The following is an 84,318-nucleotide window of genomic DNA, read 5'->3' as shown; positions in this document are numbered from 1 at the left end:
GCGAGCCCGATGCTCCACCCGGCGTATCGGCACCGCCGTCCGAGCCATCCACACACTCTTGACCTGCGATTATTCAGGATGAAAGAGGTTCACTGAGCCACACCGCCACCCTTGTCCTGAGCGCTCACGGTCAACGACGCGAATACCCCCGAGACGACGCCGCACACGGCTCCAGAGCGGCACAACTGGCCCCCTTCACACAGGGTGAACCATGCCCAAAAGGCCCTCCTGCCGACGCTTTCAGGCTCCAAGTTCGGAAATCGTCATTATGGAGACTTCTCCGCCGCCCGGCACACAGGGCAAGTCAGCTGACGGGCCGCAAGGTCGTGGATCACCTTGCCCGGCTGCGCGGGCCCGCGCAGCATCTGGCTCTCGGTGCGCACGTGATCAACGCACACACCCGCTCCGCACACGCAGCACACGGCGACCGCGGCTGCCGTACGACCTTGCTGGACACATTCGTAGCAGTCCATGGCGAGTGCCTTTCGTTTCGGGAGAGCGAGAGATCATGCAGTTGCAACCACGGCTCTCCTGAGCCCCAAGAGGCTGCGCTTCTGGGGGCTTGCTTCGTACACTTGAAGGGGCATGTGGTGACTGGCCTTGGAGGTACCTCATGGCCCGTAGCCACCGTTTCCACCTCGACCGAGACGGGCATTCCGTCACGGTCGAGACAGCGTCGAGCCACGCAGAGCTGCTGGTCGACGGCAAAGTGGTCGCCTCGCAGCGGCGGCGCCGCAAGGGTGCCACGGTGCTGGCCGCGGAGCTGCCCGGCGACCCGCCGCATCCCTTCGCCGTCCGCGTCGACCGGTCCAAAGAGGCGGGGAATCCGCCTGTCTGCCTGATAGAGACCGGCGGTGTGCGCGAACTCATGCCCGACACACCGCTTGCCGCTCATCGGGCACCGTCCCCAGGTGTCGGCATCCCGCGGCATCCGGTGCATCGGCTGGGGAGACTCGTGCGCCGGCACGTGCAGACCGGCAGCCACCGTTGGACGACCGGTGGTCGAGGTGTCCCCGGCTGCCCGAGCTGTCTTGCGTGGGTCGGCCATCACTGGTTCTCCGTTCCGCCGAGTGTGTGGCGCTGCACGATCCGGGAGATGTCACGCGCGGTGATGATGCCCACCAGGTGCTGGCCGTCGGTGACGAGGATGCGCGGGTCCATGCCCGGGCGGAGCTTTTCGAGGACGTCTTCCAAGAGGTCGTCCGGCGCGCAGGTCGTGATGTGCGACAGCGCGGTCGCCACGTCCCGCACGCGCAGTGTCTGCCGCTGCTCGGCGGGGATCCGCGCGAGCTGAGGCAGCCGCAGCAGGCCACTGGGGCGTCCTTGGAAATCGGTCAGGGCGAGCGTCGAGTGGTAGGCGCGCAGAGCCACGTCGTGGACGCAGCGTTCCACGGTGAACCAGTCCGGGCAGGTCTCCACGGGACTCGACATGGCATCGGCCGCTTTCACCCCGCGCAGAGCGGGGACCAGCCGTGCGCGCTGACGTTCGGCGCCTGCGACGATCACGAGGAAGAAGCCGATGAGCGCCAGCCACAGACCGCCGAAGGCTCCGCGCAGGACGGCGATCCACCCCAGAGCGATGAGCAGGATGCCGAGGATCTGTCCGCCGCGTGCGGCCGCTCTTTCGGCACGGTCACGGTCTCCGGTACGCCACCACATCAGCGCCTGCACCACCCGCCCGCCGTCGAGCGGCGCGGCCGGCAGCAGGTTGAACACGCCCAGGAGGACGTTCACCCACCCGAGCCAGACCAGGACGGCCGCGGGCACCGCCCAGCCGGACGCCGCGTCCAGCCCGATGCCTGCCCCGATCGCGGCCCCACCGACGACGAAGCTGGTGAGCGGTCCGCTCACGGCTACCAGGAAGGTCGCGCCGGCTCCGCGCGGTCTGCCCATCTCAGTCATCCCGCCCAGCGCCCAGAGCGTGATGCTCTTGACCTCGATGCCCTTCTTAAGGGCCGTGAACGCGTGGGCGGCCTCATGTGCCAGCAGGCTCCCCAGGATCAGCAGGGCGCCGACCAGGCCGGCGAAGGTGTACGTGGCGCTCGACTGATCCGGGACCGAGGCGGGGAGTGTTTGGCTGCTCAGGCTGGATCCGAAGAGCAGCACGAGCAGGGGCACCGACCAGTGGACGCGCAGCGGCACCCCGAGAACGCGTCCCATCCGAACCGAGCCGTTCATCGCCCTCTCCCGGGGACTGAAACCGGCGGTCCTGTGCACGAGCCGAGGAGCCGGGGCGTCCACGGGACCTGACCAGCGCGGTGTCCCCCCACTGACAGTCTCACTCGCCAGGGGCGGATGGCCGAAGGCGTGGCTTTCCTGGGCACGTGGGGTCGCCTTTCGCGTGTGAACGGCGTGCCGGAGTCGCCGCCGTTACGGGGCCGGTTCTGGCTCGGAGCCTTCAGGGCAGCGGTGTGGCGCTGGTGGACGTCGGGGATGCCGTCGGCGTTCACGTCGAGGTTCTCTTCCTCATACAGCCGCCGGTACTTGCTGTTCCGCGCTCTGAGCAGCACACAGGCCAGGAGGGCGGAAGTCAGGGAGCCCAAGAGGACCGCGGCCTTGATGTGCTCGAGGTCCGCGGGGTTCGGGTAGACGAGTTCGCCGATCAGCAGCGATACGGTGAAGCCGATCCCGGCCAGCATGGCCACGGCCAGCACATCCGCCCAGGCGAGGTCCCGGCTGAGGCGGGCACCGGTAAAGCGGACGGCGAGGTAGGTGCCGCCGAAGATGCCCAGCACCTTGCCGGCCGCCAGCCCCAGGGCCACGCCCAGCGGCTCCGGGCCGCTGACTACCTCCCCGAAGGTGTCGCCGGACACGCTGACGCCGGCCGCGAACAGGGCGAACAGCGGAATGGCCACCCCGGCAGAGAGGGGCCGGACCAGGTGCGCGATGTGTTCGGCCGGGCGCCGGCCGCGCTCACCGTCCTTCGCGACCCGCAGCAGCAGTCCCATGGCGACTCCCGCCACCGTGGCGTGCACCCCGCTGGCGTGCGTCAGACCCCAGATCACCAGAGCCAGGGGCAGGTACCAGTACCAGCCGTGTACGCGCCGTCGGGTGTGGAGGTGGAAGTACAGGCCCAGCCCGAGTGCGGCGCCGATGAGGGCGGGGAAGTTGATCGTCGAGGTGTAGAAGACGGCGATGACGAGGATGGCTCCCAGGTCGTCGACGATCGCGAGCGTGAGCAGGAAGGCGCGTAGCGCGGAGGGCAGATGGGTGTCGATGACCGCGAGGACGCCCAGGGCGAAGGCGATATCGGTGGCCATGGGGACGGCCCAGCCGTTCCATGTTCCTTCCCGAGAGGTGGCAACGAGTCCGTAGAGCAGGGCCGGTACAGCCATGCCGCAGACTGCGGCGATCACGGGAAGTACGGCCGTGCGTCGGTGGCGCAGTTCGCCGACCACCAACTCGCGTTTGAGTTCAGCGCCGGCGACGAAGAAGAAGATCGCCAGCAGTCCGTCGGCTGTCCAGTGGGCCACGGAGAGGTCGAGACCCAGTGCGTCGATGCCGAAGTGGAAGTCCCGAATGGACTCGTACGTGCTGCTCAGCGGGGTGTTGGCCCACACCAGCGCCGCGGCAGCCGCTGCCAGCAACACCATCCCACCGACGGTCTCCGTGCGCAGGGCGTCCGCCACGAACGTCCGCTCGGGCATTGGGAGACGGTCGAGGAAGGTGCGGTCCTTGCGGTTGCCACCCGGCATGGGGGCTGACCTTTCAGTCGTTCAGCAGGGCGTCCCGGTGCTGCGCGCCAACGGCGCTGTTCACGCCTGGAGGAGTCGTTCCAGCAGGTGGGCGGCCGTGACGACGCCGAGGAGACGGTCGGGGCCCCCGGCGTCCCGTTCGACAATGGCGATGAGCGGACTTCGGGTCCGGGCCAACAGTTCGGTGAGCTCCATGGCCATGCGATCGGGACCGGCAGCGGGCAGGAACGGCCGCCTTCCCGCCGGAAGACGATCGGCGAGCGTGCGTCCCGCCAGTGCACGGCACAGGCGATCGGCATGCGGCTCGTCGATCACGGCGGCGAGCACCGGGTCCTCCTGGATGCAGCCGGAAACCAACGTCCTGACCACATTGCTGGCAGGCAGCATCGCGATCGGCTGCCCGGCCGGGCCTACGACGAGCAGACCCGGCAGCCGCTGCTCGACGAGCAGTCTCACCGCTTCCACGGCATCGGTGTCCGTGCTGACCGAGACATATGGCTGCGCCAGATCACGTGCACGCGGGACCTCCTCTCCTCGGGAGTTCCGGTTCCGTTGCTGACGCCGTTGCGCGAGCAGTGTTGGCCCGGTGCCTGTCGGGGTCCGAGGGCCACGGCGCGGGGTATGGACAGTCACGGCCAGAGCCAGGCCCTTTGCCGGTGGTCCCTGGTTGTCGCCGGACGGGGATGGCTTGGCAAGGATCGCCGTGAGAATCAGGCCCGCCAACGCGACGATGAGCAGTGTCACGATGACCTTCCGGCGCAGGCCATGCCCTCCACCGTGGTCGTCGGCGTCGGCCGGTTCGTGGGGGAACTGGTGGTTCAGCATGTCCATCAACGACACCAGCTCGGGATCGTCCCGGGCGAGGCAACGCTCGATCTCGGCGAGGATGCGCCGGTCGTCCATCGAGGGGTTCATACCGATCACCTGAGTCCTCCGGCGGTGCGCAGTCCTTCTTCGACGTGATCGGCGACGACCGGCGTGATCGTGTCGTCGACCCTCATCACGAGCACGGTCGGCGACTGCGCCACGCTCACCGCGGGAGCCGCGAGAAGGCAGCCCAGCGACACCAGGAGGATCCGGGCAATCCTCCGGAACGACAAAAGGAGGCGCCTTCGGGGCACAGTCGTGGTACCCCCCTTGTTGCATCGGTCTCCGACGGGCGTTTTACTCACCGATTACCCTTGCGCCCCAGCCGGACCCCTGCCGATGACCGCCCAAACAAGGACGTCTCGCACCCCCTGTTTTGCCGCTCTTCGGCAAAATGGGAGCATGCCGACGCGAAAACGCCGCTCGGAGTCGCACACCGCGTCACCCGGTGCCACGGTGCCAGCACCGAATGCCGCACCCACCGCTGGAAACACGCCCACGACCTCAATTGCGGACATGAGCCGCCACGTGGGGCACCTCGCAGGGGTCTCCCTCAGTAATCGGCGTCTGTCCCAGGAGGAACTTGAGGGTCTGCGACAGCTCGCCGCCACGGCGGCCGACCGCGGCACGGCCCTGCCGCTCCTGGTCGCCGAATACGTCGATTCCGTCTCCCGCGCCTGGACCGACCTGCCCGCGATCCGGCGGGCTACGGAACCTCAAGAGCTCAAAGCGGCGGCCTCCGCCCTGATCAGGGCGATCGGTGACGCGACCGTGGCGCTGACCGAGGGTTACGAATCCGCTCTCCGCGCAGCCATCCGCGGCGAAGAGGCGACGCGGCGGGAATTCGTCGGCGACCTTCTCGAAGGCCGCACCGACCTCGGCCGGCTCGCCGAGCGGGCCGAACGCTTCGGGCTGCGGCTCGTCGGGCCGCACCAGGTGAGCGTGGCCCGCGCCGAGAGCGCATTCGAGGCAGGCGGTGACACCGCCCGATATGTCGAGGAAGCATTGACCGCCTGCTTCGGTGCGCGGGACGTACTGATCACCACCAAGGACGGCCTGCTCGTGTGCGTGTTTCCCGGCGCGCTGCCAGCGGTTCCGGACTCCTTCGCCGCCAAGGTGGGCGACGCCGTCGACGAGCCGTGCCGGATCGCCGTCAGCCGGCCGCGGCCCGGTCCCAGCGGCATCGTCCGCTCCTACCAAGAAGCCCGCAGCACCCTCGACCTCGCCGTCCTCCTCGGCCTCACCACCCGGCTCGTGCACGCCTCGGACCTGCTCGTCTTCCAGGTCCTGGGCAGAGACCGCGCTGCCATCATCGACCTGGTGGCCACCGTCCTCGGCGGCCTCGAAGGAGCACGCGGCGGGCCCAGGGCACTCCTGGACACCCTGACCGCGTACTTCACCAGCGGCTGCCTGAACACCACCACGGCACGCCGTCTCGGGGTGAGCGTGCGCACGGTCACCTACCGGCTCACCCGTATCCGGCAACTCACCGGCCACGACCCCACTGATCCCGACCAGCGCTACATCCTGCAGACCGCCGCGCTCGGCGCCCGCCTCCTCGACTGGCCGTCGCACTCGCTGCAGCCCGCCGAGTGATCCGCTCCGCCCCCGGGGCGAGTGGTCGCCACCGCATCTTCCCGTGGACCGCTGCGCAGGGCTGCCGAGTGATTCGAGTTACGGACACGGAAGACGTACGAAGACCGGGAAGAGGGCAATGTCTGTCCGCCGATCTCTGTGCAAGCCTCCTCCCGCGCTGGAGTTGCGGGCGGGAGACCACGGAGGAGTGGCATGAGACGAAGTTTCGCGGTGCACGCAGGTGCAGCACTCGTACTGAGTGTCGCTCAACTGTCCGCCGCCGCTCTCACTCTGCTGCCGGGGCCCTCGGTATCGGGGACGGAAAGCCTGCGGTCGGCCTCACCATGCTGGCGCTCTTCCCTACCTTCATCACCGCCCTCGTCCGCGGCATCCTCCTAGAAACCCATGGTGTTCGTCTGGGTCGGAGCCCGTCGCTGCAGTGGCTCGCCCTGCGTTGCCTCCCGCGTTCTGTGCAGGCGTGTCTCCTCGCCGTCTTCGCCGCAGGAATCGCGCTGGTCGTCAGCAGCACCGGAGACAACCGGCAAGCCCTCGCCCCCCGGGACGGCCGCTACTACGCCCTCTACACCGGCATCCCGCGCCAGGAGGTCGAGATCTCCCGAACCGAGTACGAGGCACTGATCAAGATCGATCAGCGCACCATGTTCGCCATTCCGGGGCTGCTGAGCGCCGGGGCAGCAACGCTCGTGCTGGTCACGGGGCAGCTCCGGGTGGCGCCCGGCGTTGGCGCGCATAGAGAGGAGCACACCGACTCCGGCCACAAGGCCGCATGATCCGCTCACTGGCCCCCGCCGCCCCCGCCAGTGCAACAAGTTCGTCGGCGAGAAGATCGTCTTCACTCCGGTCCATTTGCCCTCTCTCAACGTCACTCCTCCCCCGGCTTCGAGGTCGGACGAGCCGCGTGCCGGGCAACGGGATTGGCCATCAGGTGGCGTGGGTCGGCGGCGCGGTTGATTGCCGTCTCCACGGCCGCGACCCGGTCGGCGAGCAGCCCGAGGATGGCGACCGCGCGGGTGAAGGGGTCGTCGTCCGGGCCGCCCAGTGTCTGGGTACGGGCATACGCGGCTTTCAGATCGGCCCAGCGCAGCGCCTGTTCGTCCGTCAGTGTGCCGCGCAGTTCCGCCAACTTCAGGAGATTGGCCTCGGCGCCGGTGGTGAGGGTCTGGGCCTCGGCCGTGTAGTGATCGTCGATCAATGCCGTCAACTCGGTGTCGTTCATGACCGGCTGGATGCGCTGGGCGATCTTGTTCATGTTGCGGTACGAGCCCTGGAGTTGGAAGGGCGGTTCGGTGCGGGTGGCATCGGACTGGCCCGCGGAGGCGATGTAGGCGGCGTTGACCGCCAGGACCGTCGCGCGGGCCGCGAGCAGGTGCCGCAGGACGGCCAGGATCCGCTCCAGTTCGGCGGGTTCGTACGGGTGGGTCAGTCGGTCGGCGCGGGCTGTGGTGTCACCCTCGGCAAGGCGGATCAGCAGGTCGAGGTCGGTGCGGTCGCGGCCGGCGAGCGGGGCGAGGACCGGGTTCGCGGTGAGTGCGTTCTCGATGAAGCTGAGCGCGAAGGCTTGCTCCTTGCCGGTGAGGACGTCGCCGAGGTTCCACACGTCGGCGCGGTTGGCAAGCATGTCGGGTACGCGGAAGCGGCTGCCGGACTCAGTGTAGGGGTTGCCGGCCATGCAGACGGCGAACCGCTTGCCGCGCAGGTCGTAGGTGCGCGGTTCGCCGTCCCGTACGCCCTCGATGCGGCGGGTGGCGTCGCACAGGGGGATGAACTTCTGCAGGAGTTCGGGCGAGGTGTGCTGGATGTCGTCCAGGTAGAGGAGGGTGTTGTTGCCCGCCTCCAGCGCGAAGTTGATCTTCTCGATCTCCTGGCGTGCGGTCGCGTTCGGAGCCTCGGCCGGGTCGAGGGAGGTCACCGCGTGGCCCAGTGCCGGGCCGTTGACCTTCACCAGGATCAGGCCGAGGCGGTCGGCGACGTACTCCACGAGCGTCGTCTTGCCGTAGCCGGGCGGGGAGATGAGGAGGAGCAGGCCGCCGGTGTCGGTGCGCTTGGCCTCGCCCGTGGTGCCGAGCTGCTTGGCGAGGCTGTCGCCGACCAGGGGGAGGTAGACCTCGTCGATGAGCTTGCTGCGCACGAAGGCCGACATCACCCGCGGCCGGTACTCGTCCAGGCGGAGGCGGGTGCGCTCGGCGGCCACCAACGCTGTACGGCGGCGCTGGTACGCCCGATGGGCGGGGACCTCGCGAACGCGGAACTCCCGGGTGCGGGCGAGGATTTCGTCGATGCGGACGGTGAGCGTGCGGCCGGTGATGCGTGGGTGGGTGCCGAGCAGTCCCTCGACTGTTTCGGTCAGCGGTGCGTGGGACTCGTAGCGGGGCAGGTCCAGGCAGAGCTCGGCGGCGACCGCCTCGGCCAGGTCGCCGGGGGTGATGTCCGTGCCGGTCGCGGTGGTGTACGACGTCAGCCACGCCTCGACGAGCTGCCGGCGGGCGGCCAGGTCAGCGAGGGCTGCGAGGTCGTCGTCGTAGGCGGACGTGCCCACCGTGCGGCGGAACTTGTCGAGCAGTGTGCGGGTGCCGGCGCTGATGACGAAGCCGTCGGGGCCGCTCGTCAGCTCCTCGAAGAGGTAGGCGGCCGCCGCATCCGTCCCGAGCGCCTCCGCCAGCTCGGCCTGCAGGTCGGCGATCGCGGGCGCGAGGCCGAACGTGTCGCGGGCGCGGGCCATGGACACCGCCCGCCGGGTCCAGCTGTCGCGCTCCTCGGCCGTCGTGCCGTGCGCCCAGAACAGGTGGGCGGCGGCGCGGGCGGCGGGTTCGTGGCGGAGCAGGCCCGCCGAGTCGTGCAGCCGCAGCAGCGCGGTGAGGATCAGGGTCGCGTCGTGGTCGTGGACGCCGCGCTCGTAGCCGTCGTCGTACGCCGCCTCCGCGGCCCGCCGGACCAGTACGGGCAGGTCGGCCGCCGCGAGCACGGCCGGGCCGTGTTCGTCGAGCAGCCGGGCGGCGAGGTGCTCGGCGCGGTAGACCTCCGGCGACTCGGACGGCAGCGGGCGGTCCCAGTACGGGCGGGTCGCGGCGAAGTCGGGATCCGTGACCGGCGAGCGGTAGTCGGTGCCGGTCAGCGCGAACGCCAGGCCCTCGCCGTGCGGGACCAGTGTCAGGTCAAGAGGCTGGGTGTTGATGGCGAAGCGGTGGGTGCCGAGGCGGAGGGTGCGGCCGTCGTCGGCGTAGAGGTCGGTGCGGTCGCGCAAGGCGCGCAGTGCCTCCTGGCGGGCTGACTTCAGTCGGCCGTCCAGCTCTTCCGCCCTGACCTGGTCGTCGAGTTCGCGGAGTTCGGCGGCGATGCGGCGGACCTTGGCCGGCATCGGGTCGGAGGAGAAGTACGTGGCGACGGCGTCCGCGTCGGCGAGCGTGGCCACCCGCCGGGTCACCGTCTGCAGCACGCGGAACGCCGAGTCAGCCAGGCGCTCGGCGCGTCGGGCCCGGGCATCGGCGAGGGTCTGCTTGCGGGTGGAGAACGCCTCGTGCACCTCGTCGCGCTTGTCCGCGAGTTCACCGAGGAAGTCGTCGAACTCGGCGAACCGGGACTCAAGGTTCTCCATCTGCACGAACATGCGGGCGAGTTGCTCGTCGCACGTCTCAGGGCTGTCGGCGGCCGCGAGGGAACCGGTGACGGCCTGTCCGAGCAGCGCGAACTCGGCGGCGAACTCGGCCCGTCCCTCACGGTCGAGGAGTGCGCGGCGTCGGCCGTCGAGGGTGGCTCGGGCGCGGTTGACGCCGCCGAGGACCTCGGCGATCCGCTCCAGGATGGAGGTACGGATCGTGGCGTCGCCGATGTCGAGTCCGGCGATGACCTCGGTCACTGTGTGCAAGCCGTCGGCGAGTTCGTCGAGGCGGGTGGCGACGGGTGCGGCCTCGGCGACGGTGGCGATCGCCTCGGCATCCGTGACGAGCTGCTCGATGTCGGCCTGGTGGTCGGTGAAGGCGTCCTCACGGGCGAGGTGGGTGACGGCCCGCTGTCCGAAGGTGGCGAGGTCGGCCTCGACGTCGGCGGCGAGTTGGTCGATGCGGGCAGTGTCCGCGTAGCGCAGGTCCTTGAGGGTGAGCAGGTGTCCCTGGGCGTGGCGGAGTTCGGTCAGGCCGGCCACCCATGCGGCGGCGCCGCGGGGGGCTTCGCCGCGCAGGCGTCGTACGACCGCGGCGACCCGCGCGGCGGCTTCCGCGAGCGCGTCGGCGGCCTGGCGGGTGAGGGCCTGGACGGTCTCGAACTCGGCCAGGACCTGCTCGGCGGTCGCCCGGACCTGCGTGAGGGGCTCGTGCAGCGCGCCGAGTTCGGGCTCGTCGAGCCAGTGGTAGGAGTCGGCGGCCCGGACGCACGCGGCGGCCAGCGCCTCGTAGATCTCGCCGGTCGGGGTGGTCTCGGCGACAGCGCGCGTGATGGACAGGCAGTCGGAGATGCCGCGCACGAGGTCGGCGTTGCCGACGCGGGCGAGCGGGCCGGTGCCGACGGGCTGGGCGGCGGCGTGGGTGTCGGAGATGTACGGGGAGTTCCACAGCTGGAGCGGGTGGACGCGCTGCGGCTCGTCGCTGTCCGCACGCAGGACCATGAGTGTGCCGTCGTCGAAGAGGGCCCAGCCGTGGCAGGACAGAGGGGTGGCTACCTCCTTGCGGATCACGTTGTAGTGCAGGAGCAGGCTGCGTCCCTCCACGCGCGCGTGGAACGCGAACAGGACATCCTCGCCGTTGGGTGAGCGGACCACCCGCTCGAACTCCAGGTCAGCGGTGTCGATGCCGTCGAACGTCTTGTACGCCCCCGTGGCCAGGCAGTAGCCGCCGGGGAAGACGATCCCCTGGTCCTCGGGCAGCGTTCGGCAGGCCCGGCCGATTCCGTCGAGGCGGACGACGGTCTTCGTGAGCGCGTTGAAGACCAGGTAGCGGTGGACGTCTTCCTTGTAGGGGAGGACGTCCACCAGGATGAGGGCGCCCACGCGCGCGTACGCGATGTCCGCGTCGGCGAGGGACTGCAGCGGCTCGGCGACCGGCTCGGTGTAAATGCCCTCGCCTGTCTCGGTGTTGTCCTCGACCTTGACGGTGAGAGTGCCGCCGACGGTCTCGACGAAGACCTCGCCGCCGATGGAGACGTGCGGGTGGCGGCCGAGGACGTGGTCCTCGCGCGTCGTCCGGGTCCACTCGAAGTCGTGGGAGGGCGGGAAGACGTGGTCACGGTCGCCGCGGGCGTCCAGGAAGGCCGCCCGGCCGTCGTCGGTCAGCGCCCAGCGCAGGACACGGATGTCGCCGGCCTTCTCGCCCGTCTGGAAGACGGCCAGCAACTTGCCGTCGGTCGTGCGTAGTTGCAGGAGGTGGGCCTGACGGTAGTAGCGGTAGAGCGCGGCGAACTCCCGTACGAAGGCCGGGTCGTCGAGCAAGCCCGGCACGGTGTCCTCGGGCAGCCGGTTCAGGTCCCGGTCGTACAGCGCGAAGACGTCGCCCACCGTCGTCTCCGGCTTCAGGCCGAGGAAGACGTTGTGACCGAAGAGCAGGGTGTCGCCCACGGAGACGATGTCGCGGGGCACGCAGTTGTACTCGGTGCGCAGCCGCTCGGTGCTCGTCAGCTCCAGCCGGACGGAGCCGAACTCCTCGATGCGGCGGACGTTGAGCGCCTCGGCGCGGCGGGCGAGTTCGGCGGCCTGTGCGGTGAGGCGGTCGCGCAGCACTTCGTATGTGCCGGTGTCCAGACCGGTGGTCATGGGGTCCCTCTCAGGAAGTCGAAGAAGGCGTGGTCCGGAGCTGCCGTCCCCTGTGCGGCAGCTCCGGACCACGGGCCAGGTAGGGCCGTGGCGGCGCAGGTGAGGTCCTGGCGTGCCGGTCAGGCCCCCCCGGCGCGGGTCAGGCCCTGACGCTGCCGTTGAGCGCGGCCAGCGAGGTGTCGGCGAGGCCCAGCTCGCCTGCCTTGTCCAGGAGCTGCTGGAACTGTCCGGCGTTCGCGCCGCCGTTGTTCATGAGCTTCATCAGCAGGGCGGAGACGGTCAGGTTCTGCACGTCGGCCGTGGAGACCGAGCCGAGGACGCGGCTGATGTCGTCGGTGAAACTCGACGTGCCGTCGAGCCAGGGCTTCGCCAGCGCCTGGGCGGTGTCGGAGTGCTGGATGAATCCGTCGACGCCCTTGCCGAGCGCGATCGAGGACACGAGCCGGTCGAAGAAGACCGAGTCGCCGCCGACGATGTTGATGTCTGCGTTCTCCAGCCCGGTGGCCAGCACTGTGGCCTGCGCTTCGGCGACCTGCCGCTGCACATCCAGCCCGGCGAGCCGGATGTCCTTCTCGGCCTCCAGCCGCAGCCGGTACTCCTCGTGACCGCGGGAGGCGTCGTCCAGGGCCGCCATCGCGGCCGCCTTCTCAGTCAGACCGGCCGCCTCTGCCTTCAGCTTCCCGCTGATGCCCTCCGCCTCGGCCAGCGCCTTGGCCCGCGCACCGTCAGCTTCGGCACGCAGCCGGGCCTGAGTCGCCTCAGCCTCCGCACGGCCGGCCTTCTCGATGACCTCGGCCTCCTTGTCGCGGACCTGGACGGCGGCCAGTCCTTCGGCGGCGGACTCCGCCTGGATGCCCTCGGCGAGCCGCAGCTTGGCCTGCGCGTCGAGGTCGGCGCTCTTCAACCGGGCCTCGGCCAGGGTGAGTTCCTCGGCGGCACGGTGCACGGCGGCCTGCTCTGCGGCCTCCGCGGCCTTGATGTCCTTGACCAGCTGCTCCTGCGCCTCGGCCTCGGCGGCGATGATCACGGCCTGCCGGCCGCGTTCGGCCTCCTCCACGGCGCGCAGCTTCTTGATGGCCTCCTCCTGCTCGGCGACCGTACGGTCCACGGCCACCCGCTCGCGGACGACCTCGGCGATCTCCCGCTTCTCCCCCTCGACCTCCTTGTCGGCGGCGATCCGGGTCAGCTGGGTCTCCCGGTCGCGGGCGATGACTTCGAGGAGGCGGTCCTTCTCGATGCGCTCGTTCTCGATGGCGATGACCCGCTCGCGGTTCTTCTGCGCGACGGCGACCTCGCGGGCCTGGTTCTCGCGCTGCACACCGAGCTGCTCCTCGGTCTTGAGGAACGCGGACTGCGCCCGCAGCCGCTCCTCCTCGACCACCCGCGCCGTCTCGGCCTCTTCCCGGGCCCGTACGGTGTCGATCTCCCGCCGCTGCTTGATCTCGGCGTCGGCCTGACGGCGCTCCAGCTCCAGGATGGCCTCGCGGGCGTCGACGTTCTGCCGGGTGATCTCCTTCTCCTCGGTGCGCTGGGCCTCGTTGGTGCGCACGTGCTCCACGGCCGTCAGCTCGGTGATCTTCCGGATGCCCTGGGCGTCAAGGACGTTGGCAGGGTCGAGCTGGGTCAGCGGCGTCTGCTCCAGGTAGTCGATCGCCGCGTCCTCCAAGTGGTAACCGTTGAGGTCGACGCCGATGACCTCGATGATCCGGTACCGCAGTTCCTCGCGCTTGGTGTACAGGTCGGTGAAGTCCAGCTGCTTGCCGACCGTCTTCAGCGCCTCGGAGAACTTCGCGTGGAACAGCTCCTGCAGCGTGTTCCGGTCGCTCGCCCGTGCGGTGCCGACGGCCTGGGCGACCTTGATGACGTCCTCGACGGTCTTGTTGACCTTCACGAAGAACGAGATCCGGATATCCGCACGGATGTTGTCCCGGCAGATCAACCCCTCCTTGCCGGCCCGCGTGATCTCGATGGTCTTCACCGAGATGTCCATCACCTCGGCCTTGTGCAGCACCGGCAAGACGACCTGCCCAGTGAAAGTCACATCGACCTTGCGCATCTTGGAGACGATCAGCGCCTTGCCCTGCTCCACCTTGCGGAACAACCGGGCGACGACGAGTACGACGAGCAAGCAGACGGCGACGAGCACGCCGATGCCCACGATCATGGCAACCATGGCAAACGTCCTTCAGGCGTAAGGGAATTGAGCGTGAAGAGGAGAGGCCGGAGGTGAGATCCTGCGGCAGCGCCGCTCAGGCGGCGCGGTCCCGCGAATGGAGCACGGCGTCGCGCGGCACGCCTCCGTAGGCATCACGGCTGCGGGCATGCGGCAGCGCGGCGGCGGTGCCCGTGCGAGCCTCGCTCAGCACGGGCAGTCCCGGTTCATCAGGGTGGAGGCGGTGCAACGGCCGCACGATCAGGCTGGTCGCGGCCCAGGCGACGATCAGCGCCCCCACGGGCACGATCAGGCGCAGCACTCCGGCGACCAGCCCTGTGCGCACGAAGACGGCCAGGAGAACCGCCGCTCCGACACTCAGGGACCAGGCCAGGACCGTCAGCAGCGAGAATGCGACCGTCACTGGCACCCCGCTCATGCGCCACGCCCGTAGGTCCACGTCCGTGTCGAAGCTGTCGGCGTCTGCGACGCCCACGGCGACGAGGAGCCAGAAGCAGACGACCACAACGAGGGCAGTGGTCAGCAGGATCGCAGGCAGGCCCGTGGCCGCTGCCAGAAATGTCCGCATCTCCCGGTCCCCCTCCATCCTCGGCACGCACACCCGCGCCGACGCCAGCCGGTCCGGCGACGCACGGCTCCTGCGGCCCCCGTACGGACACCTGCCGGTGTCGGGCAATGGAACCAACGGCCGTGGCCCCTGCGAGCCATACTGCCCCACCGAATTCCGCCCGGGCATTGCCGGTTTCCGGCAGTGTTCATCAATGCCTGCATGCCGGTGACCGCTAAGAAACCGTTACCAGCGCGTCAAGAAGCCGGGGACGGCGTGACGGACCGGGACATCCCCCAGCAGTATTTCGACGGCTACGCCCGCATCCTGACGGACGCTTCGGTACCGGCCGACGCCTCACCCGCGACGAGATCGCTTCCCCAACGGGCCCTGGAAGAACGGATCGCGGAAAGCCGGCCATGGCCTGCGCGTCCCGGGCAACGCGTACCTGGCGCCGCCCACACGGCGTGGCCCGACACCCCCGGCTCGGACGACAGAACGCTCGCCGCCGTAGCCGGTCGTCGACGCCTTCGCCGAAGGTCACAAAGCGCCCAGCGCCTGGCCGTACGCCAAGAAGAGGTCGTCCACCGTGAGTTCATCGACGAGCTCCTCTCCAGCCGCAGCGACCTCGGCCGCCTCGCCGAACGCGCCGAGCGCTTCGGCCTGCGCCTGTCCCACGCGCACGCGGTCGCCGTCGCGCAGGGCCCCACCACCTCCGCCGAGGGCGATCCGACGCCCGCCAGGTGCAACGGGCGCTCATCCCCCGCTTCGGCGGCCGCAACGTCCTACCCACAGGACGGCCGAGTGCTGTGCATCGCCTCCGGCCACCAGGGCGAGGTACTCGCCTACCTCGCCAAGCAGGCACGCGCCGCCACCGATGGCGGCCGGGCCGCCATCGGCCGTACCCAGGCGGGCCGCGGCGGTGTCGTCCAGTCCTACGAAGCAGCCCTCAACGCCCTCCAGCCGGCCGAGCGCCTCGGCCTCGGCGACCCATGCTGCACGCCGCCGACCTGCTTGTCTCCCCTGTCCTCACCCGTGACCGCCAAGCCAGGGCCGACCTCATCCTCGACACCCTCCACCGCGTACTGGGGCAACCCCTCACGAGTTTGAGTCTCGTATCCACCGCCAGTGCCTAACGGGGCACGATGTCGAAGGGCCCACCGTTCGCGGTGGGGCCCTTCGACGAGTGTGGTCTCAGTTGCCCGCCGGAGCGGGTCGCGGGTGGGTTTCGTACATCCGGACCGCGACGACCAGGCCGGAGACGGCAGTGAGGGCGGCGACCGCCCAGATGGCGGTGGTGAGGCTGTAGGCGTCGGCGAGGATTCCGGCGAGGAGGGCGCCGACAGCGAAGCCGCCGTCGCGCCACAGGCGGTAGACGCCGACGGCACGGGCACGCCAGGCGGGGTGGGCGACGTCGCCGATGACGGCAAGCAGGGTCGGATATACCAGCGCGGTGCCGACGCCGAGCAGGACCTGGGCCATGGCCCAGACGGCGAAGGTGGTTCCGGCCGCGACGAGGCCGATGGCTGCCGCCTGGAGCACCATGCCCGCGGTGATGAGGTGTTTGCGGCCGATGTGGTCGGACCACCAGCCGGTGAGCATCTGGCCGGCGCCCCACACGGCGGGGTAGAGGGCGGCGAGGACGCCGATCTGGGCGATGGACAGGCCGTGGGCGGCGAAGAGCAGGGGGAAGATACCCCAGGCGAGGGCGTCGTTGAGGTTGTTGACCATGCCGGCCTGGCTGGCGGCGGACAGGGCCTTGTCGGTGAAGCTGGTTCGGCGGGCGATCTGGGCCGTGGTCACCTCCGTGGCTGTCTGTACGGGGTGAAGCGCGGCCTCGGCTCGGGCGTGGTCGCGGGTCTCGCGGACGGCGAGGGTGGACAGGCCCAGGGCCAGGACCAGGTAGGCGGCGCCGAGGAGGAACGGCTCGGGGCGCAGTCCGGCGTGTTCGGCGATGGCGCCGGTGGCCATGGCAGTGGCGGCCACCGCGACATACCCGGCGGCCTCGTTGAAGCCCATGGCCAGACCGCGGCGTTCCGGGCCGACCAGGTCGATCTTCATGATGACGGTGGTGGACCAGGTCAGGCCCTGGTTGACGCCGAGCAGAACGTTCGCGGCGATGATCCAGCCCCAGGACGGGCCCCAGGCGAGCATCGCGGGTATCGGGAGGGCGATCAGCCAGCCGGCGACGAGTACGGGCTTGCGGCCGTAGCGGTCGGACCAGGTGCCGGCGAAGAAGTTGGTGATGGCCTTGGTGGCGCCGAAGGCCAGGATGTAGGTGAGGGCGGCGGTGTAGGCGGACAGGTGGAATACGTCGTCGGCGAGGAGGGGCAGGACGGTGCGTTCCTGGCCGAGCATGCCACCGACCAGGGCATTGACGAGGACGAGCAGGCTGAACTGGGCCAGGTTGGCACGAAGTCCGAGCCGTACGCCGCCGGCAGTCGTGGTCGTCACGCACCCTCCTTCAGCGCGTGGCCGGTGGCCTTGGCCCAGTCGTCCGGTCCGCCGGTGAGGACGGCGAGGCCGTGGTGGCCTGCGCGTTGCAGGAGGCTCGCGGCGGTCATCGCGCGCTCACCGCGCCCGCAGTGCACCACAGCACCCGAAGGGGCATCGTCGGCATGGGCGGCCAGTTCGCCGAGTTCGATTCCGACCGCGTCGGGGATGTGCCCGGCGTCGCGCTCGGACTGCTGGCGGACGTCGAGGACGGGGCGGTCGCCGATGTGCTCGGCAGTGAGCAGTTCGACGGTCTCCTGCTCTCCGCCGTCGCTCGTCCAGGCGTCCATGGTCAGGTGGCCGGCCAGCCGCTCGTACCCGATCTTCAGGGCCTGCCAAGTGAGTTCAGCGAGGTCCTGGCCGGGCGCGATGATGAAGACGAGCGGCGTGTCGTCGGGCAGCAGCCAGCCGAGCCAGGTGGCGAACTGGTCGCGCAGAGGGATCGAAACGGCGCCGGGGACGTGGCCGGCGGCGAAGTCCGGCAACGGCCGCACGTCGACGATCTGCGCATCCTGGCCGAGCAGGCGGCGTACGGCGGCTCCGGACAGCGCGGGAATCGAAGGTGCGGCGGCGAGTACTGCGGGGCCGCGCCGGTTGGTCTCGGCCAGGCGGTCGAAGTAGGCGGGGTAGGAGCCGAGGCTGCGCAGCAGTTCGCGGACGAAGGTGTCCTCGTCCGGCGCGGCGAGCAGGGCGTTTGCCCGTTTCTGGGCGCCGATGGTCGTGGCGCGTTCGGCGCCGGGCGGGGCGGAGCAGAAGGATCCGGCGCCGTGCGTGGGCCACACCGCGGTCGTATCCGGGAGTTCGGCCAGCCGCCGCAGGGACCGGTACTGGGCACGGGCGAGTTCCTCCGCACGGTCGGCGCCGAGCAGGTCGGTGCGGGCGGCCGAACCGACGATCAGCGACCCACCAGTGAAAACTCCCAGCTCCCGGGTGCCGTCCAGGAGGAGGAAGGACAGGTGTTCGTCGGTGTGACCGGGGGTGGCCATTGCCCGCACGGTCAGCCCGCCCAGGTCGGTCTCGTCGCCGTCAGCGAGCGCGGAGTGAGGGAAGGCGCGGTGTCCGGCGGCAGAGGCCAGGATGGTGGCGCCGTCGTCGGCGGCGAGCTGGAGGGCGCCGGTGATGAAGTCGGCGTGCAGGTGGGTGTCGGCGGCGAAGGCGACGGTCAGCCCGCGCCGCCCGGCAACCTCCCGCAAAGCGCGCAGGTCGCGGCTCGCGTCCACCGCCAGGGCGCGGCCGTCGCCGAGGTCGACGAGGTAGGCGCTGTTGCCCAGCCCGGCGTCGACCAGCGGTATCAGGTGGTCGTCGGCGAAGCCCATCGGGTCCTCCAAGGTTGGGATGCGAGAGGGAGTGTGGTCACGACCCTCACCCGCCACTTACAATATTCCATGGATTTATGGAGGATGTCATGACGGGAAACACCACGGCCGGCACGAAGGCGCAGCTGTACGACGCGTTCGCGACCAGCGGCAAGGCGCTGGCCAGCGGAAAGCGCCTTGAACTGCTCGATCTGCTGGCCCAGGGCGAGCGCACGGTCGACGCCCTGGCCAAGGCGGCGGGGCTGAACCTGACGACGGCCTCGGCGCATCTGCAGACCCTCAAGCAGGCCGGGTTCGTCGCCACCCGCCGGCAGGGCGTGCGCATCCACTACCGGCTCGCCGGGGACGACGTCGCCCAGCTGTTCGCGCTGCTGCGCAAGGTCGCCGAGGCCCACCAGGCGGCCGTACCCACGGCGCGGGACGCCTACCTCGGTGACGACGGTGCGGCGGAGGTCACCCACGAGGAGTTGCGCGTCCGCGTGGCGGCCGGGGCCGTGGTGGTGCTGGACGTGCGGCCGGTGGAGGAGTACCGGGCCGGGCACATCCCGGGTGCGGTGTCGATCCCGGTCGAGGAACTGACCGACCGGATCGACGAGTTGCCCGAGGAGACGGAGATCGTCGTGTACTGCCGTGGCGAGTACTGCGTGCTTGCCTACGACGCGGTGCGGCTGCTGACCGATCGAGGCCGCCGGGCGATCCGCCTGAACGACGGGATGCTGGAGTGGCGACTGGCCGACCTGCCCGTCGACGCCGGGGATCTGGCATGACCGGCAGCCTCGTGCCCGAGCATCCGGGGCTTGCCGGGGGGCCGGTCTACCTGGACTACAACGCCACCACCCCCGTCGATCCGCGGGTGGCCGAGGTGATGGGCCCGCACCTGACGAGTTTCTTCGGCAACCCCTCCAGCAGCCATCCCTACAGCGCCGAGCCCCGGCGAGTGTTGGCCGAGGCCCGCGCACCGGTCGCTGCCCTGATCGGTGCCCGTGCCGAGGAGATCGTGTTCACCGCCTCCGGCTCCGAGGCCGACCTGCTGGCGCTGCGCGGCGCGGTCCTCGCCTCCGGCCGTACGCGTCCCCACGTGATCACGCAGGTCACCGAGCACCCGGCCATCCTGGAGACCTGCCACGCGCTGGAGCGCCTGCATGGAGCGTGCGTCAGCGTGCTGCCCGTCGACGGCGAAGGGCTGGTCGATCCCGCCGCGCTGTCCGCCGCGCTGGATGAGGAGACCGTGCTGGTGTCGGTGATGGCCGCCAACAACGAGACCGGCGCCCTCCAACCGATCAACGAACTCGCCGCCCTAGCCCACGAGCGTGGGGCGCTGTTCCACTGCGACGCCGCCCAGGCGGTAGGGAAGATCCCCCTCGACGTCCGCGCCCTGGGCGTGGACCTGCTCACCGTCGTGGGGCACAAGATGTACGCCCCGAAGGGCGCGGCCGCGCTGTACGTACGCGACGGCGTGCGGCTGGAGCCGGTCGTCTACGGCGGCGGGCAGGAGCACGGCCTGCGGGCCGGGACGGAGAACGTCGCCCTGGCAGTCGCCCTGAGCACCGCCGCCCGGATCGCGGCCGCCGACCTCACCGACGGCGGCCAGGAACGGATCGCGGCCCTGCGCGACGACCTTCATCAGCGGCTGACAGCGGCGCTGCCGGGCCGGGTCCACCTCAACGGCCCCGAGAAAGCTCGCCTGCCGAACACGCTGAACGTCAGTATCGACGGCACCCTCGGCCACGAACTCCTCGCCGCCGCCCACCAGATCGCGGCCTCCACCGGGTCGGCCTGCCACAGCGGCACCCACACCCCCTCCCCGGTCCTGACCGCCATGGGCCTCGATCCGGCCCGCGCGCTCGGGGCGCTGCGGCTGTCGCTGGGGCGCTGGACCACAACCGGCGACATCCAGACGGCGGCTGACGCACTCACCAAGGCGGCTGCCTCGCACTGACCGGGCCTACCAGCCCGGGAGGGAACCGACGACGAGCAGGAGAGGCATGACCGACCCCACCGCGCAGTCACCGTCCACCCGCAACGTGTACGCCGGCGGACACCGCGACCCGCAAGGTGCCATCCACATCCCGCTCTACAACCAGTCGACGTGCGCGCTCGACTCCACCGCCTACTGCCGATGACCCACATGCATCCCCAGACCCGCGCGCCGGGCATCACCGTCGACGGCACCGGCCTGCTCTGCGTCACCTTGCTGCTCCACCCCCGCAAGGAGATCGACGCCGTCGAACCGGGCACCGTCGTACACGTCATCGCGACTGAACCGGCGGCCCCGCTCGACCTGCCCGCCTGGTGCCACATGACCGGCCACCACTACCTCGGACCAGTCACCGACGACGCGAACCGGCCGGTATACGCGTTGCGACTGGCCGCAGACGCGCGGCCCACCCGGCCGGACGGCCCCTGGCACCGGGCCCAGCCGAGTTGCTGAGCGCCACCACCGGGGACCTGCGGCGCGGGAGGCCACCACGAGCACCAGGAACTTCGGGGGCGGTCGCACGGTACGGCGTGCTGGCGGAAATATCCGCCGGCCTGTCTAGAAGCCCGCGCGCTCATGGAGTACGGCGCGCTCGGCGGGGTTGGCGGTCAGTTCGAGCGCGAGCCGATCCGCGGCGCGGGCCTCGTCGGGACGGTCCAGGTCGCGCAGCAGGTCGGCGCGGACGGCGTGGAACAGGTGGTAGTGGTCGAGCTCTCCGGCGAGGCCGTCGACCTGTGCCAGGGCGGCCTGCGGCCCCTCGGTGCGGCGGAGGGCGACAGCCCGGTGCAGTCGGGTGACCGGGGACGGGGCGAGGTGCAGCAGCATGTCGTACAGCAGCACGATCTGCTCCCAGTCGGTGTCCTCCCAGCGTGCGGCCTCCGCATGGCAGGCCACGATGGCGGCCTGGAGCTGGTACGGGCCTGGGCGTTGCCGTTTGATGGCGCGTGTCAGCAGGGCTGCGGCCTCCGCGATCGCTTCGTGATCCCACAGGGAGCGGTCCTGGTCCTGCAGCCGCACCAGCGTGCCTTCGGGGGTGAAGCGGGCGGCCGTGCGGGCGCGGTGCAGCCGGATCAGCGCCAGCAGCCCGGCCGCCTCGGGCTCGGTCGGCATCAGCCGGTGCAGCAGGGCGGCCAGCCATTCGGCGTCGTCGGCCAGGTCGCGCGACTGTGCCTGCTCGGCGGTGGAGAGGTAGCCCTCGTTGAACAGCAGGTAGATCACCGCGAGGACCTGGGAGAGGCGGCCGCCCAGCTCCGCGTCGTCGGGAACGCGGTAGGGGATCCCGGCTTTGGTGATCTTCTGCTTGGCGCGGGTGATGCGCTGCGCCACGGTGGACTCCCGCACCAGGAACGCCCGGGCGATCTGCGCGGTGGTCAGCCCGCACACCACCCGCAGAGTGAGCGCGATCTGCGCCTCCCGGGTCAGCGCGGGATGGCAGCAGGTGAAGACCAGCCGCAGCCGCTCGTCCGGCTCCGACGCCTCGCCCTCCTCCGGCGGCCACCGCAGCTGCGCCAGCTTGTGCCGGTAGTTCTCCTGGCGCCGCAGCAGGTCGAGCCCGCGCCGCCGGGCCACCGTGAACAGCCAGGCGTCGGGCCGCTCCGGGATCCCGTCCACCGGCCAGTGTTTCAGCGCCACCAGCACGGCGTCCTGCACCAGGTCCTCCGCAGCGGAGAAGTCGCCGGTCACCTGTATCAGCGAGGCGGCCAGCCGGCCCGCGTGCTCCCGGACCACGCGGGCCAGCCGGTCGTGTGACTCGGCCGCTCGGTACGACGGTGCCGTCACGTGGCTCTCACCCCAGCGGGCTGGTCTCTACGGGGCGGATCTCCACCACCGGGCAGCCAGGCCAGGTGCGCACCATGCGCAGCGCCTCATCGAGGTCGGTGACCTCGATCTCGGCGTATCCGCTGACGACTTCCTTGCCTTCGACGAACGGCCCGTCGACCACGACCGGCTCCCCGCCCTCCAGCCGCACGGTCGTCGCCGTCTCGGGCGTTCGCAGCTTCTGCCCGCCCGTGATCTTGCCGGCGTGGGCAGCGAACCACTCGTAGACCCGCTCGTACGCCCGTGCATGCTCGGCCGGGCCCATCGCCTGCAGCTCCGCCGCGAACTCCTCGGTGTCGACGAACAACAGCACGTACTTCATCAGGCACCTCCCTGTTCCAGCATGGCGGCCATCCGCCGCTCCATCTCCTCCGGCGACACGTCCTCCACATGCGTGGCCACCGTCCACCAGTGCCCGTACGGGTCCACGATGGATCCGTCCCGGTCCCCGTAGAACTGATCCTCCGGCGCCCGCTTGAGCGTCGCCCCCAGCTCCACGGCGCGTGCGACGACGGCGTCCACATCCTCGACGTAGACGAACAGGAAGGCAGGGCTGCCAGGCAGGCCGCCAGCTGGCGGGGCCTCGGTCCCCAGCATGGGCGAGGGGTCCTCGACGATGACGACCGAGTCCCCGATCTCGATCTCGGCGTGCGCGATGGTCCCGCCCGGTCCCGGGAACCGCATGCGCTCAGTGGCTGCGAACACCTCGCCGTAGAACTCGAGCGCCTTGGCGGCGCCCTGGACGACCAGGCACGAGGTGACCCGGCGGTAGGCATCGGGAATCGGCTTCGGGATGGCTGACGATGACATGGGAACGTCCCTTCTCAGGCTCTTACGCAGGGCCGGCCGACCCTTCTACCAAGAAGACGATCGGCGGGCGGACGGATACGACACCCATGCCCAACGGGTTCCGGGAATCGCCCAGGGAGGGCAGGCACCTGGCCGCGCGGCGACCACCCCCCTGCGACCTGGAGTGGCTGCGACCGGGCTAGGTGCTGACCCGGTCGATGGCGTGCAGCCGGGCGATCACCGTCTCCAGGCCGTCCTGGATCGCGGCCAGCTGGGCTGCGGGCATGTCCCCGAAGAGCTCCAGGGCCAGCGCGTCACGCCCCCCGCGCAGCCCGGCGGTCAGGGTGCGGCCGTGCTCGGTGAGGGACACCAGGGTGGCGCGCCGGTCGGTCGGATGGGCCGCGCGGGCAACGAGGCCGTCGGCCTCCAGGGCGTCCAGCAGGCCCGTGACATTGCGCGGGGTGACCTGGAGCCGTGCGGCAAGCGCCCGCTGGGTCATCGCCCCGTCATGGAACAGCGCCCACAGCAGCCCGGCCCGCGCGCGGGTCAGCCCGTGCTCGGCAACCCCGCGCTCCATCATCGAGCCGAGCACCTCGGCCAGCTCGAAGAGCCGGTCCAGCGAGACACTGGCGGAAGCGATCCCCTCGGGCATATCGTGAAGTGACTTCACTATGTAGTACCTCCGCAAAACATGGTAGCCCTCAAGGCAACGCTGTCGAGGAGGACGGTGACCAGCCATGACCTCACGGACCATCCGGCCCCATCCGCTCTTCGCCCGGTTCTACGCACGGATCGCCGGGCCCGCCCTGGACAAGGCAGGCATCACCGAGCACCGCACGCGCCTGCTGTCCGGTCTGGCCGGCGAGGTCATCGAGATCGGCGCGGGCAATGGACTGAACTTCCCGCACTACCCACCAGAGGTGAAGCGTGTGCTGGCCGTCGAGCCAGAACCGCGCCTTCGCGTGCTGGCTGAGCAGGCTGCCCGTACCGCCCCGGTGCAGGTGGAGGTGACCGACGGGATCGCCGAGCAACTGCCCGTCGTGGACGCTTCGCTGGACGCGGCTGTCGTGTGTCTGACTCTGTGCTCGGTTGCCGACCCGCACGCCGCGCTCGCCGAACTCCACCGCGTCCTGCGGCCCGGCGGACAGCTCCGCTTCTTCGAGCACGTACGCGCCGACTCACCCGGCATGCGCTGTGTGCAGCGCGCGTTGGACGCCACCGTCTGGCCCCTGCTGATGGGCGGCTGCCACACCGGCCGCGACACCCAAGCGGCCATCACCACCGCCGGGTTCGCCCTCACCTCGGTGGAGAAGTTCGCCTTCCCCGAGACGCGCCTGCCCTCCCCGGCAGCCACCCACATTCTCGGCACCGCCGAGCGTCCTCACCCGGGCGGCACACCATGACCGCCCCCAAGAACGAGAGCGAGCCGGTGCCAACGGGGGACCAAGAACGCGCGGCACTGGCCGACATGACGGCCGCCCACGCCTCCGTCACTCTCTTGGAACGCCTCGCCGACAAGCTCGGCGGCCGCGCCTCGGTAACCGCCGTCTACGGTGAGCCCATCACTGCCGACGGTCTAACTGTCATCCCGGTCGCCGAGGTCGGCTTCGGATTCGGTGGCGGCGCCGGACGCGAAGTCGGCGCCACGAAAACCGGCGAAGGAGGAGGTGGCGGAGGAGGGGCCGGGGCCAAGCCCTTGGGTTACATCGAAATCCGCGACGGCACCGCCACGTACAAGCCCATCCGTGACCCGTGGTCCGATGTGGTCCTGCCTCTTGCGGCCCTCGTCATCGGCGGCGCCATGCCGAAGATCCTTCGGTCGCTGCGTCGGCGGAGGCGAGGTTGAGGCGCAATACGGCACCGCTCCGTCGTGATGACGAGCGGTGTTGGATGACGTGCAGGCTGCGGCGTTCGAGCCCATGACCTGGGCCGCGTTCGGCGTCCATCCCGACGCCGGCGGGGTGACTGCCGAGCCTGGCGGTCGCCGTAAGCTCCTTTCGCGGGAGCCGCCTTAGCCGGACCCCTTGGCGGCTACCCTGGCCTCCGACGCGTCGCCGCCGACGCCGGTCGGCGGAGTGTCTGTCCCCCTGGCCTGCACACCACTACCCGGGCTGTCCGATCTGTTCGTGCACGGGACACCGGAAGGCCAGTACTTCAGTGCCCCCGAGGCACCGGCCCGCCGCAGGGGCCCAGCCGCACAAGGCTTCAACAGGGTGACCGAGAACCATACTTGACTATGCGGGGCCCATCCATCCCCTGATGACTCTCGATACGGAAGAGGCGGCAATCCGGTGAGCAGCGACAACCAGGGAGTGAGGAAGGCCGAGGTGCGGCTCAAGTGGGACCCGAGTCCCTGGGATCAGTCACCTCATCATCTCGACATCATCGCCGCCACTTACTCGGCGGACGCCCCCTACGGGCGACCGGTGTACGTCGTCCACTTCGACAGCCGCTCACCGGACGGCACCATCAACATGAGCCGGCACAGCCAGACCGGTCAGGGCTTCGGCTATGTCGAAGTGATGACGCTGGAGCTTGATCGCCTCGCCTCTTCCTTCGCACGGGTGGTTGTGGGCGTGGCCATCCACCAGAACAGCAGCCCCAAGACCTTCGGTGACATATCGAATGCCGGTGTGCTGGTGGTCGAGGAGTACAAAGAGCTGCTGAAGGACGAGTTCGCGCAGGTCGCCGGATCCACCGCCGCGACCGTCGCCGAGTTCGCCCGGGACACCTCCGGAGCGTGGGAGTTTCACGAGATGGTCCGAGGGTTCGACAGCGACCCGGTGGTCTTCGCAGCAGAGATGGGCAGCGCCCCACAGCGCTGACCGCCAGCAGCGCAGAAACGTACGGCCGACCACGGTGGCGCCTTCATGAGCTCCTGGAACGGGAACGGCAAGCACCCCGAAAGCGTCACCGTCTCGGCCGGCGTTACTCGTCCGACTCGGGCGGCTGGTCGTAGGCAGAGACGCGGCCCGCCGTCAGCGAGGCGGTTGAGACGGGAGGGCATCGGGGGTGGCGATATCGACCTTGGCTGCGTCGGCGGTCGACAACCTGTTCGTCTTCGCCGTGACCTCATCCTCGGTGTAGTCCGTGCCCAGCCGCTTCACCGCCATCCTCTACGCCCTTCGCCGCGGTCCTCTTCTACAGCACCTTCAAGCTCCTCAGGGACGGAGGAGGACACCTTCCACCCGGGCAACAGCTCACCGTGCGGGCGCTAAGAAAGATCATCCCGGTCCGTGACAAGCACGCCGGCACCAAGTTCTTCGCCGCTCGGCGCCGCTGCATCCAGGCCATCGGCGTGACCGCCGTGCTCGTCTGGCACATCCATGCCGCCGGAACTCCCGTGCTCGGACTTCACCGAGGACCACACCGTCTACCGGGAGACGACCACCATGGTCCAGGCGGGGATCATGCTCAACCAGTTCTCCCGGCCAGGATGTCCCCTGAGCAGTACGGCGATCACCGCGGGCATGGCAGCCTGCCGGACCGGTCGGTCAACTCCGCAGCTGCGGCCAGTCGTGCTTGGCCGGCGGATCGTCCTCGCGTCGGGACTCGTGGGAGCTGTCGTGGCCGCCATGCATGCCACTGCCACCGTGCACGCCGCGCATCATGAAGATCATCATCAGCGGGCAGGCCAGCGCGATGGCCATGAAGAAGAGCGTAGCCACCGGCACGCCCAAGGCCAGAGCACCGACCACGGAGATGGCCACCGCGACGGCGTACAGCCCGTAGTTGCGTTGGTTGGTGTCCATCGCGGGCCTCCTCGAAAGAGTGCCCGCCGGTTCTGCGGTCAGCTCTTGCTGAGCCGGGGGCCGTCGTCGGCGTGTCCGGTCAGGACGGTCAGGCGGCGGTGGTACTCGTCCTCGTCGATCTCGCCGCGGGCGAAGCGTTCGGCAAGGAGCTGCTCGGCGGTGGGGCGCGGCGGCACGGGTCCGAGCGCCGTCTTCATGTCACCCGGCCGGGACAGGGCCCGGAAGAGAAGCACACCGAAGGTGATGATCACCGCCCAGAAGAGGATCATGCCGACCGACATGGTGAACCAGCCCCATCCACTGGGATCGTGGTCGTACCAGAACATCACGGTCACCCGCTTCCTCGCCGGGCTGCGGGAGACGGGGCCTGGCGCCTGCGTCTTCCCGGTTCCTCACCTTCACCGTCACCCCCGCCCGGCAGCGCGTCATGGGCCGATGAGGCCAAAACACCTGGGCCATTGGACCCTTACCCTGTGGGGGTATCCGGGAGGAGTCTGAGAAACAGCCACCGAGAGAAGGTCTGCCATGGATACCGCCGACATTGCCGTGGTAGCCCTGGCCGCCATACTCGTCGTCGCGTTGGGCTGGTTCTTCTTCGGCCCGCGCCGCGCGCGTACCGCCCTGATCGAGGGCGGGGTGCAGCGGGTGGAGGTGACCGTGCGGGGCGGCTACAACCCTGACGTGATCCGGGTGCGGCAAGGGGTGCCGCTGGAGCTGGTCTTCGACCGGCAGGAGAGCGGCGAATGCACCAATCGAGTCGTCTTCCCCGACCTGCGCGTCAGCGCCGGACTGCCCGGGTACCAGCGCACCACTGTGCGGCTGCGGCCCGAGCGGGCGGGATCGTTCGGGTTCGCCTGCGGAATGAACATGATCCACGGCATGCTCGTGGTCGACCCGGGCGAGGGCTTCGGCGGCGGCGAGGCACTCGCCGCCGCGGACGACACGGCACCGGACGACCGTACGTCCGCTGCCGACGCCGAGGCAGCGGAGGTCGCCGAGCGGCGCGCGGAGATCGGGGACCTCGGCCGCCGGGTCGCCGTCGGCGCGGTGCTCACGCTGCCCGTGCTGTTCGCGGTGATGGCCGACGAGCTCTTCGGCGCCGGCTGGGTGCCGGATTGGATGCTGAACCACTGGGTGCAGCTGGCCCTGATCACTCCAGTGATGTGCTACACGGGGTGGCCCATCCACCGCATCGGCTGGCTCACCCTGCGGCACCGCGGCGCCGACATGAACTCCCTGATCACGTTGGGTACTTCGGCAGCCTACGGTTACAGCCTGCTGGTCACGCTGGCGCCCCGGCTGCTGCCGGAGGATGTCCGCGAGGTCTACTTCGAGGCCGTCGGCGTCATCCTCACCCTCATCCTGCTCGGGCGGCTGCTGGAGGCACGCGCCAAGGCCGGCACCGGCCAGGCCATCCGGGCACTCCTCGGGCTCCAGGCCCGTACCGCCCGGGTCATCAGGGACGGCAGCGAGGCCGAGATCCCCGTCGACGAGGTCGTGGTGGGCGACGAGATCGTCATCCGGCCCGGCGAGAAGATCCCCGTCGACGCCGAGGTGCTCTCCGGGTCGTCGTCGGTCGACGAGTCGATGGTCACCGGGGAGCCGATGCCCGTGACCAAGCGCGCCGGGCACACCGTCATCGGGGCCACCGTCAACACCACGGGCAGCCTGCGCGTGCGGGCTGCCAAGATCGGCGCCGACACGATGCTCGCGCAGATCATCCGGCTCGTGCAGCAGGCCCAGGCGTCCAAGGCGCCGATCCAGCGGCTGGCCGACGCGATCTCGGCGTACTTCGTACCCGCCGTCATCGCGATCGCCATCGCGGCCTTCGCCCTCTGGTACACGGTCGGCCCCTCGCCTGCCCTGACGCTGGCGTTGGTCTCCGCGGTCGCCGTTCTCATCATCGCCTGTCCCTGCGCACTGGGCCTGGCCACCCCGCTGTCGGTGATGGTCGGCACCGGCAAGGGCGCGCAGGCGGGCATCCTGATCCGCTCCGCCGAAGCCCTGGAAACCGCCCACAAGCTCGACACCGTCGTCCTGGACAAGACCGGCACGGTCACCGCGGGCAAGCCGGTTCTCACCGACGTACGTCCCGCCGACGGCTTCACCGAGGACGAACTGCTTGCGCTGGTGGCCGCCGCGGAGGCCGACAGTGAGCATCCGCTGGCCACCGCGATCATCGCCGGCGCGCATGAGCGCGGCCTCACCGCGCCCGCCGCGTCGGCCTTCGACTCCGTCACCGGCAAGGGCGTCCAGGCCACCGTGAACGGCAAGGCCGTCACAGTGGGCACGGCGCGGCTGCTCGCCGACGTCGGTATCGAGACCGCTCACCTGCGCGGGCAGGCCGAGAAGTTCTCGGCCGAGGGCAAGACGCCCGTCCTCGCCGCCGTCGACGGGCAGTCGGCCGGCGTGCTCGCCGTGGCCGACACCGTCAAGGACGACTCGGTCCGGGCCATCGCCGCCCTGCACCGCCTCGGCATCGGCACGGTCATCCTCACCGGCGACAACGCCCGCACCGCCGCCGCGATCGCCGAACAGGTCGGCGTACGGCGGGTGCTGGCCGAGGTTCTGCCGGAGCACAAAACCGACGAGATCCGCCGCCTTCAGGGCGAGGGCCACACCGTCGGCATGGTCGGCGACGGTATCAACGACGCGCCCGCCCTGGCCCAGGCCGACGTTGGCCTCGCGATCGGCACCGGCACGGATGTCGCGATCGAAGCCGCCGACATCACGCTCATCTCCGGCTCGCTGTCCGGCGTCGTCACCGCGATCCGGCTGTCGCGGGCGACCATGCGCAACATCAAGCAGAACCTGTTCCTCGCGCTGGTCTACAACGCCGTCGGCATCCCTGTCGCAGCCGGCGCCCTCTACCCGCTGTGGGGCATCCGCCTCAGCCCGATCATCGCCGCCGCGGCCATGGCCCTGTCCTCCCTGTCAGTGGTCACCAACGCCTCCCGGCTGCGTCGCTGGCACCCCGAGTCACTGTCGGACGCCGTGGCGCCGAAGGCCGTACGTCCGTTGGCGGAGACGGCCGCCGACGACACGGATTCACACGCCCCCTCGGTGACCGACCCGGTCTGCGGCATGCAGGTCGACCCTGCCACCCCACCGGAACACCGGGACACCGCCCACGGCGCCCTGCACTTCTGCTCCGCCCGCTGCGCGTCCGCCCACGATGCCGACCCGGATCGATACGAAACCTCGGCGGTGGAACTCCCGCACACCCCTCACCGGCCTGATGAGCCCTGAACCCGAGTCGCCCCGCATTGCTACCCCCCGGGGGTACAGTGGGCACGGGACACAACAGCGGAAAGGCCTGGAAACGATGACGGCACGCCGAGCCCGGCGGGTCAGCGCACACGGCGGCGCCGGCCGCTGGACGCGTGCCGTCGTCATCGCGCTGTTCGCAGCACTCACGTTGCTCGTGCACCACGAGACGGCGACCGGGGCACCGGCACCAGCCTTGGGCTCGTCCACCACGAGCGCCATGCCGCACACGGGGCAGACACCGCACACGGGCGATACGACGGCCATGGGCATGCCCGTGGCTGCGGCGACGCCCGTCTCGGCGCCCGAGGCCCCGACCCCCGACGGCGGCGAGGGCGCCTGCTCGACCATGGCCACACAGCACTGCTCTGCCGTCGGCGTCGACACGGTGAATCTGGTGCCGCCAACCGCTCTCCGCCCCTACTACGACAAGGGTGCGGCACTCGGACCGGTCATCGGCCGTGAGGTGCCCGGAACGACGACCCGCGCGCCGCCCGACCTTTCCGTTCTCTCTCGCTTCCTGCTGTAGGTCGCACCCGCGGCTGTCGCCCGCGTGCCCCCACGCGGACGGCCGTCGCGCAGGCGACCCCGTCAGACACATCGAGAAGAGAGTCACGCCTTGAACACCATCAACCGCCGCGCCGTCCTGCTGGCCGGCCTCGGCGCCGTGGGCGCGGGCGCGCTCGCCGCCTGCACCAACGGCCCCGGCAGCGGCAACACACCCTCCTTGGTCAGCCCCTCCGGCTCGGCGGTGGCAGCCGCCGAGAAGAAGCGCGCCGGCACCGGCACGGTGCGCAATGTGACCCTGACCGCCGCGCCCGCCGTGCTCGACCTCGGCGGCCGAGTCACGGCCAGGAGCTGGGCGTTCAGCGGACGGACCCCGGGCAAGGAGATCCGGGTCTCCACCGGCGACACCCTGGCCGCCGAACTCTCCAACCAGCTGCCGGGCAGGACCTCCACCTCCCTCCACTGGCACGGCATCGCCCTGCGCAACGACATGGACGGCGCGCCCCCGGTCACTCAGAACGTCGTACGGGCGGGTTCCAACTTCACCTACCGCTTCATCGCCGACGCTCCCGGAACGTACTTCTTCCACCCCCACGTAGGCGTCCAGCTCGACCGGGGCCTGTACGCGCCGCTGATCGTCGAGGATCCCAGGGAGCCGCTGTCGTACGACGACGAGTGGGTCGTGGTCCTGGACGACTGGGTCGACGGGGTCACCGGCACGCCCGACGAAGTCTTCACGGAACTGCGCCAGGGCATGGGCGGGCATGGCATGGGCGCCATGGACGGCATGGAGATGGACAGCAGCTCGTCGTCCTCGTCCGCTTCGCCCTCGTCCGACAGCATGTCCATGAGGTTCAGGCTGATGGGCGCCACGAGCGACCTGCTCGGCGGCGACGCCGGAGACGTGAAGTACCCGTACCACCTGGTCAATGGACGGGTCGCCGCCGACCCCGACGTCTACCGGGGAACGCCCGGCAAGCGGATCCGGCTGCGCATCATCAACGCCGGCGGTGACACGGCGTACCGTGTGGCGCTCGGCGGCCACCGGCTGACCATCACCCACACCGACGGGTTCCCCGTCGAGCATCGGCAGGTGGACGCCCTGCTGATCGGCATGGGTGAGCGATACGACGTCCTGGTCACTCTCGGCGACGGCGTCTTCCCGCTCGTCGCGCTGGCCGAGGGCAAGAACACCACGGGCATGGCCCTGGTCCGCACCGGTTCCGGAGCTGCCCCGAGCACGGGCGTGCGGCCGAAGGAGCTGGACGGGGAGATCCCCACCGCCGCACAACTGCGGGCGACCGATGACGTCCGGCTGACGTCGAAGAAGGCCGACCGGGTCCACTGCATCGAACTGACCGGCGGCATGCACCGCTACAACTGGGCCATCAACGGCGAGCGGTTCGACATGAGTGATCCGGACGCCCGTCCGATCCTCGTCGAAACGGGCCAACGAGTCCGGCTGGACTTCGTCAACACCACCACGATGTGGCACCCGATGCACCTGCACGGCCACACCTACCAACTGGGCACCGAAGGCCCACGCAAGGACACTGCGATCGTGCTGCCGAAGAAGACGGTGTCCGTCCTCTTCGACGCCGACAACCCCGGGCGGTGGATGCTGCACTGCCACAACGCCTACCACGGCGAGGCCGGGATGATGGCCGTCCTGGGCTACCGCGCCTGATCCCGCTGCAGCGACGGGGCGGCCCGGCGGCCCGGTCCGCCCCCAGCCGGATCACAACGCAGCGGTTCCTCACCCCTGCCCCTCACCTCGTCCCTGATCGACCAGGTGCGGGCGGCTGGCGCAGACCGCGCCGCGACCCTCGTCGAGCTCTTCGACGAGCTGGACCCGGACGGGTCGCCGAGCTGAGGCGGCACCCCAGCGCTGCGGGCGCAGGACGCGGCGCAGGCGGCGGCATTGTGCCCCGTGTGCCGGGACCGCTCCCGCCCGCGCCCGCACCAGCTCGGCCGCAAGGCGGGTGTGTCCTGGCTGCATTCATAGCCGTCCAGCATCGTCCACCATCAACCTTCGTCGTTCCGTGGCTGCAGTTTCGGTTGCAGTTGCCGCATCGACTCGTCCTGAACCCGTGCCGACGGTTCACGGCTCGGCCTGGACGTCGACACGACGGATTCCGGGGCATGCGGCGCCCACTACTCTTGAAGAGTTCTTCAATTCACTAGTTGCCGTGGAGTGCGGCCGTCGAGGAGGAGGCCCGGATGGGCGGGTCCGTGTTCGCCGAGGCACTGCTGGAGCGGGTGCGTCAGGCAAGGGTGGCTCTCGAAGCAGCGCTGGAGGCCGAGGACACCTATGCCGTGGCAGTCGCCCAGGACGAGCTGGACGATGCGGTGCGGGTGGCGCGGCGTCACGGGGTCGACGTCGCCCGGTCGAGGCAGAAGTCGAAGGGGAGTGATCCGGATGCCTGTTCCCCTCTATGAGGCGAAGGCGGAGTTTTTCAGGATGCTGGGACATCCGGTACGGATCCGGGTTCTGGAACTGTTGCTGGACGGTCCGAAGCCGGTGCGCGATCTGCTGGCGGCGATCGAGGTCGAACCGTCGAACCTGTCACAGCAGTTGGCCGTGCTGCGCCGTTCAGGGATCGTGACCGCGACCCGCACCGGGTCGACGGTGATGTACGAGCTGGCCGACGGCGATGTGGCGGAGCTGCTGGCCGCAGCCCGGCGGATCCTCTCCGTTCTGCTGACAGGGCGGCAGGACCTGCTCGCCGAGCTGCGCGGAACGGAGCCGGCACAGTGACGGGCGACGCCCGCCGGTTCCTGATGCTGTGGAACCGGGGTAGGCCCGCCGCGGCCGTCGAGCACGTTCTGCCGTCAGTGCAGCGGCACGTCGCATCCGTGCGGGTGGGGCCCGATGCGGTGCGGGAGGCGCGGGAAGCGGTGGCGGGGCACTTCGCCGAGACGGGTATCGCCCCCCGGTCAGCCTTCGCTGACGCGGTGTTGCTCGTGGTGAGTGAGCTGGTCACCAACGTGCTGCGGCACGCCCCGCACTCGCCGCTGACGGACGTGGGGATAACGGTCGCCGGCGACCAGCTGGTCGTCAGCGTCGCGGATGCCGAGCCGCGTCTTCCGGATCTCACGCTTGAGGGCACTTGAGGGCATGGGCGCCGGACTCCGGATGGTCGCCGAACTGGCCGCTGACTACGACGGGGAGCTGAGCGCCGAGGCGGCCGTCGAGCACAACGGCAAGGTCGTCCTCGTCCGGTTCGAGATCCCCTTGTAGGCACGCACGGCAGGTTGAATGAGACGGGAGTTGACGGGGTGAGCGACGCGAAGGACGGCAAGCCCCGGGACGCGGAAAGCCAGAAGGAGCGCGGCGTCGCGCTGCGCGCCTTCTTCTACATCTTCGGCACACATCTGATCGCTGGGTTCGTGATGCTGCTGTTCTATCTGGGAGGGCACGCCAACAAGTAGCGGGGCACTTCCGAAAGGGCCGATCGGCCCTGGCTTCGGCCCGTGCGACCTATTGGAGCAGTGGCGGGGCCCGGACGAGCGATGCTGGAGGAGGAGCTGCGCCGGCGGATGGCCGACTTCGCGCGGGCGGGCAAGGCCGGGCTGGTGCGGGCCGGGCAGGGGCTGCCGGTCGTCTTCGGGAGGGCGGCGCGTGCTGCCGGGCTGGCTCTGGTGACTGTCCTGCCCTCGAAGAACGGCGTGCCCGCGATGCTGAACTTGTGTGACCACAAGGCCGCCGGGGAGTTGCTGTTGCTGTCGGAGCAGGTGCGGCTGGTGGAGTACGACCCGGCCGACCGCGGTGCCTGTATGGGTGCGGACGAGAGCCTGCTGCGTGCCTGTGGCCGCCTGCTGGCCGTCTGGGACGGCTCGCCGTCGAACAGTCGGGATGCGACGGCCAACCTGGTGGCCTACGCCCGCGGGTGTGGCGTCGACGTCGAGGTGCTCTGGCTCGCCGACGCCAGGCGCATGGCGGTAGAGGGAGAGCTGACGTGAACCCTATGCCCTCTAAACCTGCGCCCTCCGCACACATGGTCGTGCTGAGCCGCGAGGAAGCCCTCAAGCTGCTGGGCACTGTGCAGTTGGGGCGGGTTGCCTTCACCGATCAGGCACTGCCCGCGATCAGGCCCGTCAATCACATCGTGGCCGAGGTCGACATTCATCGTCCGCACCCACGGCGGGTCGGCGCTGCTGGGGCATGCGCTGCAGTCCGAGGTAGTGGCGTACGAGATCGACCCGGCGACGCGGACCGGGTGGAGTGTCGTGGCCACCGGCACGGCGACTCGCGTGGCCGATGCCGCCGAACTGGCTCGCTGGCAGGGGCTGCTCACGCCGTGGATCGACGCGGAGATGGGGCACGTGTTGCGCATCCGGCCCGCAGCCGGTACTCGGCCTCGCCAGTGGGCTGGAACTGCGCCCCTGGGAGTTCCAGGACGCCAGCGTCCTCGTGGCCGCGGGTCAGGATCCGGCCATCCGGTTGTGGAATCGTCTGGTCGTGGAGTCACCGGAGCACGCGCGCCAGAGGATCGAGCGCCTGCACCGGCGCTGGCAGGCCGAGCAGGCTGCGATCTGAGCCATCGCACGGGCGGATGGCGGCGGGGCCCTGGGCCTGATCGGATGGGGGGACATCGACCTGGACGACGGAAACGCCGAGATCGTCTACTGGATTCTGCCCGCGGCACGAGGCGGCGGTGTGGTCGTCGAGGCGACCAAGCGGCTCAGCCCGTGGGCCTTCGATGACCTGGGCCTGCACCGTCTGCGCCTGTGCCACTCGACCGCGAACCCGGCGTCCTGCCGCGTTGCGGAGAAGGCCGGCTACTCCTTCGAAGGCACCATGCGCGGTGCGCTGCTGCACGAGGACGGGTGGCACGACGAGCACCTGCACGCCTTGGTACAGGGAGACATCTGAGGCCGTCAGAGGTCGTTGCCCGCGTAGGAGAGGTTGAAGCTCTTGTTGGTCAGCGGGAAGTCCGGGACGATCGTGTCCGTCAACGCCACAGGCAGGGCAGGCCAGTTGAAGAACGACGGATCGACTGGCTTGACCCGCGCGAGCGTTCCGTCGGGGGCGAGTTCGATGCGAGTTGCGATGGTGCCCCGCCAGCCCTCCACGAGGCCCACCCCCGTAGCTGGGCCCGCGCCGGGTGCCGGTGAGGGTGCCAGCAGCGCCTTGGGGGCCGACAGCCCGTCGGCGAACTGGCCGATCAGTGCGAGGGATACGTCGACTTCTTCAGCGCGGACCAGGAAGCGGGCCAGGACGTCGCCGCTGTCGTGGACGGGCACGACGAGGCCGGCGTCGTCGTAAGGCGTGAAGGGGTGGGCGAGGCGTGCGTCAGCGGCCAGGCCGCTGGCGCGGGCGACGTAGCCAAGGCAGCCGATCGTCCGGGCGGCATCGGCGCCGAGGATGGCCGTGGCGGTGAACCGGTCGTGGACGGTGGAGTGGCCGAGGGCGAGAGCGGTGATCTCGCGGATGTCCCCGCCGATCGCCTTCAGCCGGGCCGGATCGGGCAGCGCGCGCAGGGCCACCCCGCCGGGGACCACTCCGCCGCGCAGCAGTCGACGCGGGCGACGAGAGTGGGCCAGTCCACTGCCCACGCCTCGGTGATGCCCGCCTGCCGGGCCGCGTAGTAGATCAGCACCGTGCCGAGGAAGGCGAGCGCAATCCCGGCCGAGCAGATCACCATGTACTTCCAGGCGGCCTCCACCGAGGTGCGGGTGCGTCGGTGGCCGACCAGGAACGCAGTGACGATGGTGGTCGCCTCGATGGCCACCCACAGCACTCCGAGGTTGGCGGTCACCACCGCCAGGCACATGGCAGCCAGGAACGCCTGCACGAGGACGTGGTAGCGCCACAGAGTCTCGGCAGTGGCCCGTCCTGCGGCCAGCTCGCCTGCCAGATACGCGGGTGCGGAGCCGCAGGCGATCAGCGCGACGGCGCCGACCACCAGCAGCATCCACACGGTCAGCGCGTCCGCGCGCAGGAGCCCGGAGTACGCCGCGCGTGGGCCGTTGGTGATGACGGCCGACGCGAGCAGGCTTCCGCAGGCGAGGATCACGACGGGCGAGACGAGAGCCGCCCAGGCTGCCGGATACCGCTTCAGGGCCTCGTCCGGCTCCGGTGACTCCGCCACCAGGACGGCGCCCCGTGCGGACACACGGGGTGTGAGGAATGCCGGGGCGGTCGAGCGCGTACTGAGTGCGGCCAGTGCGTACGCCCCGGCGACCAGCAGCGGTGCGGCGGCGGGCGCGGTGAGGAGCAGCGCGGAAGCAGTAGGGCTCATCAGTCGTGCAGCTCCCGCAGGTCGTCGATGTCGGTGGTGCCGAACGCCTCCCGCATCCGGGTGGTGAGGATCTGCAGCACCAGGACGGCGAGGAGTACGTCGAAGGAGACGCCGAGTTCGACGATCAGCGGCACTCCGGAGGTGGCGAGGAACGCGGTGGCGGTGATGCCGTTGTCCAGCAGCAGGAAGCTGACCACCTGGGCCGACGCCCGCCTGCGGGTGACCAGGACGAAGAAGCCGATCAGGACGACGGCGAGGCCCACGGGCAACGCACGGGTGGCAGGAGTGGGGTTCAGTTCCGTCAGGGGCCGGCTCACCGCGTAGGCAAGGAGCGTCAGCATCGCCGCGGTCAGCAGCGAGGCGGCGACGTTGACCAGCGGCTGTGTCTCCCGCACCTCCTCTCTGTGCACACGGTCGGCGGTGGGCGCGGCCAGGGCGCGGCGCATCAAGTACGGCAGGACGCCGGCCCTCAGCAGTCCGATCCCGACGCCGATGGCGATCAGGTCCCACCGTTCCTCGTGCGCGCCGAGCAGGACGGCGATCACGGCGAGCGCGACGCCCTGCAAGGCGAACACCCGGACGATCGCGGCCAGTTCGCGCCGCCACAGCACGACGACCGCCGCGAGCAGGAAGGCACCGGCGGCCAGGTCCAGGAGCTGGACGTACAGGCCCTCGCTCATGACACTCCGCTCAGGAAGTAGGAAGCGGTCACCGTGAGCAGCGCCAACAGGAAGGACCCGGCGAGCAGTTCGGGCACCCTGAACAGCCGCACCTTGGCCCAGAACACCTCGGCCGCCGCCAGCACGGCGCCCAGCAGCGTGACCTTCGCCGCGAACAGGACGAGGGCCACCACGAGCGCGGTCCACGAGGCGCTGGTGGCGATGCCCCACGGCACAAACAGCGAGGACAGCAGCCCGAGCAGCAGGGTGAGCCGCATCTGGGCGCCGAGTTCGACCAGGGCCAGGTCGGGGCCCGCGTACTCCAGCACCATCGCCTCGTGGATCATGGTGAGTTCGAGGTGGGTGGAGGGGTTGTCCACCGGGATCCGCCCGGTCTCCGCGAGAACCGCGACCGCGAGCGCGGCCGTGGCCAGCAGACCGGCCGGGGAGGCGAGGCGGGCCGGTTCGTTGACGGCGCCGTTCACGATGGTCGGGATGTTGGTCGTCCCGGCCGGTATCGAGAGGGCGAACACCGACAGCAGGATGGTCGGCTCCACCAGCGCGGCCACCGTCATCTCCCGGGAGGCGCCCATCCCGCCGAACGCGGTGCCGGTGTCGAGGCCGGCCAGGGCGAAGGCCAGGGTGCCCAGCGCGATCAGTGCCACGACCACGATGAGGTCCGCATGACCGCTCACCGGGGTGTGGGTGGACAGCAGCGGTACGAGCGCGGCCGCGACCACCGTGGTGGCGACCAGCAGCGCCGGCGCGATGCGAAAAGCGGGCCCGGTGCCGACGGGGGTGATCGGTTCCTTGCGCAGCAGCTTGCGGGCGTCCCGCCAGGGCTGGAGCACCCCGGCCCCGGCCCGGCCCTCCAGCCGGGCCCGCACCTGCCGCATCCACCCGGTCAGCAGCGGCGCACCAGCGCCAACCACCACCACCTGGCCAACGACGGCCGCGTATCCGACAGCGCTCATCTGTTCGCTCTCACCAGCCCACCGCCAACGCCAACAGCACTACGACTAGGCCGACGAAGCCGTAGCCGAGATAGACGTGCACGCTGCCACCCGCCAGCCTCCGGGCGGCTTGCCCCGTACGGCCAGGGCCCGCAGGACCGGCTCGTACAGCCGGTGTTCGATCCGGTCGGGCACCCGGCGCTGGAAGCGCACCCTTTCCACCAGGTACGACGACTCGCGCAGGGGTGACATCCACGTCCTGCTCGGGCGCGAGGACGTCGTCGAAGACCCGCTGCAACGGTTCCGCGAACGAGGTCGCCGTATAGGCCATGCGCGCCGTCGGCGCCCCGCCGCCGCAGTCCCACAGCCGGGCGTTCTCGCGGCGTCGCCTGCGTCCGTACAGCCGGGGAAGCCCAGCGGCCAGCGCGAGCACCACGGTGAGGGCGGCCACCCACAGCGGTGACGGCGACGCGGAAATGTCAGCGAGTCGCACTTTCAGCCCGCCGCCCGACACCGCACCCCTGCCCGGCAGACCGGTCGCGGCCACGGCCCGGTCCAGACCATCGCCCAGCAGGCCGGGCACCAAAGCCAGTGCCGCACACAGGGCCGCGAGCAGGCCCATCCCGGCGAGCATGAGCCTGGGTGCTTCCTTGGCCGTGGCGGCCTGCTCACTTCGAGGGCGCGCGAAGAAGCCCACGCCCAGCGCCTTGACGAACGCCGCCGCGGCAATGCCCGCCGACAGGGCGATCAGCGCCACCGACAGCGGAAGCACGACCGCCACGGCGACACCCGGTACCTGGAATCCGTGGATCAGGGACTGCAGCAACAGCCACTCGCTGATGAACCCGTTGCCGGGCGGCAGTGCCACGGCCCCGAGTGCGGCGAGCGCGAACAGCCCGGCGGTGACCGGCATACGTGCCCGCAGCCCGCCCAGCCGGTCGAGGTCCCGCAGGCCGGTCGCCCACAGCACCGACCCGGCGGCGCAGAACAGCAGGGCCTTGAACGCCGCGTGGTTGACCACGTGGAGCAGGGCCGCCGCCAGCGCCAGTGCGGCCAGCGGCCGGTCGTCGTAGGCGCCGAACAGCCCGGACGCCCCCACCCCGATCAGGACCAGGCCCATGTTCTCGCTCGTCGAGTACGCCAGCAGCCGCTTCAGGTCGGAGGCCATCGCCGCCTGCAGAATCCCGTACACCGCGCTGGCCCCGCCGAGCGCCATCAGCCCCAGCCACCACCACGCCGGGCCGCCGCCGAGCAGGTCGAGGCCGGTGCGGGCCAGGCCGTAGATGCCGAGGTTCACCATGGCGGCGCTCATCAGCGCCGAGACAGGGCTGGGCGCTTCGGGATGCGCGCGCGGCAGCCAGGCGTGCAGCGGCACCGCGCCCGCCTTGGACGTGAACGCCGCCGCGACCAGCACGAACACCAGCCCCCGCAGCGTCGGCGACACTCCGTCCGCGCCCGCTCGCAGTGCGGCGAAGGTCTCCCCGCCCGCCCGCGCGGCGAACAGCGCGAACCCGGCGAGCAGCAGCACCAGGCCAAGGTGCGTCATCACTGCGTACCAGACGCCGGCCTGCCGCACCGAGGCCCGTTCCCTGTGTTCGGCGAGGACCAGCAGCAGCGAGGCGAGCGCCATCAGCTCCCACAGCACCAGGAAGGTGGACACCGACGCCGCTACGGGCACCAACACCAGGCTGAGCACGAACAGCGGCAGCACCGCCTGCGCCGTACGCGAGCCGAGCCCGTGCGGTCCGTGCCCGGCCGCGTAGCCGATGCCGTACACGGCGACCGCGACTACGACGGCCCCCGCCACCGCCAGGAACAGACCCGCCGGCGCATCCACGCCGACATGCACCCCGGCCAGCGGCAGGAGCCCGGGATATCCGGCTGCCCAGCGGCTTCCGCCCAGTGCAGCCACACCCGCCGTGCCGCCCGCCACCCCCACACCTGCCGTCAGGACTCCGACGACGGGGATGCGGCCCCGGTACGGCAGTCCGAGGCCGGCCAGCGCGCCCGCGCCACCGAGCCCGGTGGCCGTCGCGAGGGCGGCCGGAATCGCACTTACCGTCCGGTCACTCTCCGCAGGGCCGCCACGATCTCCCCCGGCTCCGGCGGGCACCCGGGCACGGCCAGATCCACCGGTACGACATCGGCGACGGCTCCCTCGACGCCGTAACCGCCCGCGAACTCACCGCAGTTGATCGCGCAGTCCCCCACCGCGACCACCAGCCGCGGCTCGCCCATCGCGGCGACCGTGCGCCGCAGCGGCTCGGCCATGTTCCGCGTCACCGGCCCGGTCACCAGCGCCACGTCCGCGTGTCGGGGCGAGGCCACCAGCCGGGCGCCGTACCGCTCGGCGTCGTACACGGGGTTGAAGGCCGCCGCGATCTCGATCTCGCAGCCGTTGGCAGGAGCCTGCGTCCACGCACCGCACCTGCACGGACCCGCCGAACTCGCGTGCCTTCTGAGGGACATCGCCAGCTGGGCGCGACGGCGCGGGCTCGGCCACCCTCCCGGTGGTGCGGATCTAGCGCAACAAGCCCATGAACCCTCCCTGAGACGGTGAGGACTGTCCGCAGGTGACCAACAGGCCATCCCGCGAGTGGAGTTACGGCACTTTTCCGACGCTTTGCACTGCATTGCATTTATGGAGACTTCTGGTGAAGACGGCCGCCTCCCGCTTCCGCAGAGTGCTGTCCATCTCTCAGGAGGCGGCCGCCGATCGAGGGCCGTCGCTAGGACGGCGGCTTCGCCTCCCCCTGCGCGGCCTGCAGGTCGGCGAGCAGTTCAGCCTGGCCGGCCAGCACGCCGGAGAGGATCGTGCGGGCAACGCGTAGGAGTTCCGCGACGTGCGGGCTGGTCAGCGAGTAGTAGACGGTCGAGCCCTCCTTGCGGGTCACGACCAGATTCGCCCTGCGCAGTACGGCGAGCTGCTGGGACAGGTGCGCGGGCTCGATACCGACCTCGGGCAGCATCTCGGCGACCGCGTGCTCGCGCTCGCTCAGCAGCTCCAGGACCCGAATGCGTGCCGGATGGCCGAGCGTCTTGAAGAACTCGGCCTTCAGTTGATACAGCGGCGTACTCATCGTGCCGTCGCCTCCCCGACACAACAGCACGGCCCCACCGGCCGGGCCTCGGAGCATCGCATCCACCCACTCGTCACAAACATGCGGCCCATCCTCGCCTGCGGGACCGGCGGCGCCGAACCCGAGTACGAGGATCCGAGCCGCCGAATCCAGCAGTGATGACCTCAGGAATTGCTAACATTAGCAACTCCTGAGGTCCTGTGAGGAGGATTGCGTGAGGATCACCCCGCTACGCGGCAACGGCGTCACCTGGCTCAAGTGCCCCGCCTGCCGCCTCAAGTGCCGCCCTACCGCCGTCGGCTCGGACGGCAACTGCCCGCGCTGCGGCAGCGCCCGCCTACTGAAGCTGTCCTTCGGCGGCCGTGCCGTACAGCCCGTCCCGGGGACCAGTCAGGGCTGACGCACAAGAGGGGGGTGGCTGATGGACGACTGGCCCACGCAGTCCGGTACCGGGGTCCGCTTCGAGTGGGGACCTGTCGGAGCCGACCGTCTGGCCAGCGAGGCGGCCTGTCTGGTCGTGGTAGACGTCCTGTCGTTCACCACGGCAGTGAGCGTCGCCTGCGGGAAGGGCACGCGGGTCCTTCCCTTCCGGTGGCCCGAGCGGCCCGCCACCGCCGTCGAGCAGGCCGGTATCGAGAAGGCCGCCGCGGCCTACGCCCGCCAGTCCGGCGCACGTCTGGCTGTCCACCGGGCTGACGTCACACCCGCCACGCCCTGGTCGCTCTCGCCCGCTCACCTGCGTCAGGCACCTTTCGTCGCCCGCCTGGTTCTGCCCTCCCCCAACGGCGCCGCCATCTGCGCCGCCGCGCCACGCGATGTGCGCCTGGTCGCCGCCTGTCTTCGCAATGTCACCGCCGTCGGCGGCTGGCTCACCGCCCACGGTTACGGCACCCCCGACCATCCCGTTGCGTGATCGCGGCGGGCGAGCGGTGGCCAGACAGGAGCCTGCGCCCGGCCCTGGAGGACCTGCTCGGCGCGGGCGCCCTCGTGTCGGAGCTGAACTCCCAGGGGGCGGGCCCGATCTCCCCGGAGGCAGCCGCCGCGAAGGCAGCCTGCGAAGGCACCGCCGACCTCGCCCACGCGGTCGCGGCCAGCTCCTCCGGCCGTCAGCTGGCCGCGATGTGTTTCGTCGAGGACGTGGCGATCGCCGCCGAGGAGGACACCTGCGCGGTCGTGCCCGTACGGGACGGCGACGGCGCCTTCGCCCCCGGATGATCGGGCGGTGTCTCTCCTGTGGTCCCTATGGACCGTGCACGCTGCCGTATGCCGTGCCCATGGGACGCTGTCGCCGTAGCCGCTTCACACACAGAAAGCCGCCCCTCTTGCCCACCACACCCCCTGCCAGCGCGAATCCGGCCTTCAGCATCCGCATCCACGTCCCCGCACAAGCCCGATCCGCTGTGGAAGCGATCGCCGCGGAGGCACCGGGCACCGTCAGCACCCAGCCATGTCCGCCGGATGTCACTGGCGCGCACCGCGTGCTGCTGGACGCCGACAGCGGCTCGACACTGTCGTGGCTCACCGGCGCTCTGCGGGACCGCCTGGGCGCAGACCTCCTCCTGTGCGAGGACCTGGTCTTCGCCACCGCCTCCACCGGCAAGCTCAGCCAGAGCATCCGCGCCTCGACAGCCAGCGACCACGACGTCGCGCTGCTGGATGCGGACGCCGACCGCCGGGTGATCAGGCACCTGGTCGACCACCCCGAACACATCAACCGCTACACCGGCCGCGCACACCGGGTAGCTCTCATGTCCGACGCGAGCGCGGTCCTGGACTTCGAGCACCTGCCCGCCTCCGCCGCCCTGCCAGCGGTGGAATCCCAGGCGGTCCACCTGCGCCGCACCACGGGCCTGGACATCCTGCCCCTGCCCGTCGCCACCGACAGTGCCGGGGACCTGGCCGCCGCTGTGCGCCTACTCGCCCCCGGTGTCATCGCAGCCGTCTTCATCCACACTCGCCTCGACCACGTCCATGCCGCTCGGGCCGCCCTGGCCCACTGCCCCGTCCTGCTGCTGGACTCCATCAATGACGGTCTGGCCATCGCCACGGCCGCCGCGGCATACACCACGCTGCGCCGGCACGACATCGACATGCGGCAGGCCCGTGTGGTCTGTGTGTCCCCCAATCGCGGCGGCGACCTGGGCGGACTCCTCATTGCCAGCGGCATCACCGACCTCACGCTCTACGACCCCCTCGCCCAGGGAATCCAGCCCCTCCACCAGCTGGCCGACCGCACGGACCTGATCATCGACCTGTTCGGCCTGATCGCCCCTCCGCCCGGCATACCCGTCCTCCACGCGCGCCCCGAAACACCCCCGCCCTTCGCCACGGCCACCACCGGCCCCCGGCCCCTGCACGCCCTTCCCGGCCTGCTGGCCGCCGCAGTCACCACCGGCAAGCCCATCACCGCCCACGCCCGCATCGCGGCCGTCCGCGCCCTCATCGAGCAGACGCAACCAGGCCAGACCCTGCCCCCGCTCGATCACCCCGGCCTGACTCCCGCCGTCACCTCAGCCGCCGTCACCGCCCTCATGCGTGATACGGGCGAGAACTGAGCGGCAGAACCATCCTGACCACGAGCGGCTCCAACGGGCCACGCAAAAGGGAGACAGCGCCGCCGGGATCAGCCGTGCCGGTCCACACCGAGCGAAGCGTCGGTCCCGAGGCAGCGACGACAGTCTCCAGAGCCGGCTCCGTCGAACTGTCCGGCGTGAACTCGATCCCGGCCGGGCTACGGACTGCCGAACGGGTCCGCCACCGCCGCCGAGCGGACCGGTACCGAGAGCGATGCTGAGGTTGAGTCACGGCAGCGCCCCGTGGTCGCTGTGCACGGACATCCCCGAGCTCGCGACAGCACTCGAGCAGGCAGGGACCCTGTGCGTCGTGCGCCGCAGTCTGGTGCTGCTCTCCCTGGACCGGATGAGCCGGGGATCACTCGCCGGCCTGACCTCCAGCCGGCCATCCCGTCGTGCGCCACTCGTGGCGCCCCTCCGCCTGCTCCCCACGCCCGGCGCTGTGCGCGGCAAGCGCGGCTGCCAGGTCGGGGTGAACCGGGATGAGCGGGCAGTCCCCCTCCGGGACGAGGGATCCGTCGGCGGGGATGGCAGCCAGTTCCAGACTGCGGCCGGCTTCCGCGAGGCGGCGCGCTGCCTCGATGATGGCCAGCTGGCCCTCGGTCGACCAGCTGCGCAGCTCGGTCAGGTCGACGATGACCGGTCCGGTGCCGCGGGCCAGGGCCCAGCCGACCGCACCGGTGAAGCGGTGGACGGCGTCCGGGCCGAGGTATCCGGCGACGGAGAGGATGCCGAGGTTCTCCTCGACGGTGTAGCGCCAGTCGATGGTCATGGGGCTGAACTTCCTTGTGCGGGTGGCCGGTCGGGGGCTGCGGTCCGGTCAGAGAGGGAGGGTGATCCAGATGCTCTTGCCGCGGCCGTCGGCGTCCGTGCGGACGACCGCGGTGCCGCCGAGGCCGAGGAGGAGCTCCATGACGGTGGCCAGGCCACCCACCTCGGTGCCGGTGACCGCGCTGTACAGCGCAGGCTGGTAGGGGTGGCGGTCGTGTACGGCGAAGGCCAGGCAGTCCGGGCCCGCCGCGTAGATCACCGTGAGCTGCGGGGAGACGACGGCGGCGTGCCGGACGCTGTTGGTGACCAGCTCGCTCAGGATCAGCAGCGCCGGGCCGACGGCCGAATGCCGCAGGCCGACGCCCCATTCGACGAGGGCCCGCTCGGCGGTCTCGCGGGCGAGGCGGACGGCGGACGGTTCGCTGGGCAGCGTGAGCACGTGCCGGTGGGGCAGGGCTTCGAGTGGCGCGGACATCACGCCTCCGCGCGGGCGAGGCGGAAGCCGACGACGGTCTTGGGGTGGATCCGCAGCAGGGTGTCGTGCGGTCCGTGGCTCCAGCCGGAAAGGGTGCGCCCGTAGTGCGCAGCCTCGTCAGGGTCTGTGATCACTTCGGCGGGACCCGAGACCGCGACCGTCCAACCGGTGCCGGCCACGACACGGATCTCGTCCACGTGGTAAGTCGCCGTCGCGGGCACCGCCGCGGCCGGGGCAGGCGTACGCACGACCAGACGGCCGTATTCCCACACATGGCGGGCGGGCCGCACCACGGTCAGGTCCCGTTGCATGTACACCAGTCGTCCCAGGCTGCTGCCTTCCAGCAGCCACAGGGCCTCCGCCCCGGAGACCTCGACCATGCGGAGGGCGGCGGGGGGAGTGCTCATCGGAGGGCTTCCTCGCTGGAGGTTCGGGGCTGCTTCTGTGCGGGCAGGGTGGGCAGGACTCCGGCCGTCTCCAGGTGGTCGCGGGCGGCCCGGATCGCCTCGGGGGTAGTGGCGTACTCCCGGCCCCCGTGACGCAGCAGGTCCAGTGCGCCGACCGAGTCCAGGACCTGGCGCTGGCCCGGGCGTACGCCGGAGGCCAGAACGAGGATGCCGCGCCGGTGCAGCTTCTCCACGGCGTCCTTGAGGACGAGGGCGCCGGTGGCGTCCATGGTCGACACCCGTGACATGCGCAGGATCACGACGCGGACGTCGGCGACCTCGGCCAGTTCCAGCAGGAAGCGGTGGGCTGCGGCGAAGAACAGGGGCCCGTCGATGCGGTACGCGACGATGTGCTCGGCGAGCAGGGCATGTTCCTCGGCACTGTGGTCGCCCCGGTCGAGCGGCACTTGGTCGAAGCGGGCCTGCTTGGCGACTGCGCGCAGGGCGAGGGCGCCCGCCACGACGAGGCCGATGATCACGGCGAACACAAGGTCCAGGGCCAGCGTCGCCACGGCGGTGAGGACGAGGATCAGCGCGTCGGAGCGAGTGGCTTTCGCCATTGCCTTCAGCGAGCCGACCTCGACCATGCGGATCGCGGTGGCCAGCAGGACGCCGGCGAGCGCGGCAAGCGGGATCTTCGAGACCAGGGGTGCCGCCGCGAAGACGATCGCGGCGAGGATTGCGGCGTGGGTGAGGGCGGCGAGCCGGGAGCTCGCGCCGGTGCGGACGTTGACCGCGGTGCGGGCGATCGCGCCGGTCGCCGGTACCCCGCCGAACAGCGGCGCGGCAATGTTCGCAAGCCCCTGGCCGAACAACTCGCGGTCGGGGTCGTGCTTCTGCCCGACCGTCATGCCGTCGGCGACCGAGGCGGACAGCAGGGACTCCAGGGCGGCCAGGGCCGCGACCGCCACCGCCGGGGCAAGCAGGCTGCCCAAGGAGCCGACGTCGAGGAAGGAGAGGGAGGGTGCGGGGAGACCGGAAGGCAGGGCACCGATCGGCTTGGCGGCATCCAGACCGGCCGCCTGCGCGACCACCGTCGCGGCGATCACGGCCAGGATGGAGAACGGAACGGTCGGCCGCCACCGCGCCCCGACCAGCATGACCGCGGCCACCGCGACCGCGAAGCCGACGGCGGTCCAGTTCGGGGACTTGGCGAACTCCTCGATAGCCAGCCAGGTCACCACCAGCACCCGGTCGCCCTCGGGCTTGGGCACGCCGAGCACATTCGGGACCTGCTGCAGGCCGATCACGCAGGCGATGCCCAGCGTGAAGCCCTCGACGACGGGCGCGGGGATGTACTGCATGTAGCGCCCGGATTTGAGCGTGGCGAGGGCGATGAGCATGACGCCGGCCATCAGACTGACCGTGAGGACACCGGTCGGCCCGTACTCGCCCACGATGGGGACGAGGACCACCGTCATGGCGCCGGTCGGCCCCGACACCTGCAGATTCGATCCCCCGAAGAGCGCGGCGAGCGCGCCCGCGACCACCGCGGTCGCCAGGCCCGCCTCCGCTCCCAGGCCGGAGGAGACGCCGAACCCTAGGGCGAGCGGCAGCGCCACGACGGCCACGGTCAGCCCGGCCAGCAGGTCCCGACGCGGTTCGCGGCGCATCTCCGTCAGGTCGGCGCGGGCAGGCAGCAGCGCCGCGATCCGGGCCCAGACCCGGCTGATCCGCGAGGTCATCGGGCAGCGACCTCCGCTTCCCGCAGCTCGGCGAGCAGCTCGCCCTGCCCGGACAGCATCTCGGTCAGGATCCGCCGCGCGGCCTTCATCAGGTCGGCCACGTCCCCGCCGGCCAGCTCGTAGACGACGGTCGCACCCTCCCGAGCCGAGGTGACGATCCCGGATCGTCGGAGCACCGCCAGCTGCTGCGACAGGCTAGAGGGCTCCACCTCGATGGCGGCGAGCAGCTCCCGCACCGGCGTCGGCCCGTCCTGGAGCAGCTCCAGCACCCGTATCCGTACGGGATGCCCGAGCATCCGGAAGAACTCGGCCTTGGCCTGATACAGCGGAACGGACACGACCCCTCGGCTTCCCCTACGAGCCCCGCCCCGGGGGCGGACGCGAAAGGCTGCGTCCGCGGCTACCTGCGAGCACAGCCAACACAGCATCTAACCAATTGCGAAATTTTGCAATTCAGCATCAGGTTGCTGCCCTGGTGTTCCTGCCCTGCACGAGATCGGCGGGATCAGGCTTTCTTGACCACGCTGGACTTCAGCTGCATCGCCCCGAAGCCGTCGACCTTGCAGTCGATGTCATGCCCGTCGACCCCGTCGACCAGCCGGATGTTGCGCACCTTGGTACCTGCCTTGATCCCCGAGGGGCTTCCCTTGACCTTGAGCGCCTTGACGACGACCACGGTGTCGCCATCCCGCAGGACATTGCCGACGGAGTCCTTGACGACCCGCTCCCCGGCCGCGTCACCGCCTTCCGGGCCGCTCTCGGCGGGAACCCATTCGTGGCCGCACTCCGGGCAGACCACCAGGGCGTTCATCTCGTAGGTGTACTCGCACGAGCACTTCGGACAGGGGGGAAGATTCTCGATCACCCGGCCAGGGTATCCGGCACCGCACGTCAGACGATGCCGCAGCCAGGCGCACCGCTTTGCCCAGCCAATCGGTGGTCTTCCACCACCGCGTGTGAACAGGAGCTCGACGGCTCCTGAGCAAGTGAGAGGCACTCCCCGCAGGGTGCTTGGACCACGATCATCATCGGCTTCATCGCTCGATCGCACACTGCCGCCGATGGCGAGCGCCAACACGCGCCAGTCCTGTTCAAGGGCTCAAGCCCGGATCAACGGAGGGCATCGTGCTGGCGCCGACTATCGGCGGCGGGCGGCAGTTGGGGCCGCTGAGCCGGTCTACACATGGAGCTGGCTGATCGGTCGGACACGGTCATCAAGATGCCGGGAACCCCATGCCAGCCCCGGACCATCAGGGCGAGGCTCGCTCGCTCCGCTTGAGATCCCGACGGCCGACGTGCCTCCCCCGGCCGCACGTTTCGATGCCGGCCTACGGCTTGATGTCGTAGAGAACGTTGAAAGGGTCATCCGCCGTGGACCGGGCCACATCGGTGAAGCCCGCTTCCGCGCAGAGACTACGTACGACCGTCTCGGGCATGCCGCACGTTCCGAGGGCGGCTCCGCCGCTCGCGAGGGACGTGGTCATGCAGTAGAACACGCTGAACCCGTAGAACATCGAAGCAACGGGGCCCACATTGTCCTGAGGGCGGTTCTGGCAGTTGATCTCAAGCATCAGGTAGTCGCCGTCGTCCCTGACCGCGGACCTGATGGCGGCGAGGAGCCCCTTCGGTTCCGCCGAGTCGTGGATGACGTCGAAGGTGCTGATGAGGTCATAGCGCCCGGGAAGCCCCTGGGCGGCATCGACCGTTTCGAAAGTCACGCGGTCGCCAACACCGGCCTTCTCCGCGTTCACCCGGGCGCGTTCCACCTGGCCCGGGAAGTTGTCGAACCCCGTGAAACGGGAGCGGGGGAACCGCTCGGCGAGCACGATCAGGGCGCGGCCCGCGCCGCATCCTACATCCGCGACGTCGATGCCACGCTCCAGCCTCTCGACGACGTGGGGAAAGGTGCTCAGCCAGTCGTCGACCATCACGCTCTCGAACCAGCTGCCGGTAAAACGGCTCATGCCGTCCCACAGGATGTCCGGGTAGTCGCTCTGCCGTACGCCACCCCCACTCCGGAACGCCTCCATCAGTCGCTCGTACGGCGCCAGGGCGGCGGGCATCATCTGGTAGACGCCGCCGAGGAACATGGGCCCTGATTCGTCAGCCAGGGCGGGGGCATGCTCGGCGGGAAGAGTGAAGCGCCCCGACTCTTGTTCCTCCAGATACCCCGCGGCGGTGAGGCCCCGCAGCCACTCGCGTACGTAACGTTCATTCAGGTCCAGACGGTCTGCGAGCTCCCGGCTGCCGACAGGTCCGTTGGCGGCGAGGTCCTTGAAAAGGCCCAGCCGGTCGCCCAGATGGCACAGACCGACCGTCATCGTCCCACTGATGTCCTCGAGCGCCTTCTCCATGAAAGCGTCGACCTTCGCTTCGTCCACTTCCGGCTGCGGCGCCGCCACAGTGTCCCTCCTTGCCGTCGAGCACGATCGCGGGGTGCGACCGGCCCGGCAAGCCAAGCACTGGGCTCCTCCCTTGCGCCGCCCGCCACGACGGCAGAGGCCCCTGGGCCGGATTGCCTCACCCGATTCGAGTATCAGAACGCGCAGAGGGCCCGACGTCCCGCGTCCACGCTGAAGCGATCCCGAACCCCACAGCCTTGCCAGTTCACCTCGTCATCTGCGTCATGTTTCTATCCGGGAGGGACAGCGCTGCCCAACGGAGTTCGCCTGTGGGCCGGTGAGACCGAGGCGCCATCTGGCGATTCCAGGACCGCGTGACGGGCGCTGAAGAACCCGCATCGCCGGGTGTCGGGGTACAAGGTCACGTGCAATGCCGGGTATGGGCTCAAGTGCAGAGCTCGGTGTGCCCCAGCTCCGCGCGAGCGAGCCATACATGCATAATCCGAAGCCGCACTGCCGACTGCGCCGCATCTCCTTCCCCGTCTTCGTTGTCCGGGGCGAGGAGGACGGCGCCGTACAGGCGAGGTACACCGTCCATGTCCTCGGGCAACCGTACGGCGGCCAGCTTCTTCGGCGCGAAGCCCCGGCCCCTGCGTGGCCGTGTACCGCCGCATGCCGAACAAGATCCGGACCAGGCACGGGCCGATCGACGACCGCCCCTCCCCGTACGCATCACCGGTGCAGGTCAGAGGCCACAGCGTCGTGTACCACCAGCAGACCAAGAACCTTCTGGCACTCATACAGTCTCCGTCGGACGAGTCCGCTCCGCCAGCAGCCACGGCAGGCATAAACAGCGTTAGCCCCGCCCTGCAAAACGAACTCCCCCTGATGCTCGTGCGAGGAATGCACGGCCACTCCTGCGGCTACGAGAGCACCGGGCACGCGCACGGGTATCCGACGGGCGTGACCTTCGCATCCGCAAGGTCGATACTGCCAATAAGGGCCATCTCACCGACCCACTACCGATCACTCCCAGAATCTGACGACCCGTCATCAAAGTCAGCATTGGGTCAGCATCAGAACCGCCAGAACCCGCTTCCGACCGCCATGGACCGCCAAGATCAACAACTGACCTCACCCATCCTGAGCTGCAAAAACGCAGGTCATTAGCCCATCTGCTAGCCTCACCAGGAGGTATCCCATGAAGATGTTGATCAACGTCGCGGAGACCGTGGTCACGGACGCCCTGCGCGGGATGGCGGCCGCCCATCCCGAGCTGGTCGTCGATGTGGAGAACCGGGTGATCGTACGGCGGGACGCGCCGGTGGCGGGGAAGGTCGCCCTCATCTCCGGCGGCGGGTCGGGGCACGAGCCGCTGCACGGTGGATTCGTCGGACCGGGGATGTTGTCGGCGGCATGTCCGGGCGAGGTGTTCACGTCGCCGGTCCCGGACCAGATGGCGCGGGCCGCGGCCGCGGTGGACAGCGGGGCGGGTGTGCTGTTCATCGTGAAGAACTACACAGGGGACGTCCTCAACTTCGACATGGCCGCCGAGCTCGCCGAGGACGAGGGCATCCAGGTCGCGAAGGTGCTGGTCAACGACGACGTGGCGGTCACCGACAGCCTCTACACGGCCGGGCGGCGCGGCACGGGCGCGACGCTGTTCGTGGAGAAGCTCGCCGGTGCCGCCGCGGAGGAGGGACAGCCGCTGGAGCAGGTGGAGGCGATCGGGCGTCAGGTCAACGAGAACTCCCGCAGCTTCGGCGTCGCCCTCAGCGCCTGCACCACGCCCGCCAAGGGCAGCCCCACCTTCGATCTGCCGCCCGGCGAGCTGGAGTTGGGCATCGGCATCCACGGCGAGCCCGGCCGGGAGCGGCGGGCGATGATGACGTCGGGCGAGATCGCCGACTTCGCCGTCGGCGCGATCCTGGACGACATGACGCCGCGCAATCCCGTTCTCGTCCTGGTCAACGGCATGGGCGGAACACCGCTGTTGGAGCTGTACGGCTTCAATGCCCAGGTCCAGCGGGTACTCGCCGAGCGCGGTGTCGCCGTCGCCCACACCCTCGTCGGCAACTACGTCACCTCGCTCGACATGGCCGGCGCCTCGGTCACCCTGTGCCAGGTGGACGAGGAGTTGCTGCGGCTGTGGAACGCGCCGGTGAGGACACCGGGGCTGCGGTGGGGTATGTGATCCGGCGGAGTCAGACGATCGCAAGGCACCTGTCACACAAGGAGATCCAGTGCTCGACGCCGAGTTCTTCCGCCGTTGGATGACGGCGACCGCCACTGCCGTCGACCGTGAGGCGGAACGGCTCACCGCCCTCGACTCGCCCATCGGGGACGCCGACCACGGCAGCAACATGCAGCGCGGGTTCCGCGCGGTCACGGCCACGCTGGAGAAGGAGGACCCGCAAACGCCCGGCGCGGTCCTGACGCTCGCCGGGCGCCACCTCATCTCGACGGTCGGCGGGGCGTCGGGGCCCCTGTACGGCACGCTGCTGCGGCGGACCGGCAAGGCGCTCGGGGACGCCGGCGAGGTGAGCGAGGACGAGTTCGCCCAGGCGCTGCGGGCGGGGGTGGACGCGGTCATGGTGCTCGGTGGCGCGGCGCCGGGCGACAAGACCATGATCGACGCGCTGGTGCCGGCCGTGGACGCGCTCGGTGACGGCTTCGTCGCGGCGCGGGCCGCCGCCGAGGAGGGCGCCCTGGCGACCACGCCGTTGCAGGCCCGCAAGGGGCGGGCGAGCTATCTCGGGGAGCGCAGCATCGGGCACCAGGATCCCGGTGCCACGTCCTCGGCGCTGCTGATCGCGGGTCTTGCGGAGGCGAGCGGTGAGTGACGAGGCGGTGAGTGACGAGAGGAAGGGCGAGCGGCTCGTCGGCATCGTGCTGGTCTCGCACAGCGCGCAGGTGGCCGCCTCGGTGGCCGAGCTGGCGCAGGGGCTCGCGGGCGGCGGCACGGCCGTGCCCGTGGCTCCGGCGGGCGGCACCGAGGGCGGCGGCCTCGGCACCAGCGCGGAGCTGATCGCCGCGGCTGCCGCCTCCGTGGATCGCGGCGCCGGGGTCGCGGTCCTGACCGACCTGGGCAGCGCCGTCCTCACCGTGAAGGCACTGCTCGCGGAGGGCGACGAACTCCCCGACCACACCCGCCTGGTGGACGCCCCGTTCGTCGAGGGCGCGGTGGCCGCGGTCGTCACGGCGGCCACCGGCGCCGACCTCGCGGCGGTGGAGGCGGCGGCAGCGGAGGCGTACGACTACCGAAAAGTGTGAGCCGACCGGAACAGCGGCACCCGCAGCGGCAGACACCAGCAACCGCCGCTGCGGACACCGACGCCTGCCGTCGAGGATGCGGGCACCTGCCGCCGGGGACGCGGGCGCCTGGCGCCGCGGACACCAGCAACCGCCGCTGCGGAGACCAACGCCCGCCGCTGCGAACACCCGCACCGCCACGCCGGGGGCCCCTCGGCCGCGCCGCCCGATTCCCGGTCAGCGCACCGCGAGGCCCTGGCGGCCACTCCCGGTGAACCCGGCGGCCGAAGCCTCCTCCCCCACGCCTACGCGACCCCTTCCGCCACGATCTCCATCGCCGAGCGCAGCGTCGCCATCAGCTCGGCCGGTGCCGTCTCCGGGTCGGGATCGGTGTCCGTGGTGTGCCAGGCGTGGTACTCGACGGCCGCGCGCAGCGCCGCGTTGAACATCGCCGCCTGGATCGCCGGGCGCAGGTCGTCGGGGGGCAGCCCGGCGCGTTCGGCGAGGGCCCCGGCGAACGCCGGTTCGGCCTCGTCGTAGGTCTGGAGCCAGATCGCGCGCAGGCCCGGTTCGGTACGGGTCAGCCGCACCAGCGCCCCCACGGTCGACCGGTCGGGTACGGCCGGCAGGTGCCCCTCGGCCGCGAACTCCCGGTCGATGAGTACCTCCAGAGCCTCGCCGGGGCGCCACTGCCGCAGGCAGGCGGCGATCAGGTCGATACCGGCCGAGAACAACGGCCGTACGCAGCTCTCCTTGCTCGGGAAGTAGCGCCACACCGTGCGCGCGGAGACGCCGACCGCCGCTCCGATCTGCTCGCCCGTGGTCGCCGCGACGCCCTGGGTGACGAACAGGTCCACCGCCGCCCGCGCGATCTCCAGGCGGATCTCGGCTTTGCGCTCCTCCGTCAGGGGCGGTCGTCCCGTGGGTCGTCTGATGTCTCCGCGGGCTGCGGTCATGGTCTCCTCCGGCCGGGCGCTGATGGCTCTCCCGGAATTCTCCCCGAAGACTTAATGTCACTCAGCGACATTAAGTCGTATGGTTACCCCGGGCATCGACCATCGGATGGAGCACCTCATGAGCAGCGGACTGGACGGACGCAGCGTCATCGTCACCGGAGCGGGATCGGGCATCGGGCGCGCCGCCGCGCTGGCCTTCGCCAAGGAGGGCGCCCGGGTCGTGGCGGCCGATCTGAACGCCGAGGGCGCCGAGGCCGTCGTCAAGGAGATCGAGCAGGCGGGCGGCGCCGCCGTCGCCGTCGTCGGCGACCTGAGCGAGCAGGCCGTCGTGGACCAGGTGGTCGAGACCGCCGTCGAGCGTTTCGGCGGCGTGGACGTCCTGGTGAACAACGCCGGGATCATGGACCGTATGTCGGCGCCGGCGGACGTCACCGACGCCGAGTGGGAGCGGGTCATCCGGGTCAACCTCACCGCCCCGTTCCTGCTCACCCGGGCGGCGCTGCCGCACATGCTGGAGGCGGGCAGAGGCGCGATCGTGAACACGGCGTCCGAGGCCGGCCTGCGCGGCAGCGCCGCGGGTGCCGCGTACACGGCGTCGAAGCACGGCGTGGTCGGGCTGACGAAGTCCCTCGCGGTGATGTACCGGAAGCAGGGGATACGCGCGAACGCCATCGCCCCCGGCGGCACTCAGACCGGCATCGTCGTGGACGCGGCACAGGGCGCGCACGGACCGGCCGCCCTCGGCCCGCACTTCGTCAACATCGGCAAGCTGGCCCAGCCCGAGGAGCAGGCGGCCGCGATCGTGTTCCTGGCCTCGGACGCGGCGAGCAACATCAACGGCGCCATCCTGCCGGTCGACGACGGCTGGTCGGCGGTCTGACGCCTGCTCGACGACCGTTACGGGGATCACCTGGATCGCCTGCCCTCGCAGGCGATCCGGCGGGGGCCGGGGGCCCGAGTCCGCGACGGACCCCGACTCCCCGGCCACCCGCGTCCGGCGCGGGATCAGCGACGACAGCAGCCCGTGCCGACGGCATGAACTCCCGCATCCTCAGGGAGAGTTCAGCCGCGAGGAACTTCAGCATACGTAACTCCCGCGGCGGCTCACCAACGACCGCCCTCTTGATGTGATCGCGTCAGCGGCGTCATATTGGTCCGGACCATTGCCGTGAGCCGCCCCGGGAGGCAGTGTCGTGCGACGTGTTCCCGTTCCCCTGTCGACCCTCTGCGCGGTCGCGCTGCTCTCCTCCTGCGCCTGGAGCGGGGCGGGCGAGGACGGCGGCCGGCCGCCCGGGGCGCCCACGGGTGTCACGGCCGCCGCGGGAAGCGCGACCAGCGTGCACGTCATGTGGAACGCCGTCTCCGCGGACCGCGGCGTCCGCGTCTACGAGGTGTATCGGGGCCCTACGAAGGTCAAGGAAGTGCCGGGTTCCGCACACATGGTGGACGTCACCATGCTCAAGCCGTCCACGGTGTATGCCTTCACCGTGCGGGCCCGCGACACCGACGGGCGGCTCGGTCCGCCGAGCAAGGAGGTCCGGGCGACGACTCCCGAAACCGTGGCCGCCGACCGCTCCGCCCCGACCCGTCCGGGGAAGGTCCAGGGACGGGCGGTCGGCGCCCGGGCGGTTCAGCTGTCGTGGTCGCAGGCCACGGACGACCGGGATGTGGTGTCGTACGACATCCATCAGGGCGGTGCGAAGATCCACAGTGTGGGCGGGAACCAGACGGCGACCGTGGTCACCGGTCTTCGGCCCGGCACGCGCTACTCCTTCACCGTCCGCGCCCGGGACGCGGCCGACAACCTCTCCCCCGCCTCGGCGACGGTCCGCGTCACCACACCCGGCACCGACGACGGGCGCGGCACCGCGCCGACCGACTTCCGTGCGACGACCCATCGCGAGGACGGGGCGTATTACCTCGACCTGAGCTGGGTGCCGCCGCGCGCGGACGGCGTGGTCGCGGAGTACCAGGTGCAACTCGACGGCCGTACGGTCACCTCGCTGGTGTACGGCGGGAACGCGCCGCGCGAGCGGGCCACGTACAGCTTCTACCTGGGCCCGGAGGAGGGAGCCGGGCACCGGGTACGGATCCGGGGCCGGCTGCCGGACGGTACCTGGGGAGGGTTCTCGGCGGAACGGAAGGTGACGACCGGCGCGCAGGGCTGAGGTCATGTCCCGCAGGGCTGAGGCCATGTCCGCAGTCCCCCGAATGCAGCAGTCCGTCACCTGTCCGGGGGCGGCCCGCATGCGGGCGGGAGCGGGGGCGCGTTGGCTGCCTCTGAGGCAGCACGGGCGTTCCCGACCCTCGGCGGCGCCAGGGATGTACCGCCGACCGTGCCGCCGGAGGGAACCCCATGCGCAACTCATCGCTCCTCCTCCGCTCGGGCCTGACCTTGGCAGCCGCCTCCGTTCTCCCCCTCTCCGCAGTCGCCGCTCCGGCCGCCGCGGTCTCGGGGATCTCCGTGAGCACCACCGGGTCCACGGTCTCCGTCACGACCAGCGCGTGCACCAACGTCAACGGCAGTTGGGGCTCCACCTCGCTGCTGAACAGCCGGCAGGCGAACTTCGCCCAGGGGCGCCAGGTCTCGCTGTCCGGGACGTCCGCGCTGCAGTCGGCGGCCTGGTCGGCCGTGAGCGCGGGCACCTACACCGTCATCGTCGTGTGCTCCAACGGCGTGACGGCGGGCACCCAGTCGGTCATCGTCTCGGGCGCCACCCCCACCCGCACGATCTCCGCCACGGCCTCACCGTCGCGCGGCGTCATGGGCGGCGTGGGCGGTTCCTCGACGGACTACGGCACCCTGACGCTGGTCGGCGGCGGGGTTCTGGTGGTCGCGGGCGGTCTGGCCACGGCCTGGTTCCTGCGCCGCAAGTCGAAGCCGTACCGGCTCTGAGGCCCCGGCTCACGCCCTTTCGTGGCCCGGCAGTTCCGCTTCGCGCCCCGGCAGTTCGGCGAACTCCTCCAGGGCGTGCGTGAGCCACTGCGTCCAGAAGGTCTCCAGATCGATGCCGGCGCGCAGCACCAGGTGCCGCAGCCGGTCCTGGGAACTGTCCCTGCCGGGCGGGAAGTCGCGCTTCTCGATCTCCTCGTACTCGGCCAACTGCCGCCGGTGCAGGTCGAGATGGCGGCGCAGATCGGCTTCGATACCCCCGGTCCCCACGACGGCCGCGGCACGCATCCGCAGCAGCAGGGTGTCGCGGTGCGGCCGCGGGTCCTGGGACGCGGAGGTCCAGCGGGCCAGTTCGGCGCGGCCCGCCGGCAGGACCTCGTAACTCTTCTTCTGCCCGCGGGCCGGCTGCTCGCTGGGCAGCGTGCGGATGAAGCCCTCGGTCTCCAGTTTTCCCAGCTCGCGATAGATCTGCTGATGCGTCGCCGACCAGAAGTAGCCGATCGACTTGTCGAACCGGCGGGTCAGCTCCAGCCCCGAGGACGGCCTTTCGACCAGGGCGGTGAGGATCGCGTGCGGGAGTGACATGGGCTCATCCTAGGGACGCGAGGAGGTCGTCCTGCGAAGGCGACCACTCGCCCCTACAGGCTCGCCGCCAGCTCCGTGCCCTGCTTGATGGCACGCTTGGCGTCCAGTTCGGCGGCCACGTCGGCACCGCCGATGAGGTGCGCGCTGGCGCCCGCGGCGAGCAGCGCCTCGTACAGGTCGCGACGCGGCTCCTGCCCGGTGCACAGGACGATCGTGTCGACCGGAAGGACCGTGCTCTCCTCGCCGACGGTGACGTGCAGTCCCGCGTCGTCGATACGGTCGTAGCGCACGCCCGGGACCATGGTGACGCCCCGGTGCTTGAGCTCGGTGCGGTGGATCCAGCCGGTGGTCTTACCGAGGCCCGCGCCGACCTTGGTGGTCTTGCGCTGGAGCAGGTGGACGGTGCGCGGCGGGGCGGGGCGCTCGGGGGCGGCAAGGCCACCGGGGCCCGCATAGTCCATGTCGACGCCCCACTGGCGGAAGTACGTCGCCGGGTCCTCGCTCGCCTTGTCGCCGCCGTCGGTGAGGAACTCGGCGACGTCGAAGCCGATGCCGCCCGCGCCGAGGACGGCGACGCGCTCGCCGACGGGGGCGCCGTCGCGCAGCACGTCGAGGTAGCCGACGACGCTCGGGTGGTCGACGCCGGGGATGTCCGGGGTGCGCGGGGTGACGCCGGTGGCGACCACGACCTCGTCGTAGGCGGCGAGATCCTCGGCCGACACCCAGGTGTTCAGCCGTATGTCCACGCCCTGCCAGTCGAGTTGGTGGCGGAAGTAGCGCAGCGTCTCGTCGAACTCCTGCTTGCCGGGGACCTTGCGGGCGACGTTCAGCTGGCCGCCGATCTCGCTCGCGGCGTCGAACAGCGTGACGTCGTGGCCGCGTTCGGCCGCGCTGACGGCGCAGGCGAGACCCGCCGGCCCCGCGCCGACGACCGCGACGCGCTTGCGCAGCCGGGTCGGGGACAGGGTCAGCTCGGTCTCGTGGCAGGCGCGCGGGTTGACCAGGCAGGACGTGATCTTGCCGCTGAAGGTGTGGTCGAGACAGGCCTGGTTGCAGCCGATGCAGGTGTTGATGGCCTCGGGTTTCCCGGCGGCGGCCTTGGCGACGAAGTCGGGGTCGGCGAGCATCGGGCGGGCCATCGACACCATGTCCGCGCAGCCGTCCGCCAGCAACTCCTCCGCCAGTTCGGGGGTGTTGATGCGGTTGGTGGTGACCAGCGGGACCGACACCTCGCCCATCAACCGCTTCGTGACCCAGGTGTACGCGCCGCGCGGCACCGAGGTGGCGATGGTCGGGATGCGTGCCTCGTGCCAGCCGATGCCGGTGTTGATGATCGTCGCTCCGGCGGCCTCGACGGCCTTCGCGAGCGTGATCACCTCGTCGAGGGTCGAACCGCCGGGCACGAGGTCCAGCATCGACAGCCGGTAGACGATGATGAAGTCCTCGCCTACGGCCTCGCGCACCCGCCGCACGATCTCGACCGGGAAGCCCATCCGGTTCTCGTACGAGCCGCCCCAGCGGTCGGTGCGCCGGTTGGTCTGCGTGGCGATGAACTCGTTGATGAGGTAGCCCTCGGAGCCCATGATCTCCACGCCGTCGTAGCCGGCCTGCTGGGCGAGGCGGGCGGCGCGGGCGTAGTCGTCGATGGTCCGCTCGACGTCGGCGTCGGTGAGCTCGCGGGGTGGGAAGGGGCTGATCGGCGCCTGGAGCGGGCTCGGGGCGACGAGGTCCTGGTGGTAGGCGTACCGGCCGAAGTGCAGGATCTGCATCGCGATCCGGCCGCCCTCGCGGTGCACGGCGTCGGTGATGACCCGGTGCTGCTCGGCCTCGGCGTCGGTGGTGAGCTTGGCGCCGCCCTCGTACGGGCGCCCCTCGTCGTTGGGGGCGATGCCACCGGTGACGATCAGGCCCACTCCCCCGCGCGCCCGCTCCGCGTAGAAGGCCGCCATGCGCTCGAAGCCGCGCTCGGCCTCCTCCAGGCCGACGTGCATGGAGCCCATGAGGACGCGGTTGGGCAGCGTGGTGAAGCCCAGGTCGAGCGGGCTCAGCAGGTGCGGGTAACGGCTCATCGGGCCCCTCCGTGCGGTGTCGTGCCTGACGTAGTTGTAGAGGACCGCACAGCCTTTATGCAACTAGTTGCACAACCGGGGAGGGGTGACACCCGCCACTGACACCGAGCGCCCTCGGGCACAGTGGCCCCATGACCGAACACGCCGACGTGATCGACCTCGCCCAGCAACTGATCCGCCGCCCCAGCCGTGCCGGGATCGACGACTACGGCCCCGTCCTCGGCGTCCTGGAGGACTGGCTCACCGTGCGCGGACTTCCGTATCGCCGCCTCCACGGCGACAGGGGCACCGTCGGCCTGCTGATCGAGGTCGCCGGTGGCCGGCCCGGCCCCTGGTGGGCCCTGGACGCCTGTGCCGACACCGCGCCCTACGGCGACGAGGCCGCATGGTCGTTCGCCCCAGACTCCGGCGACGTCGTCGACGGCTGGCTGCGCGGCAGGGGCGCGGCGGACTCCAAGCTCGCCGCGGCGATGTTCTGCGGCATCGCGGCCGAGCTGCAGGGCCGGGCCGGCGATCTGCGCGGCGGGCTCGCGGTACTGCTCGACGTCGACGAGCACACGGGCGGCTTCGGAGGTGCCCACGCCTACCTCGCCGACCAGGAGGCGGTCCGGCCGTCCGGCGTACTGATCGGCTACCCGGGGCTCGACGAGGTCGTGGTCGGCGGGCGGGGACTGTGGCGGGCCACGATCGCGGTGCACGCGGTCTCGGGCCACTCGGGGTCGCGCCGTACGACGCCCGGGGCCGTCTCCCGCGCTGCACATCTCGTACGACTCCTGGAGGAGGCCGAACTCCCGGGCGCCGAGGACGAGTTCCCCCTGCCGCCGAAGCTGACGGTGACCTCCAGCCACGGCGGCCAGGGGTTCTCGGTCGTGCCCGACCTGTGCGAGCTGGGGGTCGATATCCGCACCACGCCCGGCTTCGACGCCCGCGCCGCCGAGCGGCTGGTCAGCGAGGCGGTGCGCGAGCTGGACGCCAGGGTGCCCGTCCCGCGACCGACCGAGATCACCCCGGTCGCCTCCTGGCCTCCGTATCGCCTGGCCGACGACCGGCAGCCCGCGGCGGCCCTGCTCGACGCCGCCTCGGCAGAAGGTCTCACCATCCGGCCGAAGACCGCCGGCCCCTCGAACATCGGGAATCTGCTGGCGGGCGAGGGCATCCCTGCCACGGCGGGCTTCGGGGTGCGGTACGCGGGGCTGCACGGCGTGGACGAGCGGGCCTGTCTCGACGACCTGCCCGCCGTCCACACCGTGTACCGGCGTGCCGTGCTCAGCCTGCTCGGCTCGTCATGAACATCCGGGCGCTCTCGTCAGGAGACCCCGGACCGGCTCTTCAGCACCACGTGCAACTCCCGCTCCTGGTCACCTGAAGCCGAGGTGAGGTCGTGCACCGTGAACAGGGAGTCCAGCGTCGTACGGAGCCGTTCGATGGCCCAGTAGCCGCCCTGCGCGTCGGCCTCCACGGACGACGAGAGCCGCGCGGGCGGCGGGCACTCGTGCGTGTCCGTGACCTCGAAGGTGCCGAGCCACACCATGGGGCGCGTCTCATGGAGCTGCTGCGGTACGTCCTCGGGGCCCCGGTCGGACTCGAAGCACGTGCACAGCGTGTCGAAGACGATCCGGGCGTCCTCCTTGCTGCATCCGCTGATCTCGACGGAGACGGGTTCCTCGTGCAGTCGTTCACGATCCATCGTGATCGCTCCTCTCGTGGCCGCGCCGCGGTGCCACGGGTAGCCCGCGGAACCGGACCCCAACCCCAAGAAAAGCACCACGTGCGCCGGAGCACTACCGGCGGAGCCCGTCGCGTCCGTGCCTCAGCTCCGCGTGAACCGGTACGTCTTGCTGTCGGTCAGCACGCAGAAGCCTGGCGAGACGACGATCACGCGCAGGGTGCCGGTACGGCGGTCGTAGTCGATGCCCTCGGTCTCGAACTCGCCCGAGCAGGAGCTGCGCAGCGGCAGCTGGCGCAGGGCCGTGACATGGCCGCTCACGTCGGAGCTGCCTGGCTCGGCGGAGAGGTCGATCTGGAGCAGCGGCTTGGTCATGCCGAAGAGGGTGCCCGCGGGGTCGTCGGAGGAGCACAGCAGGGTCGTGGCGCTGAGGAAGTCACAGCCCTGTACGTCGCGTACGGCGTGGTCCAGGCGGACGCTGGACGTCCAGGGGAGGTTCGCGGAGGGGGACGTGCTCGGGTTGACGCCGGGCGTCGGGTGGACGAGCAGGCGGGTCATGGTGCCCCACTCGCCCGAGACCATCCACTGGCCGCCGGGCGTGATGGCGACGAAGGAGTTGTTCAGCGCCTCCCCGGAGCCCAGCGCGTGGACGTACTCCGACCAGGTCCCGTCCGGCGCCTGCACCCGGAACATCTTCGCGCTGCCCGAGTCCGCCTGGTACGGCTCGACGTAGTAGCCGTTGTAGGAGGCGTCGGGGTCACCCACGTGGTTCCAGCCGCGGCTGCTGACCGAGGTGGGGATGGTGCCGATGCCGGTGTAGCGGTTGGGGCTGTTCGCCGGGACCTCGACGGAGGTCAGGCCCTGGCTCTCGGTCAGCGGGTCGGCACGGTCGGAGCCCACCTCCGCCCAGGTGTCGGCGGCCTGCGCGGGCGTCGCGGTGGTCAGCACGGCGGCGGAGGCGAGGGCGACGAGGCCGGTGAGAACGGCATGACAACGTTGCCGGGCACGCAGGGCCATGGGAGCGACTCCTTGGGGGTGGGGGCGTGTCGGCGGACAGTCTGGCGGGGCGATGTGGTCATGTACAGACCAAGGCGGCGAACGTGCGCTGTCTGATCGGCCACAGTCACATGGCCTCGTCACCGCTTCGGCGGACGTTCCTCGTCGTGTTGAGGGATGGTGGAGGTGAACTACCAAGGGGGCCCGGATCCGGTTGAACGCGGTAGAACAAGGGGAGTCGGCACGGGGGAACGGCGTGCCGCGAGGATGGGTGAAGGCGGTGCGTGGGATGTCTGCAGCCGAACCGCCCGTCGCCGAGGGCGACGAGCCGGTCCGCGGGCCGGTGGGGCCCAGCGGGCTGCTCGACGTGCTGGGCGTGGCCTCGGTGGTCCTGGACACCGAGGGGCGCATCGTCCTGTGGAGCCCTCAGGCCGAGGAGCTGTTCGGCTATCCGGCGCAGGAGGCGCTGGGCGAGTACGCCGCCCGGATCATGGTCCACGAGCAGTACCTCGACCTGGTCGTCAAGCTGTTCGCCGACGTCATGGAGACCGGTGAGGGCTGGGCCGGGGCCTTCCCGATCCGGCGCAAGGACGGCAGCACGCGCCTGGTGGAGTTCCGCAACATGCGGCTGCTGGACGACCAGGGGGACGTCTACGCGCTGGGCCTGTGCGCCGACCAGTCGACGGTCCGCCAGGTGGAGCGGGACGTGGCCCTGTCGACACGGACGATCGCCCAGGCTCCGGTCGGGCTGGCCGTCCTGGACACCGAGCTGCGCTACGTCTCCGTCAACCCGGCGCTGGCGCTGCTCAACGGCGTCGCAGCCGAGGATCACATCGGCCTCACGCCACGTGAGCTGCTGCCCGATCCCGATGCCGCCGAGGCCATCGAAGCGGCTTTGCGCGAGGTCCTGCGGACCGGTGATCCGATCGTCAACCAACGCATCATGGGCCGGACCAAGGCCGACCCGGACATGGAGCACTTCTGGTCCATCTCGCTCTACCGGCTGGAGGACACGGCGGGGACGGTGCTGGGCGTGGCCGGTATGGCCGTCGACATCACCGAGCAGCACCAGGCGGCAGTCGAGGCGGAGACGGCGCGGCGGCGCCTGGCCCTCATCGCCGACGCCTCCGCGCGGATCGGCACCACGCTGGAGCTGGACCGCACGGCGCACGAGCTGGCCGACGTCGCCGTGCCGGAGCTCGCCGACGTGGCGGCCGTGGATCTGCTGGACGCCGTGATGGAGGGCAGGCGCAGCACCCTCGGCCCCGCCGAGTCGGCCGTGATCCGGGCCCTGGCCGTCCGGGCGGCGCACGACACGGAGGCCCTGGACGCCGCCGACCCGCCCGGGCAGGTCGCCCGCTACGGCCCGGACCGCCTGGTCACCGAGTGCGTGCGCACCGGCAGCCCCGTCATGGTCGCCCATGTCGAGGAGAAGGACCTGCCGCGTATAGCCCGCTCCCCCGAGGCCGCCCTGCAGTTGGTGCGCGCGGGTGTGCACTCCTATCTGGCGGTGCCGCTGATCGCGCGCGGCGAGGTGCTCGGCGCCCTCGACCTCAAGCGCACCCGCAATCCGCTGCCGTTCAGCGAGGACGACCTGCTGCTCGCCCGTGAGCTGGCGGCCCGCGCGGCCGTCCAGATCGACAACGCACGCTGGTACCAGAACGCCCGCGACACCGCCCTGACCCTCCAGCGCAGTCTGCTGCCCAGCCACCCGCCGGTGACCGGCGGTCTGGAGGTCGCCTCCCGCTACCAGCCGGCGGGCGCCATCGCCGAGGTCGGCGGCGACTGGTTCGACGTGATCCCCCTGGAGGGCGGCAAGACCGCGCTCGTCGTCGGCGACGTGATGGGCAGCGGCATCGACGCCGCCACGACCATGGGCCGACTGCGCACCGCGACCCACACCCTGGCCTCCCTCGACCTCGAACCGACCCGGCTCCTGGAACACCTCGACAAGATCACCGAGGGCCTCGACCACTCCATCGCCACCTGCGTCTACGCCGTCCACGACCCGCGGCTGCGGCAGTGCCGGATCGCCAACGCCGGGCATCTGCCGCCCGTCCGCGTCCGCCACGGCCACCCCCCGGAACTCCTCGAACTGCCCACCGGGGCGCCGCTGGGCGTGGGCGGTGTCGCCTTCTCGACGACGACCGTCGACCTCGAACCCGGCGACCAGCTGGTGTTCTACACGGACGGGCTGGTCGAGACCCGGCAGCACCCCCTCGACGAGCGCCTCGACGCGCTCCTGGAGCTCCTCGACGACCCCGACCGCCCCCTGGAGGAGTGCTGCGACCTCCTCCTGCGCACCCTGCACCGGCCCGACAACTCCGACGACGTGGCGCTGCTCATCGCCCGCGTGCTGCCGCCGAGTTGACAGGTAGGGCGCCGACGACGGGGTCTCGCCTGCGGCCTCCGGATCGGCCCCGCCGTCACCTGACACGCCCCGCGAACGGCACGGGCACGGCGGCTTCGGGTTCGGCTTCGGCGGAGGCGGCGTGCACGGTGAGGCCACCAGGACTGCCTCGCGCGTATTCGCGGGCGACTGAGACGAGTGGCAGAACCGACCGGGGGCCGGGTGACTGGCGAGGCAGAAGACCGCCACCACCACGTGACCCGGCCCTCCGGCCCGCTCAGTTGAGGCCGACCACGACCGTCGTGTACAGCTCCTCGGAGGCGATCAGACGTGCCGACAGTCCGCTGCGGGTGAAGGCCTCCAGGGCCGTCGGCGCCTGGCGTTCGCTGGTCTCGATCAGCAGACAGCCGCCGGGCGCGAGCCAGCGGGGCGCCTCGGCGGCGACCCGGCGCAGGACATCCAGGCCGTCCGGGCCGCCGTCCAGAGCGACGCGCGGCTCGTGGTCGCGTGCCTCGGCGGGCAGCAGGCCGACCTCGTCGGTGGGGACGTACGGCACGTTCGCCGCGAGGATGCCGACACGGCCGCGCAGGACGCCGGGCAGCGCCTCGAACAGATCGCCCGCGTGGACCTGGCCGCCGAAGGGGGCCACGTTGCGGCCGGCGCAGCGCACCGCCTCCGGGTCGATGTCGGCGGCGTGCAGCTCGACCCCGCCGAGTGCGGCGGCCAGTGCCGCGCCGACCGCGCCCGAGCCGCAGCACAGGTCCACCACGACGGACGCGTCCGGGGCGTGGGCGAGGGCCTGGTCGACCAGGAACTCGGTACGGCGCCGGGGCACGAAGACGCCGGGTTCCACCGCGATGCGCAGACCGCGGAACTCGGCCCAGCCGACGACGAGTTCGAGGGGCAGGCCGGTGACACGGCGGTCCACCATGGCGGCCAGCTCGTCCGGGGTGCGGGCGGCGGCCAGGATCAAACGGGCCTCGTCCTCCGCGAAGACACAGCCGGCGGCGCGCAGGGCGGTCACGACGGCGTCGCGCGAGCTCACCAGCGGTGAGGGGGACGACGGCGAGGACGAGGAAGCGGACAGAGGGGGCATGGATGCCGAGAGCCTTTCGGAAGCCGAAGGGCGCTCTCGCGGTCGTCTACTGGCGGTGATCCACGCCGGTTCGACCGGTTCGAGGTGAGAGCACCCGACCTGACACAGCGGTAATGGGTCTCACCTCCCTTGCTCCGCATGCCGGGACTCCCCCGGCCGGACGGCCACACTACCCCAACGATCACGAGGGGTCCCCGGGCATCGAGGAACGAGCGCGAACGCGTACGGTTGAATGAACACCTACTGATCACGCTCGACCCGCGGGCCGTCGCCTACGGCGGCCTGGAGGCACCACCCCCATGAATGTCACCCGAGGCTTCACCGGACGCCCGCGCGTCCAGAACGCCGGACTGCCGCCCGGCCAGTACGACGCGGGCGACGACTGGCCCGTCCTCTCCGCCGAGGTCACGCCCGACCTCACGCCCGCCGACTGGTCCTTCCGCGTCGACGGTCTCGTCGAGGAGCCGCGCACCTGGAGCTGGGAGGAAGCGCACGAGCTGCCGGCGTCGGCGTACGAGGGCGACATCCACTGCGTGACGAGTTGGTCGAAGTTCGGCGTGCGGTTCGCGGGCGTGTCACTGGACGCCTTCCTCAATGTGGCCCGGCCCCATGGGTCCGCCACACATGCCGTCGCCTATGCGCACACCGGGTACACCACGAACCTGCCGCTCGCCGACCTCACCGGCGGGCGGGCCTGGATCGCCTGGGAGTACGACGGGGAGCCGCTCGCTCCGGAGCACGGTGGCCCGGCACGGCTGCTGGTGCCGCACCTGTACTTCTGGAAGAGCGCCAAGTGGATCGCGGGCCTGCGGATCCTCGACCACGACGAGCCGGGGTTCTGGGAGCAGAACGGCTACCACGCCCGCGGCAACCCCTGGGAGGAACAGCGGTACTCCGGTGACTGAGGTAATCGACATGGCCGAGGCGGCCGAAGCGTTCACTCCCGCGACCCGGTTCGCCGTGCCCGGCCGGATCGCCGTCAGCAACCGTGCCGCCGCGGTGTGGCAGACCGCCACGATCACCGAGATCCGCCGGGAGACCCCGCACGCCGCCACGTTCCGGCTGGCGGTGCCCGCGTGGGCGGGCCATCTGCCCGGCCAGCACCTGATGCTGCGGCTGACCGCCGGCGACGGCTATGTGGCCCAGCGCCACTACTCGATCGCGTCCGCTCCGGACGACCCCGGGCACATCGAGCTGACCCTCGACCATGTCGAGGGCGGTGAGGTGTCCGGCTGGTTCCACACGGTGGCCGCGCCCGGTGACACGGTTGAGGTGCGCGGCCCGCTCAGCGGCTTCTTCGCCTGGCCCGGGGACCGGCCCGCGCTGCTGATCGGCGCCGGCTCCGGCGTCGTACCGCTGATGTCGATGGTGCGGCACCACCGGGCGCTTGACCTGGACGTGCCGCTGCGGCTGCTGGTGTCGGCACGCAGCCCGGAGGAGCTGATCTACGCGCGGGAGTACGGCGTGGAGACGACGCTCGTGTTCACCCGGAGCGCGCCGGCAGGTGTGCCGGTGGGACGTATGGCCGCCGCACATGTGGCGCCACTCCTGGCCGAGCGGCCTCCCGGTGGGTGGGAGGCCTATGTGTGCGGCTCCAACGCCTTCGCGGAACACGCCTCACGACTGCTCGTGGCGGCAGGCCAACCGGTGGACCGTATCCGGATCGAGCGCTTCGGCTGATCATCGCGGGCTTCGGCTCATCGGCGGCCGGGCGCGAGGACGTGTGTCCGTCCGGGATCGTCAGGAACGATGTCCGGGGCACGGGGTACCCGCACGGCATGCGAAGCCGGGTACGTGGCTGGCGCAGGCGGCCGAATCCGCTGCGGCGCCGGTCGGATGTCGTGGAGGCGTGGAGCCTATGGGCCGTGGCCGTCCTGTTGATCGTCGTCGCGCCCCTGGTCGGGGTGGTCGCGGGCTGGTGGGCCCATGACGACGCCCGGACCACGGCCCGCGAGCAGCGCGCCGATCGCCGTCATCTCCGGGCCGAGACGGTCGAGGGGGCATCGGACGCGCTGCCCACTGCGCACAGGGGACGGCAGCCGTCCACGGAGGTGACGGTCCGCTGGACGGAGCCCGGGGGCGGTGTGCGTACGGCCACCGCACATGTGGCGGCGGGCACACGGGCCGGTGAGACGGTCGACGTGTGGGTGGACTCCCGGGGCCGGAGCGTGGCCCCGCCGCCGGACGGCACGGCGGTCTGGCAGCACACGGTCACCCTCGGCGTCTGCGCGGCGGGCGGCGCGGTCGCCGTGATCCTCCTCGGCCACGCCGTCGTACGGCACACGGCGATGCGTCGCCGCCTGGCGGAATGGGAGCGGGAGTGGGCCCGCACGGAGCCGAACTGGACGCGCCGTCGGGCCTGAGCCGTGGCGTGCGTGCTGCTGATCTGCCTCTCGCACGCGCCTCGGTCCCGGGTGCGCACGTCCCGATACCCGTGCGCGCCCCTTGATGCCCTGCGCGCACCTCCCGCGGCCGCGTCCTGCGTCCGCCGTCGGCTACACCCCCCGCTGCATCCGGCGCGCGATCGCGCCGTGTTCCCGCAGGGCGTCCGCCAGCCCGGTCAGCCGGGGCTCACCGCGGTCGACCAGGATCCGGCCCGCGACCACCGTGGTCCAGGCCCGGGCGGGACCACACCGCAGCCATGCCTCCACGGGGTCACTCACCGCACCGGCCAGCGCGACCTCGTGCAGGTCCCAGACGACGAGGTCGGCGCACGCCCCCGGCCGCAGATGGCCCAGCTCGTCCTCCCGGCCCAGGCAGCGCGCCGAGCCACGGGTGGCGATGTCGAGGGCGTCACGGGCGGTCATCGCGCCGGGGCCGCCTCGGTAGCGGCCCAGCAGCAGCGCGGCCCGGGTCTCCATCCAGAGCGAGGCGTGGTCCGTGGAGGCGGAGCCGTCGCAGCCGATGCCGACGGGCAGGCCCAGCTCGCGCATCTCCTTCACGCGCGCGGTGCCGCCGCCGATGAGCATGTTGGAGCTGGGGCAGTGCGCCACGCCGACCCCGGCGGCCGCGAGGCGGCGCAGTTCGGCGTCGTTCGGGTAGATGCAGTGCGCGACCCAGCTGCGGTCGCTCATCCACCCCGTCTCCTCGAAGTACTCGACGGGACGACAGCCGTACGTCTCAAGGCAGTAGGTGTCCTCGTCGTGGTCCTCGGCGAGGTGCGTGTGCAGTCGTACGTCATGCCGCTCGGCGAGTTCGGCGGTCGCGGTCATCAGTGACTTCGTCACCGAGAACGGAGAACAGGGCGCCAGGGCGACCCGCACCAACGCGCCCGGCTCGGGGTCGTGGTACGTCCGGATCAGACGCTCGCTGTCGGCGAGCACCTCCTCCTCGGTCTGCGTGACGCTCCTCGGCGGCAGCCCCCCGTCCTCGACGGAGCGGGTCATCGAGCCGCGGGTGGCGTGGAAGCGGAAGCCGATGTCGCGGCCGGCGCGGATCTCGGCGTCGACGAGGCGCGGTCGGGGATGGACGTAGAGGTGGTCGGACGACGTGGTGCAGCCACCCATGAGCAGTTCGGCCATGCCGACGTACGCCGACACGTACGCGGCCTCCTCGTCGAGGCCGGCCCAGAGCGGGTAGAGGGTGGTCAGCCAGTCGAACAGGGAGCCGTTCACGGCGGGCGCGTAGGAGCGGGTGAGGTTCTGGTAGATGTGATGGTGCGTGTTGACCAGGCCCGGCGTGACGAGCCGTCCGGCCGCCGAGACGGTCGTGCGGGCCTCGGGCTCGCTCCCGGCGGTGCCGACGCCGGTCACCCGACCATCGGTGACTGCCAGCCAGCCGCCCGGGATCTCCCGCCCTGCGTCCACGGCGAGCAGTTCGGCATCCCTGACCAGCAGTTCCGCGGTCCGGACCGGAGGAGCGACGGCAGACGTCATGGCGCCATCGTAGGGCTCGGCCCGGGAAAGATCTGGCCAGTCGTCCGATCATCCACGTACGGTGTGATCATCCGCAGTCACTCTTCGCAAAGGCGGTCCTCCATGGCCCTGTTCGACCTTCCGCTCGACGAACTGCGCGAGTATCGCAGCAAGTCCGTCGAGCCCGAGGGCTTCGACGCGTTCTGGTCCAAGACCCTCGACGAGGCGCGCGGGCACGATCTGGACGCCCGTTTCGAGCCGGTCGACACGGGGCTGTCCACGGTGCGGGTGTACGACGTGACGTTCGCCGGGTTCGGCGGTCACCCGGTGAAGGGCTGGCTGCGGCTGCCCGCCGAGGCCACGGAGCCGCTCCCGCTGGTCGTGGAGTTCATCGGCTACGGCGGCGGACGCGGCTTGCCGCACGAGAACCTGCTGTGGGCGTCCACGGGCCGCGCGCACTTCATGATGGACACGCGCGGCCAGGGCAGCGCGTGGGGCGCCGGCGGCGGAACCCCCGACCCGGTGGGCGCCGCGCCGGCCTACCCCGGCTTCATGACCCGTGGCATCGACGCGCCCGAGAACTACTACTACCGCCGGGTGTTCACGGACGCGGTCCGCGCCGTGGAGGCCGCCCGCTCGCACCCCCTGACCGACGCCTCGCGCACGATCGCACTGGGCGCGAGCCAGGGCGGCGGCATCACGATCGCGGTCGGCGGCCTGGTGCCGGACCTGGCGGCGATCGCGCCGGACGTGCCGTTCCTGTGCGACTACCCGCGCGCGACGACCCTGACGGACCGCAACCCGTACCGCGAGATCGGCCACTACCTCAAGACGCACCGGGGCCGCACCGAGGACGTCCTGAACACCCTGTCCTACTTCGACGCCGTCCACTTCGCGGCCCGCGGCCGGGCGCCCGCCCTCTTCTCTGCGGCCCTGGAGGACCAGACCTGCCCGCCGTCCACCGTCTTCGCGGCGTTCAACGCCTGGGCGCACGACGAGAAGGCCATCGAGGTGTACGACTTCAACGACCACGAGGGCGGCGGCCCGTTCCACGACGCGGCCAAGCTGGACTGGCTGCGCGCGCACGCCTGAGCGCGTCTTGACCGAGCATGGCGTGGACGTGCCGCACGGCTCTTCCGGTGATTCGGAGTGCCCGGCACCTTCCACCCAGTCCGACCAGTCGGTACGTTCAGGGAAGCCCGGGGCGCGGTGGAGCGGCCCGGGTTTCCGGCGGACGACGAGGGACGGCCCATGACGGAGCACGAGGCGCAGGTGCACGGCCACTGCGATCCGCGGTTCGCGGCGGTGCGGACGGCGTTCGAGGCGAACTTCCGCGAGCGCGGGGAGCTGGGCGCCGCGGTCGCCGTCACGATCGGCGGCGAGACCGTCGTGGACCTGTGGGGCGGATGGGCCGACGCGGCCCGCAGCCGCCCCTGGGAGCGCGACACGCTGGTCAACGTGTGGTCCACGTCCAAGGGACCGACGGCACTGTGCGCGCACATCCTCGCCGACCGGGGACTGCTCGACCTCGACGCACCGGTGGCCGAGTACTGGCCGGAGTTCGCCGCCGCGGGCAAGGACCAGATCCTCGTACGGCATCTGCTGTCACACCGGGCCGGTCTGTCCGGTCTGCGGGAGCCGCACTCGCTTCGGCAGCTCTGCGACTGGGAGTTGACGACACAGCGGTTGGCGGCGATGGAACCGTGGTGGACGCCGGGGACGGTCTCCGGGTATCACGCCCTCACGTTCGGCTTCCTGGTCGGGGAGGTCGTGCGGCGGGTGTCGGGGCTGCTGCCCGGGGCCTTTCTGGAGCGGGAGGTGACCGGGCCGCTCGGCATCGACTTCGCGATCGGGTTGCCGGAGAAGGACTCCGGGCGGGTGGCCGAGCTGATACATCCGCCGGCCGCGACGAGCAGTGAACAGGCCGCGATCTTCAGTCAGTTGGCGCCCGCAGCCCTGGCCGCGCTGACCAACCCGGTCGTGGGGGCGGCCCAGGCCAACTCGCCCGAGTGGCGGGCCGCGGAGATCCCCGCCGCGAACGGCCACGGCGCGGCGCGGGCGGTCGCCGCGCTGTACGGGATCTTCGCGGGTCGCGGGGCGTACGACGGCCACCGCATCCTCTCCCCCGAGGCGGCCGAGCGGGTCCGCGAGGGGCAGGGCAGCTGCCGCGATCTGGTGCTCGGCGCCGGGTTCGAGAGTGAGACCGAGGTCGGCCTCGGCCTGTGGCTCAGCGGGCCGAACGGCTCGTACGGGCCCAACCCGAGGGCTTTCGGGCATGACGGCTTCGGCGGCTCCTGCGGGCTGGCCGACCCGGAGGCCGGGGTGTCGCTGGGCTATGCGATGAACGCCATGGGCCCCCATATCGCCAACGACCCACGGAAGATGGCGCTGGTGGACGCCCTGTACAGCGCCTTGTGATCCAACCCCGGCTAATCCGCCCGGCGCCGCGCCACCACCATCCGCACGTGCGGGCTCCCGTCCCGCTGCCGTCCGAACTCGGGCAGTGCCTGCAGTTCCACCTGGAAACCCGCACGCGTCAGTTCGCTCCGCACCTCGCCGAGCCGGAAGGCCCGGTAGTACATGACGAACGGGGGACGCCACACGGCGTTGCGTACCCGCATCACCGCGTCGAAGCCCAGCAGCATCCAGTAGACCGGGGACGCGGGACCCGGCGGTGCCACGACCGGGAAGACGAAGCATCCGCCGGTCCGCAGGACGGAGCGGACCTGGGCGAACAGCCCCGGCAGCTCACGGGGCAGGAAGTGCCCGAACGCCCCGAAGCTCACCACGAGGTCGAAGGCGGGGGCGAACGGCAGGGCCCGGGCGTCCGCACGGACCCAGGACACTCGCGGCCCGTCCGCCCGCACCCGCCGCCGGGCGACGTCGAGCATGCCGGCGCTGAAGTCGACGCCGGTGACGCTGCGCCGGCACACCCCGGCCAGCACGTCCACGCCGGCGCCCGTCCCGCAGCAGAGGTCGAGTCCGTCGTCGTACGGGCCCGTGCGCGCGAGCGCCGTCGTGACGGCGGAGAGCACCGAGTCCGGCGTACGGAACGGAGTGTGGTCGAACTTGGGGGCGAGCAGGTCGTATCCGCGCTCCACGGACGACAGCGCCTGGACGGCGAGTTCACGCAACGAGGGGCCTTCGGGGCTGAACATTGGCGTCACCCCCGCGCCACACGGTGCTTCAGGACGGCGAGAACGCGCTCGCACCAGCGCAGGTTCTCCTCCTCGAAGGAGATACCGCGCAGCAGCGTCAGATACGGCCCGACGCGGTCGGCATCGCGCAGGTACTCCTCCTCGGGCTGCCCGTCGAGGAGGCGGTCGCGGACGCGTTCGTATCGGTCGAGTTTGCCGCGCGCCCAGGTCATGCGTTCCTCGATCAGGGCGTGGGCGGCCTCGGAGTCCTCCATGGCCTGCAGCTTGATCAGGAGTTCGTCGCGGACGGCGGTGGGCCGCCTGGGCGGCTCGGCGGCGAAGGCACGCAGGTCCTCGCGGCCGGCCCGGGTGAGCGTGAACATCCGCTTGTTCGGGCGCCGTTCCTGCTGCACGAACCTGGCCTCGACAAGGCCGTCCTGCGCCAGGCGTTCCAGCTCGCGGTAGAGCTGCTGCGGGGTCGCGGGCCAGAAGTTGGCGAACGAGACGTCGAAGACCTTGGACAGTTCGTAGCCCGAGGCCTCGCCCTCCAGGAGAGCGGCGAGGACGGCGTACTTGAGGGACATATGGACACGTTAACAGCAGGTGATTATTCTCATCGGCACCTACTCAACAAATTGACTATGAGGTGATCCGATGCACGCGTTCCGCGAGGCGGTGGAGGCGGGCGACGCCGACGCCGTCGAGGCCCTGCTGGCCCAGGACGTCGTCTTCACCAGCCCGGTGGTGTTCAAGCCGTACGCCGGCAAGGCGATCACGGCGGCGATCCTGCGTGGTGTCATGCGGGTCTTCGAGGACTTCCGCTATGTGCGCGAGATCAGCGACCCGGGCGGCCGCGACCACGCGCTGGTCTTCACCACGCGCGTGGGCGACCGGGAGCTCACCGGCTGCGACTTCCTCCGGGTCAACGAGGACGGCCTGATCGACGAGTTCATGGTGATGGTCCGTCCGTTGTCGGGCGCACAGGCGCTCGCGGAGCGGATGGGGGCGCAGTTCGAGCAGATCGTGAAGGAGGCGGAAGCCAGGTCGGTCTGACGGCGAACGACCTTCGTGCGTCAACTCCCCGTACAGAGCCCTCGTTGAACAGCAGGTAGCTGTTCCTCCCGGTCCTCATGAGCTTCCTGCACCTCACCGACGAACGGGACCGGACCGGATCGACCACCGGCCACACCGGGAGCCACCCGCTCCCCGTGTGGTACGGTGCTGCTAGCACTTGTGTACGCCCCGCTGTGGGCGCCGGTGCGAGTTTTCCTTCAATTCGCTGATCCTCCCGGACCATCGCGGTCGGCGCATCAGCTTCCCGGCACCACCTCGTGAGCAAATCTTTCGTCGGCACTTCGACGCCGTACGCGAGGTGACGTTCCGCCGCCCGAAGGCGCGCGCGTTCTGCCCGCCTTCCTCTCGCGGCCCTCCCCTTCCTTCCCTTCGCATGTCCCATGCCTTCCGTCCTGGAAAGGACCGACCACCATGACCACCACACTCGAACACCCCCAAGTCCAGCAGCAGCTCCCGCCCCGGGCCGTCACCGGAGTCCTCGACATCGACGCGAGCGGGAAGGGCCATCTGCGCGCCGAGAGCTGCCTGCCGTCGCCGTCCGACCTCCAGGTGCCCGCCGCGCTGATCCGGCGCTACGGCCTGCGCAAGGGCGACCTCGTCGACGGCGTCCGGGGCGACCGGCGCACCCTGGCCGAGGTGGCCCGCATGGGCGGCCGCCCGGCCGAGAACCTGCGCGGTCGTCCCCACTTCGGCGACCTCACCCCGCTGCATCCCCGGGAGCGGCTGCGCCTCGAACACCCGGCGGCCGGCCTGACCGGGCGGGTCGCCGATCTGATCGCGCCCGTCGGCAAGGGTCAGCGAGGGCTGATCGTGGCTCCGCCCAAGACCGGCAAGACCGTGCTGCTCCAGCAGATCGCGGCGGCCGTCGCCGGCAACCACCCGGAGTGCCGGCTGATGGTGGTACTCCTCGACGAACGTCCCGAGGAGGTCACCGACATGCGGCGCTCCGTGCGCGGCGAGGTGTACGCCTCCACCTTCGACCGGCCGCCCAAGCAGCACATCGCGCTGGCCGAGCTCGTGATCGAACGGGCCAAGCGGCTCGTCGAGGCGGGCGAGGACGTCGTCATCCTGCTCGACTCCCTGACCCGGCTGTGCCGGGCGCACAACAACGCGGCCGCGTCCGGTGGCCGCACCCTGAGCGGCGGCGTCGACGCGGCCGCGCTGCAGGGGCCGAAGCGGTTCTTCGGCGCCGCGCGGCTCGCCGAGGAGGGCGGTTCGCTCACCATCCTCGCCACGGCCCTGGTGGAGACCGGCTCCCGGGCCGACGACTTCTACTTCGAGGAGCTCAAGAGCACCGGCAACATGGAGCTGCGGCTGAGCCGGGATCTCGCCTCGCGCCGTGTGTTCCCCGCCGTCGACATCAACCCGTCCGGCACCCGCCGCGAGGAACTCCTCCTGCCCCCGGCCGAGTTGACCGCCGTACGCGGTCTGCGCCGGGTCCTGCAGAACCGGGACGGCCAGGGCAACCTGGAAACCCTCCTGGAGCGCATGCGGGAGACGCCCGACAACGCGACATTCCTGCGGCGGATCCAGCCGACGCTGCCCGGCGAGTGACACCCCGCACAGGCATCGTCCGTCCGGGTGCCGACGCGGCCCGTCCGGCCCGGGCAGCGCGGTGGACGACGGGAGCGTTCCTAGGTTGGCCGTATGAAGATCGGATTTATCTCCCGGGCCCTCGCGACCACCTGCGCGCTCTGCGCGGCCGGGCTGCTGGCGCTAGCGCCTTCCGCCGCGGTCGCCCACACCAGGCTCGATCCGGACCCGCCCAGCGGTCCGCAGACGCTGACACCGCTGCCGTCGCTGCTGTACCGGCCCGGCACCCATGTGCGGCCGAACGCCGACGTGCCCCGGGTTCCGCGGCTCTCCGCCCTGTCGTGGCTCGTGGCCGACGCCGACACCGGTGAGGTGCTCGCCGCGCGCAACGCGCACCGGGAGCTGCCGCCCGCCAGCACCTTGAAATCGCTGTTCGCCCTGACCGTGCTGCCGACCCTGCCCTCCGGCATCCGGCACCGGGTGAAAGAGGAGGAACTGGCGGGGATCGGGGCCGGCAGCAGTCTGGTGGGGGTCGCCGAGGGGCATACGTACCGGGTCGCCGATCTGTGGCGCGGGGTGTTCCTCAGCTCCGGCAACGACGCCGTGCGGGTGCTGGCCGCGCTCAACGGCGGCTGGCGCGCCACGGCCGCCCGTATGCAGGACAAGGCCCGTGCGCTGGGCGCCCTCGACACACGGGTGGTGTCCCCGGACGGTTACGACACGCCGGGCCAGGTCTCGTCGGCGTACGACCTGGCGGTGTTCGGGCGGGCGGGGCTGCGCAACGCGGACTTCGCCCGGTACTGCGGCACGGCCGAGGCGTTGTTCCCGGGCCGGAACGGTTGGTCGTACGAGATCCGGAACACCAATCGGCTGCTGGCCGGCACACCCGACATGGATCCGTATCCGGGCGTGATCGGCGTCAAGAACGGCTACACCAGCAAGGCGGGCAACACGCTGATCGCCGCCGCCCGCCGAGGCGATCGCACCCTGGTCGTGACGGTGCTGAACCCTCGGTCGGGCGGCGGGCTAGCCGTCTACGAGGAGGCCGGCGAGCTGCTCGACTGGGGGTTCGACGCGGCCGGGCGGGTCGAACCGGTGGGATCGCTCGACGCCTTGCGGGCGAAGCCGAGGCCAGGGCCCGTGACGGCGCCCGTGGTGGCCGCGGTGGCGCCCGAGGGCGGGCCGGCCGGGGTCGGCTGGGCGGAGGCGTGGGCGATCGCGGGCGCCACCGGTGTGGGCGCCGGCTTCGTGTCGCTGGTGCTGCGTGCCAAGTGCTTCGAGCGGGTGGACCCGGACTGACCGACCGGCAGCCGGAGCAGCAGGCAGAGCGTGATCCAGGCGTACATGTTGCTCCCGAGGAAGCCGTCCACGCCGGACGCGTCGTCGAACCACAGCCACACCACGCTGGTGCAGAGCACCGCGTACAGGCCGCCCGCGATCCGGGCGTGCCCGGCGCGGACGAGGACGGCGAAGGACGGCAGCAGCCACACCAGGTGGTGAACCCAGGTGATCGGGCTGACCAGACAGGAGGTCAGCCCGGTGAGGGCGAACGCCGCGACCCAGTCCCCTGCCGCGACCGCCCGTCGGGTACGCGCCACCCAGACGCCCAGCACCAGCAGGACCACCACCGCCCAGACCGCACGGTCCTCCACCCCGAGCCGGGCCAGGATGCCCTGCAGCGACTGGTTGGAGACGTAGTCGAGGCGGCCCACCCGAGTGGTGTCCCACATCGCGTGGGTCCAGTAGAAGCGGGAGGCGTCGGGTGCCACCCAGGCTGCCAGCGCCGTCGCCGCGGCGGCAACGGCCGTCGCCACTCCGGCGGTTCGCCAGCGCCGGGCCACCAGCAGCAGACCGATGAACGCGGCGGGCGTCAGTTTGATCGCGGCCGCGAGGCCGATGCCCAGCCCCGCCCAGCGCTCCCGCCCCGTGGACAGCAGCCAGCAGTCGAGGAGCACCAGCGCCAGCAGCAGGATGTTCACCTGGCCGAAGCTGAAGGTGTCCCTCAGCGGTTCGAAGAGGGCCAGCGCGCAGGCGGCGAGCGCGCAGCCGTACCAGCCGTAGCGCCGCCAGGAACGTCCGGCCAGCACACGCAGCGAGAAGGCGAGCGCGCCGAGGTTGAGCAGCAGCGCCACGGTGATCGCGGCGTGCAGGCCGACCAGGGTCATGGGCAGCATGACGACGGCCGCGAACGGCGGGTAGGTGAAGCCGTACGTCGTGCCGGGCACCCGGTAGTCGTAGATACGGCCGCCGTGGTGGATCCAGGTGTCCACGGTGCCGTAGTAGACGCGCAGGTCGAACCAGTCGCGCAGCAAGGGCACGGTCGCGGTGAAGACGGTCACGGCGGCGGCGAGGACGAGTACGAGGGCGAGCCGGCCGCGGTCGGTGCGGGGAAGTCTCATGCGGTGCGCTCCAACGCCGGGGCCTGCGCGGCCAGATGTGCCTGCCACAGGACGACCACCGCGAGCACGCCCCCGGAGACGGCCAGCACCAACTGGCCGACGTCCGCGGAGCCGCCGCTGGGCAGGACGGCCAGGGCGAGCACTCCGGTCAGGGCGGCGACCCGGTGCCGTACCGATGTGCTGGGCGCGGCGGCCGCGATGAGGAACAGGCCCCACAGGGCGTACCAGGGGCGGATCGCCGGTCCGAAGGCGGCCACGGCCGCGAGGCTCAGCCCGAGCGCGTACACCGGGCGCGGACGCCAGCGCCACCATATGAGGGCCACGAGGACCGCTGTGAGCACCATCCCGAAGACGTGCCACGCCGGGACGGCCAGCGGCGCCAGATCGCTGCCGATCTCGTCCAGCAGGGAGGCGGTGGCCCGGCCGAGCAGGCTGGTGAGCGCCCAGTTCTGTGACGAGACCGGGGTGTCCAGGGCGCCGATCCAGCCGTATCCCGTGCCCGCGACGGCCGTCGCGGCGACCGTGGTGGCGGCGGACGCGGCCACCGTGGTGAGCACGGCCTTGGCCACGTGATGACCGGCCCGCATCATCAGCAGCACGACCGCGGCGAGGCCCAGCGCGGCGGGCGCCTTGACCAGGGCGGCGAGCGTGACGAGTACGGCGCCCAGGATGGGCCACCGGCCGAGGGCCGCGACCAGACCGGCGCCCAGCAGGCCGAGCATGATGGCGTCGTTGTGGGCGCCCGCGACCAGGTGCAGCAGCACGAGCGGGTTCAGGGCGCCCAGCCACAGCGCGGCGGCCGGGTCGGCCCCGCTGTGCCGGGCGAGTCGCGGCAGCGCCGCCGCCATCAGCGCCACGCCGAGCAGGGCTATCAGGCGCATGCCGAGGAGCCCGGCGGGGAGTTCGCCGCGGGTCAGGCCGGACAGGGCGGAGGCGACACCGAGGAACACCGGGCCGTAGGGGGCCGCGGTGTGCCGCCACAGGGGGGCGACCTCGTCCGCGAGCGGTCCGCCGAGGTGGGCGGGCCCGTACGCATACACGTCGATGTGGGCGTCGACCATGGCGCCTTGGGCCAGGTAGCTGTACACGTCCCGGCTGAACAGCGGCGGAGCGATCAGCAGCGGGGTGGCCCAGACCGCCAGCACCAGCAGCAGGGCCCGGGGGGTGGGCGGATCCGCGCTGCGCACCAGCCGGCCGAGCAGCAGCCAGGCCGCTATCAGCAGGACGACGCCGAAGTACACGCCGACCAGGCCGAGCGCCGCGTGCGCCGAGGACGGGGCCAGGAGTTCCCGGACCGGCAGGGCACCGGCCGTCTCACCTCCCAGGGCTAGGAAGGCGGTGCCGGCCAGACCCAGAATCTGGCAGCGGCGGAGATCGACGGGGAAAGCCATGGCCAACACTCGGTCAGCGTGTCAACGCGGGGTGGCTTTCAAGCGACGCGGAGCCCTCCGGGGGGAAGCCGGAGTGTGACGGGCCGGTGATCGAATGCTGGGGGGGTCGCAGGCTGCTACCCGTCTGCCGGGTGTGGCGGTTCGCAGGCTGCGGGCCGGTGGGGGCTTGTCGCGCAGTTCCCCGCGCCCCTTGGGGCGTGCCCTCATCCGGCGTTGAAAAGTTCCGTCAGAACACCGACAGGCCCGTCAGTGTCGTGAATCTGTCCAGGGCCGCCACTCCCGCCACCGAATTGCCCCGCTCGTCCAGCCCCGGGCTCCACACGCACAGCGTGCACCGGCCCGGCACCACCGCGATGATGCCGCCGCCCACGCCGCTCTTGCCGGGCAGGCCCACCCGATAGGCGAAGTCGCCTGCCGCGTCGTACGTCCCGCAGGTCAGCATCACCGCGTTGACCTGTTTGGCTTGGCTGAGGGTGAGCAGGCGGGTGCCGTCGGCACGGAGGCCGTGGCGGGCCAGGAACGTGGTGGCCAGGGCCAGGTCGGCGCAGGACGCCATGACGGAGCACTGGCGGAAGTACTGGTCGAGCAGGACCGGGACCGGGTTGTCGATGTTGCCGTAGGACGCCATGAAGTGGGCCAGGGCGGCGTTGCGGTCGCCGTGGGCGGACTCGGAGGCGGCCACTTCCTGGTCGAAGTCCAGGGTCGGGTTGTCGCTCTCGGCGCGCAGGAAGGACAGGAGTTCGCCCGCCGCGTCTCCGGTACGGGTCTGGAGACGGTCGGTGACGACGAGGGCGCCCGCGTTGATGAACGGGTTGCGCGGGATGCCGTTCTCGTACTCCAGCTGGACCAGGGAGTTGAAGGGGTTGCCGGAGGGCTCGCGGCCGACGTGCTCCCAGAGTTCGTCGCCCTCGCGGGCCAGGTCGAGCGCGAGGGTGAACACCTTGGTGATGGACTGGGTGGAGAACGGCTCGCGCCAGTCCCCCACGCCGTACACCGAGCCGTCGAGTTCCGCGACGGCCATGCCGAAGCGACGGGGGTCGCAGGCCGCGAGTGCCGGGATGTAGTCGGCGGGCCGGCCACGGCCGGGGGTCCGCCCGATCTCCTCCGCGATGCGCTCCAAGATCGGCTGGAAGGTCAGTGACGACGTCGACGCTGCCATGATCACCATTGTGCCTTCCTGACGGTCCCGGTGCGCATCCGCGGACTGGGGACGGGTCAGGCCAGGGCCTGCCCGCTGCCCGCGACGACCTCGGGACGGAGCAGGTCCGCGAGGGTCTCGGCCGGCAACAGGCCCTTCTCCAGGACGAGTTCGGCCACGCCCCGGCCGCTGACGAGGGCCTCCTTGGCGATGTCGGTCGCGGCCGTGTACCCGATGTGCGGGTTCAGGGCGGTGACCAGGCCGATGGAGTTCTCCACGGACCGCCGCAGCGCCTCGGTGTTGGCGGTGATGCCGTCCACGCAGCGCTCGGCGAGGGTCACGCAGGCCGCCCGCAGGTGGGTGATCGACTCCGACAACGAGTGCAGGATGATCGGCTCGAAAGCGTTGAGCTGGAGCTGTCCGGCCTCGGCGGCCATGGTGATGGCGACGTCGTTGCCGATCACCTCGAAGGCGACCTGGTTGACGACCTCGGGAATCACCGGGTTGACCTTGCCCGGCATGATCGACGAACCGGCCTGCACGGGCGGCAGGTTGATCTCACCGAGTCCCGCACGCGGCCCGGAGGACAGCAGCCGCAGATCGTTGCAGCTCTTGCTGAGCTTGACGGCGATGCGCTTGAGCACGCCGGACATCTGGACGAACGCCCCGCAGTCCTGCGTGGCCTCGACCAGGTTCGCGGCGGTGACCAGCGGCAGCCCGGTGATCTCGGAGAGATGACGGCGGGCCGACTCGGCGTACCCGACCGGGGCGTTGAGCCCGGTGCCGATCGCCGTGGCACCCAGGTTGATCTCATGGATCAACTGGACAGCCTCGTCAAGACGGTTGCGATCCTCGTCAATCATGACGGCGTACGCGGAGAACTCCTGCCCCAGCGTCATCGGCACCGCGTCCTGCAACTGCGTACGGCCCATCTTGAGCACGTCACGGAACTCGACGGCCTTGCGGGCGAACGCGTCCTGGAGAACGGACATCGCCTTGAGCAGCCCGCGCACCGCGAACACCGTCGCGATCTTCACGGCGGTCGGGTAGACGTCGTTCGTCGACTGCCCGAGGTTCACGTCCTCGTTCGGGTGCAGGTACTGGTACTCGCCCTTCTCGAACCCCAGCAGCTCCAACGCCCGGTTGGCCACGACCTCGTTGGCGTTCATGTTGGTCGACGTGCCGGCACCGCCCTGGATGACGTCGACGACGAACTGGTCGTGCAGCTCGCCGCCCCGGATCTCCCGGCAGGCGGCGACGATCGCGGCGGCCTTCTTCGGGTCCAGAAGCCCGAGTTCCTCATTCGCGAGGGCAGCGGCCTCCTTGACGGCGGCGAGGGCGTCGATGAGGTGCGGGTAGGCGGAGATCGACGTCCCGGTGATCGCGAAATTCTCGGTGGCGCGCAGCGTGTGGACGCCCCAGTACGCGTCGGCGGGAACGTCCCGGTCGCCGAGCAGATCGTGTTCGCTACGGGTGGAGGCGACGGTCATGAGGGTGAGGGTCCTCTTTCTGAGGTACGGAGGTGACAGCGCCCCTGAAAGGGGCGCGGGGCGTTATCGATTTGCGGCTACCGCCGCGTGGGCGCGACCAGCCACATCCGGCCCGCAGTCGCGGAACGACATGTGCGCCCGGATGACTAGGCGCAAGCCGAAACAACAACAGGCTCCAGCGAACGAACGGGCCGCACACACCCGACCGCCTGACCGCCCCCGAGAAGCGCCTCTCCCTGGAACTCTGTGAGCAGCCCCGGATCCACCCCGGCCCTGCCCAAAGCCGCGGCAGCAACCGGCACCCGCGCCCGATTCGCCCCATCGGCGATCTTCACGGCAACGGCCCGCCCGTCCGGCAGCGCGGCAACCTGCACGCCCTCGAACCCGTCCTTGGCGAGCAGCCCCGGCACGGCCCGCATCAGCGCAGCCACATCCCGCCCCGAGCCGGAGGCCATCTCGGCGTGCTCCCGCATCGCATCGGCGACCCGCGCCTCCGGCGTACCCGCCACCGCGGTGGTGATCCGGGCGGCGGCCCGGGCAAGCCCGTGCAGCGAGACGGAGAACAACGGCGCCCCACACCCGTCGACCGTCACCCGCGCGATCCGCTGGCCCGTGAGGTCCTCGACGATCTCGGCGATCGCCTGCTGAAGGGGGTGCGCGGGGTCGAGGTAGCCCTCCAGGGACCAGCCATTGAGCCGGCAGGCATACAGCATCGCCGCGTGCTTGCCGGAGCAGTTCTGGGCGAGCCGGGAGGGCGGTCGGCCCTCCCGGACCCAGGAGTCCCGCACGACCGGGTCGTACGGCATGTCCGGGACGTTGCGCAGGTGGTCCTCGGTGAGTCCGGCGAGCTCCAGAATCCGCCGGGTTCCGGCGAGGTGGCGTTCCTCGCCGGAGTGGCTGGCCGCGGTGAGCGACAGCAGGTCGCCGTCGAGCGGGAGCCCGGCGCGGACCATGGCGACGGCCTGGACCGGCTTGAGCGCGGAGCGCGGGTAGAAGGCGGCCTCGATGTCACCGAGCTGGAACTGGACCTGGCCGTCGGCGCCGAGGACGACGACGGAGCCGTAGTGGATGCCTTCGGTCATTCCGCCGCGTATGAGGTGGGCGACGGGCGCGTGGAGGGGTTCGCGGACAAGGGGTGCGTCCGCTATGGAACTGCTGTACATCACTGCCTGGTTGTCGTGGGCCGATGAGGGGTCGTCGACCGACACGGGTGTCACGCGTCGGCCTTGCCGGCGGTGCGGGCGACACGGCGACGGATGCCGTACCAGCCCGCGACCAGCGCTCCGACGATCAGCGGCAGGCACAGCACGGTGGTGCGGCCGGCGCCTCCGTCGGCGTACATGAGGACCAGGACGGAGGCCAGGAAGGCCAGCGTCACGAGTTCGGTCCAGGGGGAGCCCGGCAGTCGGTAGTCGGGCCGGTCGAGCTCGCCCTTCTGGGTCTTCTGCCAGAAGAGCAGGTGACAGATCATGATCATGCCCCAGGTGGCGAGGATGCCGATCGCCGCGAAGTTCAGCACGATCTCGAACGCGTCCGCGGGGACGACGAAGTTGAGACCGACACCCAGGACACAGATACCGCTGGTGAGCAGGATGCCGCCGTAGGGGACCTGGCTGCGGCTCATCACCGAGGTGAACTTGGGGGCGGAGCCGGACATCGCCATGGAGCGCAGGATGCGGCCGGTGGAGTACAGGCCGGAGTTGAGCGAGGACATGGCCGCGGTCATCACGACCAGGTTCATGACGCCGCCGGCGGCCGGGATGCCGATGTTGGACAGCACGGTGACGAAGGGGCTCTCCCCCGCCTTGTACGACGACCAGGGCAGCAGCATCGACAGCAGGACGACCGAGCCGACGTAGAACAGACCGACGCGCCACATGATCGAGTTGATCGCCTTCGGCATGATCTTCTCGGGGTTCTCGGTCTCACCGGCCGCGACGCCGACCAGCTCGACGGAGGCGTAGGCGAAGACGACACCCTGGATGATCAGCAGCATGGGCAGCAGGCCGTTGGGGAAGAGGCCGCCGTGGTCGGTGATCAGGGAGGGGCCGGGGGTGGTGCCGTCGACGGGGTGCTGGGTGACCAGCAGGAAGATGCCGATGCACATGAAGACGACGAGCGCGCCGACCTTGATGATCGCGAACCAGAACTCCAGCTCGCCGAAGATCTTCACCGAGATCAGGTTCACGGTGAGGACGACGGCGAGGGCGATCAGCGCGATCACCCACTGCGGGATGTCGGAGAACATGCCCCAGTAGTGGGTGTACGTGGCTACCGCGGTGATGTCGGCGATGCCGGTGGTGGCCCAGTTCAGGAAGTACATCCAGCCCGCGGTGTACGCGCCCTTCTCTCCCATGAACTCCCGGGCGTACGACACGAAGGCACCGGAGGACGGGCGGTACAGGACGAGTTCGCCGAGGGCGCGCACGACCAGGAAGGCGAAGACGCCGCAGACCGCGTAGGCGATGAACAGGGACGGGCCGGCGTCGGCGAGCCGGCCGCCGGCGCCGAGGAACAGGCCGGTGCCGATGGCTCCGCCGATGGCGATCATGTTGACGTGTCGGGACTTCAGCGACTTGCTGTAGCCGGCGTCTCCGGCGTCGACATGGCCGGAACGTTTCTGCACGCCCTCGTGCAGGGACTGCTCACTCACGCCTCGGGTCCGCCTTCCGTGG

General features: G+C 70.8%; 85 protein-coding genes and 4 pseudogenes (1 of these 89 only partly in view). 43 read left to right on the top strand and 46 right to left on the bottom strand.

Features of this window, described 5'->3' with window-relative positions:
- Positions 1 to 82: pseudogene (locus ACIA8X_RS32085) on the top strand (IS5/IS1182 family transposase); the annotation flags it as partial.
- A 184-nt stretch (positions 83 to 266) separates the two neighbouring features.
- Here the strand turns inward: ACIA8X_RS32085 and ACIA8X_RS32080 are convergent.
- From ACIA8X_RS32080 to ACIA8X_RS32060, 5 genes are all read right to left on the bottom strand, one after another.
- Positions 267 to 473 carry a DUF2180 family protein gene (locus ACIA8X_RS32080; RefSeq protein ID WP_393443873.1) on the bottom strand — a complete coding sequence of 69 codons (207 nt, stop codon included), beginning with the start codon at positions 471 to 473 and terminating at the stop codon, positions 267 to 269.
- Positions 474 to 1,047: 574 nt separating this feature from the next.
- Positions 1,048 to 2,178 (bottom strand): site-2 protease family protein, encoded by a 1,131-nt coding sequence (locus ACIA8X_RS32075; protein ID WP_399459726.1) that lies wholly within the window; start codon positions 2,176 to 2,178, stop codon positions 1,048 to 1,050.
- The gene (gene nhaA / locus ACIA8X_RS32070; protein ID WP_393443877.1) at positions 2,175 to 3,695 is read right to left on the bottom strand and encodes a Na+/H+ antiporter NhaA; all 1,521 of its coding nucleotides are present in this window, start codon (positions 3,693 to 3,695) and stop codon (positions 2,175 to 2,177) included. The genes ACIA8X_RS32075 and nhaA overlap by 4 nt, the downstream gene beginning before the upstream one ends.
- 60 nt (positions 3,696 to 3,755) lie before the next feature.
- Complete coding sequence (locus ACIA8X_RS32065; protein ID WP_399459725.1) at positions 3,756 to 4,610, bottom strand: CBS domain-containing protein; 855 nt, start codon at positions 4,608 to 4,610, stop codon at positions 3,756 to 3,758.
- Between the two features lie 5 nt (positions 4,611 to 4,615).
- Entirely contained in the window at positions 4,616 to 4,795 is a 180-nt protein-coding gene (locus tag ACIA8X_RS32060) for a hypothetical protein (protein ID WP_393443882.1), read from the bottom strand.
- A gap of 283 nt (positions 4,796 to 5,078) precedes the next feature.
- Here ACIA8X_RS32060 and ACIA8X_RS32055 point away from each other — a divergent pair, with 283 nt between their 5' ends.
- On the top strand, positions 5,079 to 6,158 hold the full coding sequence (locus ACIA8X_RS32055) for a PucR family transcriptional regulator (RefSeq protein ID WP_393443884.1): 1,080 nt from the start codon (positions 5,079 to 5,081) through the stop codon (positions 6,156 to 6,158).
- 449 nt (positions 6,159 to 6,607) lie between these two features.
- Entirely contained in the window at positions 6,608 to 6,928 is a 321-nt protein-coding gene (locus ACIA8X_RS32050; RefSeq protein WP_393443886.1) for a hypothetical protein, read from the top strand.
- 92 nt (positions 6,929 to 7,020) lie between these two features.
- Here ACIA8X_RS32050 and ACIA8X_RS32045 read toward each other — a convergent pair whose 3' ends face one another.
- The 3 genes from ACIA8X_RS32045 to ACIA8X_RS32035 form a co-directional block, all read right to left on the bottom strand.
- Positions 7,021 to 11,895, bottom strand: a complete 4,875-nt coding sequence (locus tag ACIA8X_RS32045; RefSeq protein WP_399459724.1) for a DNA repair ATPase — start codon at positions 11,893 to 11,895, stop codon at positions 7,021 to 7,023.
- Between the two features lie 139 nt (positions 11,896 to 12,034).
- Positions 12,035 to 14,068: a flotillin family protein gene (locus ACIA8X_RS32040; protein ID WP_393443890.1), complete on the bottom strand. Its 2,034-nt coding sequence runs from the start codon at positions 14,066 to 14,068 to the stop codon at positions 12,035 to 12,037.
- A gap of 76 nt (positions 14,069 to 14,144) precedes the next feature.
- A complete protein-coding gene (locus ACIA8X_RS32035) occupies positions 14,145 to 14,636 on the bottom strand; it encodes a hypothetical protein (protein ID WP_393443892.1) in 492 nt (163 codons plus the stop codon).
- A gap of 255 nt (positions 14,637 to 14,891) precedes the next feature.
- On the opposite strand from ACIA8X_RS32035, the gene ACIA8X_RS32030 reads away from it, so the two are divergent.
- The gene (locus tag ACIA8X_RS32030) at positions 14,892 to 15,725 is read left to right on the top strand and encodes a hypothetical protein (RefSeq protein ID WP_393443894.1); all 834 of its coding nucleotides are present in this window, start codon (positions 14,892 to 14,894) and stop codon (positions 15,723 to 15,725) included.
- A gap of 84 nt (positions 15,726 to 15,809) precedes the next feature.
- Here ACIA8X_RS32030 and ACIA8X_RS32025 read toward each other — a convergent pair whose 3' ends face one another.
- Entirely contained in the window at positions 15,810 to 17,069 is a 1,260-nt protein-coding gene (locus ACIA8X_RS32025) for an MFS transporter (protein ID WP_393443896.1), read from the bottom strand.
- Positions 17,066 to 18,436: a rhodanese-like domain-containing protein gene (locus ACIA8X_RS32020; RefSeq protein WP_393443898.1), complete on the bottom strand. Its 1,371-nt coding sequence runs from the start codon at positions 18,434 to 18,436 to the stop codon at positions 17,066 to 17,068. The genes ACIA8X_RS32025 and ACIA8X_RS32020 overlap by 4 nt, the downstream gene beginning before the upstream one ends.
- 77 nt (positions 18,437 to 18,513) lie before the next feature.
- Between ACIA8X_RS32020 and ACIA8X_RS32015 the strand changes: the two genes are divergently transcribed.
- Genes ACIA8X_RS32015 through ACIA8X_RS32000 form a run of 4 tightly spaced genes read left to right on the top strand, consistent with a single transcriptional unit; the run spans position 18,514 to position 20,855 of the window.
- Positions 18,514 to 19,191 (top strand): ArsR/SmtB family transcription factor, encoded by a 678-nt coding sequence (locus tag ACIA8X_RS32015; protein ID WP_393443901.1) that lies wholly within the window; start codon positions 18,514 to 18,516, stop codon positions 19,189 to 19,191.
- Entirely contained in the window at positions 19,188 to 20,363 is a 1,176-nt protein-coding gene (locus ACIA8X_RS32010; protein ID WP_393443903.1) for a cysteine desulfurase family protein, read from the top strand. Before ACIA8X_RS32015 ends, ACIA8X_RS32010 begins: the two co-directional genes overlap by 4 nt.
- A 46-nt stretch (positions 20,364 to 20,409) precedes the next feature.
- On the top strand, positions 20,410 to 20,547 hold the full coding sequence (locus ACIA8X_RS32005; protein ID WP_393443905.1) for a hypothetical protein: 138 nt from the start codon (positions 20,410 to 20,412) through the stop codon (positions 20,545 to 20,547).
- A 5-nt stretch (positions 20,548 to 20,552) separates the two neighbouring features.
- Positions 20,553 to 20,855 carry a sulfurtransferase TusA family protein gene (locus tag ACIA8X_RS32000; RefSeq protein WP_393443907.1) on the top strand — a complete coding sequence of 101 codons (303 nt, stop codon included), beginning with the start codon at positions 20,553 to 20,555 and terminating at the stop codon, positions 20,853 to 20,855.
- Positions 20,856 to 20,960: 105 nt separating this feature from the next.
- Here the strand turns inward: ACIA8X_RS32000 and ACIA8X_RS31995 are convergent, their stop codons facing one another.
- The 4 genes from ACIA8X_RS31995 to ACIA8X_RS31980 all read right to left on the bottom strand — a co-directional run bounded on the left by ACIA8X_RS31995 (position 20,961) and on the right by ACIA8X_RS31980 (position 23,661).
- Entirely contained in the window at positions 20,961 to 22,181 is a 1,221-nt protein-coding gene (locus ACIA8X_RS31995) for an RNA polymerase sigma factor (RefSeq protein ID WP_393443909.1), read from the bottom strand.
- Positions 22,182 to 22,188: 7 nt separating this feature from the next.
- Entirely contained in the window at positions 22,189 to 22,542 is a 354-nt protein-coding gene (locus ACIA8X_RS31990) for a YciI family protein (protein ID WP_393443911.1), read from the bottom strand.
- Positions 22,542 to 23,030 (bottom strand): VOC family protein, encoded by a 489-nt coding sequence (locus ACIA8X_RS31985; RefSeq protein ID WP_393443913.1) that lies wholly within the window; start codon positions 23,028 to 23,030, stop codon positions 22,542 to 22,544. Before ACIA8X_RS31985 ends, ACIA8X_RS31990 begins: the two co-directional genes overlap by 1 nt.
- A gap of 178 nt (positions 23,031 to 23,208) precedes the next feature.
- A complete protein-coding gene (locus ACIA8X_RS31980) occupies positions 23,209 to 23,661 on the bottom strand; it encodes a MarR family winged helix-turn-helix transcriptional regulator (RefSeq protein ID WP_393443915.1) in 453 nt (150 codons plus the stop codon).
- A gap of 85 nt (positions 23,662 to 23,746) precedes the next feature.
- Between ACIA8X_RS31980 and ACIA8X_RS31975 the strand changes: the two genes are divergently transcribed.
- The 3 genes from ACIA8X_RS31975 (at position 23,747) to ACIA8X_RS31965 (ending at position 25,834) form a co-directional block, all read left to right on the top strand.
- Positions 23,747 to 24,412 carry a class I SAM-dependent methyltransferase gene (locus tag ACIA8X_RS31975; protein ID WP_393443917.1) on the top strand — a complete coding sequence of 222 codons (666 nt, stop codon included), beginning with the start codon at positions 23,747 to 23,749 and terminating at the stop codon, positions 24,410 to 24,412.
- The gene (locus tag ACIA8X_RS31970) at positions 24,409 to 24,855 is read left to right on the top strand and encodes a spore germination protein GerW family protein (protein WP_393443919.1); all 447 of its coding nucleotides are present in this window, start codon (positions 24,409 to 24,411) and stop codon (positions 24,853 to 24,855) included. Before ACIA8X_RS31975 ends, ACIA8X_RS31970 begins: the two co-directional genes overlap by 4 nt.
- A 445-nt stretch (positions 24,856 to 25,300) precedes the next feature.
- Positions 25,301 to 25,834, top strand: coding sequence for a TerD family protein (locus ACIA8X_RS31965; RefSeq protein ID WP_393443921.1), 534 nt, complete (start codon positions 25,301 to 25,303; stop codon positions 25,832 to 25,834).
- A 669-nt stretch (positions 25,835 to 26,503) separates the two neighbouring features.
- Here the strand turns inward: ACIA8X_RS31965 and ACIA8X_RS31960 are convergent.
- Positions 26,504 to 26,761 carry a hypothetical protein gene (locus ACIA8X_RS31960; protein WP_393443924.1) on the bottom strand — a complete coding sequence of 86 codons (258 nt, stop codon included), beginning with the start codon at positions 26,759 to 26,761 and terminating at the stop codon, positions 26,504 to 26,506.
- A 38-nt stretch (positions 26,762 to 26,799) separates the two neighbouring features.
- Positions 26,800 to 27,087: an SHOCT domain-containing protein gene (locus ACIA8X_RS31955; RefSeq protein ID WP_393444375.1), complete on the bottom strand. Its 288-nt coding sequence runs from the start codon at positions 27,085 to 27,087 to the stop codon at positions 26,800 to 26,802.
- Positions 27,088 to 27,286: 199 nt separating this feature from the next.
- On the opposite strand from ACIA8X_RS31955, the gene ACIA8X_RS31950 reads away from it, so the two are divergent.
- The 12 genes and pseudogenes from ACIA8X_RS31950 (at position 27,287) to ACIA8X_RS31895 (ending at position 35,411) form a co-directional block, all read left to right on the top strand.
- Positions 27,287 to 30,010, top strand: a complete 2,724-nt coding sequence (locus tag ACIA8X_RS31950) for a heavy metal translocating P-type ATPase (protein WP_393443927.1) — start codon at positions 27,287 to 27,289, stop codon at positions 30,008 to 30,010.
- 76 nt (positions 30,011 to 30,086) lie between these two features.
- Entirely contained in the window at positions 30,087 to 30,557 is a 471-nt protein-coding gene (locus tag ACIA8X_RS31945; protein ID WP_393443930.1) for a hypothetical protein, read from the top strand.
- Positions 30,558 to 30,647: 90 nt separating this feature from the next.
- On the top strand, positions 30,648 to 32,222 hold the full coding sequence (locus ACIA8X_RS31940; RefSeq protein WP_393443932.1) for a multicopper oxidase family protein: 1,575 nt from the start codon (positions 30,648 to 30,650) through the stop codon (positions 32,220 to 32,222).
- A gap of 533 nt (positions 32,223 to 32,755) precedes the next feature.
- A complete protein-coding gene (locus ACIA8X_RS31935) occupies positions 32,756 to 32,974 on the top strand; it encodes a hypothetical protein (protein ID WP_393443935.1) in 219 nt (72 codons plus the stop codon).
- A complete protein-coding gene (locus ACIA8X_RS31930; RefSeq protein ID WP_393443937.1) occupies positions 32,955 to 33,293 on the top strand; it encodes an ArsR/SmtB family transcription factor in 339 nt (112 codons plus the stop codon). Before ACIA8X_RS31935 ends, ACIA8X_RS31930 begins: the two co-directional genes overlap by 20 nt.
- Positions 33,290 to 33,649, top strand: a complete 360-nt coding sequence (locus ACIA8X_RS31925) for an ATP-binding protein (RefSeq protein WP_393443940.1) — start codon at positions 33,290 to 33,292, stop codon at positions 33,647 to 33,649. Before ACIA8X_RS31930 ends, ACIA8X_RS31925 begins: the two co-directional genes overlap by 4 nt.
- A gap of 4 nt (positions 33,650 to 33,653) precedes the next feature.
- Positions 33,654 to 33,776, top strand: coding sequence for a hypothetical protein (locus ACIA8X_RS31920; RefSeq protein ID WP_393443941.1), 123 nt, complete (start codon positions 33,654 to 33,656; stop codon positions 33,774 to 33,776).
- A gap of 38 nt (positions 33,777 to 33,814) precedes the next feature.
- On the top strand, positions 33,815 to 33,967 hold the full coding sequence (locus tag ACIA8X_RS31915) for a DUF6126 family protein (protein ID WP_393443943.1): 153 nt from the start codon (positions 33,815 to 33,817) through the stop codon (positions 33,965 to 33,967).
- Positions 33,968 to 34,048: 81 nt separating this feature from the next.
- Positions 34,049 to 34,498 (top strand): hypothetical protein, encoded by a 450-nt coding sequence (locus ACIA8X_RS31910; protein WP_393443945.1) that lies wholly within the window; start codon positions 34,049 to 34,051, stop codon positions 34,496 to 34,498.
- Positions 34,499 to 34,503: 5 nt separating this feature from the next.
- Positions 34,504 to 34,602 (top strand): annotated as a pseudogene (locus ACIA8X_RS31905) (pyridoxamine 5'-phosphate oxidase family protein); the annotation flags it as partial.
- Positions 34,595 to 34,825, top strand: a pseudogene (locus tag ACIA8X_RS31900) (pyridoxamine 5'-phosphate oxidase family protein); the annotation flags it as partial. The pseudogenes ACIA8X_RS31905 and ACIA8X_RS31900, both read left to right, overlap by 8 nt.
- A 253-nt stretch (positions 34,826 to 35,078) precedes the next feature.
- The gene (locus tag ACIA8X_RS31895; RefSeq protein ID WP_393444377.1) at positions 35,079 to 35,411 is read left to right on the top strand and encodes a GNAT family N-acetyltransferase; all 333 of its coding nucleotides are present in this window, start codon (positions 35,079 to 35,081) and stop codon (positions 35,409 to 35,411) included.
- Between the two features lie 5 nt (positions 35,412 to 35,416).
- Here ACIA8X_RS31895 and ACIA8X_RS31890 read toward each other — a convergent pair whose 3' ends face one another.
- From ACIA8X_RS31890 to ACIA8X_RS31860, 7 genes are all read right to left on the bottom strand, one after another.
- Complete coding sequence (locus ACIA8X_RS31890) at positions 35,417 to 36,025, bottom strand: hypothetical protein (RefSeq protein ID WP_393443948.1); 609 nt, start codon at positions 36,023 to 36,025, stop codon at positions 35,417 to 35,419.
- The gene (locus ACIA8X_RS31885) at positions 35,989 to 36,780 is read right to left on the bottom strand and encodes a hypothetical protein (protein ID WP_393443950.1); all 792 of its coding nucleotides are present in this window, start codon (positions 36,778 to 36,780) and stop codon (positions 35,989 to 35,991) included. Before ACIA8X_RS31885 ends, ACIA8X_RS31890 begins: the two co-directional genes overlap by 37 nt.
- On the bottom strand, positions 36,780 to 37,460 hold the full coding sequence (locus ACIA8X_RS31880; protein ID WP_399459723.1) for a hypothetical protein: 681 nt from the start codon (positions 37,458 to 37,460) through the stop codon (positions 36,780 to 36,782). The genes ACIA8X_RS31885 and ACIA8X_RS31880 overlap by 1 nt, the downstream gene beginning before the upstream one ends.
- Positions 37,457 to 38,413 (bottom strand): respiratory chain complex I subunit 1 family protein, encoded by a 957-nt coding sequence (locus tag ACIA8X_RS31875; RefSeq protein ID WP_393443956.1) that lies wholly within the window; start codon positions 38,411 to 38,413, stop codon positions 37,457 to 37,459. Before ACIA8X_RS31875 ends, ACIA8X_RS31880 begins: the two co-directional genes overlap by 4 nt.
- Before the next feature lie 10 nt (positions 38,414 to 38,423).
- Positions 38,424 to 40,505, bottom strand: a complete 2,082-nt coding sequence (locus tag ACIA8X_RS31870) for a proton-conducting transporter membrane subunit (protein WP_393443958.1) — start codon at positions 40,503 to 40,505, stop codon at positions 38,424 to 38,426.
- Entirely contained in the window at positions 40,448 to 40,861 is a 414-nt protein-coding gene (locus ACIA8X_RS31865) for an NADH-quinone oxidoreductase subunit B family protein (protein WP_393443961.1), read from the bottom strand. Before ACIA8X_RS31865 ends, ACIA8X_RS31870 begins: the two co-directional genes overlap by 58 nt.
- A 260-nt stretch (positions 40,862 to 41,121) precedes the next feature.
- On the bottom strand, positions 41,122 to 41,472 hold the full coding sequence (locus ACIA8X_RS31860) for a metalloregulator ArsR/SmtB family transcription factor (protein ID WP_048820334.1): 351 nt from the start codon (positions 41,470 to 41,472) through the stop codon (positions 41,122 to 41,124).
- A 214-nt stretch (positions 41,473 to 41,686) separates the two neighbouring features.
- On the opposite strand from ACIA8X_RS31860, the gene ACIA8X_RS31855 reads away from it, so the two are divergent.
- The 4 genes from ACIA8X_RS31855 (at position 41,687) to ACIA8X_RS31840 (ending at position 44,027) form a co-directional block, all read left to right on the top strand.
- Positions 41,687 to 41,872, top strand: a complete 186-nt coding sequence (locus tag ACIA8X_RS31855) for a hypothetical protein (RefSeq protein WP_393443963.1) — start codon at positions 41,687 to 41,689, stop codon at positions 41,870 to 41,872.
- Positions 41,873 to 41,893: 21 nt separating this feature from the next.
- Positions 41,894 to 42,385 carry a hypothetical protein gene (locus ACIA8X_RS31850; protein WP_393443965.1) on the top strand — a complete coding sequence of 164 codons (492 nt, stop codon included), beginning with the start codon at positions 41,894 to 41,896 and terminating at the stop codon, positions 42,383 to 42,385.
- Positions 42,382 to 42,687 (top strand): 2-phosphosulfolactate phosphatase, encoded by a 306-nt coding sequence (locus ACIA8X_RS31845; protein ID WP_393443967.1) that lies wholly within the window; start codon positions 42,382 to 42,384, stop codon positions 42,685 to 42,687. Before ACIA8X_RS31850 ends, ACIA8X_RS31845 begins: the two co-directional genes overlap by 4 nt.
- A 185-nt stretch (positions 42,688 to 42,872) precedes the next feature.
- Positions 42,873 to 44,027 (top strand): malic enzyme-like protein, encoded by a 1,155-nt coding sequence (locus tag ACIA8X_RS31840; protein WP_393443969.1) that lies wholly within the window; start codon positions 42,873 to 42,875, stop codon positions 44,025 to 44,027.
- Between the two features lie 376 nt (positions 44,028 to 44,403).
- Here the strand turns inward: ACIA8X_RS31840 and ACIA8X_RS31835 are convergent, their stop codons facing one another.
- From ACIA8X_RS31835 to ACIA8X_RS31805, 7 genes are all read right to left on the bottom strand, one after another.
- Positions 44,404 to 44,817: an STAS domain-containing protein gene (locus ACIA8X_RS31835; RefSeq protein WP_393443972.1), complete on the bottom strand. Its 414-nt coding sequence runs from the start codon at positions 44,815 to 44,817 to the stop codon at positions 44,404 to 44,406.
- A gap of 48 nt (positions 44,818 to 44,865) precedes the next feature.
- The gene (locus tag ACIA8X_RS31830) at positions 44,866 to 45,291 is read right to left on the bottom strand and encodes an ATP-binding protein (protein ID WP_393443974.1); all 426 of its coding nucleotides are present in this window, start codon (positions 45,289 to 45,291) and stop codon (positions 44,866 to 44,868) included.
- Positions 45,291 to 45,698: a pyridoxamine 5'-phosphate oxidase family protein gene (locus tag ACIA8X_RS31825; RefSeq protein WP_393443976.1), complete on the bottom strand. Its 408-nt coding sequence runs from the start codon at positions 45,696 to 45,698 to the stop codon at positions 45,291 to 45,293. Before ACIA8X_RS31825 ends, ACIA8X_RS31830 begins: the two co-directional genes overlap by 1 nt.
- Positions 45,695 to 47,422 carry a SulP family inorganic anion transporter gene (locus tag ACIA8X_RS31820; protein ID WP_393443978.1) on the bottom strand — a complete coding sequence of 576 codons (1,728 nt, stop codon included), beginning with the start codon at positions 47,420 to 47,422 and terminating at the stop codon, positions 45,695 to 45,697. Before ACIA8X_RS31820 ends, ACIA8X_RS31825 begins: the two co-directional genes overlap by 4 nt.
- The gene (locus ACIA8X_RS31815) at positions 47,419 to 47,760 is read right to left on the bottom strand and encodes an ArsR/SmtB family transcription factor (RefSeq protein WP_393443980.1); all 342 of its coding nucleotides are present in this window, start codon (positions 47,758 to 47,760) and stop codon (positions 47,419 to 47,421) included. The genes ACIA8X_RS31820 and ACIA8X_RS31815 overlap by 4 nt, the downstream gene beginning before the upstream one ends.
- 167 nt (positions 47,761 to 47,927) lie before the next feature.
- Entirely contained in the window at positions 47,928 to 48,287 is a 360-nt protein-coding gene (locus ACIA8X_RS31810; RefSeq protein WP_393443982.1) for a zinc ribbon domain-containing protein YjdM, read from the bottom strand.
- Between the two features lie 463 nt (positions 48,288 to 48,750).
- Positions 48,751 to 49,824 carry a methyltransferase domain-containing protein gene (locus ACIA8X_RS31805; protein WP_393443984.1) on the bottom strand — a complete coding sequence of 358 codons (1,074 nt, stop codon included), beginning with the start codon at positions 49,822 to 49,824 and terminating at the stop codon, positions 48,751 to 48,753.
- Between the two features lie 1,141 nt (positions 49,825 to 50,965).
- Here ACIA8X_RS31805 and dhaK point away from each other — a divergent pair.
- From dhaK to ACIA8X_RS31790, 3 genes are read left to right on the top strand one after another with little or no spacing between them, the layout of a single operon-like run.
- Positions 50,966 to 51,958, top strand: a complete 993-nt coding sequence (gene dhaK, locus ACIA8X_RS31800) for a dihydroxyacetone kinase subunit DhaK (RefSeq protein WP_393443986.1) — start codon at positions 50,966 to 50,968, stop codon at positions 51,956 to 51,958.
- A gap of 49 nt (positions 51,959 to 52,007) precedes the next feature.
- Positions 52,008 to 52,607, top strand: a complete 600-nt coding sequence (gene dhaL / locus ACIA8X_RS31795; protein ID WP_393443988.1) for a dihydroxyacetone kinase subunit DhaL — start codon at positions 52,008 to 52,010, stop codon at positions 52,605 to 52,607.
- The gene (locus tag ACIA8X_RS31790; protein WP_393443990.1) at positions 52,600 to 53,037 is read left to right on the top strand and encodes a PTS-dependent dihydroxyacetone kinase phosphotransferase subunit DhaM; all 438 of its coding nucleotides are present in this window, start codon (positions 52,600 to 52,602) and stop codon (positions 53,035 to 53,037) included. Before dhaL ends, ACIA8X_RS31790 begins: the two co-directional genes overlap by 8 nt.
- Positions 53,038 to 53,321: 284 nt before the next feature.
- Here ACIA8X_RS31790 and ACIA8X_RS31785 read toward each other — a convergent pair whose 3' ends face one another.
- Positions 53,322 to 53,972, bottom strand: a complete 651-nt coding sequence (locus ACIA8X_RS31785) for a TetR/AcrR family transcriptional regulator (RefSeq protein WP_393443992.1) — start codon at positions 53,970 to 53,972, stop codon at positions 53,322 to 53,324.
- 118 nt (positions 53,973 to 54,090) lie between these two features.
- Between ACIA8X_RS31785 and ACIA8X_RS31780 the strand changes: the two genes are divergently transcribed.
- The 3 genes from ACIA8X_RS31780 to ACIA8X_RS31770 all read left to right on the top strand — a co-directional run bounded on the left by ACIA8X_RS31780 (position 54,091) and on the right by ACIA8X_RS31770 (position 56,868).
- Complete coding sequence (locus ACIA8X_RS31780; protein ID WP_393443994.1) at positions 54,091 to 54,852, top strand: SDR family NAD(P)-dependent oxidoreductase; 762 nt, start codon at positions 54,091 to 54,093, stop codon at positions 54,850 to 54,852.
- Positions 54,853 to 55,165: 313 nt separating this feature from the next.
- Positions 55,166 to 56,140 carry a fibronectin type III domain-containing protein gene (locus ACIA8X_RS31775; protein ID WP_393443996.1) on the top strand — a complete coding sequence of 325 codons (975 nt, stop codon included), beginning with the start codon at positions 55,166 to 55,168 and terminating at the stop codon, positions 56,138 to 56,140.
- Between the two features lie 188 nt (positions 56,141 to 56,328).
- The gene (locus ACIA8X_RS31770; protein WP_393443998.1) at positions 56,329 to 56,868 is read left to right on the top strand and encodes a hypothetical protein; all 540 of its coding nucleotides are present in this window, start codon (positions 56,329 to 56,331) and stop codon (positions 56,866 to 56,868) included.
- Positions 56,869 to 56,877: 9 nt separating this feature from the next.
- Here ACIA8X_RS31770 and ACIA8X_RS31765 read toward each other — a convergent pair whose 3' ends face one another.
- Positions 56,878 to 57,450, bottom strand: a complete 573-nt coding sequence (locus ACIA8X_RS31765; protein WP_393444001.1) for a PadR family transcriptional regulator — start codon at positions 57,448 to 57,450, stop codon at positions 56,878 to 56,880.
- A 53-nt stretch (positions 57,451 to 57,503) separates the two neighbouring features.
- Positions 57,504 to 59,519, bottom strand: a complete 2,016-nt coding sequence (locus ACIA8X_RS31760) for an FAD-dependent oxidoreductase (RefSeq protein WP_393444004.1) — start codon at positions 59,517 to 59,519, stop codon at positions 57,504 to 57,506.
- 131 nt (positions 59,520 to 59,650) lie between these two features.
- On the opposite strand from ACIA8X_RS31760, the gene ACIA8X_RS31755 reads away from it, so the two are divergent.
- Entirely contained in the window at positions 59,651 to 60,808 is a 1,158-nt protein-coding gene (locus ACIA8X_RS31755; protein WP_399459721.1) for a M20 family metallopeptidase, read from the top strand.
- Positions 60,809 to 60,825: 17 nt separating this feature from the next.
- Here the strand turns inward: ACIA8X_RS31755 and ACIA8X_RS31750 are convergent, their stop codons facing one another.
- Together ACIA8X_RS31750 and ACIA8X_RS31745 are read right to left on the bottom strand one after the other, a co-directional pair.
- The gene (locus ACIA8X_RS31750; RefSeq protein ID WP_393444008.1) at positions 60,826 to 61,206 is read right to left on the bottom strand and encodes a hypothetical protein; all 381 of its coding nucleotides are present in this window, start codon (positions 61,204 to 61,206) and stop codon (positions 60,826 to 60,828) included.
- A 123-nt stretch (positions 61,207 to 61,329) separates the two neighbouring features.
- Positions 61,330 to 62,202 (bottom strand): hypothetical protein, encoded by an 873-nt coding sequence (locus ACIA8X_RS31745; protein ID WP_393444010.1) that lies wholly within the window; start codon positions 62,200 to 62,202, stop codon positions 61,330 to 61,332.
- A gap of 268 nt (positions 62,203 to 62,470) precedes the next feature.
- Between ACIA8X_RS31745 and ACIA8X_RS31740 the strand changes: the two genes are divergently transcribed.
- Positions 62,471 to 64,552: a SpoIIE family protein phosphatase gene (locus ACIA8X_RS31740; RefSeq protein ID WP_393444012.1), complete on the top strand. Its 2,082-nt coding sequence runs from the start codon at positions 62,471 to 62,473 to the stop codon at positions 64,550 to 64,552.
- Positions 64,553 to 64,808: 256 nt separating this feature from the next.
- On the opposite strand, the gene ACIA8X_RS31735 is transcribed toward ACIA8X_RS31740, so the two are convergent.
- Complete coding sequence (locus tag ACIA8X_RS31735; protein ID WP_393444014.1) at positions 64,809 to 65,627, bottom strand: putative protein N(5)-glutamine methyltransferase; 819 nt, start codon at positions 65,625 to 65,627, stop codon at positions 64,809 to 64,811.
- Positions 65,628 to 65,926: 299 nt separating this feature from the next.
- Between ACIA8X_RS31735 and ACIA8X_RS31730 the strand changes: the two genes are divergently transcribed.
- The 3 genes from ACIA8X_RS31730 to ACIA8X_RS31720 all read left to right on the top strand — a co-directional run bounded on the left by ACIA8X_RS31730 (position 65,927) and on the right by ACIA8X_RS31720 (position 67,990).
- Positions 65,927 to 66,532 carry a sulfite oxidase-like oxidoreductase gene (locus ACIA8X_RS31730; RefSeq protein WP_393444016.1) on the top strand — a complete coding sequence of 202 codons (606 nt, stop codon included), beginning with the start codon at positions 65,927 to 65,929 and terminating at the stop codon, positions 66,530 to 66,532.
- Positions 66,533 to 66,542: 10 nt separating this feature from the next.
- A complete protein-coding gene (locus ACIA8X_RS31725) occupies positions 66,543 to 67,307 on the top strand; it encodes a ferredoxin reductase (protein WP_393444379.1) in 765 nt (254 codons plus the stop codon).
- Between the two features lie 98 nt (positions 67,308 to 67,405).
- Entirely contained in the window at positions 67,406 to 67,990 is a 585-nt protein-coding gene (locus ACIA8X_RS31720) for a hypothetical protein (RefSeq protein WP_393444018.1), read from the top strand.
- Between the two features lie 132 nt (positions 67,991 to 68,122).
- Here the strand turns inward: ACIA8X_RS31720 and ACIA8X_RS31715 are convergent, their stop codons facing one another.
- Positions 68,123 to 69,502, bottom strand: coding sequence for an 8-oxoguanine deaminase (locus ACIA8X_RS31715; protein WP_393444020.1), 1,380 nt, complete (start codon positions 69,500 to 69,502; stop codon positions 68,123 to 68,125).
- Positions 69,503 to 69,604: 102 nt separating this feature from the next.
- Here ACIA8X_RS31715 and ACIA8X_RS31710 point away from each other — a divergent pair, with 102 nt between their 5' ends.
- Both ACIA8X_RS31710 and ACIA8X_RS31705 read left to right on the top strand, forming a co-directional pair.
- On the top strand, positions 69,605 to 70,573 hold the full coding sequence (locus ACIA8X_RS31710) for an acetylxylan esterase (protein WP_393444022.1): 969 nt from the start codon (positions 69,605 to 69,607) through the stop codon (positions 70,571 to 70,573).
- A 159-nt stretch (positions 70,574 to 70,732) separates the two neighbouring features.
- A complete protein-coding gene (locus ACIA8X_RS31705; RefSeq protein ID WP_393444024.1) occupies positions 70,733 to 71,899 on the top strand; it encodes a serine hydrolase domain-containing protein in 1,167 nt (388 codons plus the stop codon).
- Between the two features lie 11 nt (positions 71,900 to 71,910).
- On the opposite strand, the gene ACIA8X_RS31700 is transcribed toward ACIA8X_RS31705, so the two are convergent.
- Entirely contained in the window at positions 71,911 to 72,639 is a 729-nt protein-coding gene (locus ACIA8X_RS31700; RefSeq protein WP_393444026.1) for a class I SAM-dependent methyltransferase, read from the bottom strand.
- 5 nt (positions 72,640 to 72,644) lie between these two features.
- Positions 72,645 to 73,202: a PadR family transcriptional regulator gene (locus ACIA8X_RS31695; protein ID WP_393444028.1), complete on the bottom strand. Its 558-nt coding sequence runs from the start codon at positions 73,200 to 73,202 to the stop codon at positions 72,645 to 72,647.
- A 70-nt stretch (positions 73,203 to 73,272) separates the two neighbouring features.
- Here ACIA8X_RS31695 and ACIA8X_RS31690 point away from each other — a divergent pair, with 70 nt between their 5' ends.
- The 3 genes and pseudogenes from ACIA8X_RS31690 to ACIA8X_RS31680 all read left to right on the top strand — a co-directional run.
- A complete protein-coding gene (locus tag ACIA8X_RS31690) occupies positions 73,273 to 73,671 on the top strand; it encodes a nuclear transport factor 2 family protein (RefSeq protein ID WP_393444030.1) in 399 nt (132 codons plus the stop codon).
- Between the two features lie 432 nt (positions 73,672 to 74,103).
- Positions 74,104 to 75,246 carry a transcription termination factor Rho gene (rho, locus tag ACIA8X_RS31685; RefSeq protein WP_393444032.1) on the top strand — a complete coding sequence of 381 codons (1,143 nt, stop codon included), beginning with the start codon at positions 74,104 to 74,106 and terminating at the stop codon, positions 75,244 to 75,246.
- Between the two features lie 93 nt (positions 75,247 to 75,339).
- Positions 75,340 to 76,176: pseudogene (locus ACIA8X_RS31680) on the top strand (D-alanyl-D-alanine carboxypeptidase family protein); the annotation flags it as partial.
- Between the two features lie 83 nt (positions 76,177 to 76,259).
- Here the strand turns inward: ACIA8X_RS31680 and ACIA8X_RS31675 are convergent.
- The 7 genes from ACIA8X_RS31675 to ACIA8X_RS31645 all read right to left on the bottom strand — a co-directional run.
- On the bottom strand, positions 76,260 to 77,624 hold the full coding sequence (locus ACIA8X_RS31675) for a glycosyltransferase 87 family protein (RefSeq protein WP_393444034.1): 1,365 nt from the start codon (positions 77,622 to 77,624) through the stop codon (positions 76,260 to 76,262).
- Positions 77,621 to 79,015, bottom strand: a complete 1,395-nt coding sequence (gene mptB, locus ACIA8X_RS31670) for a polyprenol phosphomannose-dependent alpha 1,6 mannosyltransferase MptB (RefSeq protein ID WP_393444037.1) — start codon at positions 79,013 to 79,015, stop codon at positions 77,621 to 77,623. Before mptB ends, ACIA8X_RS31675 begins: the two co-directional genes overlap by 4 nt.
- Positions 79,016 to 79,241: 226 nt before the next feature.
- Complete coding sequence (locus tag ACIA8X_RS31665) at positions 79,242 to 80,183, bottom strand: glutaminase (protein WP_393444039.1); 942 nt, start codon at positions 80,181 to 80,183, stop codon at positions 79,242 to 79,244.
- A 47-nt stretch (positions 80,184 to 80,230) separates the two neighbouring features.
- Positions 80,231 to 81,643 (bottom strand): aspartate ammonia-lyase, encoded by a 1,413-nt coding sequence (aspA, locus tag ACIA8X_RS31660; protein WP_393444041.1) that lies wholly within the window; start codon positions 81,641 to 81,643, stop codon positions 80,231 to 80,233.
- Between the two features lie 146 nt (positions 81,644 to 81,789).
- The gene (locus tag ACIA8X_RS31655; protein ID WP_393444381.1) at positions 81,790 to 82,806 is read right to left on the bottom strand and encodes an asparaginase; all 1,017 of its coding nucleotides are present in this window, start codon (positions 82,804 to 82,806) and stop codon (positions 81,790 to 81,792) included.
- A 50-nt stretch (positions 82,807 to 82,856) separates the two neighbouring features.
- Positions 82,857 to 84,296, bottom strand: a complete 1,440-nt coding sequence (locus ACIA8X_RS31650; RefSeq protein WP_393444043.1) for an amino acid permease — start codon at positions 84,294 to 84,296, stop codon at positions 82,857 to 82,859.
- Positions 84,293 to 84,318: the 3' portion of a FadR/GntR family transcriptional regulator gene (locus ACIA8X_RS31645; protein WP_393444383.1), read on the bottom strand. It continues 652 nt past the right edge of the window; only the last 26 of its 678 coding nucleotides appear in the window; the start codon falls outside the window, past its right edge; the stop codon is at positions 84,293 to 84,295. Before ACIA8X_RS31645 ends, ACIA8X_RS31650 begins: the two co-directional genes overlap by 4 nt.

The sequence above is a fragment of the Streptomyces sp. NPDC051738 genome (genome assembly GCF_044453205.1).
Taxonomy (GTDB): Bacteria; Actinomycetota; Actinomycetes; order Streptomycetales; family Streptomycetaceae; genus Streptomyces.
Note: the sequence above shows the minus strand (reverse complement) of the source record. Positions and strands in the feature narration are given on the sequence as shown.

What these genes read in the sequence shown, in the direction of transcription:
- ACIA8X_RS32080 (WP_393443873.1), bottom strand. Translation starts at nt 473, where the DNA reads ATGGACTGCTACGAATGTGTCCAGCAAGGTCGTACGGCAGCCGCGGTC.
- ACIA8X_RS32075 (WP_399459726.1), bottom strand. Translation starts at nt 2,178, where the DNA reads ATGAACGGCTCGGTTCGGATGGGACGCGTTCTCGGGGTGCCGCTGCGC.
- nhaA (WP_393443877.1), bottom strand. Translation starts at nt 3,695, where the DNA reads ATGCCGGGTGGCAACCGCAAGGACCGCACCTTCCTCGACCGTCTCCCA.
- ACIA8X_RS32065 (WP_399459725.1), bottom strand. Translation starts at nt 4,610, where the DNA reads ATGAACCCCTCGATGGACGACCGGCGCATCCTCGCCGAGATCGAGCGT.
- ACIA8X_RS32055 (WP_393443884.1), top strand. Translation starts at nt 5,079, where the DNA reads ATGAGCCGCCACGTGGGGCACCTCGCAGGGGTCTCCCTCAGTAATCGG.
- ACIA8X_RS32045 (WP_399459724.1), bottom strand. Translation starts at nt 11,895, where the DNA reads ATGACCACCGGTCTGGACACCGGCACATACGAAGTGCTGCGCGACCGC.
- ACIA8X_RS32040 (WP_393443890.1), bottom strand. Translation starts at nt 14,068, where the DNA reads ATGGTTGCCATGATCGTGGGCATCGGCGTGCTCGTCGCCGTCTGCTTG.
- ACIA8X_RS32035 (WP_393443892.1), bottom strand. Translation starts at nt 14,636, where the DNA reads ATGCGGACATTTCTGGCAGCGGCCACGGGCCTGCCTGCGATCCTGCTG.
- ACIA8X_RS32015 (WP_393443901.1), top strand. Translation starts at nt 18,514, where the DNA reads ATGACGGGAAACACCACGGCCGGCACGAAGGCGCAGCTGTACGACGCG.
- ACIA8X_RS32010 (WP_393443903.1), top strand. Translation starts at nt 19,188, where the DNA reads ATGACCGGCAGCCTCGTGCCCGAGCATCCGGGGCTTGCCGGGGGGCCG.
- ACIA8X_RS32005 (WP_393443905.1), top strand. Translation starts at nt 20,410, where the DNA reads ATGACCGACCCCACCGCGCAGTCACCGTCCACCCGCAACGTGTACGCC.
- ACIA8X_RS32000 (WP_393443907.1), top strand. Translation starts at nt 20,553, where the DNA reads ATGCATCCCCAGACCCGCGCGCCGGGCATCACCGTCGACGGCACCGGC.
- ACIA8X_RS31990 (WP_393443911.1), bottom strand. Translation starts at nt 22,542, where the DNA reads ATGAAGTACGTGCTGTTGTTCGTCGACACCGAGGAGTTCGCGGCGGAG.
- ACIA8X_RS31985 (WP_393443913.1), bottom strand. Translation starts at nt 23,030, where the DNA reads ATGTCATCGTCAGCCATCCCGAAGCCGATTCCCGATGCCTACCGCCGG.
- ACIA8X_RS31980 (WP_393443915.1), bottom strand. Translation starts at nt 23,661, where the DNA reads ATGCCCGAGGGGATCGCTTCCGCCAGTGTCTCGCTGGACCGGCTCTTC.
- ACIA8X_RS31975 (WP_393443917.1), top strand. Translation starts at nt 23,747, where the DNA reads ATGACCTCACGGACCATCCGGCCCCATCCGCTCTTCGCCCGGTTCTAC.
- ACIA8X_RS31970 (WP_393443919.1), top strand. Translation starts at nt 24,409, where the DNA reads ATGACCGCCCCCAAGAACGAGAGCGAGCCGGTGCCAACGGGGGACCAA.
- ACIA8X_RS31960 (WP_393443924.1), bottom strand. Translation starts at nt 26,761, where the DNA reads ATGGACACCAACCAACGCAACTACGGGCTGTACGCCGTCGCGGTGGCC.
- ACIA8X_RS31955 (WP_393444375.1), bottom strand. Translation starts at nt 27,087, where the DNA reads ATGTTCTGGTACGACCACGATCCCAGTGGATGGGGCTGGTTCACCATG.
- ACIA8X_RS31950 (WP_393443927.1), top strand. Translation starts at nt 27,287, where the DNA reads ATGGATACCGCCGACATTGCCGTGGTAGCCCTGGCCGCCATACTCGTC.
- ACIA8X_RS31945 (WP_393443930.1), top strand. Translation starts at nt 30,087, where the DNA reads ATGACGGCACGCCGAGCCCGGCGGGTCAGCGCACACGGCGGCGCCGGC.
- ACIA8X_RS31935 (WP_393443935.1), top strand. Translation starts at nt 32,756, where the DNA reads ATGGGCGGGTCCGTGTTCGCCGAGGCACTGCTGGAGCGGGTGCGTCAG.
- ACIA8X_RS31930 (WP_393443937.1), top strand. Translation starts at nt 32,955, where the DNA reads ATGCCTGTTCCCCTCTATGAGGCGAAGGCGGAGTTTTTCAGGATGCTG.
- ACIA8X_RS31920 (WP_393443941.1), top strand. Translation starts at nt 33,654, where the DNA reads ATGGGCGCCGGACTCCGGATGGTCGCCGAACTGGCCGCTGACTACGAC.
- ACIA8X_RS31910 (WP_393443945.1), top strand. Translation starts at nt 34,049, where the DNA reads ATGCTGGAGGAGGAGCTGCGCCGGCGGATGGCCGACTTCGCGCGGGCG.
- ACIA8X_RS31885 (WP_393443950.1), bottom strand. Translation starts at nt 36,780, where the DNA reads ATGAGCCCTACTGCTTCCGCGCTGCTCCTCACCGCGCCCGCCGCCGCA.
- ACIA8X_RS31880 (WP_399459723.1), bottom strand. Translation starts at nt 37,460, where the DNA reads ATGAGCGAGGGCCTGTACGTCCAGCTCCTGGACCTGGCCGCCGGTGCC.
- ACIA8X_RS31875 (WP_393443956.1), bottom strand. Translation starts at nt 38,413, where the DNA reads ATGAGCGCTGTCGGATACGCGGCCGTCGTTGGCCAGGTGGTGGTGGTT.
- ACIA8X_RS31865 (WP_393443961.1), bottom strand. Translation starts at nt 40,861, where the DNA reads ATGTCCCTCAGAAGGCACGCGAGTTCGGCGGGTCCGTGCAGGTGCGGT.
- ACIA8X_RS31860 (WP_048820334.1), bottom strand. Translation starts at nt 41,472, where the DNA reads ATGAGTACGCCGCTGTATCAACTGAAGGCCGAGTTCTTCAAGACGCTC.
- ACIA8X_RS31850 (WP_393443965.1), top strand. Translation starts at nt 41,894, where the DNA reads ATGGACGACTGGCCCACGCAGTCCGGTACCGGGGTCCGCTTCGAGTGG.
- ACIA8X_RS31835 (WP_393443972.1), bottom strand. Translation starts at nt 44,817, where the DNA reads ATGACCATCGACTGGCGCTACACCGTCGAGGAGAACCTCGGCATCCTC.
- ACIA8X_RS31830 (WP_393443974.1), bottom strand. Translation starts at nt 45,291, where the DNA reads ATGTCCGCGCCACTCGAAGCCCTGCCCCACCGGCACGTGCTCACGCTG.
- ACIA8X_RS31825 (WP_393443976.1), bottom strand. Translation starts at nt 45,698, where the DNA reads ATGAGCACTCCCCCCGCCGCCCTCCGCATGGTCGAGGTCTCCGGGGCG.
- ACIA8X_RS31820 (WP_393443978.1), bottom strand. Translation starts at nt 47,422, where the DNA reads ATGACCTCGCGGATCAGCCGGGTCTGGGCCCGGATCGCGGCGCTGCTG.
- dhaK (WP_393443986.1), top strand. Translation starts at nt 50,966, where the DNA reads ATGAAGATGTTGATCAACGTCGCGGAGACCGTGGTCACGGACGCCCTG.
- ACIA8X_RS31785 (WP_393443992.1), bottom strand. Translation starts at nt 53,972, where the DNA reads ATGACCGCAGCCCGCGGAGACATCAGACGACCCACGGGACGACCGCCC.
- ACIA8X_RS31780 (WP_393443994.1), top strand. Translation starts at nt 54,091, where the DNA reads ATGAGCAGCGGACTGGACGGACGCAGCGTCATCGTCACCGGAGCGGGA.
- ACIA8X_RS31770 (WP_393443998.1), top strand. Translation starts at nt 56,329, where the DNA reads ATGCGCAACTCATCGCTCCTCCTCCGCTCGGGCCTGACCTTGGCAGCC.
- ACIA8X_RS31765 (WP_393444001.1), bottom strand. Translation starts at nt 57,450, where the DNA reads ATGTCACTCCCGCACGCGATCCTCACCGCCCTGGTCGAAAGGCCGTCC.
- ACIA8X_RS31760 (WP_393444004.1), bottom strand. Translation starts at nt 59,519, where the DNA reads ATGAGCCGTTACCCGCACCTGCTGAGCCCGCTCGACCTGGGCTTCACC.
- ACIA8X_RS31755 (WP_399459721.1), top strand. Translation starts at nt 59,651, where the DNA reads ATGACCGAACACGCCGACGTGATCGACCTCGCCCAGCAACTGATCCGC.
- ACIA8X_RS31750 (WP_393444008.1), bottom strand. Translation starts at nt 61,206, where the DNA reads ATGGATCGTGAACGACTGCACGAGGAACCCGTCTCCGTCGAGATCAGC.
- ACIA8X_RS31745 (WP_393444010.1), bottom strand. Translation starts at nt 62,202, where the DNA reads ATGGCCCTGCGTGCCCGGCAACGTTGTCATGCCGTTCTCACCGGCCTC.
- ACIA8X_RS31740 (WP_393444012.1), top strand. Translation starts at nt 62,471, where the DNA reads ATGTCTGCAGCCGAACCGCCCGTCGCCGAGGGCGACGAGCCGGTCCGC.
- ACIA8X_RS31735 (WP_393444014.1), bottom strand. Translation starts at nt 65,627, where the DNA reads ATGCCCCCTCTGTCCGCTTCCTCGTCCTCGCCGTCGTCCCCCTCACCG.
- ACIA8X_RS31730 (WP_393444016.1), top strand. Translation starts at nt 65,927, where the DNA reads ATGAATGTCACCCGAGGCTTCACCGGACGCCCGCGCGTCCAGAACGCC.
- ACIA8X_RS31725 (WP_393444379.1), top strand. Translation starts at nt 66,543, where the DNA reads ATGGCCGAGGCGGCCGAAGCGTTCACTCCCGCGACCCGGTTCGCCGTG.
- ACIA8X_RS31720 (WP_393444018.1), top strand. Translation starts at nt 67,406, where the DNA reads ATGCGAAGCCGGGTACGTGGCTGGCGCAGGCGGCCGAATCCGCTGCGG.
- ACIA8X_RS31715 (WP_393444020.1), bottom strand. Translation starts at nt 69,502, where the DNA reads ATGACGTCTGCCGTCGCTCCTCCGGTCCGGACCGCGGAACTGCTGGTC.
- ACIA8X_RS31710 (WP_393444022.1), top strand. Translation starts at nt 69,605, where the DNA reads ATGGCCCTGTTCGACCTTCCGCTCGACGAACTGCGCGAGTATCGCAGC.
- ACIA8X_RS31705 (WP_393444024.1), top strand. Translation starts at nt 70,733, where the DNA reads ATGACGGAGCACGAGGCGCAGGTGCACGGCCACTGCGATCCGCGGTTC.
- ACIA8X_RS31700 (WP_393444026.1), bottom strand. Translation starts at nt 72,639, where the DNA reads ATGTTCAGCCCCGAAGGCCCCTCGTTGCGTGAACTCGCCGTCCAGGCG.
- ACIA8X_RS31695 (WP_393444028.1), bottom strand. Translation starts at nt 73,202, where the DNA reads ATGTCCCTCAAGTACGCCGTCCTCGCCGCTCTCCTGGAGGGCGAGGCC.
- ACIA8X_RS31690 (WP_393444030.1), top strand. Translation starts at nt 73,273, where the DNA reads ATGCACGCGTTCCGCGAGGCGGTGGAGGCGGGCGACGCCGACGCCGTC.
- rho (WP_393444032.1), top strand. Translation starts at nt 74,104, where the DNA reads ATGACCACCACACTCGAACACCCCCAAGTCCAGCAGCAGCTCCCGCCC.
- ACIA8X_RS31675 (WP_393444034.1), bottom strand. Translation starts at nt 77,624, where the DNA reads ATGAGACTTCCCCGCACCGACCGCGGCCGGCTCGCCCTCGTACTCGTC.
- mptB (WP_393444037.1), bottom strand. Translation starts at nt 79,015, where the DNA reads ATGGCTTTCCCCGTCGATCTCCGCCGCTGCCAGATTCTGGGTCTGGCC.
- ACIA8X_RS31665 (WP_393444039.1), bottom strand. Translation starts at nt 80,183, where the DNA reads ATGGTGATCATGGCAGCGTCGACGTCGTCACTGACCTTCCAGCCGATC.
- aspA (WP_393444041.1), bottom strand. Translation starts at nt 81,643, where the DNA reads ATGACCGTCGCCTCCACCCGTAGCGAACACGATCTGCTCGGCGACCGG.
- ACIA8X_RS31655 (WP_393444381.1), bottom strand. Translation starts at nt 82,806, where the DNA reads ATGTACAGCAGTTCCATAGCGGACGCACCCCTTGTCCGCGAACCCCTC.